A 115,343-nucleotide genomic window follows, 5' to 3' on the forward strand; every position below is an offset into this window, starting at 1 on the left:
TTGAGAGAGCCCATGGTGGCCAGGACGGCGGTGGGCTCGTAGCCGCAGTGCGCCATGCAGTTGGCACAGCGCGGGTCCTTGCCGCGTCCGTACTTGCTCCAGTCGGTGTCGTCGATCAGCTCCCGGTAGGTGGGCACATAACCGTCGCTCATCAGGTAGCAGGGCCGCTGCCAGCCGAAGAGGGAGTAGTTGGGAATGGCCCACGCCGTGCAGTCGAAGTCCGCCTTGCCCTCCAGGAAGTCGAGGAAGAGCGGGCTGTGGTTGAGCCGCCAGCGGGCCCGGTTGCCGCCTGCGAACGCCTTCTTGAACAGCTCCCTGGTCTGCTCGACGCCCAGGAAGTGCTCCTGGTCGGGCGCCTTTTCATAGGCGTAGGCGGGCGAGATCATCATCTCGTCCACCTTCAGCTCGTCGTTGAGGAAGTTGAGCACCTCGATGATGGTCTGGGGCGTATCGGTGTTGAAGAAGGTGGAGTTGGTGGTGACGCGGAATCCGCGCCGCTTGGCCTCCTTCATCGCCTCCACCGCCTCGTCGAAGACGCCTTCCTTGGCAACGGATTCGTCGTGCCGCTCACGCAGCCCGTCGATATGCACGGCGAACGCAAAATATGGAGAGGGCTTGAACTGGTCCATCTTCTTGCGCAGCAGCATGGCATTGGTGCAGAGGAAGACATATTTGCGCTTGGCCACGAGCTGCCGCACGATCTCCCCGATCTGGGGGTGCATCAGCGGCTCACCGCCGGCGATGGAGACCATGGGCGCACCGGATTCCAGCACGGCACCGACGGCCTGTGCCACCGGCATCCGCTGCTTGAGCACCCCGGCAGGGTGTTGGATCTTTCCGCAGCCCTCGCACTTCAGGTTGCAGGCGAAGAGGGGCTCCAGCTCGACGATCAGCGGGAACTTCTCACGCTTGCGGAGCTTCTGCTGAAAGAGATAGGTGCCGATACGTACGGTCTGTCGAAGCGGCATGGCCATTTCTGGCTCACCTCCAGGGGAGCAGCAGGGATCGGTGCCATTCAAGGAATGCGGGCAGGACACCGCGAAGGACGCGGAATGCCGATATTCCACCCCGCAGTGTCCCGACGCGGATCAGTTCATGTCCCGGAGCGTCCACCACCACCCGTACGGCCGCAACCGGGCGTCGTGCCGTGCCCGAGGCGGCGGCGCCCAAGGTGGCGGCGGATTCCATGTCGGCGGCGATGGCTCCGGTGCTGTGCAGCGCGGCTCTCTCGGCGCCGCGCACGACGTGGTCGCTGCCGGCCAGGGGCCCCGTATGGACGGTGCCGTACGGCGCGAGGGCCGCGGCCAGCAGCTCGGTGCCGGTGCAGGGCGTGTGCCCGGAGGCGTCGCGGGTCTCGTCGGCGACCACGAGGTCACCGGGGCGCATGCCGGAGGCGAGCCCGGCGCAGAATCCGGTGGCCAGCACAGCGGTGCCGCCCCGCACCGCCTCGCCCTCAAGTGCGCCGGTGACGGCGCGCCGGGCGGCCTGGGGGCCCATGCCGCTGCGCAGCAGCCGCACGTGTCCGGTGCCGCCGTGGCCGTCGCCGCCCGGCGCCGGACCCGGTCGGCCCAGGCCGCGGCGCAGCGCGAGGTGCTCGATACCGAGCGCGCAGGCGATCAGCAGCGGTCCTGGGGCTCCCGGGCCCTCCATCAGGCGTCACGCCCCGCGAGGCGCCCCAGTCCGTCCCCGTGCAGATAGCGACCGAGGGCCGTGACGGGGAAGACCATCCGGTACAGGTGGTAATTGATGGAGAAGTCCCAGGGGAAGCCGGTGCCGGTGAAGTACGGCTCGTCCCAGTAGCCGTCCTCGCGCTGGGTCTCGGCGAGCCATCCGATGCCCCGCTCGACGGCCTTGCTCTCCTTCTCCCCGGCCGCCAGCAGCGCCATCAGCGCCCAGCCGGTCTGCGATGCGGTGGAGGTGCCGTTGGCGGCCCATTCGCTGTCGATGTAGGAGCGCAGGTCCTCACCCCAGCCGCCGTCGTCGTTCTGGACGCTTTCCAGCCAGCCGACCGCGCGCCGGATGGCGGGGTGGGAGGCGGGGAGCCCGGCGGCGACGAGCGCGGGGACGGCGGAGCCGGTGCCGTAGAGGTAGTTGACACCCCAGCGGCCGAACCAGGATCCGTCGGCCTCCTGTTCGGCCAGCAGCCAGGCGAGGGCCTTACGGGCGCGGGGGTCGTGCTGCATGCCCTCGGCCGCGAGCATCTCCAGGACGTGCGCGGTGACGTCGGCCGAGGGCGGGTCGATGACCTCGCCGAAGTCGCAGAATGGCAGCCGGTTGGGGAACTTGCTGGTGTTGTCGACGTCGAAGGCCGCCCAGGAGCCGTCACTGGACTGCATGCCCAGGTTCCAGCGCACGGCGCGCGCGACGGCGCGGTCCACGCGCTCGGGGTCGGGGTGCTTGATGCGGCGCAGCGCCAGGGCGACCTCGGCGGTGTCGTCGAGGTCGGGATAGTTGTCGTTGTGGAACTCGAAGGCCCAGCCGCCGGGCGGCAGTTGGGGGCGGCGTACCGACCAGTCGCCGGGCCGGACGATCTGCTCGCCCAGCATCCAGTCGGCGGCCTTGAGCAGTGCCGGATGGTCGCTGGGCAGCCCTGCGTCGGCGAGCGCGATCGCTGCCAGGCAGGTGTCCCAGACCGGGGACTGGCACGCCTCGACCATCCGGGTCTCCTCGTCGGGCCAGATCGCGAAGCGGTCCAGCGAGGCGAGTCCGGCCTTCATGACGGGGTGTTCGAGGTCGTATCCCAGCAGCCGCAGCGCGATCAGGGAGTAGACGGCGGGCGGCTGGATGCCGCCCCAGCAGCCGTCGTTCTCCTGGCGCTCGATGATCCACCGGGAGGCGTCGCGCAGGGCCGCGCGGCGCAGCCTGCGCGAGCCGACCTTGCGGTAGGCGTGCAGGGCGCGGTCGATGCGCTGGAAGGCCCCGTCCCAGGTGGTGGCGGGTGCCATCGGCGAGCGCGGGAGGGGGCGGGCGGGGTCGCGGTGCAGCTCGTCGATCCTGAACGGCGCCGGGTGGACGGGCCGGTAGGCGGAGACGACGGTGAGCGGGACGATGGTCTGGCGGGCCCAGCACCCGAAGTCGTAGATGTTGAGCGGGAACCACTTCGGGAGGTAGATGATCTCCGGCGGCAGCTCCGGCAGGTCCTCCCAGCGCCACCAGCCGAACAGCGCGAGCCAGATACGGGTGAAGACCCTGCTGCCGGCCACTCCCCCGTGCTCGCGCACCCACTCGGCGGCGCGCGTCATGTGGGGGGCCTCGGTGTCGTCGCCCGCGAGCTTGAGCGCGACGTACGCCTCTACGGTGGTGGACAGGTTGCCCGGCCCTCCGTGGAAGGTGGCCCAGGTGCCATCCTCGCGCTGCTGGGAGCGGATGAACCGGGCGGCGGCACGCAGGGTCTTCTCATCACGGATGCCGAGGAACTCGCGCAGCAGCAAGTCCTCGGCATCCATGGTGACGTTGGTTTCCAGGTCGCCCTTCCACCAGCCCGCGTCGTCCTGGCGCGCCAGCAGGTGCTCGACGGCGCGGGCCGTGATCCGCTCCGCCTGGGCGGTCAGACTCTCCTGGTCGTGGGAGACCCGCACGGGCGAGGCGCGTTCCGTGTGCTTCGTTCCGGAGACGCCGGGGCCCGCTGGTCCGTCCGTCGTGGCTGTCATCCCTTCTCCTTCCGAAGTGCTCCGAGAGTTCGAACCGATCGGATATCAACAGCCCGACGGGCGTGTCACCGCTGTCGTACGACGACGAAGTCGGCGAGCGCGGCGAACTGCTCCCGCACCCTGCCCGGCATGTCGATGGAGTCGAGCGCGGCGATGGCCGTGGTGTGCTGGCGCTGCGCTTCCTGGGAGGTCCACTCCCGGCCGCCCGCCTGCTCGATGAGCGCGGCCCGCTCGGCGAACTCCGCCTCGTCGAAGTCCTCGAACTCCGCCTGGCTCTTCTTCGAGTCCGCCGCCATCAGCTTCGCCAGCCGGGCCGCGGCCTCGCCGTCGGAGCCCAGCGCGGCGGCGACCGGCAGGGACTTCTTGCGCTGCCGCAGGTCGCTCCAGGCCTGCTTGCCGGTGGCCTCCGGGTCGCCCCAGATGCCGAGCAGGTCGTCGACGGCCTGGAAGGCGAGGCCCAGGTGGTAGCCGTAGGACTCCAGCGCGTCGGCCGTGCGGTCGTCGGCGCCGCCGAGCACGGCCCCGATGGAGGCGGCGCAGGCCAGCAGCGCGCCGGTCTTGTTGCCCTCCATGTCCAGGCACTCCTCCACGGTGACCTGGTCACGGTGTTCGTAGGAGATGTCCTGGGCCTGGCCGTCGATGAGGCTGCGGGTGGCACGCGTCAGCCTGCGGGTGGCCCGGCCCGCTTCGGGCGTCCCCAGCTCCAGCAGTATTTCGCCGGCGAGGGCGAACAGCGCGTCGCCGACAAGGATGGCCTGGGCGGGGCCGTGCACCTTCCAGACCGTGTCGCGGTGGCGGCGCTGCTCGTCCCCGTCCATGAGGTCGTCGTGCAGCAGCGAGAAGTTGTGCACCAGCTCCACCGCGACGGCGCCGGGGATGCCGGTCTCGGGCACGGCGCCGGCGGCCTCGGCGGACAGGAGCGCGAGCGCGGGGCGCACGGCCTTGCCGCCGTCGGCGGCCGAGGGGCGCCCCTCGGTGTCGATCCAGCCGAAGTGGTAGGCGGCCACGGTGTCCATCGGGGGTGCCAGCCGGTCGACGGCCGCGCGCAGCACCGGCGTGGCGAGCGTGCGCCCGCGCTCCAGCAGGGCGCTCACGCTCTTGTTGTCGGCTGCCTTGCCCATGGTGCTCGCGCCGCCCTCATCCACGAGATGCTGCTTGGCCGGGGTCACAGGGTCTCCTCTGTGCGGTGCTGTCGTGCTGGCTGTACTGGCCGGGGTGGCTGCGTCAGTGGTGCTCATGGGCCCTTCCTTCAATACCGGGGACCGGGTCCTTCGCGTGTGGACGGCCCAGCGCGACGAGGGCCTCGCGCGCCGCTGTCACTCCGCTGCGTACAGCGCTCTCCATGGTCGCGGGCCACCCCGTGGCGGTCCACGCGCCGGCCAGGTAGACGCCGGGAGCCGAGGTGCGCGCCCCCGGGCGCAGCCGGCCCACGCCCGGGGAGGGCGCGAAAGTGGCTGTGCGCTCGCGCGTGACGAAGAAGTCGCGCACCCCCGCGCCCCTGGCTGCGGGCAACAGCCGCTCCAGCTCGGGGAGATAGCGCTCGCGCAAGGTGGCGACCGGCTGGTCGATCTCCTCGTGCGCCACCGACTGCGAGAGCGCCAGATACTGCCCGCGCCCGGTGAGACCGGAGGCGGTGGTGCGGTCGAAGACCCACTGGACGGGGGTGCCGAGCGCGGTGAAGAAGGGCTGCCGCAGCACCTTACGGTCGTAGATCACATGGATGTTGAGGATGGGTGCCGTGCCGATGTCCAGCAGCCGGCCCGGGTCGGTGAGCGCGCCGTCGGGCAGCAGCCCGTGCGCCTCGCGCTGCGGTACGGCCAGCACGACCGTTCCGGCTTCCAGCTCCTCGGCTCCGTCGGGCCCCTGATCGACCGCCACGCGCCATCCGCCGCCCTCCCCCGCCGGGGTCACGCTACGGGCCCGGGTGCGCAGCAGCGTGCGCACTCCCGCCTTGTCCAGGGCGGCGCGGGCGAGCACGTCGTGGATGTCGCCGAGCGGGACGTGGGCCCAGCCGATGTCGGCGGCGCCCGGCTCGGACAGCAGCCCGGTCTTGAAGACCATCGCGGCCAGCCCCATGGAGGCTTGCGGGGCGCGGGCGTTGAGGGTCGCGGTGCCCACCAGGTCCCACAGCGCCTCGATGGTGCGCTCCGACTGGCCGTGCCGGTGCAGCCAGGTGCCGAAGTCGATGCCGTCGAGCGCCGGGTCGGCGGGGTCGAGGCCCTTCAGCGCCAGCGCGGCCCGCCCGACCGAGGCCCGCTCGGCGAGCGAGAGGTGAGGATAGGTGGCGAGGCTCGCGGCCAGGTGCAGGGGCACGGGCAGCGCGGTGCGCCGCAGCCTGCCCAGCCGTGGCCGCGCGCCGCCGACGTCCAGGACAGGCACGTCCAGCCTCTCCTGGAGGGGTGCGAGCCCGGCGCCGCCGACCCGGTCCAGGAGCCAGCTGTAGGCGGTGCAGCAGCGCAGGTAGACGTGCTGGCCGTTGTCGACGGTCAGTTCACCGGCGGCCGAGTCGCGGCGGAAGGAGAAGGCGAGGCCGCCCAGCCGGGGGCGGGTCTCGACGAGTGTGGTCTCCACGCCCGCCTCGGCCAGCCGCAGCGCGGCGGTCGTCCCGGCGAGGCCGCCGCCGAGGACTACGGCGCGCCGGGCCCTTCCCCGCGGCTCACCGGACCGCACTTCGTCCGCCGTCATGTGCGCTCCTCCCCTGGGTCCAGCTGATCGGTGTGGTCCGTGTCCGCTGGGACGCCGGACCTGGTCCGCGGGTTGCCCGGCGGTAGGCCATCAGGCGCCCCGCCGCGGCGCCTGCCGTGACACCATCCGCGCGTCGAAGCCGGAGAGGCCGCGCACCGCCACATACGCCTTCTCGTGTCCCGGCAGCGAGACCCGCCCGCGCAGCACGGCGGCGGGATCGGCGGAGATACGGTCCAGCAGCCGGTGGTAGATCCCGGCCATCGCGGCGACGCAGGCTCCCGAGCGGCGGTCGAGCATCGGCAAAAGGCGGTATCCCTCGGCGAACAGCGCGCGTGCGCGTCGCACTTCGAAGTGCACGAGTCCCGTGAAGTCAGCACCGGGCGGCACCGTATCGCTGTGAAAGCCCGCAGCACAGCCAAATTTTTCGAGATCCTCCAAGGGAAGGTACGTGCGTCCGTTGTCCGCGTCTTCCCTCACATCCCGGAGAATATTGGTCAGTTGCAGGGCGAGCCCCAAAGTGTCGGCGTATTCGGGGGCGTGAGTGGCCTCCCGTGCGCCCGGCACGGTGCCGAAGACTCCCAGCGAGAGACGGCCGATGGCGCCCGCCACGCAACGGCAGTAGGCCCTCAGGTCGTCCCAGGTCTCATAGGTGGCACCTCGCACGTCCATCAGCACGCCGTCGATCAGTTCGTCGAGTCCCGCGAGCGGGATCGGAAAGCCTCCCGCCGCGTGGCTGAGGGCGACGGCGACCGGGTCGGTGTCGTCCCAGGAGACCTCGCGCTCCCGGACGCGGGCGAGGAGCTCGCGGGTCTCCTCCAGGCGGGTCTCCTTCGCCGGGGTGTCCAGCGCGCCGTCGCCGATGTCGTCCACGCGGCGGGAGAAGGCGTAGAGCGCCGACATGGCCTGGCGCTTGGGTGCGGGGAGCAGCCTGATGCCGTAGGCGAAGTTGCGGGCCTGCTGTCCTGTGACGGCCTCGCAGTACCGGTAGGCAGCCGCCACCTGCGGGGGCAGTTGCTGCGCGGATCTGGCTCCGGCTCCGTCCGTTCGGTCCATGCTCCCGGTCACCCCTCTCCTCGCAGGCTCGCCCAGGACTCGCGCGCCACGCTCAGCGCACCCGCCCGGGGAGCCCCTGCCAGTACGTCGTATCGCGCGGCCCGCAGGGCGCCGGCCGCGGCCCGGCCCCCGCCGGTGAAGCCCGCCAGCAGCAGCCTGAGCCTGCCGTGCACGCTGCGTACCAGCGGCGTGCCCTCGTCCAGCAGGCCCAGGGCGCGCTCGGTCTCGAAGGCGATAAGGGCTCGCACCGAGGCGTTCGCGGTGGGTGCCGCCAAGTCGCCCTCGCCGACCCGGAAGCGGTCCATGTCCTCGGCCGGCAGGTAGACGCGGTCCCTGGCCAGGTCCTCCGCGACGTCCTGGAGGTGTTCGACGATCTGGAGCCCGGTGCACACCGCGTCCGACAGCCGCACCCGCTCGGGGGTGGCGGTGCCGGTGATCGCGAGCACGAGGTGACCCACCGGGTTCGCCGACAGCTCGCAGTAGGCGAGGAGTTCGGCGTAGGTGGCGTAGCGGCGGACCTTCTGGTCCTGTCGGTTGGCCTCGATCAGCGCGAGGAACGGCTCGGGCGACAGGGCGCGCCCGCGCACGGTCGGGACGAGGGCGCGCAGCAGGGGGTGACCGGGCTCCGGTCCGGCGGGGGCGAAGACCCGGTGCAGATCGGATTCGAACGCGTCGAGCATCGCGAGGGGGTCGTCCGCCTGGTCGGCGGGCAGCCCCAGGTGGGCCGCGTGGGCGGGACCGGAGGTCAGGTCGCTGTCGCCGATGTCGTCGACGAGACGGGCGAAGCCGTAGACGGCCATCAGGTCGTTCCGCCACTCACGTGGGAGGAAGCGGGGTGCCACCGGGAAGTTCTCCGTCTTGGCCTGGGAGAGCACAGCGCGCGTGTGCGCGTCCTCCTCCGCGGTCACCACGTGCTGCCCATGGCCATTGCCGTCACATCTCCGTTTCTACACCGCTGCGCCAGAACATCCTATTTCGGACACGCCGCGCTCGCCGGCCTGCGGATCCAGCCGGCGGCACGGGTTCCCTGGGCTGCTCCGCCCGACTTGCCGCGAATCAGCACCGAAACAGCTTACGCCGTACATCAACCACTCGTGCGGGGGGTGACCCAGCCGAATCCGCCGGTACCGGAGAGCCCGGGAACGCGCGGGCGGGACGGGAACCGACAGCCCGTCAGGGCGCGGTCAGCCCCGCGAGGATGTCGCGCAGAACCCGCTCGATGAGGTAATGGACCTGCTCACCGGCGAGCATGTCGAGCGGGCCGTCGAGGAGCAGCATCGCGAGGCCGTGCACCGTGGCCCAGGCGCTCACCTCGGCGCCGGGTCTGCGCTCCCGGGACATCACCCCGGCGGCGACCAGTTCGTCCAGGGTCTCGATGAGCATCTCGAACGAACGGGCCTCCCACAGCTCCGGGGCACCCAGCCCGTCCTCGGCGGTGAAGGTGATCCGGGCCGGGGACTCTGGGCAAAAGGCGGTGCGGTAGAGCCCCGGCTCCTCCCGGGCGAAGCGGATGTAGCTGCGGCCCAGCGCCAACACCCGCTCCTGCGCCGCCTCGGGGCCGTCGCCGTCGACCTCCCGGCCCCCGGCTTCCATGCGCTCGACCAGCCGCTGCTGACCGTGCTCCTTGACGGCGTGGAGGAGTTCACCCTGACCGTCGAAGTGGCGGTAGGCGGCCGTGGCCGAGACGCCCACCTTCCGGGCCGCGGCGCGCAGCACCACAGCATCCGGGCCGCCTTCGACGGCCAGTTCGATGGCGGCATGGATCAGCGCGTTGCGCAGGTCGCCGTGGTGGTAGCCGCTCTTGCTCTTGCGGGCGGGGCGGCCCGCGTCTCCGTCGCCGCCCGCCTCTCCGTCGTCGCCCGCTTCGGAACCCGTCGCCCTGCTGTTCGCCTCCATGTCCCCCATCCTGCCCTATGTTGACGTCATTAACATCTGCTGCCAGTATCAAGTTTACGGCGTCAACATAGGCGCGTCCGCCGTGCGCGCCACCCACATCCGATTTCCCGGGGGATCACATAGTGCTCCGACGCATCGCCGACCTCACCCATCGCAGGGCCCGCGTGGTACTGCTGCTCTCCCTGCTCGCCGCGGTCGGGCTGGCCGCCATCGGCTTCGGCGCCTTCGGCCAGCTCAAGGGCGGCGGGTTCGACGACCCCGACTCGCCCAGCTCGCGGGCGGCCACCGTCATAGACGACACCTTCCACGGCGAGGACAACCTCGTCCTGCTCGTCCGCGCCAAGGGCGGCAAGCTCGACGCACCCGCTGCCAAGAAGGCCGGCACCGAGCTGACCAAGGGGCTCAAATCCCAGGAGGGCGTCACCCAGGTCGCCTCCTACTGGGCCCCGGGCGGCTCGGCCCTCACCTCCCGCGACGGCACCCAGGCGCTGGTCCTCGCCCACGTCGACGAGGAGGACACCGAGACGGTCAAAGACATCACCGACAAGTGGAGCGGTGAGCGGGGCGCGGTCTCCGTGCGCGCCGGCGGCGGTGCCGCGCTCAACGAGCAGGTCAACGCCCAGGTCTCCAAGGACCTCGCGGTGGCCGAGTCCATCGCCGTGCCCGTCACCCTCATTCTGCTGATCATCGCCTTCGGCAGCGTGGTGGCGGCTCTGCTGCCGCTGGCCATCGGGCTGGTCGCCATCCTGGGCACCTTCGCCGAGCTGTACGTGATCGGCAGCATCACCGACGTCTCGGTCTTCGCCGTCAACCTCACCACCGCGCTCGGCCTCGGGCTCGGCATCGACTACGGCCTGCTGCTGGTCAGCCGCTTCAGGGAGCGGCTGAGCGCGGGGGACGAGATCGCGGTGGCCCTTCGCACGACGGTGCGCACGGCGGGCCGCACCATCCTCTTCTCGGCCTCCACCGTGGTGGCGGCGCTCGCGGCGCTGCTGCTGTTCCCGCAGTACTTCCTGCGCTCGTTCGCCTACGCCGGCATCGGCGTCGTCTTCATCGCGGCGCTCTCCGCGCTCTTCATCGTCCCCGCGCTGCTCGCCGTGCTGGGACACCGCGTCAACAAGGGCCGGCTGCCGTGGGCGGACGCCGTGCGCAAGCCGGAGGCCCCGCTGTGGGGGCGGCTGGCGCGTACGGTCATGCGGCGGCCCGCGCTCACCGCGCTGCCGGTGCTGGCCGTGCTGCTGCTGGCCGCCAGCCCGCTGCTGGGCGCCAACTTCGGCTCGCCCGACGAGCGGGTACTGCCCGAGAGCGCCGAGAGCCGGCAGGTCTCCACCGCGCTCCAGCACGACTTCGCCGGCAACGAGTCCGCGGGCGTCCAGGTCGTGACCGAGGGACGGGCCGCCGACGGCGCCGTGGCGGACTACGCGCGGAAGATCTCCCGGCTGGACGGCGTCGTCCGCGTCCAGGCGGCGACCGGCACCTACGCCGAGGGGCGCTCGGTGCGGGCCCCCGGCGCCGCGCACGCCGGGTTCAGCGAGCACGGCGTGCACCGGATGTCGGTCACCACCAAGCTGACGCCCGCCTCCGAGAAAGCACAGGACCTGGTGCGCGAGATCCGCGACCTGCCGGGCCCCGGCACGGACACGCTGGTCGGCGGCAGGGACGCGGCGCTGATCGACTCCAAGGCGTCCATCGGTGACAAGCTGCCGGCGGCCGTCGCCTGGATCGTGGGCTCGACGTTCGTGCTGCTCTTCCTGTTCACCGGCAGCGTCGTCCAGCCGCTGCGCGCCCTGGTCCTCAACGGCATCAGCCTGACCGCCGCCATCGGCGCGATGGTGTGGGTCTTCCAGGACGGCCACCTCTCCTCGCTGCTGGGCTTCACCGCGATGCCGATGGACACCTCCATGACGGTGCTGATGTTCTGCATCGTCTTCGGGCTGTCCATGGACTACGAGGTGTTCGTGACCAGCCGCATCAAGGAGCTGCACGACGCGGGGGCGAGCGATCACGAGGCGGTCGTCGGCGGGCTCTCGCGCACCGGGCGGATCGTGACCATGGCGGCGGGGCTGCTGGCGGTGAGCTTCTTCGCCTTCGTCACCGGCAATGTCAGCTTCATCCAGATGTTCGGTCTGGGCAGCGGGCTGGCGATCCTGATCGACGCGGTCGCGGTGCGCGGGGTGCTGGTGCCCGCGGCGATGCGACTGCTGGGCCGCACCGCCTGGTACGCGCCAGGGCCCCTGCGCCGGCTGCACGCGAAGGCGGGCCTGAGCGAGAGCGGGGCCGAGGAGGCCGACGGGGAGACCGACGGGAAGGACCGGCACCATACGCCCACCGGGGTCTGATCCGCTCCGGCCCCCGCGCGGACGCCGCACGCGACGTGGCCCGCACTCCCGGCTCTCGCCGGAGTGCGGGCCACGCGCTGTGCTGCGGACCTGCTACTTGCCCGTGAACTTCTCGTACTCCTTGAGCACTTCCTCGGTCGGGCCGTCGAGCAGCAGCTCGCCCTTCTCCAGCCACAGCACCCGCTCGCACGTGTCGCGGATGGACTTGTTGTTGTGGCTGACCAGGAAGACCGAACCCGCCTCCTTGCGCAGCTCGCGGATGCGGGCCTCGGAGCGCTTCTGGAACTTCTTGTCGCCGGTGGCCAGCGCCTCGTCGATCATCAGTACTTCGTGGTCCTTGGCGGCGGCGATCGAGAAGCGCAGCCGGGCGGCCATGCCCGAGGAGTAGGTGCGCATCGGCAGGGTGATGAAGTCACCCTTCTCGTTGATGCCGGAGAAGTCGACGATGCCCTGGTAGCGCTCGGCGATCTCCTCCCGGGTCATGCCCATCGCCAGTCCGCCCAGGACCACGTTCCGCTCGCCGGTCAGGTCGTTCATCAGCGCCGCGTTCACGCCCAGGAGCGAGGGCTGGCCGTCGGTGTAGACCTTGCCCCTCTCGGCGGGCAGCAGGCCGGCGATGGCCTTGAGCAGCGTGGACTTGCCCGAGCCGTTGGAGCCGATCAGGCCGACGGCCTGGCCCTTGTAGGCGGTGAAGCTGACGCCCCTGACCGCGTGCACCTCGCGCATGCCGCTGCCCGGCTTACGGCGCACGATGCGGTTGAGGGCCGCCGTGGCGCTGCCCCTGCCCTTGGATCCACCGTAGACGCGGTAGACGATGTGCAGGTCCTCGGCGATGACCGTGGGCACCCAGGGGCCCGGGGTCTGCGCGGCCTCCGCCTCCGTCTTCTTGCCGGAGGCGGCGGCACCGCTCTGCTCGGTGTGCTCAGCCACGGCCATAACGCTCCTCCGCCTTCCAGAAGAAAACAAATCCGCCGACCCCGACCAGCACGGCCCAGCCCAGGGCGAGCGCCCACACGTGGGGCGGCAGCTCACTGGCGGGGTATTCGTCGATGAACGCGAAACGCATGAGGTCCATGTACACCGCGGCGGGGTTGGCCAGCATGATGTCGGTCACCCACCCCGGTGCGCCCGCCCTGCTCTCCAGCATGTGCCGCAGCGGGAACATCACGCCGGACGCGTACATCCAGGTCCGGGTGATGAAGGGCATGAGCTGGGCCAGGTCGGGGGTCTTGCTGCCCAGCCGGGCCATGATGAGCGCCAGACCGGTGTTGAACCCGAACTGGCAGGCCAGCGCGGGAATGATCAACAGCCATGACCAGGTGGGGAACTGCCCGAACCCGAGCAGGATGACGGCCAGCACGATCATCGAGTAGAGCAGCTGCTGAAGCTGCTGGAGCGAGATCGAGATGGGCAGCGAGGCGCGCGGGAAGTGCAGCGCGCGCACCAGCCCCAGGTTCGAAGAGACGGCCCGGACCCCGTTGAGCGCCGAGGCCTGGGTGAAGGTGAAGACGAACACCCCGGTGACCAGGAAGGGGATGTAGTTCTCGTCACCGCCCGGGACGCCCCGGCGGCTGTCGAGCAGGATTCCGAAGATGAAGAAGTACACCGCCGCGTTCAGCAGCGGAGTGGCCACCTGCCACAACTGGCCCAGCTTCGCCTGGCTGTACTGGGCCGTCAGCTTCGCCCGGGAGAAGGCGAGAATGAAATGCCGCCGCGCCCACAGCTGCCGCGTGTACTCAGGCAGCGAGGGGCGTGCTCCGCTCACCGACAGGCCGTACTTGGCCGCGAGTTCGGCCGGGGTCAGACTGTCGTCCGGCGACGGCGGAGGGGTCACGCCGACGGCACTGTCGTGGGTTGTCTCGCTCACGTTGGAAACTTTCGTCCTCACACTGCGCAAGTGGATCCGGAGCTGATGCTCTCAGATACGAGCCTGTCAGATCACGGGAGGGCGTCCGAGCCGCGTCAGACGCCATACCGTACGCCACCGCATGGGCCTGCGGGCCCCGGCCGGCGTGGTCCAGCCCTCCTTGAATCCGCCCAGCCACGCCTTGAGCGCGGGCAGCGAGGGGCGGCGGGCGAGAGTGAGCAACAGCCATACGCCCAGGTATACGGGCACAAGGGTTGCCGGGAGGTTACGCCGCGCGAGCCACACTCGGTTGCGGGCCACCATCCGGTGGTAGACCGCGTGGCGGCTCGGCGCCGTCGTGGGGTGGTGCAGCACCATATCGGCGCGGTATTCGATGCCCCAGCCCGCGTCGAGGGCGCGCCACGCGAGGTCGGTCTCCTCGTGGGCGTAGAAGAACTCCTCGGGCAGACCGCCGACTTCGGCCAGGACGCGGGTGCGCACGGCGTTGGCGCCGCCGAGGAAGGTGGTGACCTTCGAGGAGCGCAGCGGGTCGGAGGCGCGCAGCCGCGGGACGTGGCGGCGCTGGGTCTCGCCGGTCTCCGGGTCGGCGATACGGAAGCTGACGATGCCGAGCTTCCGGTCGGCTTCGAACGCCTCGCGCACCAGTTCGGCGGTGTCGGAGGAGGGAAGCAGCCCGTCGTCGTCCAGGAAGAGCAGCGCGTCCACCTCGGCGCCCGAGGGGCCGAACGCCTCGATCCCGACATTGCGCCCGCCGGGGATGCCGAGGTTTTCCGGAAGCTCGACCGTCCGTACACCTTCCGGCAGCTCCGGCAACGGCGCGCCGTTACCCACCACCACGACCTCGACCGGGTCGCCGTCCTGCTTGGCGACCGAGTCGAGCAGAGCGCGCAGTTCCTCGGGGCGGTTGCCCATGGTGAGGACGACGGCACCGAGTCGCATCTTCCCCTCGCCCCCCGTCACTTGAGCCTGCTGGAGGCGAGGATGGACACCAGGTGCAGCAGCGTCTGGAGGATCGCGATCCCCGCCAGGACCGCGACGCCGAGCCGGGTGAAGAACAGATCGCCACGGACCTCGTCCACGACCGCCAGCAGGACGATCAGCAAGGACGCCTCGATCCCGAGGACCAGCCGGTGGAACTTCAGCGCCGCCGCGGCCTTGCGCGCCAGCGCCATGCCGGAGGAGCGGGGCTCGGAGGCCGACTCCTGGACCGGCGGCAGCCCGCCCTGGTGGCGGGCGACACCGACGAGGTCGGACTCCGCCTTGATCAGGATGGCGCCGAGCGCCGCGAGGGTGCCGAGGAAGGCCCACAGCCAGTCCACCCGGCCCCCGCCCCACAGGTCGGCGGCGCGCAGACCGAAGCCGACCAGCACCGCCGCGTCGCACAGGTAGGCGCCGACCCGGTCCAGGTACACCCCGCCGAGGGAGAACTGCTTCTTCCAGCGGGCCACCTCGCCGTCGACGCAGTCGAGCAGCAGGTAGAGCTGGACCATCACCGCACCGAGGACCGCTCCGGGGATCCCCGGCACCAGCAGGGCCGGTGCGGAGAGGACTCCGGCGACGGTCATCACGTACGTCAGCTGGTTGGGCGTGACCCTGGTGTTCACCAGGTGCCGGTCTATCCGCAGCGAGATCTCGCGCATGTAGAGCCGGCCGGCCCAGTGCTCACCGCTTCGCCGGTCCTTCACCCCTGCGGGATGAACGACCGGCCGCAGTTCAGCTACCGATGGCTTGTGCATAGTCCGCGTACGCGTCCCTGATCTGGTCGGTGGACAGGTCGAGGTGTTCCAGGATCGTGTACCGCCCGGGGCGGGTCTGGGGGGCGTACTCGACGACCTTGACGAATTCGTCGGGGTCGAAGCCGATGTCCTGCGGCAGCACCGGCAGGTGATGGCGCCGCAGCACCTCCACCATCAGCTTCGCCGTGTCCTTGTCCCCGCGCAGATACGTGGCGAAGGCGGCACCGAGTCCGCACTGCTCGCCGTGCGGTGCCGCGCGCTTGGGGAAGAGCAGGTCGAAGGCGTGGTTGATCTCGTGGCAGGCACCGGAGGCAGGACGGCTGTCCCCGGCGACCGACATGGAGATCCCGGTGAGCACCAGGCCCTCGGCGAGCACCTGGAGGAAGCCGTCATCGCTGACGTCGCCCGGATGGTGCAAGATCGCCTCGCCGGCCTGGCGCGCCATGGCTGCCGCCAGTCCGTCGATGTCCTCGCCGCAGACCTCGTGCCCCAGCTCCCAGTCCTTGACGGCCGAGATGTTGGAGATGACGTCGCCGATGCCGGAGCGGATGTAGCGCTCGGGGGCCTCGCGGATGACGTCGAGGTCGATGACGACGGCGATCGGGTTGGGCACCCCGTAGGAGCCGCGCCCGGCGTCGTTGTCGAGGGTGGCGACCGGCGAGCACAGTCCGTCGTGCGACAGGTTTGTCGCGACGGCGACCAGCGGGAGGCCGATGCGGGCCGCCGCGTACTTCGCGCAGTCGATGATCTTGCCGCCGCCCAGCCCGACGACGGCGTCGTAGCGGCCGGACTTCATCGCGTCGCCCAGCTTGATCGCGTCGTCGATGGTGCCGCCGCCGACCTCGTACCACGAGGCGTTGGGCAGCTCGGGCGCGAACCGCTCACGCAGTGCGGCACCCGAGCCCCCGCTGATGGCGAAGGCGAGCTTCCCGTTGGTGGAGATCCGCTGATCGGCCAACAGGCCCGCCAGGTCGTCCAGCGCGCCGCGGCTGATGTCCACGACGACCGGAGACGGAATGAGGCGGGTCAGTACTGGCATGCGATCTCCCGGCCCTTGGCGAGGTCGTCGTGGTTGTCGATCTCGACCCACTTGACGTCGCCGATGGGGGCGACGTCGACCTTGAAGCCGCGGTTGACCAGCTCCTGGTAGCCGTCCTCGTAGTAGAGCTGCGGGTCCTTCTCGAAGGTGGCCTTGAGCGCGTCGGCCAGCTCGGCGCCCGCCTCGGCCTCGATGAGGGTGAGGCCGATGTACTCGCCGGTGGCCTCGGCGGGGTCCATCAGCTTGGTGATGCGCTGGACGCCCTTGTCGGGGTCGACGACGACCTTCATCTCCTCGTCGGCCAGGTCCTTGACCGTGTCGAGGGCGAGGATGATCTGCTGGCCGCTCCCGCGCGCGTCCAGCAGGGTCTTCTCGACGGAGACGGGGTGCACGGTGTCGCCGTTGGCGAGCAGCACGCCCTCCTTGAAGACCTCACGGGCGCAGTAGAGGGAGTAGGCGTTGTTCCACTCCTCGGCCTTGTCGTTGTCGATGAGGGTGAGCTTGACGCCGTGCTTGGCCTCCAGCTCCGCCTGCCGCTCGTAGACGGCCTCCTTACGGTAGCCCACGACGACCGCGACATCGGTCAGCCCGACCTCCGCGAAGTTGGACAGGGCGATGTCCAGGACGGTGGTCTCACCATCGACGGGCACCAGGGCCTTGGGCAGGGTGTCGGTGTAGGGACGCAGACGCCGTCCGGCGCCGGCGGCCAGCACGAGGCCGATCATGCGGGTTCTCCTGTTTCGTCGTGTACAGCGGGTGCTTGGGAGGACACCCAGAAACGGATGCTCTCGGTGAGCACCAGGGCCGCGATGACCACGGCGAGCGCGGTCAGCGCGAAAATGAAGCCTTGTGTGTGGCTGTTTCCACCCAGCCACAGGGCGGCGGCGATCGTGACCACCAGGGTCCTGCCCTCGTGTCCACCGACCGCCCGCACCAGCCATCGCGCGGGCGCACCCGTGCCACCGCGGATGCGGTACACCGCGTCGTAGTGATGGTAGGCGACCGCCGCGACCAGCCCGAAAGCCGCAGGAAGCGCGCCGTCGGCGGACGACCTGGCCGCGAGCACGAGGATGGCGCCGTATTCCGCTATACGGAAGAGGGGCGGGAGCAGCCAGTCCAGGGGGCCCTTGAGGGGGGACGTGAGGGCAAGGCCGGTGCACAGGATGTACAGCACCGCCGCGAGCACCGGCCACGGCCCGCCGAGCGGGGTGGCCCACGCGGTGGCGAGAATCACCGCGGTGGCGAGCAGGGCTACGGCGGGCGCACCGAAGCGCGGCAGGCGCACGGCGCGCAGTGCCCGGGCACACAGCTGCGCGGCCGGGCCGCTGTCGGTCAGCGCGCCGACGGCCTCGGCGGCGGCGTCGGTGCGCGGCGCCCTGCGGGTCAGCGAGCGCAGCAGCCGTCCCGCCGTGGTGTAGCAGGCCGCGAAGCCGCCGGCGATCAGCAGGACGACAAAGGTGATACGCGGCGTGGTCACGGCCGTCAGCACCGCGATGAGCGCCCAGCGCTCGCCGATCGGCAAAATGATCATGCGCCGGACCCACACGGTCCAGCCGGCGCTGTCCAGCCGACCCGAAAGCGCCGCCGTGGGACTGGTGTTGGTGCCCGTGGCCGGGCCTCCGGCGTTCGCCTCGTTGAAGGAGAAGTCGACGGTGTGCCGCGCCGTCATCAACAGCATCGCGCCGAGCGCCAGCGCCCACACGTCGTCGCCGCCCCGTGCAGCGCCGAGCGCGAGGCCCGCGTAATAGGAGTACTCCTTGGCGCGGTCGAAGGTGGCGTCCAGCCAGGCGCCCAGCTTCGAGTACTGCAGGTCGTAGCGGGCGAGCTGGCCGTCGGTGGCGTCCAGGACGAACGAGGCGATCAGCAGTACCCCGGCCGCGACGAAGCCGCCCCGCTCCCCCGTCGCCGCGCACGCCGCGGCGATGAGCGCGGTGATCAGCGAGGCCGTGGTGACCTGGTTGGGGCTCAGACCCCGGCGGGCGCACCAGCGGGCGAGGTAGCGGGAGTAAGGGCTGATACAGAAGGTGGTGAAGAAGCCGTCACGGGACTTCACGGCCGAGCGCAGCCGCACCCGCTCGTCGTCCACGGCCGTCACGGCGGACTCGGCCTCCGCGCGCGCCGCCTCACCGTCGGGGACGGTGGCGACCAGCACGCCCAGTTCGGGACGGTGGACCGCCACGCCCGCGGCTTCCAGTGCGTGCGCCGCCTCCTCGGGGCCGCCGGCCAGGCCCTCGGGCAGCGTCCGCCGTGTCCCGGGGGCGAGCCCGAGCACGCCCGGGAGGGCGGCGGCGTCGAAGCGGGGGTCCTTCAGCGCCAGACGCAGGGCGTGCTGGTGGCCGACGAAGCGGGGGTCGACAAGGGCGAGGCGTTCGTCGGCTGCCGCTGCTGTGAGCTGCGCCGCGGCCGAGGCCGCGTCGGCGGCCACGCGCACGTCGAAGCCGAGCGACCGCAGGTCGTCCTCCAGCGACGACCCGGCGACCGGCGGACCGGTGAGAATGGCGGTCGACAGAACGAACTCACTCCTTGGAAGCTGGCATACCCGCGCAAGGGGGGACAACTAGGGCAGCGGGCACAGCGCGCCATCGCCCGGCCGAGGGCTGGCGCGGCATGTCGGCAGAGAGTATCGGATCGCCGGAGCGGGCCTTCACCGAGCGTTCATCGCCCCGGTGTTGCCCGCGGAGCGCCCGCGCGCCCCAGCATGGTCGATCATGGGCTCGGGTCACAACCGGGGGGCGGATAGGGTTCGGGACATGACGTGGTTGATCACAGGCGGCGCCGGCTACATCGGCGCACATGTCGTCCGGGCGATGACGGCGGCCGGTGAGCGCGCCGTCGCGCTCGACGACCTCACCAGCGGCATCGCCGAGCGCCTCCCGTCCGAGGTGCCTCTGGTCCGCGGCTCCGTCCTGGACCGTCCGCTGCTGGAGCGCACGCTCACCGAGCACGGGATCAGCGGTGTGATCCATCTCGCGGCCAAGAAGCAGGTCGGCGAGTCGGTGGAGCAGCCGCTGCGCTACTACCGGGAGAACGTGCAGGGCCTGACCGAGCTGCTGAGCGCCGTGGCCGACGCGGGGATCCGCCGCTTCGTCTTCTCCTCCTCCGCCGCCGTCTACGGCATGCCGGACGTGGACCTGGTGACCGAGGACACCCCGGCCGTGCCGATGAACCCGTACGGCGAGACCAAGCTGGCCGGCGAGTGGCTGGTGCGCGCCACGGGCCGGGCACACGGGATGGAGACGGCCTGTCTGCGGTACTTCAACGTGGCGGGCGCCGCCGAGCCCGGACTGTCGGACACCGGCGTCTTCAACATCGTCCCGATGTACTTCGACGCCCTGACACGCGGAGTGGCCCCCGGAATCTTCGGCGACGACTACCCGACCCCGGACGGCACCTGCATCCGGGACTACATCCATGTGCGCGACCTGGCCGAGGCACACGTCGCGGCTGCCCGCGCGCTCGCCACCGGCGAGGAGACGGGGCGCGAGCTGACGCTGAACGTCGGCACGGGCGAGGGTGTCTCCGTGCGGGAGATGGCCGACCTGATCGCGGAGGTCACCGGCAAGCACGAGCCGGCGCCCCGGGTGCTGCCGCGGCGCCCCGGTGACCCGGCGCGGGTGGTCGCCTCGGCCGAGCGGATCCGTAAGGAGCTGGGCTGGCAGCCGCGCTTCGGCGTGCGGGACATGGTCACCTCCGCGTGGGAGGGCTGGCTGCTGCACCATCCGGAGGCTCGTACCCCGGCGCACTGAGCAGTCGGGGGGCGCCCTCGGGTGTGCGGAGTGCGCAGAAGTACTCACAATGCGGAGTCGGGGCATCAACTACGGCACACTGGATCACGCTGCCCACAGGCCCACATGAAGGATCAATATGGCGAACAGCTCAGCGGCCCCGATCATGCTCGAACTGGTCGATGAGAACGGGACGACGATCGGCACCGCGGAGAAGCTCTCCGCCCATCTGCCTCCCGGGCAGCTGCACCGGGCCTTCTCCGTCTTCCTCTTCGACGCCGAGGGCAGGCTGCTGCTCCAGCGGCGCGCGCTGGGGAAGTACCACTCGCCCGGAGTGTGGTCCAACACCTGCTGCGGCCACCCCTACCCCGAAGAGGCGCCCTTCGCCGCCGCCACCCGCCGGGTCGGGGAAGAGCTGGGCGTGGCCCCCTCGCTGCTGCGCGAGGCGGGCACGGTGCGCTACAACCACCCGGACCCGGATTCGGGCCTGGTCGAGCAGGAGTACAACCACCTGTTCGCGGGGCTCGTGCGCGAGGAGCTGCGGCCGGATGCCGAGGAGATCGCGGAGACGGCGTTCGTGACGCCGGAGGAGCTGGAGAAGCGGCACGCCACCGACCCGTTCTCCACCTGGTTCATGACAGTGCTGGACGCGGCACGGCCCACGATCCGCGAGGTGACGGGCGGTGCCGGCGGCTGGTGAGCGGCGGCCCGCTGGTGCGGGAGCTCACGAGAAGGTGCGGGAGGCCCTCACGCCGCGTGGGGCCCTGCCCTCGGCGTGGGGCGCAGGCCGGGGCGTCCAGTCTCAGCCGGGGGTTCAGGCGTCAGGTCGGGGCGCCAGGGGGAGCGCGGCCCAGATGATCTTGCCGCCCGCACTGGTCTTCTCCACGTCGCAGACGCCGCCCGCCTCGCCGGTGACGGCCTTGACCAGCAGCAGTCCGCGCCCGCCCGTGTTCCCCGAAAGCGGGTCGGCGTCCAGCGCCTTGGGGCGGTAGGGGTGGCTGTCCTCGACGGCGACCCGCAGCCAGCCTCCACCCAGAGAGATCTCCACACCGATCTCGGGCGAGAGCAGCGCGGCGTGCCGCACGGAGTTGGTGACCAGCTCGGAGAGGATCAGCAGCAGGCCCTCCACCGTGTCCTCGGGCACCGGGGCCGGCTGCCGCCGCAGCAGGTCCCGTACGGCGTGCCGCAGACGGGGCACCGACACATCCGCCGACGGTGCGGTGAAGCGCCAGGTGCCTTCCGGGGCGCGGCCCTCGGGACGGCCCTTGCCCTCCTGGCGGGCGGCGCTCTCGGGGCGCTCCGGGCGCGGCTCTACCCGCACGTCGTACTCCTGACGCTGGCGCTCGGCACGCTCCTGCACCGGCGTCGCGACCGGAGCGAGCCCTCCGGTGACCAGGGAAACGACTCTCCCCGCGCCTGGGGGAGCCTTGCTGACGACGCCGGACAGACGCCTACCGCGGCTCTCCATCTCCGCACCCCGCTCTCCTCGGTTGTTAAGCTTTCAAGCTCTCTGTGCATGAGCGTGCTTGCAGATGCACTTGCATCGAGTGTTGGTACTCCGAGGGGCTGGTCCGGTCCACTGACTGCAAGTCGGCACTTATCGATGGCAATTGACAGAAGACTTACGCACCGATCAGCTCTGTGACTGATCTTGCATCGCCCCGCTGCCCCTCCTGATCCCCTCGCGGGGCCTCCGCGGATACGATCACGCCCATGGAGCCGACTCTGCTCACCTCGCGGGACGACGCGGTCACCACGGACGGTGAGGACAGGGGCGCCGGTGTCGTGACCGTCACCATCCACCATCCGGAAAAGCGCAACGCCATGACTCCCGGGATGTGGCGGCAACTGCCCCCGCTCCTGAAGGACCTCGCGGCCGATCCCGGGGTGCGCGTGCTGGTCCTGACCGGGGCCGAGGGCACGTTCTGCGCGGGCGCCGACATCGGCTCCCTGCGCGGCACCGGAGCCACCGGGGATCCGGCCCTCTCCGCGGGCGGCGCCGCCGGGGAATCGCAGGCCATGGCGGTGGCGGCGGAAGAAGCGCTGGCCGGCTTCCCCAAGCCCACCCTCGCGGCCGTGCACGGCCACTGCGTCGGTGGCGGCTGCCAGCTCGCCGCCGCCTGTGACCTGCGGTTCGCCGCCGAGGACGCACTCTTCGGCATCACCCCGGCGAAGCTCGGCATCGTCTACCCCGCCTCCTCCACCGAGCGGCTGGTGCGCCTGGTGGGCCCGGCGACCGCGAAGTACCTGCTCTTCTCGGGCGAGCTGATCGACGCGGAGCGCGCGTTGCGGACCGGACTGGTCGACGAGGTGCACCCCGCGGACGAACTGGACCAAAGGGTCGCCTCTTTCGCCCGCACGCTGACGCGGCGCTCGGCGCTGACCCAGGCGGCGGCCAAGGACTTCACCGACGGGCACACCGACCCCGCCCGGCGCGCGCACTGGCAGCGGGAGGCCGCGGCCTGCGGCGAGGCGGCCGAGGGCGTGGCCGCCTTTCTCGAGCGCCGCCCTCCGCGCTTCAACTGGCCTTCCTGACACGGCTGTTCGCCACCCTTGGGCAGTCCGACGGGGACAGTCGCCGGGTGGACGGGGGCGGCGGGCAGACAGGCGGAGCCGCTCGTTCCCCTCCCCTTCAGGTCGCTCGTACCGCCCGGTAGCGTACGGGCATGACGTCACTCCCCGAACGCGCCGGGCGGCGCTGTCACAGTGCCCTGAACGCCCTGCACTCCACGCTGTACTTCTCACCCCTGCTGGGGAAGGAACTCGCGCCCTACGGCATCGACGACTCCCACGCGGTGAACCTCGCCGTGCGTGCCTCCCCCCTGGGCGCGGCGTCCGCCGGCACCGTGACGGCCACCTTCTACAACTACAACCACGCCCTGGTCGCCCGCTTCGTCCCCGAGGTGTGGGACTCCGCTTCCCCCGCGACCGTGCTGGCGGCGCGGCTGCGCGCCGTGGACGCCACGCTGCGGAACCTGCTGGGCGAGAAGGCCGTGGCCTCCGAGGAGATGGCCGAGGCCGCCGGCCTGGCGCTCACCGCGACGGAGGGCTGCACCCGCTCGGGCCGCCCGCTGTACGCGGCCAACGCCGACCTGCCCGTACCGCCCGTGGCGCAGGCCCCGCACCTGACCCTGTGGCACGCGGCGACCCTGCTGCGCGAACACCGCGGCGACGGACACATCACCGCCCTCCAGAACGCCGAACTGGACGCGCTGGAGGCCCTGGTGAGCCACACCGCCAGCGGCCGGGGGATGAACCCCACGTGGGTACTGCGCACGCGCGGCTACAACACGCAGGACTGGTCGGCCGCGCAGCAGCGGCTGACCGAGCGCGGGCTGCTGGGCGACGACGGCGAGCTGACCGAGCAGGGTGTCGAGCTACGTAAAACGCTGGAGGAGGAGACGGACCGGCTGGACCGTCGGCCCTACGAGCGGCTGGGCGCCGAGGGAGTCGCGCGGCTGACCGAGCTGGCAGGCGGCTTCGCACGCGCCGCTGCCGAGGCGGGCGCCTACCCGGCGGACCTCATCGGCAAGGGCTGACCAGCGGCTCGGCCAGGGCCGGCCGCCCGCCCGGCAGGGGCTGACCAGCGGCTCCGCCCGCTCCACGGCCGCCCCGCCTGCGCCGCGCTGTCGGACCCACCTGCCACAATGCATGCCTACCGGGGGACCACAGCACCGAGAAGGCGGAACGAACCATCGTGACGACGACCATCGAAGGCAGGATCGCCGAGGAACTCGGCGTACGCGAGCGGCAGGTCAGTGCCGCTGTCGAGCTGCTCGACGGCGGGTCGACCGTGCCGTTCATCGCGCGCTACCGCAAGGAAGCGACCGAGATGCTCGACGACGCGCAGCTTCGCTCCCTGGAGGAGCGGCTGCGCTATCTCCGGGAGCTGGAGGAGCGGCGCGAGACGATCCTGGAGTCCGTGCGCGGCCAGGGCAAGCTCACCGAGGAGCTGGAGGCGCAGCTGCGTGCCGCCGACTCCAAGGCGCGGCTGGAGGACATCTATCTGCCCTTCAAACCCAAGCGGCGCACCAAGGCGCAGATCGCCCGGGAGGCCGGTCTGGAGCCGCTCGCCGACGGGCTGCTCGGGGATCCGACGGTCGAGCCCTCGGCCGCGGCTACCGCCTTCGTGGACGCCGAGAAGGGTGTCGCGGACACCGCCGCCGCTCTGGAGGGCGCCCGCGCGATCCTGGCCGAGCGCTTCAGCGAGGATCCCGACCTGATCGGTGAGCTGCGCGAGCGCATGTGGGAGCGCGGACGGCTCGCCGCGAAGGTGCGCGAGGGCAAGGAGCAGCAGGGCGCGAAGTTCGCCGACTACTTCGAGTTCTCCGAGGACTTCACCGCGCTGCCCTCGCACCGCATTCTCGCGATGCTGCGCGGCGAGAAGGAAGAGGTCCTCGACCTCACCCTGGAGCCGGAGCCCGCCGGAGAGGACGCGGCGCAGGAGGGCCCCAGCTCCTACGAGCGCTCCATCGCGCACCGCTTCGACGTGCGCAACGAGGGCCGTCCGGCCGACCAATGGCTGGCCGAGACGGTGCGCTGGGCCTGGCGCACCCGCGTGCTGGTGCACCTGGGCATCGACCTGCGCACCCGGCTGCGCACGGCCGCCGAGGACGAGGCGGTGCGCGTCTTCGCCGCCAACCTGCGCGACCTGCTGCTGGCGGCCCCCGCCGGCACCCGCGCCACGCTGGGCCTGGACCCCGGGCTGCGTACGGGCGTGAAGGTCGCCGTGATCGACGCGACGGGCAAGGTCGCGGCCACGGACACGATCTACCCGCACGCGCCGCACAAGCAGTGGGACGAGTCCCTGGCCAAGCTGGCGGCCCTCGCGCAGACGTACGAGGTCGAGCTGGTCGCGATCGGCAACGGCACGGCGTCGCGGGAGACCGACAAGCTGGCGGGCGAGCTGATCGCGGCCAAGCCCGAGCTGAAGCTCACCAAGGTGATGGTCTCGGAGGCGGGCGCCTCCGTGTATTCGGCCTCGGCCTTCGCCTCACGGGAGCTGCCCGAGCTGGATGTGTCGCTGCGCGGGGCCGTCTCCATCGCGCGCCGGCTCCAGGACCCGCTGGCGGAGCTGGTGAAGATCGACCCGAAGTCGATCGGCGTGGGCCAGTACCAGCACGACCTGGCCGAGGTGAAGCTGTCCCGCTCGCTGGACGCGGTGGTCGAGGACTGTGTGAACGGCGTGGGGGTGGACGTCAACACCGCATCGGCACCGCTGCTTTCGCGGGTCTCGGGCATCGGCTCGGTGCTGGCCGAGAACATCGTCGCGCACCGCGACGGCAACGGCCCCTTCAAGAGCCGGGCCGAGCTGAAGGACGTCGCGCGGCTGGGCCCCAAGGCGTTCGAGCAGTGTGCGGGCTTCTTGCGCATCCGCGGCGGCACCGACCCGCTGGACGCCTCGGCCGTGCACCCGGAGGCCTACCCCGTCGTGCGCGGCATGGTGCGCGCCACGAGCACGGACGTGCCGAGCCTCATCGGGAACTCCTCCGCGCTGCGCGCGCTGGAGCCGAAGGACTTCGTGGACGACACGTTCGGCCTGCCGACGGTCACCGACATCCTGCGCGAGCTGGAGAAGCCGGGCCGCGACCCGCGTCCCGCCTTCCGTACGGCTGCCTTCAAGGAGGGCGTCGAGAAGCTGAGCGACCTGGAGCAGGGGATGGTGCTGGAGGGCGTGGTGACCAACGTCGCCGCGTTCGGCGCCTTCGTGGACGTCGGGGTGCACCAGGACGGCCTGGTCCATGTCTCGGCGATGTCCAAGACCTTCGTGAAGGACCCCCGCGACGTGGTCAAGCCGGGCGACATCGTCAAGGTGCGCGTCCTGGACATCGACGAGGCGCGCAAGCGGATCTCGCTGACCCTGCGGCTGGATGACGAGCCCGAGTCGGGCGGCGGCGCTCGGCGCGGCGGCGGACGCGACCGCCAGCGCGGCAGCGACAACCAGGGCGGCGGCGAGAGCCGGGGCGGCGGTGGCGCCCCCCGTCAGCGGCAGGGCTCGCCCAAGGACGGTGGCGGCAAGGGCGGCGGGCCCAAGGGCGGCCAGAAGAGCGGCGGCGCCAAGCGCCGTGGCGGGCAGGGCTCTTCCGCGCCCGCGCCGGGCAACAGCGAGATGGCGGAGGCGCTGCGCCGGGCCGGCCTGGCGTAGACCTCACCTCCCGGGGTGGGCCCGCGACCTCCCGGGGTGGGCCCGCGGTTGACCGCCGCAGGGCCCACTCCCCCGGTGACCGGGCCGCTGCTCGCCCCCGGTGACGGGCCGCTGCTCGGCCGAGGGAAGCCGAGCCAGGAAGCCGAGCCGAAGGACAACGGGCGGCCCCCGGGCGGGGGCCGCCCGCACGCGTTCACAGCCCGCCCGCGGTCACCTTCACAGCCCGCCCGTGTTCACAGCCGCGCCATCACCTCACCCAGCAGCCATGGGGTGCGGCAGCACAGCCGTGCGGTGCGGGATCCCCGCGCCTCCCGGCGCGCCGGAAAAGGCTTGCGGGCGCCGACCGCGCCGCGTATGGTCCCGAACTGGCCCTGTCGCCGTCGATTGGAGAGGCCGTTGCGTATCTGAGGTCTGAGACACCGTGTGCCCTGTCTGTGTGCCACGAGTGTGACCTCGGAAGCGAGCCGGCCCTATCTCTCCGCCTCTTCGTCTTCTGACCTCCTGCCTCTGCGGCGTATCGCGCCCCGGGGTCCGGTGTCTCCCGCGTTGTTCACCGCCCCGCACGCGATGCGACCTGGAGGTCCCATGAACTCTTTCGCCACCCCTGCCCTCACCTGCTCCCGGCTGTCCTTCTCCTGGGCGGACGGCAGCCCCGTCTTCACCGGCTTCGACCTCTCGGCCGGCCCCGGCCGCACGGGGCTGATCGGGCTCAACGGCACGGGCAAGTCCACCCTGCTGAAGATCGTCGCCGGTGAGCTGACTCCCGACGCGGGCTCCGTCAAGGTCTCGGGCGAAGTGGGTTATCTCCCGCAGAGCCTGACGCTGGACATCTCCCTGCGCGTGGACGAGGCGCTGGGTATCGCCCGCACCCGGGCCGCGCTGCACGCCATCGAGGCGGGCGACGCGGGCGAGGAACACTTCACCGCCGTGGGAGACGACTGGGACGTCGAGGAGCGGGCCCGCGCGACGCTCGATCAGCTCGGCCTCGCCCACGTGGGACTCGACCGCACCATCGGCGAGCTCTCGGGCGGCGAGTCGGTGCTGCTGCGGCTGGCGGCACTGCTGCTGGCCAGGCCGGACATCCTGCTGCTGGACGAGCCGACGAACAACCTGGACCGGCAGGCCCGGCGCAGGCTCCACGACGCGGTCACGGGCTTCAACGGCGTGCTCATCGTCGTCAGCCACGACCGCGAACTCCTCGCCCGGGTCGACCAGATCGCCGAGCTGCGCGACGGTGAGGTCTCCTGGTACGGCGGCAATCTGGAGGCGTACGAGGAGACCATCGCCACCGAGCAGGAGGCCTCCGAGCGGATGGTGCGCGCGGCCGAGACGGACCTGCGGCGGCAAAAGCGCGAGCTGGCCGAGGCCCAGACGAAGCTGGCCCGGCGGGCGCGCTACGGCAAGAAGATCGCCGCCAGCGGGAGTCAGCCGAAGATCCTGCTGGGCGCGCGCAAGCGCAAGGCGCAGGAGTCCGCGGGCAAGCACCGCAACCTGCACGAGCAGCGCCTGGAGGAGGCCAGGGAGCGGCTGGACGAGGCGGCGGAGCGGGTCCGGGAGGACGCGGAGATCCACGTCGAGCTGCCGTTCACCGCGGTGCCGCGCGGGCGGCAGGTCCTGACCATGGAGGAGGCGGAGCTGCGGCACGGTGCGCGGGTGACGCTGCGGGTGAACGGGCCCGACCGGATCGCGCTCGTCGGGCCGAACGGCGCGGGCAAGACCACGCTGCTGCGGACCGTCGCCGGGCAGCTCGCGCCCGTCTCCGGCGAGGTGCGCGCCCATGTGCCGCTGCGCTGGCTGCCCCAGCGGCTGGATGTGCTCGACGATGCCCTGTCCGTGGTCGAGAACGTGGCCCGGCTGGCGCCGGATGCGACCAACCAGCAGATCAGATCACGGCTGGCCCGGTTCCTGTTCCGGGGCGAGCGCGCCGATCGCGCGGTGGGCACGCTCTCGGGCGGGGAGCGCTTCCGCGCGACGCTCGCCGCGGTGATGCTCGCCGAGCCGGGGCCCCAGCTGCTGATGCTGGACGAGCCGACGAACAACCTGGACATGGCCAGCGTCCGCCAGCTGCGGGAGGCTCTGGCGGCGTACGAGGGCGCGCTGGTGGTCGCCAGCCACGACGTGCCGTTCCTGCGGGAGCTGGGGATCACACGGTGGCTGAGCCTGGCGGACGGGGAGCTGACGGAGGTGGATCCGGAGGAGGTGTAGCGGCTACGGGAACGCCTGTCCGGGCGACCGCTGGAGACGCGGGCCGCGCGTCCGGCAGGACGAATGAGCACCTCAGCTACCACATTCGAGGCAAGCGGCGCATGCTCTCACCCATGGGTGATGTGACACAGCGGGACGGGGCCGGCCGGGGTGCCGTCGTCATAGGTGGCGGGATCATCGGACTGACGACGGCCGTGACCTTGGCCGAGCGCGGCATGTACGTACGGCTGTGGGACCCGCAGGGGCCGGACGAGACGACCTCGGCCGTGGCGGGCGGCCTGTGCTGGCCGTACCGGATCGAGCCGGAGGCGCGGGCTCTGGAGTGGGCCGTCCGCTCCTTCCGCCACTTCTCGTGGCTCGCCGAGCAGCCGCCCCTGACCGGCGTCCGGCTGGTGCGGGGACGGACGCGGGACAGCGTGCCGCCTCCGGAGTGGAGGGCGCTCACCGGCTCCCCGCCCCGCGCCCCGGTTGTCGATATGAAGTCTTATCTCCGCTACCTGACGGGGCGGTTCGAGGCGGCGGGCGGACGCCATGAGCGCCGCGTGGCGCGTTCGCTCGCGGAGGCGGCTGCCGAGGCGCCCGTCGTCGTCAACTGCACCGGGCTCGGCGCGCGCGAACTGGTGCCGGACCCGGCCGTACGCGCCGTACGCGGGCAGATCCTCGTCGTGGAGAACCCCGGCATCGAGGAGTGGTACGTCGCCGCGAGCAGCGACGCGAGCGAGACGACGTATCTGGTGCCCCAGCCCTACGGACTGGTCCTCGGCGGCACGGCACACGACGGCGCCGAGGACCGCACGCCCGATCCGGCGACCGCGGAGGCCATCGTGCGGCGCTGCGCGCGGATCCATCCGGCGCTCACGGAGGCGAAGGTCCTCGAACACCGCGTGGGGCTGCGCCCGTTCCGCCCGAGCGTCCGGCTGGAGGCCGAGCATGTACCGGACGGGCGCGGCGGTGAGTCCCTGTGTGTGCACAACTACGGGCACGGCGGCGCGGGGGTCACGGTCTCGTGGGGCTGCGCGGTGGACGCGGCGCGGCTGGTGGGCCCGCCGGGACGTGCTCGCTGACCGGCACACCTGTGCCCGGCCGACCCGCACGCGCGGGGTCCCGGACGCGGGGCCGCCCGGGACACCGTGAACGCCCTGAGAGCTCAGCGGCAGGTCTCGGCCGGCGTTCCGTCGGTCAGCTTGAACTCGGCGCGCCTGTCCAGCAGCAGCGGCACCAGCGCGCGCTGCGACTGGCGCAGCGGGACGAGTACGCCGTCGCCCCGGCGTTCGGCCTTGACGCCGTGGAGGCCGAGGGGGGTCTTGACGTCCTGCCACTGGCCGGCGCTCAGCCGGTAGCCGCAGGGCGGGTCGGTGAGGACCTGGTCGTCTGAGGGCTTCTCGTTGTCGGCGCCGCCGAGATGGACGGGCCCGTGGTCGGCCCAGCCCTGGGCGCGGGCCTTGTCGGTGGCCGCCTCGATCCTGCCGCGGCGCTGGCCGGTGAAGTCGAAGGCGCCCTTCAGCCCGGCGAGCTGGGAGCCCACGCGGCGGCGGTTGTTGAGCGCCTCGTCCGCCTTCTCCTCCTCTGTGAGGGGATCGACGCGGGTCTCCACGAGCTGGCCGACCGCGTGCTTGACGCCGACCGTGTTGCGCAGGATGCGCTCCTGCCCGTCGCCCGCCACCTGCTTGACCGGCTCGCCGGTCTCGGGGTCGGTCCAGATGCCGTAGATGCCGGTGCTGTAGCCCGCGTCGCCCGCGGAGGGGCGTACGTACTTCTCGGAGAGCGCCGTGGACTCCCGGTGAATGCCGCGCGAGGCGTTGAGGTTGCGCGGCCACAGCGAGAGCAGGTCCTTGACGTAGTACGGCTCGGTGGCGCCGTACTCGTGCAGGTCGTAGACCGTGTCGGGCCGGTAGTCGCGGGTCAGGGCCGCCATGGCGCGGGCTTCCGCCGTCTTGAGGGCCAGATGGTCGCGGTTGATGTCGATGCCGTCGGAGTTGCCCCGGGTGTCGGCGGCGCGGCCGTCGGGGTTGGCCGTGGGGACGACGAGGACGGTCGTACGGGACAAGAAGCGCTGGGTGGCGCGGTCCTTGGTGAAGGCGAGGTCGCGGAGCTTCGTCAGACACGCCTCGCGCCCGGAGGGTTCGTCACCGTGCTGGGAACAGATGAGCAGTACGGAGTTGCCGCGCCGAATCTGCTCGGGTCCCGAGGGCGCGGGGGCACCGATGCGGACGAGCTGGACGGGCCTGCCCTGCTTGGTCGTTCCGATGGTGTCGAGCGCGACGCGGCGGCTCGCCTTGTCGACGGCGGCCAGGAAGTCCTGTTCCTCGGGCTGGGTGGTCCAGCGTGCCCCGTCGGTGCGTTCGAAGCCGGTGCGGGGCGGATCGGCCGCTGCGCGCGGGCCGGGGGCCGCCTCGGCGAGGGGGGCGGTGGCGAGCAGGGGGAGGAGCAGTGCGGCCGACGTCAGGGCCGCCGTCTTCCAGGGGGCGCGGCTGAACCGCGCGAGCGTGGGCATGCCACGGACGTTAACCGTGTGCACTCATGTGCAGAAGGGGCGCGTGTCCACGGGATGGCGATCGTATGACAGATGGTGGCGTGGACATGCGGTGCACAACAGGAGTACATAGCCTTCGGACGAAGTGACTCCTGTCGCGGAGAAGTTGCAGAAGAGTTGGAGGACTCGTGCGTCACAGACTGATCGTCCCGGGTGCGGTGGCAGCCTCGCTGCTGCTGGCGGTCCCCGCCTCGGCCGCCGAACCGGCCCCGGGAGCGCCGGGCGTGGGCGACCCCTACTACCCGGACTACGGGAACGGCGGATACGACGTCTCCCACTACGACCTGCGGCTCAAGTACCAGCCGAAGTCGGACGCGCTGGAGGGCACGGCGACCCTGCTGACCACCGCCACCCAGGATCTGTCGCGCTTCAACCTGGACTTCGCGCTGGACGTCACCGAAGTGCGGGTGGGCGGGAAGAAGGCGAAGTTCACCACCTCCGGCGCCCATGAACTGGAGATCACTCCGGCCAAGTCCCTGGCCAAGGGTGAGCGGGCGACCGTAGTCGTGCGCTACCAGGGCACCCCCTCCAAGGTCGAGGTGAACGGCTTCACCTCCTGGCTGCGCACCCCGGACGGCGGGGTCGCGGCCAACGAGCCGGAGGCCGCCTGGTGGTGGTTCCCCAGCAACGACCACCCCACCGACAAGGCCGGCTACGACGTCAGCGTCGCCGTCCCGGACGGCACCCAGGCGATCAGCAACGGCACGCTCCAGTCGCAGTCCTCGCGCGCCGGATGGACGCGCTACAACTGGCGCTCCCGCGCGCCCCAGGCCACGTACCTCGCCACCCTCGCCGTCGGCAAGTTCGACATCACCCAGGACAAGACGGACTCCGGACTGCCCGTCATCAACGCCTACAGCAAGGATCTCGGCGAGCACGCGGGCGCGGCGCGGGCGAGCGTCGAGCGGACCGGCGAGCTGACCGGATGGCTGGAGAAATACTTCGGCAAGTACCCCTTCGACGCGGTGGGCGGCTACGTCCCCAACACGGACACCACCTATGCGCTGGAGACCCAGACGCGGCCCTTCTACAGCCCCGACGACTTCTCCGACGGCTCCAACACCTCGGTCGTCGTCCACGAACTGGCCCACCAGTGGTACGGCGACAGCGTCTCGCTCAAGGGCTGGAAGGACATATGGATCAACGAGGGTTTCGCGCGGTACAGCCAATGGCTGTGGTCCGAGGACCAGGGTGAGGGCACCGCGCAGGAACTGGCCGACTACGCCTACGCCTCACACCCGGCCGACGACGCGTTCTGGAAGGTCGAGCCCGGCGACCCCGGCGCTGCCAACCAGTTCCACAGCGCTGTCTACGACCGCGGCGCCATGGCGGTGCAGGCGCTGCGCAACAAGGTCGGCGACAAGGACTTCTTCGCCATCTTGAAGGGCTGGCCGAAGCAGCACGCGGGCGGCAACGCGGACGTGGGCGACTTCGTCGCCTACGCGGAGGAGGTTTCCGGTACGTCGTTGAACTCGCTCTTCGACACGTGGCTGTACGAGCCGTCGAAGCCCGACGCCTCGGCGGCGGGCGCTTCCGCTGACGCGGCTCCGAACAAGCCCAGCTCGTGGAAGCAGATCCACTCTGTGGACCATCCGGTCACCGAATCGCGCTAGCGCGCTCGTCGTCCCTCAGGTGCCGGACGGGCTGCCCCTTGGCCCCTCCGGCGTTTGAGGAGCGGGGGTTCGGGGCGGAGCCCCTGAAATGGGTGGCGCCCCCGGCCGAAGGCCGGGGGGAGGAGGGGACGGGGCAGGGGCCACATCACCGGGCCGCACGAGCGCACCGGGCGTAAGGGAGGTAGCGGACACGCTCGGGGAGGCGGGGGACGACGAAGGCCAAGACGCGCCCCAGCCGCCGCAAGCGTCGCTCCTGCCGCACCGTCCACCGCAGCCGCAGCGCCCGCCGCGCTTCAGGCGGCATCATCCCGACGGTCATGAAGCGCCGGAACCGCGCGATCCCGGGCACCACAAGCGGCCACACCATCCGGAGAGCCACCCGCACAGGGCGGGATCCGTAGGGCGGCGGCGGAATGTCGCGGTTCACCGCCGCCAGCTCGACGGCGACCTTGGTGGGCTCGATCTCCTCGACGAGCATCCGGTTCCAGTAGGGCCAGAACTCCTCGAGGGTCTGCGGCATGTCCCGGTCGTTGATGCCCAGGACGCGGCCGACCTGGAGCCACTCCGCGTACAGCTGCCGCTCCTGGGCCGCCGTGTAGGGGCGGCGGCCCAGATATCGCTGGGCGTGCCGGTAGGTGGGGAATCCGGTGGCGTGCACCCAGGCGTAGTAGGCCGGAGCGAGGGCGTGGTACTTCCTGCCGTGCGCGTCGGTGCCCTGGATCGTCTTGTGCAGCTCGCGCAGCCTGCGCCCCTCCTCGGCGCCTTCCTCTCCCCCGTAGACCCACAGCAGCACGCTGCGCAAGGAGCGCTCGCCCCGGCCCCAGGGGTCGGTGCGGAAGACGGAGTGCTCATCCACGCCCGCGCCCACGGCGGGGTGGGCGACCTGCATCGTCAGCGCGGCGGGCAGCATGAGGAGCATCCGGATCTCGCCTGCCACGTCCCACAGGATGCCGCCCGGCGGCGGGGGCTCCGGGCCGGCGTGGTCCGGGCGCGGGGGCGGGCCCGATCCGGAGTGGGGATGCGAGTGCGTTTCACGTGCCGTCACGCTTTCATGATGCATCCGGTGACCTGCGGGACGCACGGCCCCAGCCGGCTCGCAGAGCCGGTCGGGGGTGCCGCCAAGGCTCCCGCCGGGGGTGGTGTGCGGGCGCCTTCTTGAACTGATGTACCCCACTGTCACAACGTGATCACTAACTGCCCTATATTAGTGCGACGTTGACCGGAGGGCTGCGGCTCAACTCTCGCTTCTGCCCGGTTCCCGTCCCCGAGGACCCTGATTGATGACCTTCCCCGAGATACCACCGCCACCGGCCGACGGCGCGGCGGGCCGCACGGAACGGCAGTCGGCCGCGGCACCAGGGACGGCCACGGGCACGGCCCTCGCGCTGCTGGCCGCCGTGGTGGTCGCCGCTGTCGCCTGTCTGAGCGCTGTCTACACCGCGCCCGAGTCCGTCCGTGTACCGGTCGCCTGGGGCAGCGGTGCCGCGGGCCTCGTACTGTGCGTCACCGTCGCCGTCGCCGCGCACTCCGTGCTCACCGCACGGGCGCTGCGCACCCGCCTCGCCGCCCAGGACGCCCAGGCGGCGGGCCGGGAGGCGGCCGACGGACACTTCGCCGCCGACGTCGTCCCCGCCGTCATCGCCCGGCTGCGCGCGGGCGGCTCGGCCGAGACCGCGCTCGCCGAGGCTCCCCCCGTGGCCACCGAGGCGCAGCGCAAGGTGCTGGTCACCCTGGCGACCGAGGTGCACAGGGGCGAGAGCATGCGGGCCGCCGCCATGTCCGCGTGCGCCAACGCGGCGGGCCGGGTCCAGGCGCTGGCCACGAGCATGGCCGCCGACCTGCGCGAGATGGAGCACCGGCACGCCGACGAGGACGTGCTCGGCGACCTGCTGCACCTGGACCACAGGACCGCGCAGACCGGGCGTATCGCCGACTCCATCGCCGTACTGACCGGGGCGCGTTCGGGCCGGCGCTGGGCCAAGCCGATCGTCATGGAGAGCATTCTGCGCGGCGCCATGGGCCGCATCAGCGGCTACCAGCGCGTGCGACTGCACTCCGCCAGTACCGTCGCCATCGCGGGGCACGCCGCCGAGGGCGTGATGCACACCCTGGCCGAACTGATGGACAACGCGGCCAACTTCTCCCCGCCCACCTCCGAAGTGCACGTCTACGTCGAGGAGGTGGCCGCGGGCGCCGTCATCACCATCGAGGACGGCGGCCTGGTCATGGGCGAGGTCGCGCTGCGCCGCGCCCAGCGGGCCGTCTCCGCCGAGCACGGCGACCTGACGACTCTGTCCGGCACCCGCCTCGGCCTCGCCGTCGTGGGGCGGCTGGCGCGCAAGCACGGCCTGTCGGTCTCCTTCCGGCCCTCGGCGCACGGCGGCACGGGGGTGCTGGTGCGGATCCCGCGCGAGCTGATCACCGAGCCGCGGACCGAAGAGCCCACCGCGCCCGCCCCCGCGCAGGCCGCCGCACGCCCCGCCGCGGATGCCCGGAACCCCGCGCGTGGCGCCCCGCGCGCCGTCGCCACGGCGGGTGCCGCCCCCCGGCCGACGGCCCTGCCGCCCTCCCAGGAACAGGAAGAAGAACCCGGGCCACGGCCCGGCAAGCCCGCCAGGACGGAGGTCTCCGGCATGGACGGCAACGGCGACGGCGACCCCGGAAGCGGGCGCGAGCACGCCGCCGCGCCTCCCCCGCCGGAGTTCGGCGAGAGCGGGCTTCCCAAGCGTCGGCGGGGCCAGACGCTCGCTGCCGTCGCCCGCTCCGAGTCCACCGCCGCACGGAGCGCGTCCTCCGAAGCGTCCTCCCCCTCCGGGGCGTCCTCCCCCGACGACCCCGACCCCGACTCCGCGACCTCCCCGGACTCCCCAGGCGCCCCGGGCGGCCCCACCCGGCCGCGGCGCCCGTCCGGGGCGAGATTCGGCGACTTCCGCCGCGCCGTTCAAGGCGGCAGTCCGTCCGAAGAGACCAGCCGGACCTCGTCGGCTCCGGCCTCCTCCCCCGCCCGTTCCTCTCCCCTCCCGGAGGACGACACCGAATGATCACTGACAGCAAGCTCGACTGGCTGCTGGAGAGTCTGCTGGAACGTACGCCGGGTGCCCGGCACGCCTTGGTGCTCTCCCGCGACGGACTCAAGCTCTGCCGCACTCCGGAGCTGTCCATCGACCAGGCCGACCAGCTCGCGGCCATCTCCGCCGGCATCCAGAGCCTCTCCCACGGCGCCTCCGTGGAGTTCGGCAACGGGAGCGGCGGGGTGCGCCAGGCCATGGCCGAGTTCTACGGCGGCATCCTGTTCGTCGTGGAGGCGGGGGACGGCGCGCATCTGGCCGTCGTCGCCGACGAGGACTCCGACGTCGGGCTGATCGGCCACAACATGAACGAACTGGTCGAACAGCTCAGCGAGTACCTCAGCTCACCGCCCCGCGAGCCCGCCACAGGCGACGGGCACGGAGACGGACCGGCATGAAGCGGCCGGGCCGGGACGACGACCCGGACCGGCTGTACACCGTCACCGGTGGGCGCAGCCGTTCCGCTGCGGGTGCGGACACCTTCGACCTGGTGACACTCGTGGTCAGCGAGGGCGAGCCCGTGCGCGGCATGCAGTCGGAGCACGCCGCGATCCTGCGCGTCTGCCGCTTCCCCACGGCGGTCGTCGAGCTGGCCTCGGATCTCGGCCTGCCCGTCAGCGTCGTCCGCATCCTGCTGGGCGACCTGCTTGCCGAGGGAAAGATCACCGCCCGCCATCCGCGCAAGGCGACCGCCGCCCACGCGCTGCCCGACCCCGACATCCTGAAGCAGGTGCTCGTTGGACTCCGCAACATATGAAGCGATCCCAGGGATGACACCCGACCCCGAGGCCAGGCCGCCACTGCACAGCACGGCGGCGCACGGGCTGAAGATCGTGATTGTCGGCGGCTTCGGGGTCGGCAAGACGACCATGGTCCGGGCCGTCAGCGACATCCGTCCCCTGAACACCGAGGAGACGATGACCCGTGCCGGGGAGAGCGTCGATGACGTCGCCGACGTCCGGGGCAAGACCACGACCACGATCGCGTTCGACTTCGGACGGATCAGCCTGAACGAGGAGACGGTGCTCTACCTGTTCGGCGCGCCCGGCCAGGAGAGGTTCTGGTTCCTGTGGGACCGGCTGTTCTCGGGCACGCTGGGCGCCGTGGTGCTGGTGGACACCCGCCGGCTGTCCGACTCCTGGTACGCCATCGACCGCCTGGAGGCGCACGGGACCCCGTTCATCGTCGCCCGCAACGACTTCGGCGGGCCCCAGCACACCGCCCAGCAGGTGCGCGAAGCCCTCGACCTGTCCGAGGACGTCCCCCTCGTCGAGTGCGACGCACGCTCCCGCGAGTCCAGCCGGGACGTGCTGCTCGCGCTCGTCCACCACCTGTACGCCCTGTCCACCGCGCGCGCCGCCCGGGAGACCGCTCCGTGACCACCCCGCAACACAGCACCACGCCCCCCGCTCCTCCGGGCTGCCCCGCGCACGCGGGCTCCGGCCCCCGCTCCGAAGCGGTCCCGCTTATGGGGCCGAGATTCCGCAACGACCAGCGCTCCCGCGTCTACCGGGAGCTGCGTGCCGAGCACGGCCCCCTCGCACCGGTGACCCTGCCGGGCGAGGTGCCCGCCTGGCTGGTGCTCGGATACCGCGAGCTCCACCAGGTCACCACCGACCCCGCGCTCTTCAGCCGGGACTCGGGCCTGTGGAACCAGTGGCCGAACATCCCCGCCGACTGGCCGCTGCTGCCGATGGTCGGCAAGCAGGATTCCATCCTCTACACCGTCGGAGAGCGGCACCAGCGCCGCAAGTCCCTGACCAGCGACGCGCTGGCAGCCGTCGACCCGTTCGAGCTGCGCACCCACTCCGAGCGCTTCGCGGACGAACTCATCGACACCATGTGCGGGCGGGGCACGGCGGACCTGATCGCGGAGTACGCCATGGAGATGCCGGCGCTCGTCCTGGCCAGACTCTGCGGCTTCTCCGACGAGGAGGGCCGGGCGCTGGTGCCCAGCATCAACGCGCTGGTCGACGGCGGCGAGGACGCGGTCGCGGGCAGGGAAAACGTCATGACCGCCATGCGCACCCTGATGTCCTCACGGCGGGCGGCGCCCGCGGCGGGGGTGGCCTCCCGGATGCTGCACCACGACTTCACCGAGGACTTCTCCTTCGAAGAACTCGTCGAAGACATGCTGGTCATCTTTGTCGCGGCCCACCAGCCCACCGCCGACTGGATCGGCAACTCGCTGCGCCTGATGCTCACCGACGACCGGTTCGCCGCCTCTCTCACCGGCGGCCGGCACAGCGTCCCCGAGGCGATGAACGAGGTGCTGTGGGAGGACACCCCCTCCCAGAACATCGCCGGCCGCTGGGCCACCCGCGACACCCGGCTCGGCGGGCAGCGCGTCGCGGCGGGCGACCTGCTGATCCTCAGCTTCGCCGCGGCCAACAGCGACCCGGAGGTACGCCCCGACCAGGAGGCGTTCACCGGCGGCAACAGCGCCTTCCTCTCCTTCGGACACGGGAATCACCGCTGCCCCTACCCCGGACAGGACATCGCCGAGGGCGTCGCCCGTACCAGCATCGAGGTGCTGCTCGACCGGCTGCCCGACGTGGAGCTTGCGGTGAGTCCCGAGGCGCTGGTCTGGCGTCCCTCGCCGTGGCTGCGCGGCCTGGCCTCGCTGCCGGTGCGCTTCACTCCGACCCCCACGAGCGGCCCGGGAGGAAACCGATGACGTCATGTCCCTTCACCGGTGCCGGCGGAGACGGTGCGCGTGAGGTGATCACGCTGGACCCGCTGGTACGCGATCTCGTGGGCGAGGGCGCCCGGCTGCGCGCCGCGGGGCCCGTCGCGGCCGTCGAGCTGCCGGGCGGGGTGCCGGTGTGGGCCGTGACCCACCACGCCGAGGCCCGCCGACTGGTGACGGACAGCAGGCTGGTCAAGGACCTCGCCCACTGGGCGGCCTGGCAGCGCGGCGAGATCCCCGAGACCTGGCCGCTGATCGGGCTCGCCGATCCGGGCCCCAGCATGCTCACCTTCGACGGCTCCGAGCACCGCAGGCTGCGCGCGCTCACCGCGCAGGCCCTCACCCCGCGCAGGGTGGAGGCGATGCGGCCCCGTCTCGAGGAGATCACCACCGGGCTGCTGGACGCGCTGGAGGCGCGGGCCGGCACCGAGGGCCCCGTCGACCTGAAGTCGGAGTTCGCCTACCCGCTGCCCATGGCCGTCATCGGCGACCTGCTGGGCATCGACACCCCCGAGATCCCGCGGCTGCGCACCCTCTACGACGGCTTCTTCAGCAGCCTCACCCCCGGCGAAGAGATGCAGAGCATCCTCGCCGAGCTGGACGCCCTGTTCGGTGCGGTGCTGGCCCAGAAGAAGGAGTCGCCCGGCGACGACCTGACCAGCGCGCTGCTGACCGCCGCCGAGGAGGGTGACTCGCTGAGCGACGAGGAAGTCCTCAGCACCGTCAAGGTGCTGATCGCCGCAGGTCACGAGACGACGATCAGCCTGATCGTCAGCGCGGTGGTGGCTTTGCTGACCCACCCCGGGCAGCTCGCCCTCCTGCGCTCGGGCGAGGTGCCCTGGGAAGCGGCCATCGAGGAGACGCTGCGCTGGGACGCGCCGACCTCCCATGTGCTCATCCGCTTCGCGACCGAGGACATCGACGTGGGCGATACCCGCATCGGCAAGGGCGACGGGGTGATCATCAGCTACGGGATCACCGGCAGGGACGAGCACCAGCACGGCGTCGAAGCCCACCGCTTCGACATCACCCGCACCCCCACCCGCCACCTGGCCTTCGGCCACGGACCGCACGTGTGCCCGGGTGCTCCGCTCTCCCGGCTGGAGGCCCTGGTGGCGCTCCCCGCGCTGTTCGAGCGCTTCCCGGACCTGCGGCTGGCCGTCGACCCCTCCGAGCTGCGCAACAAGCCGTCCGTCACCCAGAACGAGCTGTACGAGCTTCCGGTGCTGCTGCGCTGACGGCTCGCGGCGTCGGCGGATCCTCGTATCGGCGCACCCGCGCGTCCTGAACCGGCGCGTGCGCACACCGGCGCTCAACACCACGGGCGCCGGGCGGGCCGAGATCGGCCCGCCCGGCGCCCGCCTTTTCATGGCCGGGGTGCCGGAGCTAGTGCCCCTCCCGGCACTAGTCCTTCGCTCCCGCGCCGAATTCCGCGCTTCCCTCCAGCGCCGCCGATCGCACGCGCCGCCGGACCGCGAACCAGCCGACGACCAGCGCGGCAGCGATCACGGGCACGAGCAGCACCGTCTTGCGTCCCACGTCCGGGTCGTTCCACATGAGGGCGATGACGCCGAGCAGGAAGGCGATCGTCACGTACTCGGTGTACGGCGATCCCGGGAGCCGGAAGGACGGCCGCTCGACGAGCCCCTCCTTGGAACGGCGGACGAACACCAGGTGACAGAGCATGATCGTGCACCAGGTGCTGATGATGCCGAGCGAGGCGATGTTCAGCACGATCTCGAACGCCTTGCCGGGCATCGCGTAGTTGAGGCCCACACCGGCGACACACACCGCCGAGGTCAGCAGGATGCCGCCGTAGGGCACCTGGCTGCGGTTCATCCGGGCGGTGAACTTCGGCGCCGAGCCGGCCATCGCCATGGAGCGCAGGATGCGTCCCGTCGAGTACAGCCCGGAGTTGAGGCTGGACATGGCGGCGGTGAGGACGACGAGGTTCATCACGTCTCCGGCGCCGTCCACCCCCAGCTTGGACAGCACCGTCACGAACGGGCTCTGTCCGTCCTTGTACTCGCCCCACGGCAGCAGCAGCGTGAGCAGCACCACCGAGCCGACGTAGAAGAAGCCGACCCGCCACATGATGGCGTTGACGGCCTTGGGAACGACCTTGTGCGGCTCGGCGGTCTCCCCCGCGGTGACCCCGACCAGCTCTACGCACGAGTACGCGAAGACGACACCCTGCATGACGATGACCACCGGCATCACACCGTTGGGGAAGACGCCCCCGTGGTCGGTTATGGAGCCCATGCCTGGCGTCGAGCCGCCGACCGGATGCTGCGTGGCCAGCAGGACGATGCCGATCACCATGAAGATCACCAGCGCGGCGACCTTGATCACCGCGAACCAGAATTCCAGTTCACCGAAGATCTTCACGGAGATCATGTTGATCGCCAGGACCACGGCCAGCGCGATCAGCGCGAGCACCCACTGGGGGATGCTCGTGAAGAAGCTCCAGTAGTGGGTGTAGAGCGCGATGGCGGTGATGTCGGCGATGCCGGTGGTCGACCAGTTGAGGAAGTACATCCATCCGGCGACGTAGGCGCCCTTCTCGCCGAGGAACTCGCGCGAGTAGGAGACGAAAGAACCCGAGGACGGGCGGTGCAGCACCAGCTCGCCGAGCGCCTTGACGACGAAGAAGGCGAAGAGGCCGCAGACGGCGTAGGCGATGGCGAGGGCCGGGCCCGCCGAGGCGAGGCGCCCTCCCGCCCCGAGGAAGAGTCCGGTTCCGATCGCCCCGCCGATGGCGATCATGTTGATATGGCGTGCTTTGAGATCCTTGCTGTAGCCGGTGTCACCGGCATCCGGTGCGGGACCCGTGCCCTGTCCTCGGGCCCCGTCACCTCCGCCTGGCTGCGGTGGAATCGTGCCCTGGACGACGTCGTTGCTCACAGTTAGTTGGTCCAACTCACTCTGGTACGGGCTTGCCGGGACCGGCCGCCGTGAGTCCACGGCTGCGGACCAAGGCGTCACCTTTCCCTTCAAGGGCCAACTATGCGGTGGCAGATCTCACACAGGGGGGCTTGTCACACATGATCTTCATACAATCCGTCGATTTCCTGGCCGTACTTGTCCCCGATGACGCGGCGGCGCAGCTTGAGCGAGGGCGTCAGCTCACCGGTCTCCGGGCTCCACTCCCGGTCGAGCAGCACATACCGCTTGACCTGCTCCGTCCGGTTGAGGCGGGAGTTCGCCGCGGCCACCGCCCGCTCCACCTCCGCCCGGATGCCGGGGTGTGCCGCCGGAGCACCGGATGAGACGTCGATTCCGTGCGCCGCCGCCCAGGCGGGCGCCGCCTCCGGGTCGAGCACGAGGAGGGCCACGAGATAGGAGCGCCCGTCCCCGTGCACCAGTGCCTGCCCGATGAGGGGGTGCTCCTTGAGGGTGTTCTCGACCAGGGCCGGCGAGACGTTCTTGCCCGTCGAGGTCACGATCATCTCCGTCTTGCGGTCGGTCAGCCAGAGGTAGCCGTCCTCGTCGATCCGGCCGATGTCACCGGTCGGGAACCACCCCTGGGCGTCCGTGGCGGGCTCCACCGAGCCGTCGGCGCGCAGATAGCCCCCGAAGAGGGTGGTCCCGCGCACCTCGATCTCGCCGTCCGGCGCGGTACGGATCTCGGTACCCTCCAGCGGGCGGCCGACCGAGCCGAGGCGGAAGCCGCCGGGCCCGTTGAGGGTGAGCGCTCCCGTGGTCTCCGTCAGGCCCCAGGCGTCCATGACGACGACGCCGAACCCGGCCCAGAAGTCGAGCACCTCGGGCGGCATCGGGGCCGAGGCGCTCGCCGTCCACACCAGCCGCTCGAAGCCCGCCCGCGCCAGGAGCGGCTCGATGACCTCGCTCCTGGCCCTCGCGTAGGCGGCTTCCAGCTCCCCGGAGGGTCGCTCACCGCGCTCTCGGCAGCGCACATGGGCCCGCGCGATCTCCCCTGCGGCCTCGACGGCCGCCCGCTGTTCTCCGGGCATCCGGGCGAGCCCGGCGCGTACGGCGGCGGCGAGCTTCTCCCACACGCGGGGGACGCCGAAGAACTGCGCGGGGTGCAGCCGCCCGGCCAGCTCCGCCACCCGCGCCGGGTCGTCGCACAGGTGGACGTGGGAGGCGCGCAGGACCGGCAGGTAGATGCCCAGCATCCGTTCGGCGATGTGGGCGAAGGGGAGATAGCAGATGTGCTCGGCGTGGTCGGGAACGGCGGCCACCTTGTCGAGGGCGAGGCCGTTGAGGATCACATTGCGGTGGCTGATCACCACGCCCTTGGGGTCGCCCGTGGTGCCGGAGGTGTAGACGACGGTGACCGGGTCGCCCGCCCGCACTCCCCGCCAGGTCTTGTCGAAGTCCGCCCGCTCGTACGGCCGCGCCAGTGCGCTCCAGGGGGTGTGTGAACCCCCGCCGTCCCCGTCGGCCACCACGAGCCCATCCAGCCGCCCCGCGTCCCGCTCAGGGCCCAACAGCGGCTCCCAGCGGGACACTTCGGCGGGGCCGCCGACCACCGCGAGCCGGGCGCCGGAGTGGCGCGCGATGTGGGCGATCTGCTCGGGAGCCGCGGTCCCGTAGACGGAGACCGGGACGGCGCCGAGGTGGACGAGGGCGAGGTCGGAGAGCCAGTGCTCGGGCCGGTTGCCCATCATCATCAGGACGCGGTCGCCGCGGCCGACTCCCAGGGACGTGAATCCGGCGGCCACTTCGGCCACCCTGTGGCGCGCCTGGCTCCAGGTGAGGGTGGTGCGCGCGCCGTCCGGCGCGTACCAGGAGAGGGCCGGCAGCTCGCCGTGGTCCTCCACGTTGCGCAGCAGCAGCTCGGGAACGGTCAGTTCGGCCGGCTCTACGCCAGGCAGCCGCAGGATCGTCGTCATGAGCGCCTCCGGGGCACCGAGGGGTGCTGCTGTCCGAGCAGTGCTGTCGTCCGGGGAGTGCTGTCGTCCGGGGAGTTCGCGCGCGACCGAAGGTTTCACAGGAGTGGTGAGACAGCAATACTGTTGAACGCGATCGGTAGGTAACGTGATCGGTAGGTACGGCGCGTCGGGTCACCGGCGGTGAGAGGGGCACGGCACATGGAGCCAGAGGCCGGGACGACGGACCAGCTCACCGTGGACCAGCTCGCCGCCCGCGCGGGCGTGACCGTCCGCACGATCCGTTTCTACAGCACCCGGGGGCTGCTGCCGCCGCCCACCATCGGCCCCCGCCGCGTGGGCCGCTACGGCTCGGACCACCTCTCCCGGCTGGCGCTGATAGAGGAGTTGCAGAACCAGGGCATGACGCTGGCCGCCATCGAGCGCTACCTCCAGCGGCTTCCCGACGACATCAGCGCGCACGATCTGGCCATCCACCGTGCCGTGGTCGCCTCCTGGATGCCGGACGCGGTGGATGAGACGACGCGCGAGCAGTTGGAGGGACGCGTCGGGCAACGGCTGACGGACGAGGACCTCAAGCGCCTGGAGGCGATGAGCGTGCTCGCCTCCACCGAGGACCCGGACGTCTTCCGCGTGGATCCCGCCCTGGTGCAGCTGGGGGTGCGGCTCCTGGACGTGCCGATATCCCAGGAGGCGATCCTGGCGGCGCGCGAGGTGATGATGGAGCACACCCGCTCGGCGGCGCGGGAGCTGAGCCGTCTGTTCAAGCGGGAGGTGTGGGACCCCTACCGCGAGCTGGAGTCGGAGCCCGAGCGGGTGGAGCGGATGAAGTCGCTGTCCGCGCACATGCAGCCCATGGTGGTGCAGGCACTGGTGACGGCCTTCCAGCGCTCGATGAAGGAGGAGCTGCGGGACGCCTTCCCGAGGGAGAGCGCCCCGCAGACCGGTTCGGAGTGAAGCCTCCGGCGGCCACTGAGCCTTGGGACGGCCGAGTCCTGATCGCCCGTGTGCGGCCCGGACCCTCACCCGCCCTTCGCTGGTGCGGGCATTCGGTCAGCCGGTCACGGTGTCGGTGAAGACCTCGCCCCTCTCGGCCTTGTCCACGAGCAGTGCCGGGATCGCGAACCGCTCCCCGTAGCGCTCTCCCAGCTCCCGTGCGCGGGCCACGAATCCGGGCAGCCCGCCTTCGTAGCCGTTGATGTACTGGATCACGCCGCCCGTCCAGGCCGGGAAACCGATGCCCATGATGGAGCCGATGTTGGCGTCCGCCACCGAGGTGAGGACGCCTTCCTCGAAGAGCCGGACGGTGTCCAGCGCCTCGGAGAAGAGCATCCGTTCCTTCATGTCCTCGAAGGGGATGTCCGGATGCCTGTCCTTGGTGAAGTGCTCGCGCAGCCCCGGCCACAGCCCGGCGCGCTTGCCGTTCTCGTCGTAGTCGTAGAAGCCGGCGCCGCCGCTGCGCCCGGTGCGGCCGAATTCCTCCACCATCCGGTCGAGCACCGCGTCGGCCGGGTGCGGGGGCGGTTCCTCGCCCTCGGCGCGGAGGGCCTGCCGGGTCTCGTCGCGGATCTTGCGCGGCAGGGTCAGCGTCAGCTCGTCCATCAAGGACAGCACCTTGGCCGGGTATCCGGCCTGCGCCGCCGCCTGCTCGACGGTGGCGGGCTCGACGCCCTCGGCCAGCAGCGCCACGCCCTCGTTGATGAAGTGGCCGATGACGCGGGAGGTGAAGAAGCCGCGCGAGTCGTTGACCACGATCGGCGTCTTGCGGATCTGCCGTACGAGGTCGAAGGCGCGGGCCAGCGCCTCGTCGCCGGTCCCGCGGCCCTTGATGATCTCGACCAGCGGCATCTTGTCGACGGGCGAGAAGAAGTGCAGCCCGATGAAGTCCCGCTCGCGGGTGACGCCTTCGGCGAGCGCGGTGATCGGCAGGGTCGAGGTGTTGGAGCACAGCAGCGCGTCGGGAGCCACGAGGTCCTGGACCTCCTGGAAGACCTTGTGCTTGAGCGCGGGGTCCTCGAACACGGCCTCGATCACGGCGTCGCAGCCCGCGACGGCCTGCGGGTCCGCGGTCGGGGTGATGCGTGCGAGCAGCGCGTTCCGCTTGGCCTCCGTCGTCTTCCCCCGTGCAAGCGCCTTCTCCAGCAGCCCGGCCGCATAGGCCTTGCCCTTCTCGGCGGCCTCCTGCGAGACTTCCTTGAGAACGACGTCGATGCCCGCCTTCGCACAGGAATAGGCGATTCCGGCGCCCATCATCCCCGCCCCCAGCACGGCGGCCTTGCGAACCGCACGCTCCTCGACGCCCTGCGGGCGGCTGCGGCCGGCGTTGACCGCCTGGAGGTCGAAGAAGAACGCCTGGATCATGTTCGTGGAGATCTGGCCCGTGGCCAGCTCCACGAAATACCGGGCCTCGATCACCTGCGCCGTCTCGAAGTCGACCTGGGAGCCCTCGACAGCGGCGGCGAGGATGTTGCGCTGCGCGGGGTACGGGGCCCCGCCTGTCTGCTTCTTGAGGTTGGCGGGGAAGGCGGGGAGGTTGGCGGCGAACTTCGGGTGCGCCGGTGTGCCGCCGGGGATCCTGTAGCCCTTGACGTCCCAGGGCTGCTGGGATTCGGGGTTGGCCTCGATGAAGGCGCGCGCCGCCGCCAGCATCTCCTCCCGGGTCTGCACGACCTCGTGGATGAGGCCGACCTCCTTGGCCTTGGCGGGGAAGTACTGCTGGCCCTGGAGGAGCACCTTCAACAACGCGTCCGCGATACCGAGCAGCCGGACGGAACGGGTCACGCCGCCGCCCGCGGGGAGCAGCCCGAGGGTCGCCTCGGGGCAGCCGATCTTGGAGCCCTTGGCGTCGAGGGCGATCCGGTGGTGACAGGCGAGCGCGATCTCCAGCCCGCCGCCGAGTGCCGCACCGTTGATCGCGGCCACCAGGGGCTTGCCCAGGGTCTCGATCCTGCGCAGGTCGCGCTTGACGCGCATGCCGCTGTCGAAGACCTCCTGCGCGTTCTCGGGGCGGGCCTGGATGAGCAGGCGCAGATCGCCACCGGCGAAGAAGGTCTTCTTGGCGGAGGTGAGGATGACGCCGCGCACGCTGTCGCGCTCGGCCTCCAGCCGGTCCGCCACGGCGGTGAGGGAGGTCTGGAAGGCGGCGTTCATGGTGTTCGCCGACTGGTCCGGGTCATCGAAGGTGAGCGTGACGACGCCGTCGCTGTCGCGGTCCCAGCGGATGGTGGTGGACTCGGGCATTTCTGGTCGTCTCCAAGTGAGCGGTGCGGGCCGGGCGTCCCGTACAGGCTGTGCCGGAGCCTTGCGGGGGCCGGTGCGGGCGGGGATGGGCTGTTCGAGTGGGTGGTTCGAGAGGGCGGTTCCCCACTCTGGGAGGTGGTGCGGGCGGGCGCGGCAGGCTCCGCGCGGCCCGTCTAGAGGCGCTCGACCACGGTCGCGACCCCCATCCCTCCGCCCACGCACAGCGTGACCAGCCCGTACCGCTGGTCCCTGCGCTCCAGCTCGTCCACGAGGGTGCCGAGGATCATCGCGCCGGTCGCGCCGAGGGGGTGGCCCATGGCGATGGCTCCGCCGTTCACGTTGACCTTGTCCAGGGGCAGGTCCATGTCGCGGGCGAAGCGCAGGACCACCGCGGCGAACGCCTCGTTGATCTCCACGAGATCGATGTCGTCAACTGTCAGCCCGGCCTTGGCCAGCGCCTTGCGGGAGGCGGGCGCGGGGCCGGTCAGCATGATCGTCGGGTCGGCACCGGAGACGGCGGCCGAGAGGATACGGGCCCGCGGCTGAAGGCCGTAGCGCTTGCCCACCTCCGCGTTGCCGATCGCGACCAGCGCCGAACCGTCCACGATGCCCGAGGAGTTGCCCGCGTGGTGCACATGGTCGATCCGCTCGACCCAGTGGTACTTCTGCAGCGCCACCGCGTCGAAACCGCCCATGTCGCCGATGGTGGCGAAGGAGGGGTTGAGCTTGGCGAGGGAGTCGGCCGTGGTGCCGGGGCGGATGTGCTCGTCGTGCTCCAGCACGGTCAGCCCGCTGCGGTCGCGCACGGGGACGACGGAGCGCTCGAAGCGGCTGTCCTTCCACGCCGCGGCGGCCAGTTCCTGCGAGCGGGCGGCGTACTCGTCGACGTCGCGGCGGCTGAAGCCCTCGACGGTGGCGATGAGGTCGGCCCCGATGCCCTGCGGGACGAAGCCGGTCTCGAAGTTGGTCATGGGGTCGGCGAACCACGCGCCCCCGTCGCTGCCCATCGGCACCCGGGACATGGACTCGACGCCGCCCGCCAGGACCAGGTCCTCCCAACCCGAACGGACCTTGGCCGCCGCCAGGTTGACGGCTTCCAGCCCGGACGCGCAAAAGCGGTTCTCCTGGACGCCCGCGACGGTGTCCGGCAGGCCTGCGACGATCGCGGAGATCTTGGCGATGTCGGAGCCCTGGTCGCCGATGGGGCCCACCACGCCGAGCACCAGGTCGTCGATGGCGGCCGGGTCCAGGTCGGGCAGGCGGCGGCGCAGCTCGTGGATGAGCCCGACAACGAGGTCGACGGGCTTGGTGCCGTGCAGTGCGCCGTTGGCCTTGCCGCGCCCGCGCGGGGTGCGGATGGCCTCGTAGACGAACGCTTCGGTGGTCACGGGGGTGCCTTTCGTCGGTGCGGGAGGTGAGGCGGCGGGGTGAGACGACAGGGGGCGAGGCTGAGACGGCGGGTGAGGCTGAGACAGCGGGAGGGGAACGGCGGCGAGGCAGCGGGGCTGCGGGGCTGCGGGGGCAGTGGTCAGCCGAGCACGGAGCGGCCGATGATCTCCTTCATGATCTCCGTCGTCCCGCCGTAGATCGTCTGGATCCGGCCGTCCGTGAATGCCTTCGCGACGCGGTACTCGTTCATGTATCCGTATCCGCCGTGCAGTTGGAGACAGCGGTCGGCGACGCGTTTTTGGAGCTCCGTGGCCCACCACTTGGCCATGGACGCGTGCACCGCGTCCAGCTCGCCCTTGGCGTGGTCCTCGATGCAGCGGTCCAGGAAGCTGCGGGTCACCGCGCACTCGGTGGCCATTTCGGCTATCTCGAAGCGAATGTGCTGGAGCTTGGCGAGCGGACGCCCGAAGGCCGTGCGCTCCTTGACGTACTCCTTCGTGATCTCCAGCAGATGCTCCGCCGCCGCGATCCCCGAGACGGCGATACCCATGCGCTCTTGCGCCAGGTTGGTCATCAGGTGGATGAACGCGCCGTGCAGCTCGCCGAGGAGGTTCTCCTTGGGGACGCGCACGTCGTGGAAGAACAGCTCGGCCGTGTCCTGCGCCTTCTGGCCGATCTTGTCGAGGTTGCGGCCCCGCTCGAAGCCCGCCATGCCGCGCTCGACAACCAGCAGACTCAGGCCGTGTGCGCCACCCTCCGGTGTCGTCCTGGCGACGACGATGACGAGGTCGGCGAGGATCCCGTTGGAGATGAACGTCTTCGAGCCGTTGAGCAGCCAGTGGTCGCCCTGGTCCTCGGCCGTGGTCCGTATCGCCTGGAGGTCCGATCCGGCGCCGGGTTCCGTCATGGCGATGGCGGTGATCGTCTCGCCCGAGCAGAAGCCCGGCAGCCAGCGGCGCTTTTGCTCGTCGGTGGCAAGGGCGGTGAGATACGGGCCGACGATGTCGTTGTGCAGCCCTACGGCCAGGCCGGCGGCGCCCGCGCGGGTGAACTCCTCGGCGAGCACCGCGGCATGGCGGAAGTCGGCCTCTCCCCCGCCGCCGTACTCCTCGGGAACGGCCAGGCCCAGCAGGCCCTGTCTGCCCGCGGCCAGCCACGCCTCCCGGGAGACGATGCCGTCCTGCTCCCACTGCGCGTAGTACGGCTCGACTTCCTTGGCCAGGAAGGCGCGGACCGTCTGGCGGAACGCCTCGTGGTCCTCGGTGAAGATCTGACGCTTCATGGCGTGGGCTGCTCTCCTCGGGGCGTTCCGGCCGGCGGGACGGGGGCGCGGGGCGGCGCTGCGGAGGCGTCCGCGGATTCGGCGGCGGCGGGTGCCGCCAGGGCCGGGAGGTCCCAGTCACGGGCGACCTCGGCCGCGTGCGCGCCGGGCTGGGCCGGTCCGCGGGTGACTCCGGTGGGCGTTCCGGAGAAGCGGGGCGCGGGAGCGGGCTGGGTGATTCCGCTGTGCCGGATGAAGGTGCCGCGCGCGGCCAGGTGGGGGTGCTCCGGCGCTTCGGTCAGGGAGAGCACGGGGGCCACACAGGCGTCCGTCCCCTGGAAGACCTCCGTCCACTCCCGACGGGTACGGGAGGCGAACCTGGCGGCGATGGCCTCGCGGAGCGCCCCCCAGGAGGCAGGATCGCCCCGAAGCGGTGCCTCCCGCTCGATGCCGAGGAGATGCATGAACTCCTCGTAGAACTTGCGCTCCAGCGCGCCCACCGCCATGAAGCCGCCGTCGGAGGTGGCATAGGTGCCGTAGAACGGGCAGCCGCCGTCCAGCAGGTTGGCGGCCCGACTGTCCTGCCACGCGCCCGCCGCGACCATGCCCTGGATCATGGCCGTCAGATGGCTGGTGCCGTCCACGATCGCCGCGTCGACCACTTGCCCCGCACCCTCCGGGAGCCCCGCGTGGCGGAGCGCGGACAGGATGCCGATGACGAGATACAGCGAGCCTCCCGCGTAGTCGCCGAGGAGGTTGGCGGGTGCGACGGGCGGCCCTTCCGCGGCGCCGGTCATGCCCAGTGCTCCGGTGACGGCGATGTACGCGATGTCGTGGCCCGCGCGCTGCGCGAGCGGGCCCTCCTGGCCCCATCCGGTCATGCGGCCGTACACGAGCCGGGGGTTGCGGGCGAGGCAGACCTCGGGGCCCACGCCGAGGCGCTCGGCCACCCCGGGCCTGAATCCCTCGATGAGCACGTCGGCACGCCCGGCCATCGAGAGCACCGCCTCGACCCCCGAGGGCTGCTTGAGGTCGAGGACGACCGAGCGCTTGTTCCGGTTGGTGACGTCGTGCCGGGGCGAGGCTGCGAGGCTGCCGCCGCCGGGCCTGTCGACGCGGACGACGTCGGCGCCCATGTCGGCGAGTGTCATCGCGGCGAAGGGCCCGGGGCCGATGCCGGCCAACTCCACCACGCGCACACCCGCCAGCGGTCCGGCTGCCGTCATCGAGCCCCCAGTGATGTGACACAACTGATGTAACACCAGGAATGCTAGGAACGGCTCCCCCATTCCACAAGCCCCCGAAGCCCGGAGCGCGCGGACCCCGGCGGCACGGGCCGCGGCGGGCGTCCGGGAGGGCGCACGGCATGGCGCGCGTCCGGATGCGGGCCGCAACACCGGGTCACTCAGGAGGAGTTGGCGAGAAACCCCGGCCACCAAAAGCCATGGCCGTATCCCGCCAGCGGACACCCCACCGCGGGACGGAACCTGGGACACATGGAATCGATATACGACATACGGGCCATCGCCCCTCGGGTGCTGAACGAACTGCGCGTCAAGGACGACGCCGGAGCGCCGCCGCGCCGAGTCGCGGACACCGACGGCGGCAGCCCGCTGCGCTGCTGCATGGAGCGGAGCAAGCCGGGCGAGACCCTCGCCTTCGTCTCCTACGCCCCGCTGCGCAGATGGGCCCGCGAGACCGGGGCCGACCCCGGCGCCTACGACGAGGTGGGGCCGGTCTTCGTCCACCCGCTCGACTGCGGCGGCCGGCGCGGACCCACCGGCTCCTTTCCGGAGGCGATGCGGGGCGAGCGCCGCACGCTGCGCGCTTATTCGGCGCGGGGCTGCATCCTCGGCGGCCTGCTGCTCGACGGGAGTCAGGAGCGGACGCCCACGATCGAGGAAGGCCTGGCCGAGCTGTACGCGGATCCGCGCGTTGCCGCGGTGCACGTACGGGCGGTGGAGTTCGGCTGCTTCCTCGTCGAGACGCGGCGCGCCGTTCCCCCGGGAGGGGGATGGACAGCGGAATGACGTGGTGCGTAAAGTTGCGTGAAAGCGAGCAGTTTCACGCACTTTCACGCAGGGGGCTGAGGGCCCCCGGACCCGGAGGGGGTGCCCGCACATGGGCGAGACGTCATACATGGAGCAGGAGTTGCGCAGCCAGCCCGATACCTGGCGTGCGGCGGCCAGGATCGGCGCGGGAGAGAACCCGCTCCCGGTGGCGGGTGCGCGGGTGGCGGTGATCGGCTGCGGGACATCGTGGTTCATGGCGCAGGCGTACGCCGCTCTGCGCGAGAGCGCGGGCCTGGGGGTGACGGACCCGTTCGCGGCGTCCGAGGCGTTCCTCGGCAAGGCCCGGGGCTACGACGCGGTCGTCGCGATCACCCGCTCCGGCACCACGACGGAGGTGCTGCGCGTCCTGGAGGCGGTAAAGGGCCACGTCCCGACGGTCACGGTGCTGGGTGACCCGGACACCCCTGCCACCCCGCTCTCGGACGAGACGGTCTCGCTCCCGTTCGCCGACGAGAAGTCGGTGGTTCAGACCCGCTTCGCGACCTCGGCCCTCGCGCTGCTGCGCGCGCACCTGGGCGAGGATCTCGCCGAGGCGGTCCGGGACGCGGAGTCGGCGCTCAAGGCCCCGGTGGAGAAGGAGTGGGTGGACGCCGAGCAGTTCTCCTTCCTCGGCACCGGCTGGACCTACGGCCTCGCCAACGAGGCGGCCCTGAAGATGCGAGAGGCGTCCCAGAGCTGGACGGAGTCCTATCCCGCCATGGAATACCGCCATGGCCCGATAGCGATCGCCGCCCCGGGCAGGGTCACCTGGCTGTTCGGAGAGGCCCCGGAGGGACTGGAGGGGGATGTGACCGCCACCGGCGCCCGGTTCGTGTGCCACGCGCGTGATCCGCTGGCCGATCTGGTCCTGGTGCAGCGGGTCGCACTGGAGCGGGCGCGGGCCCGTGGGCTCGACCCGGACAACCCGCGCAGCCTCACCCGCTCGGTGATGCTGGACGGCTGAGCGGAAGCCTGATCCTCCGAGGGGTCGCCGGGGCCGACGCTGAGCCCGGCGCCCCTGGGCGGGCCGCTCCGGCGCCTCACCGACCCAGCCCGTCACCCCGCGCCGACTCGGACCGCGCGACAGGTCGCCATCCCTCCGCCGACTCACCACCGCCCCAGCCGCCGCTCAAGGGAGCCCAGGACCATGCCTCTCGTCTCCACCGCTTCGATCCTCGCTGACGCCCGTGCGGCAGGTTCCGGTGCCGCCGCCTTCAACGTCATTCATCTGGAGACCGCCGAGGCGCTGGTCGCCGCCGCCGACCGGACGAGCACTCCTCTCATCCTCCAGATCAGCGAGAACTGCGTGCGCTATCACGGCAGTCTGCTGCCCGTTACCCGTGCGACCCTGGCCCTCGCCGAGGCGGCGCGCACAGGCGTCTCCGTGCACCTGGACCACGTCACCGACGCGGAGTTGGTGTGGCAGGGGGTCGAGGCCGGTGTGGGCTCGGTGATGATCGACGCCTCCACGCTGCCGTACGAGCAGAACGTGAGCACGACAGCGCGGCTGACGTCCTGGTGCCACGACCGGGATGTGTTCGTGGAAGCCGAGTTGGGCGAGGTCGGGGGCAAGGACGGGGTGCACGCGCCGGGGGTGCGAACGGATCCCGACGAGGCACTGGAGTTCGTGGCCGCCACCGGGGTGGACGCCCTGGCCGTCGCCGTCGGCTCCTCCCACGCGATGCGGGAGCGCACCGCGAAGCTGGACCTGGAGCTGATCCGGCGGCTGCGTGAGAAACTGCCCGTTCCGCTGGTGCTGCACGGTTCGTCGGGCGTGCCGGACGAAGAGCTGTGGCAGGCGATCACTGCGGGCATGACCAAGATCAACATATCGACTCACCTCGTGTCGGTCTTCACCCAGGGCCTGCGTAAGGTGCTGGATGCCGACCGAGCGCTCATCGACTCGCGCAAGTACATCGCCCCGGCGCGGGACGCGGTCACGGACGAGGCCGCACGGCTCTTGGGGGTGCTCGGGGGCAAGGGAGCGGGGGAAGGAGAGGAAGCCGGGTGAAGCGCCACGAGCGGATGAACGCGCTGCTGGAACTGCTGGGGCAGCGCGGCAGCCTGGAGGTCGAGGAAGCGGCCACGGCGCTGGAGGTCTCGGCGGCGACCATGCGCCGCGACATGGACGCGCTGGCGGAGCAGCAGTTGCTCACCCGTACACGGGGCGGAGCCGTGCTGAGCGCCGTGACCTACGACCTGCCGATCCGCTACAAGCGGGGTCACCACACAGCGGCCAAGGAAGCGCTCGCCAGGACGGCCGCCGCGATGGTCGAGCGGGGCAGCGTGATCGGCCTGAGCGGCGGGACGACCACCACGGAGATCGCCCGCGCTCTGGCGACCCGCGCCGACCTGGCCGAGCCCGGTCCGCAGCCGCATCTGACCATCGTGACCAACGCACTGAACATCGCCAATGAGCTGGCCGTGCGGCCACAGATCAAGACCGTGCTGACAGGCGGCGTAGCGCACTCCAGAACGTTCGAACTCACCGGACCGTACAGCGAACTGATGCTGCGCCAGGTCTCCGTCGACCTGGCCTTCATCGGGGCCAACGGAATGGACCCTCAGACGGGAGCCACGGTCCACGACGAGGCCGAAGCACGCATCAACGGCCTGATGGCGGAGCGGGCCGAGCGGGCCGTGGTGGTCACCGACTCCTCCAAGGTCGGCGTTCGCTGCTTCGCGCGCATCGGTGGGGCGGAGGTCTTCAGCACCTTCCTCACGGACACGGGCATTCCGGGGCCGGTGCGGCGGGAGTTCGAAGAGCGCGGGCTGCGGGTGGTGCTGGCCGAGGAGGGGCCGACGGAGGCCGGAGACAAAGGGGACAGTAAGCAGGCAGGCAACGGCAGAGTCCTCGGCTAGGGCGTGGCCGACGGATCATGCGTGCCCGGCGCGGGTGCGAGTCCCGAAGGGGCGCGGGGAACCGCGCGACAAGCCCACAACCCACCCGCACCCTGCACAGCACAGGCAGGGGCACCCCCTGCTCAGCACCAAGAGAGAGGGCAACAGAAAGATCCGCCGGACAGGCCGTAGCGGCGGCTGACGACTGCCGAGACAGCCGAGGTTGCGGACAGTGAAAGGGGTCGTCGTCGGGGTTGCCGAGCACCGGGTGGGTGCGGGGTGTGAGGTGTGGTGACGTGGTGGGGGTGGCGGGGCGACACTGTCCTGACGTGATGTCAGGACAGTTGGGAGGGTCCCGCATGTACCCCGGAGTCCACGCGTCCGCACATCCCGACAAGCCGGCCGTCATCTCCGCGCGTACCGGCGAGGCGCTCACCTACGGGCAGTTGGAGGAGCGCTCCGTCCGGCTCGCGAACCGGCTGCGCTCGGCAGGCCTGCGTCCGGGTGACCATCTCGCGCTGCTCTCCGACAACGACGCCCGCTGCCTGGAGGTCTACTGGGCGGCGATGCGCTCGGGGCTGTATCTGACCTCGGTCAACAGCCACCTCACGGCCGAGGAGGCCGCGTACATCGTGGGTGACTGCGGGGCACGCGCGCTCATTGTCTCCGCGTCGCTCACCGACCTGGCGAACGCGCTGGTACCGGTCACCCCGGAGATCGAGCTGCGCCTGTCCTACGGGAGGGCGAGAGGGGGTTCCAAAGGGAGTTCGAGGGGAAGTTCCAGCGGGAGCCCGAGCGGGAGCCGGCGTCAGCCGGACCACGCACTCCGCGGGGACGGCGAGCACCCCAAAGGCTACGAGGACTACGAGGCAGCACTCGCCGCGGCCTCGCCCACCGCGCCCGAACACCAGCCCCGCGGCGCCGACATGCTCTACTCCTCCGGCACCACCGGGCGCCCCAAGGGCGTCCAGCCCGCCCTCTCCGGTGAGGACATCACCCGCACACCGTCCATTTACACAGCGCTCTTCGCCCCGCTCTACGGCTTCGACACGGAGACCGTCTACCTCTCCCCCGCTCCCCTCTACCACGCGGCCCCGCTGCGCTTCTGCGGCGTGGTGACGGCGACGGGCGGGACGGTAGTCCTGATGGACACCTTCGACGCGGAACGGTCGCTGGCCTTGATCGAAGGGTATGGCGTCACCCACAGCCAGTGGGTGCCGACGATGTTCGTCCGAATGCTGAAGCTGCCCGCGCAGGTCGCACAGCGCTACGCCCTCTCCTCGCTCCGGGTCGCGATCCACGCCGCCGCGCCCTGTCCGACGGAGGTGAAGCGCCGGATGCTGGAGTGGTGGGGGCCGGTGCTGTACGAGTACTACTCCTCGACCGAGGGCAACGGACTGACCGCCATCACCCCGCAGGAGTGGCTGCGCAAGCCCGGCTCGGTCGGCCGGTCGGTGCTCGGCGATCTGCGCGTCTGTGGCGAGGACGGCACCGAACTGCCGCCCGGAGCCACAGGGACCGTCTATTTCGCCCGCGAGGAGCGGCCGTTCGCCTACCACAACGACCCCGAGCGCACCGCCGAGGCCCAGCACCCGCACCACCCGGGCTGGACCACCACCGGCGACATCGGCCATGTCGACGAGGACGGCTATCTCTTCCTCACCGACCGCAAGGCTTTCACCATCATCTCCGGCGGGGTGAACATCTATCCGCAGGAGATCGAGAACTGTCTCACCCTCCATCCCAAGGTCGCCGATGTGGCCGTGGTGGGGGTACCGGATGCGGAGATGGGGGAAGCGGTGCGCGCGGTGGTCCAGCCGGAGCCGGAGGCCGTACCCGGGGCCGAGCTTGAGCGGGAGCTGCTGGCGTATGTACGGGGGCGCATCGCGCGGTACAAGGTGCCGCGCGCCGTGGAGTTCACCGACCAGCTGCCCCGTACGCCCACCGGCAAGCTCGCCAAGGGCACGCTGCGCGAGCGTCTGAGCGCGGGCGAGCGTCCGAGCGCGCGCGAGCGTCTGAGCGCGGGCGAGCCGCCGGCCGCCAGGCCGTCCGAACGGCGCGGACCTTAGTCCGCGGTCCAGGCGAGCGGTGCGCCCGTGGTCCTCTCCAGGGAGGCGAAGACGATCCCGGCGACGGAGGCGGCCCGGCTCAACGCACCGCTGCCGCCCAAGTGCTGCTCTCCACCTGTGCGGCGGCCGGGTTCAGCCCTCGCGTAGTCCATGCCCCGGTCGGCTGGACGGCCGTCGCTTCCCTGCTCGCCCACGGTCCGGTATCTGCCTGATCCCCCCGCCTGGCCCCGTGCCCGTCCGCGCCTCCCGTCGTCCGCTCCTCGGAGCCAGAGCCAGAGCCAGAGCCAGAACCAGAACCAGGGCCAGGGCCAGAGGCAGGAACGCGGACGGTCGGCCGAGCGGGACGGCCAGGGCGGGGTGACCCGTAACGCGTGACCCGTGCCCCCTGCCCCGTCGCCCGTGGCCGGCCCTTCGTCCCGCGCGTTACGGCCGTAGGGCCTCCAGTCGCGCGATCCTGCCCTGTTCCCCCGCCGCCCAGCAGCCCAGGTCCGAGGCGCAGTCGACGGTGTCGTAGGAGCCCTGGTCGAACGTGCTCCAGCTGCGCCCGCCGTCCAGAGTGAGGTCCGAGCCGGTGGGGCCGACTGCCAGTGCGCTGTGCCGGGTGTGGGGCAGCCAGCCGACTCCTGAGCGGTACTCAGGAACGGGGTGCGCGCTCGGCTTCCACGCCCTGCCGCCGTCCCCGGAGGTGGCGGAGGCGTTCGGGGAGGGCTCGCCCGGTTCGTAGTCTCCGCCGACGGCCAGGCCATGGCGGGCGTCCCGGAAGGCGAGCGCGAACACTCCACGCGCGGGCTCGGCCGCCGGGAGGGGGGTGGTGCTCACGCTCCAGTGGCGGCCCCGGTCGGTGGTGCGGAAGACCCGCGACGTGTCGCCCCCGCCGGTGGCGAACCAGGCGTTCCGGCCGCCGGAACTGGTGAGGCACTGCCCGCTCGCCGCGAAGTTCGTCTCGCCCTTTCGCGCTGCGGGCATGCCGTCCGACGGCACGAGGTGCCAGCTGCGCCCGCCGTCGCGCGTCGCGAGTATCCGGAACTTGCCGTCGACCGGGTCGCCGACGACGAGCCCGTTGCGGTGGTCGAAGAATGTGACGCAGTTGTAGAAGGCGGCCGGATCGTCGTTGCGGAAGGTCTCGCGCCAGTGGACACCGCCGTCCTCGGTACGGAAGACGCGCGAGGCGTCCCCTTCGCCGATCGCGAGGACGACGGCGCCGCGCGTGCCGAACGTCTCGATGTCGCGCAGCTCCAGACCGGCGGCCCCGGAGGGGGACACGTCGCTCCAGGTCCTGCCGCCGTCCGCGGTGCGCAGCACCGTGCCGCCGCTGCCCGCCACCCAGGCGGCCGAGCGGCTCACGGCCGACAGGCCCCGGAACCTGGAGCGGCTCCCGCTGTCCTTGAGCGACCATCCCGGCGACCGCGCAAGCTGTCCGGCCCGCGCCGCTGCCCCCTCCGGCGTCCGCACCGCCGTCCGCTTCGGCGGCTCGGCCGTGGCAGCCGTAGAGGCCGTGGCGGACATGGCGGGCGTGGCGGGCGAGCCCGCGTGCGGCACCGCGGACGTACCGGAGTACGGCGCGGCCCGCGTCCCGGCGTGCCCTTCCGCGGCGGCCTGCGCCGGAACGGGCGCACTGCCGAGCGCCGCGCACACGGCTGCCCCGCAGAGCGTGAGAGCCCACACCCGTCTCATCGTCCCCACCCCTTCCCTCGCCCCTGTCGGCCGCCGCAACCTAGCCCACTACCGCCCCGTCGTCACCAGCTCTCGCGCCCTCGGTGCCAAAATGCGCGACATGGATCAGTTTTCACCGGCTGGAGAGCCCGGGGCGGGGCAGAACGTCGCTGCGGGCGAGGGTGTGACGGAGGCCGAAGGAGCGGCCGTGAGCAGGGCTCAAGGGCCGCTGGCAGGCGAGGCGGGGTTCGATTTCGACATCGAGTTCGAGACCCGGCACGCACCTGCTGTGACCGGTGCGCAACAGCAGCCTGGCACCGCCCAGGCGTGGGCGGCGCTCGGCGGCGACCCCGCGCTCCTGGGGCGCGTCTCGCGCCACCGCCGCCCAGGACCGCTCCCCTCGGCGCTGCCCGTGCTGGAGCTGGCCGCGTCCACGGTGGCGGCCTGTTCGCTGGCGGCGGCCGAGTTCTCCTGTGTACGTGCGCGCAGCGCGCTGCTGCCTGCGGTACGTGTGGACGACGGTGCGGTGGCCGCGGCCTTCCGCAGCGACCGCCTGGTGCGTATCGACGGCAGGGATCCGGTGACGTTCGCACCGCTCTCCCGCTTCTGGCGCGCGGCGGACGGCTGGGTGCGCACCCACGCCAACTATCCCCACCACCGCTCCCGTCTGCTCTCCGCCCTCGGTCAGGCCGATTCCGGCCCGGACAGCGACGAGGCGGCGGGCGAACGGCTGACGGCCGTCCTGGCCGAGCGGCCCGCCAGGGACATCGAGGAGACCGTCTACGCCGCGGGCGGGCTGGCCGTCGCCGTCCGTACGCCCGAGGAGTGGGCGGCGCACCCACAGCGCGAGGCCGTGGCCACGACACCGCTCGTGGCCACCAGCCGACTGGACTCGGCGCGGCCCCTGCCGCTCAACGGGCAGCCGGGGCCCGGCGGCCTGCAAGGGCTGCGCGTCCTGGACCTGACCCGTGTGCTGGCCGGGCCGGTCGCCACGCGCACGCTCGCGCTCCTGGGCGCCGACGTCCTCCGCATCGACGCGCCGGAGCGGCCCGAGCTCCTGGACACCCACGCGGACACGGACCTCGGCAAGCGCTCCACGCTCCTGGACCTGTCCACCCGTGCGGGCCAGACGACGTTCGAGGAACTTCTGGCCTCGGCCCATGTGGTGGTGACCGGATACCGGCCCGGTGCGCTGGACCGCTTCGGGCTGGCGCCGGAGTCCCTGATGGATCGCCGCCCCGGCCTGGTGGTGGGCCAGTTGTGCGCATGGGGCACGGTCGGGCCGTGGCAGCGCAGGCGCGGCTTCGACAGCCTGGTGCAGGCGGCCTCCGGCATCGCCCTCATCGAGGCGGGGACGGCGAAGACGCGGACGGGCGGCGACGCACCGGATGAAGCACGGAACGGGAACGCGGGCCCGGACCGCGCACCGGGTGCGCTGCCCACGCAGGCCCTCGACCACGGCTCCGGCTATCTGCTCGCCGCGGGGCTGTTGCGCGCCCTGACGGAACAGCGCACGGGTACGGCGGGCTCCCGGCTGGTGCGGCTCGCCCTGGCGCGTACGGCGCTCTGGCTGCTGGAGGAACTCCCGGCGGAACCGGGCCGTACGGGTGACCGCAGCTCCGCGTCGTCCCTGGCCGCCTCAATGGGGAACAGCGCGGACGGCGCAACCGGCGCGTCCGCGGCGAGCGGTACGTCCGCGACGAGCGGTGCGTTCGATCCGGCGCCGTGGCTGACGGAGGCCGACAGTCCGCTGGGGCGCCTGCGGTACGCGCTGCCCGCGGTCGGTTTCGGTCCGCCCGATTCCGCCGCACCGGATGCTGCGACTTCTGCCGCCGAGGCATCGGACACCACGCGCAGCCCCGGGGACTGGGCACGGGTCACAGGTATCGCGGGCGGGGACCAGGCCGTCTGGCTCTGATCCCGCACCCGGGCCGGTCCCGTGCCACAGGGTCGGGACCCGCAGGGCCAGGACCCGCAGGGCCAGGGCACCCCGCTCCGGGCTCGGGGTGGGGCTGGAGAGAGGGCCGGGAGCCGTGGCAGGGCGCTGACGGCCCGCCATACATCGTGTGTGCGGGCCCTGGAGCCTGCGAGCGTGCGCGGCGAAGCGCCCTCACTCCAGGGACTTGCCCTTCCGGCCGCCCTCCCCCAGTTCGTCGTTTCTGGCCCGCTTGCGCTCGACCCCGACGCCGCCCCAGATGGCGAATCCGGTGATCACGACGCGGGGCGCGCCGGGCGTGCCCGGCGAGGACGCGTAGGAGTCGAAGCCGCCCATGATGCCCACGCCACGCACCTCGACCTCGATGTCGCCCGGCACCAGCACCTGCACTCCACCCCAGAAGGCGAAGCAGCGGATGACGACCTCGCGGTCCTCGAAGCGGGCCTCGCGCAGGTCGAGCTGCCCGCCGCCCATCACTCCGAGGGCGGTGAAGACGCGCGGCACCGTCCAGCTGCCCTTGCGGCTGAACCCGCCCAGGAAGCCGAGGCCCCAGCGCGAGGTCGGGGCGCCGCCGATGCGCTCGGCCCAGCGCCGCCGCACAGCCGGGACCGCGGCATCCTGCGCACCGGATGGTGCAAGGGAAGCACCTACGCCACCCTGGGCCTCCGGGGACGGCAGGTCCCTGACGAGCTTCACCAACTGCACGTTGGTGCGGGCACGGTAGGCCGCGTCCAGGCGTTCCTGGAACTCGCCCATGTCGAGCCGCCCTTCGGCCAGGGCGTCGCGCAGCACCTCGGCCGTCTGCTCACGCTCGGCGTCCGATGCCCTGATCTCGGGCAACTCGTCTGTCATGCCCGCAGCTTACGTGGACGTCATGACAGGTGCCGAGCCTTGTGCCGATCCGTGACCCCGGCCCTGGCAGGGGCTGGAAACGGCCGTGTCCAGGGTCGGGGGGCGGGTCAGGGTCGGAGGGGGGCGGGTCGGGGTCCGGGGGTCAGATTCCGCCGGGGAAGCCCAGCATCCACTCACCCAGCAGTACGAGCGCGAAGCCGAGCCCCAGCACCGCTGTCGCGACACGCGTGCGCCCCCTGCGGCTGAGCACGATGGCCGTGCCCGAGAGGGTGAGCGCGATGCCGTAGAAGCCCACGGTGAGCACCGAGGGCGCCGACCCCAAGCGTATGAACAGAGCGACGGCCACGACGAGCATGACGACGGCGGAGAGCACTATCCGCACCCGCCGCGCCTGGCGCGGGGTCAGGGACGGCCGGTCCTCCTGGCCGTCCTGATCGTCTCCGTTTCCGTGCGGCTCCTCGTCCTCGCGCGGCGACTCGCCCTCGCGCGGTCCGGCGCCAGTATCCGTTCCGGCATCCGCAGGAGTATCCGCTCCGACGTCCGCGGCGGTATCCAGCTCCGCATCCGCATCGGAATCCGGCCTGGCATCCGCGTCGGTATCCGGTCCTGCGCCTACCTCCGGCCCGGCATCCGGCCCGGCATCCGGGCGCGCTTTCGTGGAGGGATCCGGCTGCGTGCCCGGACGCGGATTGTCGCCCTCGGGGGGCTGCGGCTCTCCGTCCGCGTGCGGCGGGTCTTCCGTGCGGACGCGGGGGGCTGGGGAGGAGGGCGAGTTGGCTTCCGGCATGCACCGGAGCGTATCTGTCCCCGGTGTCGCACGGCAGCCTCGGCCGTCACTCCCCGCCCGTCACTCCTCGGCGGCCTGACCCTTCTTGCCACCCGCCCAGGTGCGCAGCGAGTCCCGGTTGTCGAAATCGCCGAGGTTGGTGTCGATCGGGCTGCTTGTGTACTGGTGGAAGCGCCACCGGTGCTTGATGCCCGGCTCGCCCGGCTTGCCGTTGTAGTGCGCGATCCACAGACCGTCACCCGCGAACGAGGTCTTGTCCTTGTTCAGCCAGAAGTCGACGTTGCAGTAGAGCAGAACCTTGTGGTCAGGAGCCTTGTCCTGGACGTACTTGATCCACTCGTCCTTGTCGTCGTTGCTGACCTTCGCGTCCTCCCAGTCCAGCACGAGCATGTCGCCCGCGACGAGGTTGATCTTCGAAAGGAAGTAGTCGGCCTGGGCCTTCATGCTGCCGGACCGCACGAAGTGGTAAAAGCCGGTGACCAGTCCCGCGTCCCGTGCGGTCTTGCGTTGCGCGACCCATTTCGGGTTGGTGTAGGACTTGCCTTCCGTGATCTTGATGAAGACGAACTCGATGCCCCTCGTGCTGTAGTCCTCCGGCTGGTACGAGGCAACATCGATTCCCTTGATCATAACTGTGCTCCACCCTCTCCCTGTTCACTCTCTGGTGCCATGCTGGTTACGCTTAGATACCCGCTAGGACATCCAACGTACCGTCGTGCGCCCTTTGGATGCACGGAAGTTGTTGCACGGGGTGACTGTTACGGGAGCTGGTCACCGCCCCTCATCGAGATCACCGAGGGCAGCGCGCTCCGCGTACACCTTTTCTCTCCCTTTCGGCAGTCTCGCCCGGCGGGCCCGGCGTTGGCAGAATCAGCCCCGAACGTGCACCGCTCCTCCGGGGCGGAACAACTCCCCGGAACGTCCCCGGGAGTGTCCCCGGAAGAGTTCCGCGCCCGGGATCCGCGCCCGGGATTCCGAGCGCAAATTCCGCTGGCACATTCCGCCGAAAGCACTGCCGGAAAGGAATAGGTGGCACATGAAGTTCAGTTACGCGATGCTCCCCGACTACCCGCTCCAGGAGTCGCTCGCCTCGATCAGGCTCGCCGACGAGTTGGGTTTCCACGCCTGCTACGCCGCGGATGAGACCTGGCACAAGGACATGTGGCTGCTCTTCGCCGCGGCGGCCGGCCAGACCCGGCGCATCCGCTTCGGCCCCAGCGTCACCCCGGTCACCTTGCGGGAGCCCTCCCTCATCGCGCAGGCCGTCGCCACGTTGGACGAGCTGTCGGACGGCCGGGCCGAAGCCGTGCTCTCCAGTGGCAACTTCGGGCTGCTCGCGCAGTACGGCATCGACTGGACCCGCACCAAGCCCCTCTCCCGCACGAAGGAAGCGCTCAGCGTCATACGCACGCTGCTGGATGAGGGCGCTCTCACGCGGGAGGGAGAGTTCTACTCGTACAAGGGGCTCTTCACCTTCGCGCGCCCCGTCCAGGAGCGGGTCCCCCTCAAGCTCGGCGCGATGCGCGGGCCCAGGTCGTTCGAGGCCGCCGGGGAGCTGTCGGACGGCTGCCACCACGCGCTCAGTTACACCCGCGCCGCCTACGACTACGCCGTCCAGCACATCAAGGCGGGCGCGGAGCGGGTGGGCAAGGACTGGAAAGCGCTGGACATCGGCGCCTGGGTGGTCTTCGCGACCGGCCCGGACTCGGCCGCCGCCAAGGACGCGGCCCGCAGCATGGTCGGCATCTACGCCTCGTCCATGCCGGAGGAGCAGCTCATCAGGAACGGCGTGGATCCGGCCGAGGTCAAACCGGTCATCGACGCGATCGGCGCGGGCGATCTCGCGCGCGGCATCGAGCTGACCACCCCCTCGCTCGCGGAACGGCTCTCGGTTTCCGGCACGCCGGAGGAGTGCGCCGAGAAGATCCGCAGCGAGATCGCCCCGGCAGGCGTCAACCACATGATCTGCGCCCTCACGGACCGCACCCTTGTCAGGGCCTTCACCGGGCGGGATCTGGAGGGCGTGGCGGATGTGAACACGCAGCTCAGGCTGATCCACGACCAGATCATGCCCGCCTTCGCCTGAGACGCCGGCGGGCGTCCGGCCCGGCCCCGCGACCGGTGGGGTACGACCAGGTTGCCTGCCCGGCCTCTGCGCCCTGGCCAGGCGGCAGAGGCCGGGCATGACCGTGTCCGGCGCGTCAGGATTCGCGGCGTGCGTGGCAAAGGCGCAAGATCGGGTACTGCGACACTTGCCCTGCGGGACTTCCCGGGGCTCCCGGGGCTTCTCCCCGGGCTCGGGGCACCCGCAGCGAACGCACGACCGTTTGACGTTACGGAGAGGGATCATCGTGGCCACCACACGCAACGCGCACACCGTCTGGAACGGCAATCTCACCGAGGGGTCCGGGGTCGTCACCTTCGACTCCTCCGGCATCGGCGACCAGCCGGTGTCCTGGCCCGCGCGCTCCGCGGAGCCGGGCGGCAAGACCAGCCCCGAGGAACTGATCGCCGCGGCGCATTCGAGCTGCTTCTCCATGGCGCTGTCCAACGGGCTGAACGGCGCGGGCACCCCGCCCACCCAGCTGACGACGCGGGCCGCCGTGACCCTCCAGCCGGGCACCGGCATCACCGGTATCCACCTGACCGTCGAGGGCGAGGTGCCGGGCATCGACCAGGCCGCGTTCGCCTCGGCGGCCGAGGACGCCGCCAAGAACTGCCCGGTCAGCCAGGCGCTCGCGGGCACCACGATCACCCACGAGGCCAAGCTCGTCTGACCTGCGGGCCGCCCGGCCCGTCCGTACGATTCCGCTCCGGAGAGGCACCATGCCGGAACTTCCCGAAGTCGAGGCCCTGAAGGGCTTTTTGAGCGAGCGGCTGACGGGCCGCGCCGTCCGCCGCGTCATGCCGGTGGCGGTGAACGTATTGAAGACGTACGACCCGCCGTTCAGCGCCCTGGAGGGGCGGACGTTCACCGGGGTGGCGCGGCACGGCAAGTTCCTGGATCTGGAGCTGGGGGACGGGAACGGGAACGGGAACCAAAAGGGGCAGGAGCAGGAGGGGGACGGTCTGCATCTGATCGTCCATCTCGCCAGGGCGGGCTGGCTGCGGTGGCAGGACACACTGCCCGCCACGCCGCCCCGTCCTGGCAAAGGCCCGCTGGCCCTCCGGCTCGAACTGGCCGGAGGGCAGGGCGGTTTCGACCTCACCGAGGCAGGGACCCAGAAGCGGCTCGCGGTCCATCTCGTACGCGATCCGTCCGAGGTGCCCGGGATCGCGCGGCTGGGTCCCGATCCCCTCTCGCCCGAGTTCGACCGCGAGGCCTTCGGGGCGCTGTTGGAAGGCAGGCGCCAGCAGATCAAGGGTCTGCTGCGGGACCAGTCGGTCGTCTCCGGGGTGGGCAACGCCTATTCGGACGAGATCCTGCACGCCGCCAAGATGTCGCCCTTCAAGCTCGCGGCGGATCTCACGGACGAGGAGACCGACCAGCTCTATTCCGCGCTCACCAGCACGCTCGGTGCCGCCGTCGAACGGGCGCGCGGGCTGTCGGCGGCCGAGCTGAAGGCGGGCAAGCGGCTCGGGCTGCGGGTGCACGGCCGCGCCGGCGAGCCGTGCCCCGTGTGCGGGGACACGATCCGCTCGGTCTCCTTCCGCGACTCGGCCCTGGAGTACTGCCCCGCCTGCCAGACGGGCGGCAAGCCTCTCGCGGACCGGCGGATGTCACGCCTGCTGAAATGAGGGCCGTACCCACGCGAAACTGTCCGGCGGCACGCTCAGCAGCACGCTGTAGGCCGTCTCCCGTGCCGCCCGGACGCGCCGGGCCGCCGAGGCCCGGCGCGTCGCACGGTGTGCACACCCTGGGCGGGTTCGGTACGAGGACGAGCTACGGCTTGCGCAGGACGGCGACCACGTTCTGGCCGCCGAAGCCGAAGGCGTTGACCAAGGCGGTGCGCACGTCCGTCTTGCGCGCGGTGTGCGGGACGTAGTCCAGGTCGCACTCGGGGGGGGGTGGTGGCGAACGCCTCCTGGTAGGTGAGGGTGTGCAGCAGCGGCCAGCCGGGGATCTCGGGGAGCCGGGGCTGCACTCCGGTCGCGAGCACGGCTCCGTCGAAGCGCCGCAGGTCTTCCGCGTCGCCCAGGCCGAGCCGTCTGCCGAGGTGGAGGCGGACGCCGAGGCGGGCGAGTTCGGCGGTGTAGTAGCGCACGGTCGCGCCGAAGTCCTCCTTTCCGGGGACCTGGCGGGCCAGCCGGAACTGGCCGCCCAGCTCGTCCGACGCCTCGAACAGTTCGACCCGGTGGCCGAGCGCGGCCAGCGCCCGTGCTGCCTCCAGCCCGGCGGGGCCGCCGCCGATCACGGCGTAGGAGCGCGGGGTGCCGGCGGGCCGCTCCGGGTAGTCCAGCTCGTGCCCGGCGCGCGGGTTGACCAGGCAGGAGACGCGCTCCTGGCCGAAGGACCTGTCGACGCACGCCTCGTTACAGGCGAGGCAGACGTTGACGAGGTCGCCGCGGCCCGCACGGGACTTGGCGAGCAGTCCGGAGTCGGCGAGGAGCGGGCGGGCCATGGACACGAAGTCGATGCCGCAGCGCAGCAGGCTCTCGGCCTGTTCGAGCCGGTTGACGCGGTTCGAGGCGATGACGGGTACCTCGGGGTGTCCCGCGGCGCACAGGGCCTTCTTGACGGCTTCGGCGTAGCGGGCCCAGGTGCCGGGCGGTACGGCGGACTGGACGGTGGGCACCCGTGACTCGTGCCAGCCCACGCCGATGCCGAGGGCCGCGGCGCCGCCCTCGGCGAGCGCGACGGCGAGCGCGTCGGTCTCCTCCTGGCCGGGGCTGCCGGGCACCAGGTCGGCGCCGGAGATCCGGAACAGGACGGGAAAGTCCTCGCCCGCCGCCGCCCGTACGGCGCGCAGCACCTCCAGCGGGAAGCGGCGGCGGCGTTCGGCGCCGCCGCCCCAGTCGTCCGTGCGCAGGTTGGTGACCGGGGAGAGGAACTGGCTGAGCAGATAGCCCTCGGAGGCCATCACCTCCACCGCGTCGTAGCCGAGTTCGCGTGCGGTCGCGGCGCCGTGCGCGAAGTCCTCGACGGTGCGCAGGATGTCCTCCTCGGTCATCTCGCGGGGCGTGGCACGGGAGAAGCGGCTGTGCACGGGCGAGGGCGCCAGCGGGGTGAGCCCGGTACCGGCGAGCAGCGCGTAGCGGCCGGCGTGGAAGAGCTGGAGGGCGATGGTGCCGCCCTCGTCGTGGACGGCGCGGGCGGCACGGCGCAGCGCCGGGTGGTGCGCGGGGTCGTTGACCAGGCTGTATCCGGGGCCGCCCGCGGCGACGGGGCTGACGGCCGAGCCGCCGGTGACGATGAGTCCGGGGCCGCCGCGGGCCCGTTCGGCGTAGAAGGCGGCGAGGGCGGCTCCGGCGTCCTCCAGGCTCTCCAGGTTGAGGTGCATCGCCCCCATCACGAGGCGGTTCGCGACCTTCAGCGAGCCGATCGCGCCGGGGCGCAGTACGTGGGCGAACACGCGGGACTCCTCACTGTGTGCGGGCCGGTGCCGGACCCGCCCGCCCGGCAGCGGAGGCGGGCGGGTCCGGCAGGCCGTCATGCGGGCCGCTGAGGGCGTGGCGGGAGCTGGAGTCCGGGTCCCGCGTCGGCGAAGAACGGGGGCGCGACGGCGCTGAGCCCGCCGTCGACGACCAGCGTCTGGCCGGTGACGTACTCCGACTCGGGGGCGAGCAGGAAGGCGAGCACGTCGGCGATCTCCCGTACCGTGCCGGGGCGGCCCTTGGGGATGCGGTCGAGCACCGTCCGCATGTCGGGCATGCCCTGGACGTTGTAGAAGAACTCCAGCGAGTCGGAGTCGATCAGGCCGCCGTTGACCGCGTTGACGTTGACGCCGTAGGGCGCGAACTCCAGTGCCATGTAGCGCACCCAAGCCTCGATGGCCGCCTTCATGGCGCCGAGCGTGGAGTAGGTGGGGTAGGCGCGCACGGAGCCGTAGGAGGAGAGCGTGACGATCCTGCCGCCCTGGTCCATGAGCTTGACCGCCTCTTGCGCGCCGAGCACGAAGGGGCGCAGGTTCATGGCGTAGGAGCGGTCGAGGTGGTGGGGTTTGAGATCGACGATGTTCTTGAAGGCGCTGGCCGCGGCGTTGGAGACGAACCAGTCCAGTCGCCCGCAGCGTCTGGCGACCTCGTCGAAGAGCGCGGTGACACCCTCGGGAGTCTCGATATCCGCCTGTACGGCGAACCCGCTGCCGCCCAGCGCCTCGATGTCGGCGACGGTCTTCTCGGCGAGGTCGGCGTTCTTCTTGTAGTTGACGGCGACGGTCGCCCGGTCGCGGCGGGCCAGGGTCAAGGCCAGCTCCCTGCCGATGCCGCGCGAGGCCCCGGTGATCAGCGCGACCTTTCCGGTCCTGTTGCCACTGGTCTTCCCGGTGTCGCTCGTCTTCCCGGTGCCACTCGTCTTCCCGGTGTCACTCATCGGGCTCCTCCCCGGGCGGTCCGGCGCAGCAGTTCACGGAAGACGACGGTCTTCTGGATCTCGTTGGTGCCCTCTTCGAAGCGCTGGGCGCGTGCGTCGCGGTAGACGCGCTCGATGGGGCTGGTCTTCCAGTAGCCGAGCCCGCCGTGCACCTGGAGCGCCTTGTCGGTGACGCGGGTGAGCATGGACACGGCGGTCATCTTGGCCATGGACCACAGCATGGAGGCGTCCTCGCCGCCCGCCTCGAAGGCGCGCGCCGCGTGCAGGACGAGCTGCTTGGCGGCCTCGATGTCGGCGGCGTTCTCGGCGAGCATGAACTGGACGGCCTGCCGCTCGCTGAGCTTCTTGCCGAAGGTGACGCGGCGTTCGGCGTAGTCGAGCGCGAGCTCCTGGGCGCGCTCGGCCAGCCCGACACAGCTCATTCCGACGGAGATGCGCGAGGGCGTCAGAAAGCCGCCGAGCGCCACGTCCAGGCCCTGGCCCTCCTTGCCGAGGCGGTTGGCCACGGGCACGGGGGCGCGCGAGAAGTGGAGGGAGGCGTGGTCGGTGCCGGTGACCCCCATGGTCCGGGAGGTGTCCTCGACCCGCACGCCCTCGGCGTCCCTGGGCACGAGCAGCGAGACGGTGCCCTCGTGCCCTGTGGTGCCCTCGACGCGGCGGCGAGCAGGTAGTAGTCGCAGCTGACACCGAAGGTGATCAGGTGCTTGTCGCCGGTGAGGTAGTAGGTGTCGCCTTCCCGGACGACGGAGGCGGTGATGTCGGCGCCGGTGCCGTTGCCCGGCTCGGTCAGGGTGAAGGCGATCTTGATGTCGCCCTCGATGGCGGGCAGGACGAACTTCTTGCGCTGCTCCTCGGTGGCGAAGGGGTCCATGGCGCGCCAGATGCCGTTGACGACGTGCACGACCATCCGGAGGGAGCCGTGGGACCGGGAGAAGATCTCCATGAGGCCCATCCACTGGGTGAACGAGAGCCCGTGGCCGCCGTATGCGCGCGGGGCCGCCATCCGCAGGAAGCCCCGCTCGCGCAGTTCGGCCCACAGTTGTCCGGGCACCTGCCCGGTGGCCTCGATCCGCCCGGCCCACTCCTCACCGGGCCCGGTCACCCAGGAGATGACCTGCTCCCGCAGCCGCTCGTACTGTGCGGGCCGACACCTTGCTGCTCACTCACTTGATGTTCTCCGTTTCGGTGCTGGAGCCGAGCCCGGCGGTGCTGGAGCCGAGCCCGGTGGTGCTGGAACCGAGCCCGGAGCCGAGCCCGGCGGTGCTGGGGTCCAGCGCCCGGTCTGTCTCCTGGCGCTGCGGGCGCAGGCCGCGTGCCCGCTCCCGCAGCCGGAACTTCTGGATCTTTCCGGCCTCGTTGCGGGGCAGCGCTCCCGCGAGGATCTCCAGGCGCTCGGGCCAGTACTGCTTGGCCACCTGATGGGCGTCGAGATACTTCTGCATTTCCTCGAACTCCAGCCCGGCGCCGTCGTCTTCGAGAACGACGAAGGCGCAGGCGCGTTCACCGAGCCGCTCGTCCGGCATGGCGACGACGGCCACGTCGGCGACAGCCGGGTGGTCGTGCAGCAGCTGTTCGACCTCGGCGACGGGGATCTTCTCGCCGCCCCTGTTGATGACGTCCTTGACCCGTCCGGTGATCCGCAGGAAGCCGGCGGCGTCGATGGCCGCCAGGCAAGTCTCGGTGGAGCCGAAGGCGCCCAGCACGGTGGTGCCCAGCACCCGGCCGGCGCGCTCGGCCGGCCCGCGCGGCACGGTGGCGCCGGTGGCCACGAAGATCCGCAGGTCCTGGGGCGCCCGCTCGCCGTCCTCGACGGCGCGTAGGAGGTCCGTCAGGAAGGGTGTGGCGGCCTGGACGAAGGTCGCCCGGTGCTCGCGCAGCGACTTCAGTGCCAGGCCCGCGTGCCACTCGGCCTGCACGATCTGCGGGACGCCGAGGACGAGCGCGAGCCACATGCCGTAGAGGAAGCCGGTCTGGTGGGCGAGCGGTGAGGGGATCCAGACGGTGTCGGCGCCGGTGAGCCCGAGGTGGCGGATCTCCATGGACGCGGCGCGGGTGAGCGCTTCGGAGCGCTGGAGGACGCCCTTGGGCTCGCCGGTGGTACCAGAGGTGAACAGGAGCTGGGTGAGGTCTTCAGAGCTGGGAACGCGGGACGTGAGCGCTTCCTCGTCCAGGGGCGTGGCGGCGAGTGCGGACTCCCAGTCGTGCCACTGGATGCGGTCCGCGGTCCCGGCGGTGGCGGGCACCTCGGCGGGCCCGCTCTCCCTGGGCAGGACCACGACGTGTTCGAGCCTGCCGGTGTCCCTCCCGGCGCTGTCCGCGAAGCCCTCGGCGGCCAGCGCGGCGATCTCGGCGGCGTGCCGTCTGCCGCGGAACTCCCCGGGCAGCGGCAGCACTCGGGCGCCGGAGCGGCGCAGTATGAACGCCGTCTCGCGCTCGCGGAAGATCGGCATGATGGGGCAGCACAGGGCCCGCACCCGCACGCAGGCCAGGGCGATGGCGGTGAACTCCGCGCGGTTGGGCAGTTGGAAGGCGACGGCCTCGCCGGGCTGGACCCCGAGCCGCAGCAACAGCGCGGCGATGTGCTCGCCGCGCTCGTGGAGCGCGGACCAGGTGAGCGAGGTGCTGCCGCAGGCCCGTACGTCGACGAGCGCGGTGCCGTCGGGGTCGGACCCGGCACGGCGGGCGACCAGTTCGGGCAGCGTGTGGGTGGCGGCCTCGTCGGGCCGGGATACGTCCGGGGCCTGCCGAGCACGTCCGGTAGCGCGCTTGCCCTCGGCGGCTGTACGTCTGCCGCCCTCGGCGACCATGGGCCCGCCGCCTTCGGCGACCGCACCTCTGCCGCCCTCGACGGTCATGGGGATGCCGAGGGTGTTCATCGATTCCAGGAAGGCCGGGTAGGAGATCCGGTACGCGTGGGGGTAGGTGAGCGTGGTGCGGCCGGAGGCGCGGGAGGCGGCCACGGCCAGGGACATCAGCACCCGGTGGTCGTTGAAGGAGGACAGCCGGGTGCCGACGAGCCGCTTGGCCCCGCCGGCGACCCGCAACGTCTCGCCCTCCAGCTCCAGTTCGCCACCCATGGAGTTGAGCTGGAGCATGGCGGCGGCGCGGTCGGACTCCTTGAGGCGGGTGTGGGCGACGTGCCGGAAGACGGTCTCGCCCTGCGCGAAGGTGCCGAGCGCGGCCAGCACCGGCAGCATGTCGGGCACCTCGCGGCAGTCGACCTCGACGCCCTTGAGGTCGATACCGTCGTGCCGGATGCGGACGCCGCGCCCGGCCGGGTCCAGCTCCAGGGGGATGCCCATGGCCTGGACGAGGTCGAGGAAGTGCGCCTCGGGATGGTCGGCGGGGCTGCCGTGCAGCCTGTTCATGCCGCGCAGCAGCAGGTCGGAGGGGTGGAGCGCGGCGGCGGCGATCCCGAAGGCGGCCGAGCCGATGTCGGGCGGCATCGTCAGCTCGGCCGGGGTTGCCCGCTGGCCGCCCTCGGTCTCGAAGCGCCGCCAGTCCTCGGAGACGTCCACGGCCAGCCCGAACTGCCGCATCATGGCGACGGTCAGCTCCAGGTAGGGCCGTTCGTTCAGCTCGCCCTCGACCTCGATGACGGTGGACCCTGTCGCGAACGGCGCGAGCAGGATCAGCCCGGAGATCCACTGTGAGAGAGTGCCGGCGATGCGGACGTGCCCGCCGGTGGGCCGCTCGGGCCGGACATGGACGGGGGGACAGCCGTCGGCCGACTCCAGTCCGACACCCATGCCGCGCAGCGCGTCCAGCAGGGGGCCGACGGGGCGGCGCTTGAAGTACTTCTGCCCCGTCACGGTCACCGGCCGCTCGGCGAGCGAGGCCAGCCCGATCATGAAGTACAAGGTGGTGCCCGAGCTGCCCGCGGAGACGGCGGAGCGGCGGGGCCGATAGGGGCCGCCGTGTACGACGAAGGAGTCGCCGTCAACCTCGACGCGCGTGCCGAGCCCGCGCAGGAACCGCACCGTGTACTGCACATGCCGGGCGTCGGACAGGCCACGTACCACGCTGGTGCCCTCGGCGAGAGAGGCGAGGATCAGGGCGCGGTGCGCGTGGTACTTGGAGTTGGGGACGCGGACCTCACCGGTCAGCGGCCGGCGGGCCCCTTTGACAAGAAGGTGCATATGTGGCGCTTCCCATACCCGGGTTACGGCACGGCGGGGCGTGCCATGGGCGGATGAAGGACGGTGTACTTCTGGATACTTTGGGCTGATATATGCCGTGCCGATCCTTACGACCGCCCCCGCGGTACGCGCGGAGCCGTGCCGTCCGATCCCCGGACCGCAACCTCACGGAGTAACGCGCGACGAGCCGCTCGCACCGGCCTGACACGGCCTGACGCGGCCTCGCACCGGCCTCGCACGGCGCCGTGCGAGCGACGGAGGGCCGGGAGACGGGACACATGCGGGCAGCACGCGGCGCCCCGCCGTATGTGAGAGGCAGCGGGGCGGCCGGATGGCGGGGGTGGAGTCAGGCGGGTGGAGCCGGGGGGAGCCTGGGGCGGTGGAGCCGGGGTGAAGTGAGGGGCTCAGTTCCCGTCGACGTAGACCCAGGCGCCCTCGTGGCGTACGAAGCGGCTGTGCTCGCTCTGGGTGCCGGACTCCCCGTCAGCCCCGGCGTAGTGGGCCCGGAAGGTGACGGTGCCCTCGCCGTGGAACGCGCTGCCGCCGGACGTGGCAAGGATCTCCAGCCCCGTCCATCGCAGCCCGTCGGCGAGGTCGAGCCGCGCGGGGCGGGTGTCCGGATGCCAGGTGCGCAGCAGATAGGCCGGGTCGCCCAGCGCGAAGGCGGCGTAGCGGGAGCGCATCAGCTCCTCAGCGGTGCCTGCCGCCGCGCCTCCCCCGTGGAACCGTCCGCAGCACTGCCCGTAGGCGGTGCGGCCACAGGGGCAGGGAGCCGCCGGATCGGGGGCGCCGCCGACCCTGCCGCCGCCTTGTCGCGGGGCGCGCCGGGCCCCGCTGTCGGCTCGGGCTGCGCGGGAGGGCTTGCGTCGGGACATGCCCCCATGGTGCCGGACGAGCGTGGAGCGGTGCGGCGGGGCTCCGGTGTACCCGGCCGCCGCGGGGGCACCGTCGGATTCTGCTGCTGGCCGTACAGGGATTCCAGTCCCCTGCCGTACCAGGACCCCAGCACGGCACCCGCGTGCTGTTCCATGGCCGAACGCAGGGGCGAGGGCGGCGCGTTGCAGAGCAGACACACGGCGCTCATCACGGTGACGACAGCCACCAGAGGGGCCCAGACGAGGAGTAACCCTCGGGTGCCGAGCACCGCCGGGACGGCCTGTCCCGCGTGCTCTTGATGCGCGTCAGCGCTGGTCGTTCGCCACATGGCCCGATTCCTGGGCGGTGCGCCGACCTCCGACACCACCCGTCTCGCAAGATCACTCATTGCGGCGAATCAGCGGAGGCCGGCGCATGGCAGGCGACCTGCGGGGCCAGTCACGCGGGGACGGCGGAGGCGGGGAGGCCGGGTGGCACACGCCCACAGGCATACGCGAGGGCGCGCCCCCACACGACACGAGGGGGTACGACGCATGCGGCCACGGTTGCGGGATCACGTGCTGTTCACGGAGCGGCCGGACGGCACCTACGTGCACGCCCCGCACGGCGGCACGCTCCTCCGGGGCCCCGGGCTGCACCCGTGGCTGACCCGCCTCGCGCCCTTTCTCACGGGCGAGCACACCCTCGCCGAGCTGGTCGGAGAGCTGCCGCCGGACCGCCGCGACATGGTCGAAAACCTGGTCGAGGAGCTCGCACGCGGCGGATACGTACGCGACCACACTCCCGGGCGCCCACCGCCCCGTCCCCGTCCTACGGCGGACGAACCGCACGCGCCCGCCGAGCAGCTCGCCTTCCTCGGCTACACCGCCGACCACCCCGAAGACCGCCTCCAGCGCCTGCGCGAGGCCCGCATCGTGGTCTCCGGGAGCGCCCCGGCCCTGCCGCTGCTGACGGAAGTGATGCGCCTGGGCCTGCACTCGGGTTGGCGCTCGGTGCGAACGGTCGTGCGGGAAGGGGCGGGACCGCCGGGCGCTGCCGTGGCCGTGCCCACTGATACCTCGGGAGCCGCCACCGCACGGCCTGTCAGCGCATGGGCCGCCAGCGCAGGGGCTGTCACCGCAGAAAGCGATCTGCTGATCTGGGTGACCGGCCGGGGCGAGGCTCCTCCGGAGGGGGGCCGGGGGGCGTGGTGTCCGGTCCGGCTCTCCGAGGCGGCGGCGTGGGTGGGGCCGGTGATGGCGGCGGAGGACCGTACGGCCGGTGACGTCGGGGAGGGCGACGGCGCGCTCGACGCCGGCGCCGTCTCCGTGGTGGCCGCTCAGGTGGTGCTGATGTGCACGCGGCAGCTGGCGGGCCTGGAGGGCGGCCCAGGCGACGAGGCATCCGGGCGCGGCCCGTCAGGGACCACAGCCGTCCCGTCAGGGACCACAGCCGTGCGGGTGGACCTGCCGGAACTGACAACCTCGGAGCATCCGGTCACACACAGCACGCCGCAGCATCCGGTCATACACCGCGCAGCGCCCCGGCATCCGGTCACATTCCGCGCGACGGCCCGGCATCCGGTCGCCCTCTGTCCCACAGCCGAGGCGGTCACGGCGTGGTGGGCCTCGCCCGCGCTCCCCATGTCCGAGCTGTGGAGCCGCGTCGCCCCCTTGGTGGACCCGTACACCGGCATCCTGCGCGAGGTCTCCGCCGGCTCCTGGCATCAGCACCCGTGGTGGACCTGCCGCGCCGTGCTCGAAGACGGCACGCTCATCGGCGCCCACGGCCCCACCCGCGAGTCGGCGCGCTCCCTGGCGGCTCTACGAGCCCTCGCCACGGCGAACTCCCCCGAAGGGCCCGTCTGGGGCTGGGATCTCACCGACGGCAGGCCCCGCCTGCTGACGGCCCACGAAGGCGCTGAAGCCCATACAGCCGCGGGGCTCAGCCCGGCAGAGGCGGCACTGGAAGGAGTGCGGGAACTGGCCGAGCGCGAGGTCGCCGCACGGCTGGCGCACCATCAATGCGCGCCGGTCGGCATCCCGGGTGGAGGGGAACGGGAGCTGCTACGGGCCACGGGGTGTGATGTGCGGGCCTTTGATCTGTCCGCTGTGCTGTGCGGGGTGCCCTCCTACGCCGTGACGCTCGACGGTGCGGCCGTCGTGCTGCGTTGCGGGCAGGAGCCCGGCGCGACGCTCGCCGAGGCCCTCGGTCTGGCGCTGCTGGCCTGGCAGGCGGCGCACGACGGGGGCGCCGCCTACGCACCACGCCCGCCACGCCCCCTCCCCCAACTCCCCGACGCCGCACCCCCCTCCGGCCCCGTACCCCACTCCGGCGCCGCCCTTTCCGGGAACGAAGCCACCGCACGTCCTGTCGGCCTCCTCGAAGGGCTGACCACGGCGGGACTTCGCCCGGTGGCCGTTCCCCTGCCCGCCGGCGGCCCCTACGTGGCGAAGGTGATCCTCCTGAACGAAGACGAAGGTGAAGGTGAAGGAGAAGGACCGGCTCCCGTCGGTGCGGGACGGAGGGAGGAGGCGTGACCGCGACCGGCGAGTCAGCCAGGGAGGGCGTTCTCCCGGCAACAGGCGGGGACTTCGAGGCGCCATCCAGCCTCCGCGTCCGCTCCGAGGTAGTACGGCTGTGCGGGGACGTGCCACTCGGCCGCTGGGCGCTGGGGCGGCTCGGGGAAGCGCCTTGCCCCGGCGCGCACGCCCGTCGCTGGCTGGCGTGTGTGCGCGAGGACCTGTCACGACCGGGTGAAATGGCCGACGCCTTCGCGGAGGCCGAGGCGGGCGCCACCGCTTCGGACGGCGTCTGGCTGTCCCTCGTGTGGGAGCCGGGTGCCCTGCTGGTGGGTCCCGTCGGGCAGCCGGGCCGGCCCGGCTGCCCCCGCTGCGCGCGGCTGCGGCGGCACCGCAACCTCCCCCGCCCCGAGGGGACGAGCGCGGGCCCGGGTCCCTACCCGCTCGCGCCTCCGGCCCCCGCCGTGGCGGCACTGACCGGCGCCCTCCTCGCCGAGGAGTTGGCGGCACTGGAGGGGTCGGCACTGGAGGAGCCCGCGCTGGAGGAGCCGGCGGCGCCGGCCACCCCGCGCGAGCGCCCCCGCACGCGGGGCGCCCTGCTGCGGATCGGCACCGAGCGGGGCGGTATCACCCGGCATCCGGTGTTGCCCGACCCCGAGTGCCCCCACTGCGGACCGCTGCTGCCGGAAGCGGAGAGGGCCCCGGTCCTGGCGCCGGTCCCCCTCGGCACGCCGGGCCGGCTGCGCGAGCTGTCGGGCGAGGAGGTGGCCCGGGTGGCGGCCGGGTACGTGGACCCGTGCACCGGCGTGGTGCACGAGGTGGTGGAGCGGTCCGGAGGCGGGCGGCCGGTGGCGGTTGCGGTGCGTGATCCGGCGAGGGCAATGCCCGTCACGTATCACGGGTACGGCCACGGGGACGACTTCCGTGTGGCCTCCTCCGCCGCCGTCCTGGAGGCCCTGGAGCGGCTCGGCGGTCTGCCGACCCCGCACGGGCGGGAGCACAGGGGGCCGACCGCCTCCTATCGGGAGGTGGCGGGCAGCGCGGTGTATCCGCCGTCCCTCGGGCTGCATCCGGACGCGTCCTACGACCGGCCGGGCTTCCCGTATGTGCGCTGGTCGGCCTCCCGCCGCATCGACTGGACGTGGGGCCGCTCGCTCACCCTGGACCGCCCCGTACTGGTGCCCGCTTCGCTGGTGCACTACGCGGACCCGTCACCGGCCGGACCCCGCTTCGTGCAGGAGGTCTCCAACGGGTGTGCGCTGGGGGCGAGTACGACGGAGGCGGCGTTGCACGCGCTGTTGGAGGTGGCCGAGCGGGACGCGTTCCTGGCCGCCTGGTACGCGCGCCTGCCGCTGGCCCGTATCGACCTCGGCTCGGCGGCCGACCGCCGGATTCCGCTGCTGGCCGCCTGGGCGCGCGAGCGGGCCGGGTGCGAGCTGATGGCGTTCGACGCGACGCTGGAGCAGGGGATTCCGGCGGTGTGGGTGATGTCGGTCGCGGGTCCCGGGGCCGTGGGGCAGCCCGCGGTGGTGTGCGGGGCCGCGGCACGGCCGTGCGTGGAGGACGCGCTGGTGGCGGCCCTCGACGAGCTGGTGTGCACGCTGCTGGCACCGCCCGCGTTCGCCGTGGACCGGGCCGCAGCGATGCTGGAGGATCCCTACGCGGTGCGATCGATGGGCGACCACGAACTGCTGTACTCCCACCCCGTGGCCCGGGAGCGGCTCTCGTTCCTGCGGGTGGACGGGGAACGTGCGGCGCTGCCCGCACTGGCGGCGGCGCATCCGTGGCCGGGACACACCGATCTGGCGGCGCAGGTGGCCGAGTTGGTGCGCAGGTACGAGGCGGATGGCATGGAGGTGATCGTGGTGGACCAGACCCGCCCCGAGCACCGGGCCGGCGGGCTGCGCTGTGTGAAGGTGCTGGTGCCGGGGACGCTGCCGATGACGTTCGGCCACGCGGCGCGGCGTGTTGAGGGGCTCTCGCGGGTCCGGACGCTGCCCCGCACGCTCGGGCTGCGCGCGGACGCGCTGGCGGAGGAGGAGATCAACCCCCATCCGCACCCCTTCCCCTGACGGGCGCCCCCCTGGCGGGGTCCTGCCCGGACGGGCCGGGCCCCGGGGCGGTGAACCGCCCCGGGGCCCGGTGGTGTGCGTGGCGCCGGTCAGGCGTCCGTGTCCGCCGCGTAGCAGCCGCAGCGCGGCACGGCCTCGCCCTCGTCGCCCTCGTCCTCGGCATGGATTTCGAGGTCGGCCAGCGCCGCGGCGAGCTGTGTGGAAGCACTCATGTCGAGTCCCTTCGAGCGGACGTATGGGGGTCGGCGCCGGTCCGCTTCCGGCACCGCTCCATGGCTTGCCTGACGGGTGCCCATCAAATCATGATATAAAGCTCCATCACCTTTACGGGTGAACGCGCCCTGTCAAACCATCAGTTGCAGTGTCACGAGGTAGAAGACCCCGTCGCTCTCCACGCTCCGCACCCCCCACCCGGTCCCGTCCACCAGCCCGGTGAACTCCTCGGCCGAGCAGTACAGGTAGTCGAACCACGGCGTCGACAACTCCCGGTAGCGGCTCCTGATGCGCAGGGTCCCCGGCAGCCGGCCCCGCGCGCGATTACGTTCCAGCCGGGGCCCGCGGAAGGCGGGGAACGCCTGATAGGGGTCCAGCCCCTCGTAGAGCAGTACGGCACCCGGGGCCGCGACCCCGGCGAGATTGCGCAGGGCTTCGGGTGCCAGCGCCGCGTTGCCGAGGACGCCCTGCCCCTCACCGGCGAGCACGACGGTGTCGAACGGGCCCACCCCGGCGGGCAGTTCGAGGATGCTGCCCAGGTACGCGGCGACGCCCCTCTCGCGCGCCAGTTTCACGGCGCCGGGCGAGAATTCGACGCCGGTAACGGCGTCGACGGTCTCCTGGCCGGCCAGCCAGACGGCCCTGCTGCCCGCCCGGCAGGCGGCGTCCAGGACACGGCCCGTGGCACGTAGGCACACCTGCCGCTCCAACTCGGGCACCTCGGCCGGGTCGGGGAAGTAGAACGTGGCCACGTCCCCGACGTGCACATCGCCGTCGTCGACCTCCATGACCTCGAATGTGCGGCCGGGCGCCGCGCCGGTGCGCCAGCAGTCGGCCACCGCCCGGCCGAAGGCGTCGCCGGTCGTGGGGTCGCCCGCGTGCGGGTCCTCGGCCGCCGCGGGCAGCAGCCAGCCGCGCGGGCGGGGTACGCCGAGGGCCGTCACGGGCGGTGCCCTTCGGACGGGGACGCGGGCGCCGTGGCGGTGCCCCGGACGAGGGGCGGGGGCTCGGGCAGCGCCGGGGGCGGTGCGGGGAAGGGGACGCGGAAGAGCCCGTGCGGATCGTAGTGCTCCCGTACGGCCGCGAGGCGCGGGTAGTTGGCGCCGTAGTAGGTACGCCGCCAGTCGGCACGGTCGGCCTCGGCGTAGTTCTGGTAGGCGTACCCGGAGGCCCAGGGGGCGACGAGGGTGTGCAGCCCGTCCAGTGCCGCGGTGGCGGCGCGCCGGTTGGGCCGCCCCTTGCCGGGCCTGAACTGCGAGAGCATGCCGAACAGATGGCTCCGGTGCACCATGGCGGTGGCGTGCTCGGGAACGCGGTTGTAGGCGCCGCCCAGGGCCTCGAAGTCGCAGTTGCGGCTCTCGCCGGGGCGCAGGTCGCGCTCCAGCACGGCGATCAGCTCGCGTGCGGTGCTGCCGGGCAGGGTGCGCGCGAAGAAGTCGTGGCGGCGCAGGATCAGCGGCAGCCTGCCCCGGGGCGAGCCGCCCCAGAAGCGCAGCGAGGCGCGCTGTCCGTGGCTCGCCGTCGTGTAGGTGTCCGGACCGCGCCCGACGGCGGCGACGAGCGCGGACAACTGGTGCTCCAGGTCGGCGCACTCCCCCAGCCAGGAGCCGCCGACGGCCGCGGGCGGGAGGCCGTCCCAGGTCTCGCCCGCGGTGATACCGGCCATGCTGGAGAGCCGGTCGGGCGCCCCGGGTGCCCACTCCTGCCAGGCGGTGAGCACTCTGGCGCGGCACTCCGCGGGCCAGCCGAGCAGGAAATCGGTGACGGGCTCCTCGGCTCGGGTGCGGAAGCTGAGCGAGGCGACAACACCGGGGAAGAGCGGGCCGCCGCCGCGCAGCGCCCAGAACAGCCCGGGGTGGCGCTCGGTGTCGCACGTGACGGTGTGCCCGTCGGCGAGGACGACGCGGGCCGAGGTGAGGCTGTCGAGGGCGTAACCGTAGCGGCGTCCGGTGGTGCCCATGCCGCCGCCGAGGGTGAGCCCGGTGACGCCGACGGTGGGGCACAGCCCGGTGGGTACGGCCCTGTCGTGGGCGTCGAGCGCCTCGGCGAACGCCCCGGTGCGCAGCCCCGCGCCGCAGTGCACGCGCGCGCCGGGGACGTCCACCTCGACGTCGTTCAGCGGGGAGACGTCGAGGACCAGTCCCGGGCCCGTGGAGAAGCCGGCGAAGCAGTGGCCGCCCGCGCGGGTGTGGACACGGGCGCCGTACCTGCGGGCGAAACGGAGCGACTCGGCGATGTCGTGCTCGGAGGCGCATCGCACCACGGCGGCGGGGCGTGCCGCGTCGTGACGGGCGTCGGCCGTGCGGCGCGCGGCGCCGTATCCGCTCTCCTCGGGGAGCAGCAACTCCCCCGCCAGGCCGTGCCGCAGAGCCGTCCAGGAGGCGGCCGGGGGCACAGCTGACAACGTTCCGTATCCGTTCACCTACTCAAAGTATCCACTTCTCTGCGAGCCAACACCGGGGCGACTAAGGTCGCTTAACGTGACCAGAAAGCGACTCACGGTAATTGAACCGGCACGGCTCGTACACCTGCTGTCCACCAGCTCCTGCGAGGTCGCGCTCCCGTCCGAGGCGCCCCGGCTCGCGGCGCAGGTCTCCTACGAGCCGCTGTGGCCCCGCTTCCTGTTCGCCGCGCCCAGCATGCGGCTCTACCGTCCGCTCGGCGAACTGTGGCCCTATTCCCAACTCCTGCTCGCCGAGCCGGGGTCCGGGCGGCTGCTGGGGTGGCTGGATACGGCACCCGTCTTCACGGACGGCGGCGCGGACGGGCTGCCGGGCATCGCAAGGGGGCTGCCGGGCGGCGGACGGGGGCTGCCGGGCGGCTGGGACGATCTGATGCGGCGTGCCGTCGAGGGGCTGCGTGCGGGGCACGCCCCGGACACGCTGGCCATGATGTCGCTGAGCCTGCTGCCCGCCGCGCGCGGCATCGGTCTGGGCGCCGCCGCCATCGCGCTCGCGCGCGCCCTCGCCTCCCTGCTGGAGCTGCGGGCCGTTCTCGCACCGGTGCGGCCCACGCTCAAGGCCGCCTGCCCGCAGGTGCCGATGGGCGAGTACATGCGCCGGGTGCGGACCGACGGACTCCCGGCCGACCCCTGGCTGCGCGCCCATGTGCGGGCCGGGGGCCGGGTGGCGGGCGTCGCGACGGCCTCCACGGTGATGGAGGCGCCGCTGGAGGACTGGGCCGCGTGGGGGGCCTCGCTTCCCCCGGCGGGCGACGGGACGATCGAGGGCGCGCTCTCCCCGCTGGAGTTGCTGCCCGACGGCAGAACGGCCCGCTACACCGAGCCCAACGTGTGGGTGATCCACTCCGCGGAACGCTTCCCCGCACACCCTTGAAGCCGGGCGGTCGCCTCAGCCGGGCGGCCATCTCAGGGGCAGAGCGGCCACCGCAGAGCGGGGTTGGGGGTTGAGGAACATCCGTGTCAGATCGTGCGCTAAGCCTTCGTCGGCCCTGGTGGACGGCTGACGGAGCGTCGGTGAACGGACCGGTCTGAAGTCGCCCCACAGATAACACCCTATTATCTGTGCCATCACTGATCGCGGCCTGCGGCGACGTCTGCGGGGCCGTGCACGAAGCGACCCTGTTATCTGTGGCAAGGGGGAAGCGGTGCCCACCGTCGTACGACTGCCCGCCGGGAAGGCGCTGACCGTACGGATCGCCGCAGACACGTTCCTCGACTCGCTCGACAACCCGAACACCCTCCGCAGCTACAGCACCGGGATCGGCAAGACCGCCGAACGCCTCGGCGAGAACCGGCCGCTCGCGACGATCGCGGATGACGAGATCGGCGAGGCCCTGGAACAGTTGTGGGGCAGCGCGGCGGTCAACACCTGGAACGCCCGTCGCGCGGCGGTGCTTTCCTGGCTGGGCTGGTGCGCCGAACGCGGCTACGACGGCCCTGTGGTCCCGGCCTGGACGAAGCGGCTGCCCCCACCGGACTCCGATACCCCGGCCAGGTCAAAGATGGCGATCGACCGGCTGATCGCCCGCCGTGACGTCCATCTTCGGGAGAAGACTCTGTGGCGGATGCTGTATGAGACGTGTGCGCGGGCGGAGGAGGTCCTCGGCGTCAACATTGAGGAGCTGGACCTGGCCGGCCGCCGAGCCCCGGTGAAGCCGAAGGGCGCCCGGCCTCGCACCCGGCGCCGGGGCGCCCCGCGCGAGGACTTCGTGCTGGAGACTGTGTTCTGGGACGCTGGCGCCGCCCGTCTTCTGCCCCGCCTGATCAAGGGCCGCACCCGCGCGCCGGTGTTCGTCACCCACCGCAAGCCGGGCCCCGGCAAGGTCGTCAGGCCGCGCGACGTCTGCCCGGACACCGGACTCGCGCGGCTGTCGTACGGGCAGGCTCGCGCCATGCTCGACGCTCATACGGCACTCGCCGGCGTGCAGGGCGCGGGCTGGGACCTGCACGAATGGCGCCACTCCGGGCTCACTCATCTCGGCGAGGCCGGAGCCAGCCTGCCGATGCTTATGGCCAAGTCACGGCACAAGAAGCCGGAGAACGTACGGCGCTATTTCCACCCCTCGGCGGAGGCAATCGCCGAGGTCACCAGCTTGCTTGCCCCTGGAGACAGTCGGCGCTGACCTCGTCAGCGGCAGTCAAGTTGAGCTTCAGTGAAGATCCGACTGGACCTCGGTCAGTCGAGGCCTTCGATGATGCGGAAGTCGCGCTCGAAGCCGTCGGGGAGTTCGGCGAGCGCCTCCTGGTAGGCCGCGCTCGCGCGTGCGGCGACGGCCTGTTCGAAGCTGTCGAACTCGATCAGGACGACGCGCTCGGCGATTCCGGCTTCGTGTGCGTCGACCCGGCTGCCGATGCTGGCGAGCACCCGCCCGCCCGCTGCCGCGACGGCTAGACCTGCCAGTTCGTTGTAGACATCAAGCCTCTCGGGGTCCTCGATGGTGGGGTAGACGCTGACCCAGTAGCCCTTGGGCATGGAACCTCCAGTGTTGGAATGAGTGCATGTGACTTACGGGTTGGTCTCGGGTGGGCGTCGGCGGGCGAGGGCGAGGCTTGTCAGCGTTGTGATCGCCATCGCGGCGACGCCGACCAGGGCCGCGGTGGTGTAGGCGCTGTCGTCGGGGAAGAGGTGGCCGGGGCCGGTGCCCGCGGCGAGGATCAGGCCGCCGATGGCGCTGCCCAGGGAGTACCCGACGCTGCGGACGACGTAGTTGAAGCTCATGGCGCTCGACGTCTCGCTCTTGGGGGTGACGGCCAGGATGACGCCAGGCATCGTGGCCGAGAAGCCGCCGACGCCGAAGCCGAGCACGCCCATCGCCACGAACAGTTCGGCCAGGTCCGACCGGGCCGCCGCGAACAGGGCGAACCCGCCGCCGACCACGACGGCGCTGCCGGCCAGGAGCAGGGGGTCGGCGATCCGCGTCCGGACCCGCGGCGTGAGCTTGCCGGCGACGAACCCCAGCACCGAGAACGGGATGAGGACCAGCCCGGCGACGAAGGTCGTCAGCCCGAAGCCGTAGCCGGCGCCGTGCGGCGTCTGCGCGTACCGGGTGATGAGCGTGAGCAGGAGGTACATGCCGATCCCGCCGACGAACATGGCGAGGTTCGCCCCGGCGACCGCCGGGTGCCGCACCGCCCGCACATCGACCAGGGGCGTCGTGCTGCGCAGCTCGATGACGGCCCAGACGCAGAGCAGCACCACCGCGACGCCGGCGAGGCCCGCCGCCACGGCGAGGTGCCGGCTCCACAGATTCCGTTCGCCGGCGAGGAACAGCACCAGGAGCAGCGCAGCGGCCAGGACGACCGCGCCTGACACGTCCACGTGGGCGCAGCGGCCTTCGGGGGCTTCGGGCATGGAGCGCCACGCGGTCAGGAGGGCGGCGGCGGTGATGACCAGGCCGAGGCCGTAGGCGGCCCGCACCCCGCCGAGTTCGGCGAGCAGTGCGGCCAGCGGGTAGCCGACGCCGGCCCCGATGATCGAGACCACCGAGATCAGGGCGATCACGGCCGCGCTGCGCTCCTCGGGGAGGTGGTCCCGGGCCACGCCCATCATCAGCGCCGTCAGCCCGAGCCCGACACCCTGGGCCGCCCTGCCGGCCAGCAGCCACGCGAACGGCAGCGGCAGCACGGTGAGCGCGCTGCCGGCGACGACGACCGCCAGCGTGGCGAGGATCGTGGCCCGACGGTGCGGGCCGGCTCCGAGCCGGCCCAGGACCGGCGTGGCGACGGCGCCACTGAGCAGCGCGACGGTCAGCGTCCACTGCGCGCTGCCCAGCGAAACGTGGAACGAGGTCGCCACGCTGGTGATGAGCGGCGCCCCGAGGCTGGCGACCGCCGCCACGACCAGAGCGATGAACATCAGGGCGGGGACCAGCAGCCGCGCCTCGGAACGTGCCACCGGGAACGCCTTCACCGCGACCCCGCCGACCGGCTGCCCGGTCACTGCTTCGGCCCTTCGCGGTCCTGGCTTTCGAGCTCTGCCAGATGCTTCAGCGCCGGAAGGGCCGCCACCAGCGCCTCGACCTCGTCGCCGGTGAGCTCACCGATCAACCGCTCGAACGCGTGGACGCCCGCCTGGCGCCGCGTCCGGACATAGGAGGCGCCGGCCTCGGTCAGGCATACCAGCGTGACCCGCTTGTCGGACGCGTCGCCCCGCCGCTCGACCAGGCCGGACTCCTCCATCACTCGGACCAGGGCGGTCATCGCGGGCTGGGTGACGCCCTCGACCGCGGCCAGATCGGTGATGCGCCGCGGGCCGGTCCGGTCCAGGGTGGCCAGGGTGGCGGCGGACGTCAGGCTCATGTCCCGGGGCAGGCGTCTCGCGGCCCCGGTGGCCAGGCCGTAGAGGGCTGCCCCGATGGCGGCGGACGCGCCAGGAGCGGTGTCTTGACGACTCATGCGCGAAGCATAGCAATTTTATATTCATAGTCTATGGAAATGGTCGACTGTCGCCGGCTGGCTCTACGGGCAGCGCTCGGGGGCCGAGGGCAGCATCGAGGAGTTCGTGGACGGCCACCGCGGACGCCGGTGCCGCTACCGCGGCCTCGCGAAGACGCACGTCCAGCACGCCTGACCCGGCCTCGGGGAACAATGGAGCAGCCATTAGCGCTAAGCACTTGATCTTGATCGCGCCACCCCGGACGTCTGGTCGGATACTGCGCCCCACGACGCGTCCCTTACAGCCGCTCACAGAGAGTGCGAACATGCGTGGGTGACGGCAAGACAAGCGAGACAGGCCAAGGCGCCAAACGAGTGCTGGTGCGGATACGTGGGCACGGGCGTCATCGTCAGGCACCAGAACCATGCGTGCGCATCCTGTTGGCACCTCCCCAACGCTCATCAGGGCTCCTGCACCAAGTGCGACTGCTCCAAATTCGTTGAGCAGGACAAGGGAAGGTCGGTCTCCGCTACCCCTACCGCAACCGAGTCAAAGAGGCGAAAGCACTGCCCCTCGGACCGTAGCGCGGAACCCGGCTGCGGCAACAAGCTCGTCAGGCATGCGGCTTCGCCGACGGTGTGGCTGCGCCGGGATCACTCGGCGTTTCCTCGTCACGGGCCTGTGCCAGCAGTTGGAGCCGTGTCCCCGTTGAGGGCTTGCCGGGTGAGGCGTTCCATCAGCTCGGGGTCGGTTCCGCTGCCGGGACCGGTGAGGTCCACCCGGTTCGGCCGGCGTGGGGCGATGATGTCCGGCCCGGCTGGTGCGTCGGTCTCCTCGGCTTCGGCGAGTGCGCGGTAGACGGAGGCGACGGAGGGGTGTTGTCCGGCGTTCTTCCCGGTCTTGATCGTCAGCTTTTTGGCGATCGACGGGACGGGCACACCCTTGTCCTTGAGCGCGCGGGCGAACAGCAGCATGTCGTCGTCGATGACCTTCGGCCGTCCGCCGTGGTTGCCCTTGTTCGCGGCGGCGTGCTGGCCCTCCAGGGTCTTCTCCCTGATGTAGTTGCGGTCGAGCTGGGCCGCGACGGCGAAGACGGCGAAGAACATGGCGCCCATGCCGTTGGGGTCGTAGATGCCGGTGAGGGGGCCGGTGAGGAGTTCGAGCTGGACGCCGGCGGTCTGGAGCTGATTTGACAGGGTCATCAGCTCGGCAGCGTTGCGGGCCAGGCGCTTGAGTTCGTGGACGCGGCGGCCGGCGCCGCCTCGACGGGCGGGCCCGGTTTCCACGGCCGCCCCGGCCCACGGTCCTCGGACACGAGGACGTCGAGCTCCTCGCGGAGCGCGGGCACGAGGATGAAGCGGGCCGTGTGGTACTTCTCGCGGTCTTCCCGCCGCGGGTGCGGCAGGGACTGCCGACCGGGGCTTCGCACTTCGGACAGTCGTTTCGTTCTGCCACGATTGCGGCTTGATCGGGCGTCAGATCCACCCCGGCAGCCTGTCAGAACTATCTCGCACAACACGCAGGTTTTGAGAGGACTTCTGCGAATGGCGACCTGCGAAAACGTGATCGACTCCGGGCCGTGCTCAGAACTCTCGCAACTGGTCATTTGTGAGAGGGCGAGACGGGGACGTTGGGCATTGCCCGAGTCCCCATCCCAACCGTGATCTTGGCCTTGAAGGCGCGCGGGTCACACCTTGACCGACGTGAGCTTCTCCGGGTTGCGGACGCAGTAGACGGCCGTCACGACACCGCGGCGGATCTCGAACGAGGTCACCTGATCCAGTTCGCCGTCGATGATCACCACGACGGAGTGCATCCCGTTGAAGGCGCCGATACGGACGTCGAGTTCGCCCATGCGGGCGCCCTTGTCCAGGAGCCCGAGAAGCAGCCTGGCCACCTTGTCCGGCCCGACCACAGGGCGCCGCACCGCGTTCACGACCCCGCCGCCGTCAGCCAGGAACACCACATCGGGTGCAAGCAGGTCCATGAGGCCCTGGACGTCACCGGTCGCGGCCGCCGCCAGGAACCGCTCGGCGACCGGCCATGCCTCAGCAGGGGTGGCGACCGCGGTGTGTCGCCTCGCGCGCACGCTGTCGCGGGCGCGCTGGTTCAACTGCCGCACCGCGGCCTCGGACTTGCCCACCGCGGCGGCGATCTCCGCATAGTCGAAGCCGAACACCTCGCGCAACACGAACACCGCGCGCTGGGTAGGGGTCAGGGCCTCCAGAACCAGCAGCATCGCGGTGGTCACGGCCTCGCCCGTGAGCACATGGTCAATGCCATCGGGCGCGTCGTCGGCAGCGTCGGTCACCAGCGGCTCGGGCAGCCACGGCCCCACGTACTCCTCCCGGCGGCGGACGGCCGACCGCAGTACGCCGAGCGCCTGCCGGGTGACGATCTGCGCCAGATAGGCCCGCGCGTTCTCCACCGAGGTGTGGTTCACCGACTGCCACCGCAGGTAGCTGTCCTGCAGGACGTCTTCGGCGTCGGCCACCGACCCGAGGATCTCGTAGGCGATCGAGAACAGCAGAGCTTTGTGCGTGGTGAACTCGTCCGCGGGATCCGGCTGCTCGGTCACTTCGAGCCCCGCAGCCAGGCGTAGGTGGCGGTGCGGGCGCCGAACTTCGCGTAGCGACAGACTCGCTCTTTGGTCACGGCCGCGGTGCGCCCGGCGAAGTAGAGCCGGCGCACGGTGTCGTTCCTGCGATTGACCTGCAGCAGTCCGTCGCGCCGGCCCAGGCTCAACGCCTGTCCGGTGTACCCCATGGAGTAGGGCCTGGGCTTACGGCCTTGGATCATCCGTGCCAGCGTATCCGCTGCGTGTGCGCCCTGGGGCATGGCCGTTGCGCAGGCCGCTCGAGAGCCGGGAACCGCCGCGCAGTCGCCGACGACGAAGATCCGTGGGTCGGTCACGCTGCGCAGATGCTCGTCGACCACCGCACGCCCGTCGGCATCCACCTCAAGTCCACTGCGGGCGGCCAGGTCGGGCACGCTGCCGATGATCGCCCACAGCGTGAGGCCGGAGGTGAAGTGCCGGCGCGAGTGGAGACGCACTATGTCACCTCCTCCTTCCCCGGCGCCGGGGTCGATCCGCGCCACGGAGTCCTCCACGACCTCCACGTTCAAGCGGTCCAGGCCGGTGCGCACACGCTTCTGCCCTCCTGCCGACAGGCTCGCGGCGATTGTCTGTCCCACGATCCGCACGCGGAGGTCGGGTCGGCTGAAGGCGATCTCGGATGCCGTCTCGATGCCCGTCAGCCCGCCACCGATGACGGTGACCGCCCTTCCGCCGGGCAGCCCGGCCAGCGCGGTCCGCGCCTCCTCCGCGCCCTCCCAGGTCCCTACCGGGACGGTGCCCGGCAGCGGTGCGGCCGTGCTGCCCACCCCGAGGAACAGGTAGTCGAAGCCGAGACCCGCCCCGTCGCCGAGAGTGACCTGGCCGTCGCCGATCTTGTCGACGGTGCCCATCCGCGTTGCTACCCCTTCGCTCAGCATCGACGTCAGCGGGGTCGCCGCGGCTCCGGTCCCGGCGATCTGCTCGTGCAGCCGCACCCGCTCGACGAAGTCCGGACGGGGGTTGATCACCGTGATCTCCGCTGCCTTCACCTTCTTGGCCAGCCGGTTCGCCGCGATCGTCCCCGCGTAGCCGGCTCCCACCACCAGGACCCTCATGTGTGCCTCCCGTTGTGCAAGCAGTTCACACACGGGATGCAGCCCGCCTCGCGGTTGTGACGGGCAATTCGAGTGACCTGCATCACTCACGAAGCTTCCGCCTCGCCGACGAACACACCAACCGTCCACCAAAGCCCTCACCAGGCTGGATACGCCCTCACAGCCGTCGGATCCGCCCAGGCGTGTACCGTGCCGGCCTCCGCCTGGATGCCTGGCCATTCCGCGGCTGGTGGTCCCGGCTCAGTCTTCTGTGCCGTCGACCTCTTCGATGTCGACGGCGGCCGGGTCGCGCAGCGGGCGCAGGCCCCCGCCGGCCGGGACGGTGGCGCGGAAGCTGTAGCGGCCCAGGCAGTTGAGGTTGGCGTGCTTGAGCGGGGAGAGCCGGGCGACGTCCTCGTCCAGGACGTAGTGCTCGCGCTGGTCGGCGGGCAGCGCCCGCAACTGCTCGACGGCGGCGTCCAGGTAGCGGATCGTCCACAGCACGGCGGCGTTCAGGACCGGACCGAGCGCGCCGAGCTGGTCCTCCTGGCCCTCGCGGTACGCCTGCATGATCTGACCGCGCTTGCCGTGGCAGATGTCCCGGGCGAGCTTGTGGCGGGACTCCTGCACGGTGAGCTGCCGGTTCATCTGACGCCGGTAGGTGTCGTCGACCGGGTCGACCACGCGCAGCAGGTGCAGCGTCTTGGCGATCCGCCCGTACTCCGCGAACGCCTGCCCCATCGGCGTGGGCCGTCCCTCTCGACCGAACATCCGCAGCAGGTCGTACGCGCGGACCTGCCCCGTCACCAGGGAGCCGGCCACCCGCAGCATGTCCGGCCAGTGCGTGACCACCTTGTTCAGGTTCACCCGGTTCCGGGCCAGGGCCTCCAGCGGCCCGTAGCCACCGGTGGCGACGCCGGGCATCTCCGCACGCCAGAACCGCTGGTCCGCCAGGTCACGGAAGCGGGGAGAGAAGTTGTAGCCGAGCATGGAGAACAGGCCGAACACCATGTCGGAGTACGAGGCGTTGTCCGTGGCGACCATCTCCGGCTTCACCCCGGCGTCCAGGTTCAGCAGGGTGTCCAGGATGTGCAGGGAGTCGCGCGGGGTACCGGGCACGACCATCTGCCCGATGCCCGCGACCTGGTCGTTCACGGCGTTCAGCCAGGTGATGCCGCGTTTGAAGTGGTAGTACTTCGGCGAGGGACCGGCGTTGATGGTCCGCTTCGGTACGACGAACCGCAGCCCGTCGACGGAAGCGAGCAGGCCCTCACTCCAGTGCTCCACGATCGGAACCCGGGCCTGGTCCTCGATCAGGCGGGCGTTCGCCTCGGCGATGGTGTCCGCCCGCAGGTAGTACTGGTCGACGTGCACCAGTCGGCCCCGGGTCAACGCCTCGTCGTTCGCGTCGATAACGGGGGTGAAACCGATGTTGCACGCCTCGGCGACCAGCAGCGCCACCAGGGAAGGTCTTCAGATTCTCCATGCGGGTGCGCCCGTCGCCCAAGTGCACGAAGGCGTCCAGGAACCCGGTCCAGGAATCGACCTCGAACAGCAGGTCCGGTAGGTCGATCTTCGGGAGCATCGCCGCGGTGGTCTGGCGCAGCCAGCGCAGCGACTTGGATTCGCCCACCGCGCCCAGGCGGTCCACGTTCAGCTTCAGCCGCCCGTTGGGCTGGATCTCGAAGCTGAGCTTCGCGTCTTGCCCGGCCTCCTCCAGCCGCTCGGCCATCAGCTGCCATGCCGCGTCCAAAGCGCGGCACCCGCCCGGCGAGGTGCTCCTCGACCGGCTCGTCCAGGCTCAGACCGTGCAGGACGTCCTCGGCTACGGCCTCCCACTGCCTGCCGTCCAGCAGCCGCGCCCTCGGGTCCGACCAGCGGTTCGACGGCGCTGCGAACACGTCCCGCCGGTTCAGCGCCCGGTACAACTGCTCCAGCACGCACACCACGTACGCGTCGCGGTCCACCGCCCCCTCGGGCAGCTCCGGGTTGGAGTACACCGCCCGCTTCCACGCGGCCGGCACCAGCTTCTGGTCGATCTCGCGCGGCAGCAACGGCTTGACCTTCCCCTTCCGCCGCGCGAGCGCCGGCAGCCGCTTCACCCCCTCCAGGACCCGCTTGCCGCCGGAGGCCGCCCCCAGCGCCGACGACTCCCCGAGCAGGGACAGGAACGGGCGGACAGTGTTGTAACGGGTGGCCAGCAGGCGCCGCATCTCCACCTCGGTCTCGTCGGCGCCCGGCGGCAGCAGCTCATCCAGCAGCGCCGCGGCGGTCTCGACCTCCTCGCGTGGACCGATCTCCGTCTCCAACGCCCGCCACATCGCCCCCGCATCGAAGTCGGTGCCGTGCTCGGCGATCAGGTCCAGCTGCTCGCTCCACAGCCGGAACACGCCGTTGACCATGCGGGATGCCTTCGCCACCCGGGGCCGGACCGCCACCCAGTCCTTGTCCGTCGCCCGGAACTGGTGCGGCTCGAAGTCGATGCCGGTGCGGCGGCGCAGCCGTTCCACCAGGTCATAGACCGCGGAGTAGGTGAGTGGACGGCCGTGCGGGCGGCCCCAGAGGTTGACGAACACGTAGTCCGAGTCGAGGGCACCGTACTCGCGGTTGAGGTAGTCGGCATACAGCCGCATCAGCTCCGCGCTGGCCGGGACCTCCCGTGAGCGGCCCGACTTCGCCCGCACCCGATTCGCGTTCGGCCGCGGGATGACGCTCACCTGCCGCTCGGCCAGCGCGATGTCCTCGTGCCGCAGGCCCAGGGCCTCGCCGATCCGCAGCCCGGTGTCCAGCAGCAGCGCGAACAGCAGCCGGTCCCGCAGATGCTCGCACCCGTCCAGCACCGCCTGGGCGTCCCCGGCAGAGAGCACGACCGGTCGCCGCGGCGGCTGCCGCAGCCGGATCGTGCGGGCCTTCTGCGGACGGCTCTTGGCGATGTGCTCCAGGAACGGCTTGTAGGAACTGCCACGGCCACGGCGGCCGGCGGGCCGCATCGTCACCATCAGGTCGCCGAGCGGCACCCCGTGGCGGGTGTGGAACTCGCAGAACGACGAGAGCGCGGCGAGCTTGCGGTTCACGCTGGACTCCGCGCAGTGGTGGTCTGCCGTGGGCAGCACCGTGACCTTTCCGTCCCGGGCCTGCGGCGGCAGCCGCAGCCAGCCCACGAACCCTGCGACGTCCTCCAGCGTCACCGACTGCCAGTCCAGCCCGCAGCCGGTCAGGTAGACGAACCAGTCCTTCAGATCGTGGGCGTACGCCTTGACCGTGTTCGGTGACTTCTCGCCCCAGGCCAGGTAGGCCAGGTAGCGCTCGATCGGCGCGACGGCCACGTGGTCGTCTCCGAGCACGGTCCACGACTCGGTCTCCGAGTCCGGCATCAGCACGCGCTGTACCCGCATGGAACCTCCCGTTCATCCGTGGTGGATGACGGAAGGTAATCCCATCCAGGACGGGGCAGAGGGGGCTTCACCCGTACGTGCTGGACGTGATGGACAGGGCCTCAGCGACTCCAGATAACGAACCCGAGCCGGTTGTGCGCACGCCGCTTGGCCTGCACCTTCTCCAGATCCGAGTCATCCAGGAAGAAATACCGCTCCAGCTCCGCACGAGACGGCACTCCGTTGAACGCCGCGTACTGGGCTGCCTGTTGATCCGGCAAGAACTCGACCGCCACCATGGCCTCCGAAGATCGACAACATCGACCCACGAAGGCTCCGCCGTACGATCAGCCCAGGTCAAAGCGCCGATCAGGGCCGCGAAGGCTTAGCGCACGATCTGACACGGATGTTCCTCAACCCCTGGGTTGCCACCTCACAGCGGGGTGGCCGCCTTCAGGACGAGGAAGAGCGCCAGGGCCGCGTTGAGGGAGGAGGCGGCCGAGACCGTGGTGCCCGCCGCCGCCAGATACGCGGCGAGCCCCGCCCTGCTGGCGGCCGGTGGCCAGCCCCGGGACGGCGGCACCGGCTCCAGCAGCGCGGCGACCCGGCGCGGCACCGGACCGGCGGCGAACGCGGGGACCCCCGGCAGGGGCGGACCCTCCGGGGTGAGCAGCGCGGCCCTGGCGACGGCGCGGGCCGTCAGCCTGCGGTCGCCGACGGCCCGCGCCGCCTCCTCGTCCGCCCACCGCTCGGCGTTGTAGGCGACGGCCTCGCGCAGCGGGAGCAGCAGCGGATTGGCACAGCCCGCGAGCCGGGTGGCCAGCAGACAGCGGTGGTGACGGCCCCTCAGATGCGCGCGTTCGTGCGCCAGCAGAGCCGCACCCTCGTCCTCGTCGAGCGCGCCCAGCATGCCCGTCGAGGCCACCACGCGGCCGGGTGCGCGCGAGGTACCGGGCAGCGCGTAGGCATACGGCTCGGCGTCCGGGAGGACCGTCAGGTCCCCGTCGTCGGGCCCGGCGGGGAGCCCGGCCAGCGCCTCGTGCACGCGGGCCCGTACCCGCCGGTGGCGGTGGACGGTCAGCCAGCAGACGGCCACGACCAGGGCCAGCGCCGCGATGGCGGTGGTGCCGGTGACGCCGGCGTACGGCACCACGGCGCGCACCTCCGGGTCGGCCCAGCCGTCCGGGAGCGGGTTGCCCGGCAGCTGCGCCGTGCCGACGACCATCAGCAGCACCAGGCACAGTGTGCTGCACAGCGCCAGGACGCAGCCGAGCGCGGTCAGCAGCCGGGTGGCGCTGCGGGGGTGGAGGTGCTGCGCGGCCACGCGCACGATCGGGAGCGCGGACAGCGGCAGGACGAGCGGCAGGAAGACGAAGACCCCCATTTGCTCAGCCCTCCCCGCCCTCCGGCGGCGCCTGCTCGTCCTCGGCGGCTCTCAGCAGCTCCCTCATCAGCCGCTCGTCATCAGGGCTGAGGGAGGAGACGAAGCTGGCGAGCACCGCGTCCCTGTCCGTCTCGCTGTCCAGGACCCGGCGCATGCGCAGCGCGGCCAGCCCGGCCTCGTCGGCGACCGGGCTCCAGACGTACGAACGGCCCTCACGGGTACGGGTGACGGCCTGCTTGGCGTGCAGTCTGGTCAAGATGGTGACGACCGTGGTGTAGGCCAGATCGCCGCCGAGCCGCTGCTGGACCCAGGTGGCCGTCACCGGGCCGGATGCCGTGCCCAGCACGGTCAGCACCTGGGCCTCCAGCTGGCCCTGGCCCCGCCGGCGCCCGCCGGCCCTGCGCTCGTGGTGGTCCGCACCGCTGCCCGCCACGGCCGTCGCCTCCCTCCATGGTTCACCTGCGCCGTTCACGCCGGTGCCGATCCTACTCACCGCCGGTGACAGAGCCGCACGTGAAGTGGGTCGTGCACACCCCCTTTGCACGCCGCGCCACGCCCCTTGCGGAACGATCAGTTCGGGCGTTCCGGTGTCCGGAACGCCTCCGCAGCGAAAGCGTCCGGCACCGCCCTGCCCGTGGCGTTCCCTATCCGTGGTCCCGGTGCGGACCGGCGCCGAGGGCGGCGAACACGATGTCCGCCATGGCGGCGGCCATGCGCTGGTGGAACCGCCACAGGAAGGGGTCGCGGGGGCTGGGTGCGCCGAAGTAGCCCTGGGGCGTGACCCGGCGGGCGTGCCTTCCACCCTTCCGCCATTCCTCCAGATCCTCGGCGCTCAGCCCCGTCGGCTTGAGTTGTGCCATGGCGTCGTAGTCGACGACCTCGGGGAACCAGCGCATCATCAGCGCGCTCTCGATCTCTTCGGCGTGGACACCGAGTTCGCCGGTCATCTCCAATCCCTCGAACAGCGGCTGCATGGCGAAGGAGGCCAGAGCGGAGGTGGGGATCTCGTCGCCCAGCCGGTCGGCGATGAAGTCGGGTTCCATGAGGACGACTCCGGTGTTGCCCTTCTCGTGCTGGCTCCGCACGACCTCCAGCAGCATCCGGTTGTGTGCGATGTCGCCCTGGTGGTTGATCACGAAGATACGGCGGAACCCGTCGGTGGCCAGGGAATCCAGGATGTCGGTGTGCAGCGCCACGGCGGTCTCGTATCTGGTGCGGAACGTTCCTCCGAAGGCCGCCGACACCTGGTTGATCCCCCAGTACACCGGCGGTGCGATCAGCGCCTCCACCTCGTGCTGCTCAAGCTCGCTCTTCACGAGTCTGCACAACTGATAGGCACCGTAGGCATCCGTGCCCAGCGGGAGGTGGGGGCCGTGCTGCTCGATGACGCCGGTGGGCAACAGGACACACGCCCCACGACCGGCTGCTGCCTCCACCTCTGGGTACGTAAGGTCAGCCATCGTCCCGGCGAAGACTGAATACCCGCCCTGCATAAGACTCTCCCCGTGATTGGTGTTCCGGTGGTGTTCCGGTCGGCCTGATGTGCCGGTCAGCATGTGATCTTCGCGTGCACAGGTGCGATCTTCGCGTGCACAGGAGACCGCGCACGACCACGGGCACCGACGGAGACCCAGGCGGCGCTTTGTAGGAAGGCCACAGGCCCAACCGTGTGTCAGGTGCGGGGGCCGACCGTGGCCATGGCGCGGTCGACGGCGTCGGCGAGGGAGCTCTTCGCGCCGGAGGGGAGCCAGGAGTGCTGCGCGGCCACGAGGCATCCAAACGCCGCTTCGGTCAGTGCGCGGGGCGTCGGGTCGTCGGCGGCGCGGGGTGTGCCGACTGCCTCGGCACGTTCGAGCAGCGGCGACGACGGCGTCCTGCCGCTGCTGGAGCTTCTGGAGGTAACCGGCGAGCGGCGCGGGGGTCAGGGCACCTACACCGCCGCCTTCCACCCGGGCAACGTCGCGACGAGCGTCGCCGCCCAGTCCGACAGCGTCCCCGCGGGATCAAGTCCACCATTCATCCGGTGCCCGCACCCCCGACCGGAGGTGCGGGCACCGGAGAGGCGGCGGGGCGGTCCTAGTGCCGTGACCGGCAGTGTTTGCCCGGAAGGAGCGTCGTCGTGGGGGCACCGCCCGCGCGAGCGGGGCCGAGCGTGGGGGAGCGTGCGATCGCACGGCGTCCGGAAGTCCTTGACCGGGGTCTCCCCTGCTCTGGGGGCACCTCCCGGCCGAAGGCCGGGGGAGAAGCTGAGAGCTTGGGGAAGGAGCCACCAGGGCTTTTGGCCAACGCCGCTGGGGGCACCCCCTGCTCGGAGAGCTCGGGGGAGTGCGTGCCGGACGACGCGACAGGGCAGAGCTTGCCGGGAGGGGCACTAGGTGGTGACCCGCACGTAATCAACGGTCAACTGCTGCGGGAAGCTTGTGGAGCCGTCCGGGTCTCCGGGCCAGTAGCCGCCTACGGCGAGGTTGAGGATCAGGAAGAAGGGCTTGTCGAAGACCCACGGGTTGCCTCCGACGTCGGCGGGCGTACGCGTCTGGTAGACGTTTCCGTCCACCGACCATTTGACGGAGCCCGGGGACCAGTCGATGGCGAAGGTGTGGAAGTCGTCGGCGAAGGCCGCGCCGCCCGGCAGGGTGTACCCGGCGCCGATGCCGCCCGAGCCGGAGTAGCCGGGGCCGTGCAGGGTGCCGTGCACCGTGCTGGGCTCGAAGCCGACGTTCTCCATCACATCGATCTCGCCGCAGGCGGGCCAGCCGGCGCTTCCGATGTCGTCACCGAGCATCCAGAAGGCCGGCCACATGCCCTGGCCGCGCGGCACTTTGATGCGCGCCTCGACATGCCCGTGGGTCTGGGTGAACTTGCCCGCCGTGTTCAGCCGTGCCGAGGTGTACTCGCATTTGCCGTACCAGCACTGGTAGTTGCCGGGGTTCTCCTTGCGGGCGGTGATGACGAGATTGCCGTTGCCGTCGAGCGCGGCGTTGTTGGCGCCCGGAGTGTAGTACTGCCGTTCGTGGTTGTTGACGTTGTCGCCGGTCTCGGTCTGCCACTTGGCGCCGTCGGCCGGAGTGCCGGCCGGACCGTTGAAGTCGTCGGAGAAGACGACCGCTCTGGTGCCGCTGCCGGAGCTCTTGGCGTCTTTTCCGACGTCGTCGGCCGATGCCGTGGCGGGCAGCAGCGCGGCGGCAACGCAGCACAACAGGGACACACCGCACATCGCGGTGCGGCTTCGCCTGGAAAGTCTCACGTCGGCCCGTCCTTTCGTGGGGGAAGTGGACGTAGGGCGCGCACATGACAAGATGTCGACGGAGAATGCACGCAACCAGCGCGGCAGACCCGGGACTTCCTTCACGACTTGTTGTAAGCGCGCCAGATCAAGTCGTCAAGACTTTGGTCCAGACCAGAATGAGTTCAAGGAGAAACGGCACACGTCGCCCCGCACTCGTCGTCTCCGGCGCCGGGGGCTGATCACGGAGGACTCGCCCCGCGATCAGTGGGCCATCGTGGGCATCCTCCCGGCAAGGGCGACAAGGGGCCGGGCAGACCTTCGAGAAGGCAGATCCGCCCGGCCGCAGGGACGTCGGCTCACTTGTAGGCGATGTCCGATGCCGCGTACTTGCAGTAAGTGCCGTCGGGGCCGGAGCCGTTCGTGGGCGGCTCGTCACCGTTGTCGTTGCCGATGTACTTCTGGCAGGGGACGATCTTCTTGCTGCTGTCACCGATGACGGTGATCTTGCGCAGCGTGGCCGAGTCGCCGTAGTTGGTGTTGATGCCGGCGATCTTGCCGCCCTTCCAGTTCACCTCGATGGTGTTGAGGTTGATCGTCCGCTTGTACTGCTTGGAGCAGTTGCCGCACGAGCGGATGAAGGTGCCGAAGTTCTGCACCGCGAAGTTGGAGATGTTCAGCGTCCCCGCGCCGTTGAACTGGAACACCTTGTCGCTGGCTTCCTTCGCGCCACCGCCGGAGACGGTGTACGTCGCCGACGACGACGTGCCCTTGAAGGTGGCGGCGTCCTCGCCGACGTCCTCCCACCAGACGTTCTGGAGCGTGCAGCTGCCCTTGCAGTGGATGCCGTCGGCGGCGGGCTTGCCGAGGATGACGTTCTTCAGCACCGCGCCGTCCGCGAGTTCCAGGATCGGTCCCTGGTCTTCGCCCTGGCCGTCGCCGCCCAGGTCCCCGGTGCCGTAGAGGCGCTTCATCCCGTAGTCCTTGCTGCCGGAGACCGGGATGGTCCTGGAGACCCCTTCGCTGCCGTTCGGGGTCGGCCAGGTGGCCGCGTCGGCCGTGGGCAGAGCATGAGCTGTCGTGATCATGCCAATCATAAGACCGAGGGCGCCGAGCCCGCCGATCAGCGTGTGCCGTGCGGGAATCCGGCGGCGCCGCGGCTGCGACTGCCGCTGTACCTGTCCTTGTGATGTCATGTTCGGTTTTTCCCTTCTCCTGCTGGTGGAGGTCAGAGCTTTCCGGCGCCCGCCTGGGCCGTCACCGAGGCGACGACCGAAGAGGCGGGTTCGGCGGAATAGCCGTAGGGCGGGTCGGTGAACGTGCCCGTGCGGGAGATCTCGGTGGCGGCTCCCCCGAGGTCGTTACCGCGCAGATTGGCGTAGCCGTCCACGTCGCTGCTCCGGCTGGTCGTCACCGCGATCTTCGTCGTACGGAAGACGTTGTTCTCGACGAGCAGCTGGGCGCCCATGCGGGAGTGCACGGCGGTATCGGCGCCCTCGACGTAGTTGTCGTAGAAGTGGCCGGTGCCGAACCGCAGGCTGGGGATGCGCGAGTAGACGTTGCTGAAGTGGTTGTGGTGGTACGTGACCCTCAAGTGCCCCGTGTCCTCGTCGGCGTTCTTGTCGCTGTGACCGACGAGCGAGCCCTTGAAGTGGTCCTTGAAGGTGTTCCAGGACACCGTCACGCCGTCGGAGCCGTGGTTGATGTCGAGCAGACCGTCGTAGTAGTCCTTGTCGTGGTCGCGGTCAGCCGAGAAGGAGTTGTGGTCGATCCACACCTTCGTCGACTCCTGGACGGTGATGCCGTCCGCGGGTTTGCGTGGCTTGCTGATGTTCAGGTTGCGGACGACGACGTTGGTCGCCTCCTTGACACGCAGCCCGCCACCGGTGAATCCGGAGGACGAACCGACGCCCAGGACCGTGGTGTTGGAGCCGATGTCGACCTGTCCGGTGAGCGGGATCAGACCGCTCACCCTGACGACCTTGGCGGCCTCACCGGTGACGGCCGCCTCGAACTCGGCGAGCGAGGAGACGGTGACGGGGCTCACGTCACCGCCGCCTGTGGTGCCGGCCCCGAAGCCGACGGGAGAGGTTTCGGCCGCGCCTGCGGGCTGCGGCAGTACGACGGCGGTGGTGATCGCGAGAACTGCTGCCACGCCCGTGGAGAGGACCAGCCTCCTGGGGAGAGCGCGGGGCGGGCGAGTGCGCATGCGGGGGTGTCCCTTCGAGAGCATCCGTTTATCAGATACGTGAACGACGTACATCATTTGGATCGCCCTGCGAGTGCAGTGCCGCATCGGGCACCTCCTGGCGGCTTCTTGAGCGTGTGTGCCTCCAGGCCAGCGCCTCCGGCGTCCGTCGCTCCTGTTCGAAATGACGGACACGAGTCACGCTGCTGAACCGGAACGTAGGGGGCGAGCGTTTCGCAGTCAACGCTTCGCGTAGGCCGCATCCAGCCAACTCCCGCACCGGCCCAGCTCCCGCGCCGCGCCGGCCCAGCGCCCGCATCGAGCCAGGACGGGCACGCCCCCGGGCCCGGCCCCGGACCCGGGGCACGCGGACGTCGGCCGCTCTGCGTGCTCGCCTCACGCTGCGCCGTCACCACGCCGACGCTCCGGCGGCGCTCCGGCGGTGAGGATTCTCTCTCCTGGCGACAACACCGCCCGCTTCCGTCCCGGAACGGCCGTGCGCCACGTAGGCTCGCGCGTCAGCCAGGGGTTTGGCGATCGCGTATCCGAGCGGGCCGGTCACGGTCCGTGGTCCGGGGAACCGCGCCCCAGTTGGCGAGGGTGGCGTGCGTCGGAGCTCGCCCCCCTGCCCCGGGACCGTCGCCGCTCCCCTACGTGGGCAGCGGCATCGCCGGCACCGGCACACAGCCTGCGGTCCGGCAACGCCCGGCTCATATGTCACCGAGCACGCCCAGTCGCGTCCGTAACCGAGCACCGAACGGGGAGACCCGCATGAGGAAGAGCAGGGGGCTGACGGAAGCCCGCCCGAACGGGACCTCCGACGGCGCGGGGCCCGGCATACCCCACGCCACGTCCCGGCTGAGCGTCCGCGCCCGGCCCCGCCACAAGCGGCGCGCCCTCGGCCTGGTGGCCGCCGTCCTGGTCTGCGGAACGGCCGCCGGGACACCGGCCACGGCGCACGGTGCCGCGGCCACCACCGCCCGCTCCCGGGCCGGCAACGCCCAGGTGACGTGCACATCGGACCACGGCGCTCTCGCACATCGGCTGGCCCGCAGGGTGGCCGGGGCGCTGTGGGAGCGCCACAGCACGGCAGCGGTCGCGCTCTACGACCGTTCGTCCGGCACCTCGTGCGCGTACCACGCGCGTACCGCGTACGACTCGGCGAGCGTGGTGAAGGCCACCTTGCTCGGTGCGCTGCTGCGGCAGGCGAAGGAAGACCACCGCAAGCTCACCTCGCGGGAGAAGAAGCTCGCCACCGCCATGATCACCACCTCGGACAACGACGCCACCAGCACTCTCTGGCGCGAGGTCGGCCGCAAGGATGTGCAGCACTTCCTCGACCTGGCCGGCATGCGGGACACCGAGCCGGGCCGACGGGGCTACTGGGGCCTCACCCAGGTCACGGCCTGGGACCAGCTGAAACTGCTCAAGCTCCTCACCTCCGGCAACCACGTGCTGGACGCCGGATCCCGCGCGTACGAGCTCGGCCTGATGAACAAGGTCACCGGCAGCCAGCGCTGGGGCGTGCCCGCCGGCGCCCCGAAGGACTCCACCGTGCACGTGAAGAACGGCTGGCTGTCGCGCGACGCGCACGGCTGGCGCGTCAACAGCGTCGGGGCGTTCACCGGAGGGGGCCACGACTACGGGATCGCGGTTCTCTCCCAGGACAACAAGACGATGGCCTACGGCGTCCATACGGTCGAGGCCGCGTCCCGCGCGGTCCACCGCGAACTGGCCCGCTGACAGCACCCGCTGAGAGAGCCGGCCCGCACAAGTCGTCCTGGTCGGCCCCCTCGCTCAGACGTCGCTGCGCTCAGCCAGGCTGCGCGGGCGCATATCCGTCCAGGCGTGCTCCACATAGTCGAGACAGGTGGCACGATCGGCCTCGGGGTGGGCCACGGTCCAGCCTGCCGGCACGTCGGCCCAGGCGGGCCAGAGGGAGTGCTGGTCCTCGTCGTTCACAACCACCAGGTAGCTGGCTTCTTCGTCCTCGAACGGGTTGGTCATGGGTGATCATTTCCTTTGTTCGGACTGCGGGGGCTCGCACGGGATGGGTGTCCCGTTACTCAAGAAGGTCCTTCAGAATTCGGCCGATCCCCGTCAGCGGGCCCGGGCGCGTCATGTGCTGGTGCTCGCACGCGACCGGGTGGACGGTCACGGTACCGGTCACGTAGGGGTGCCAGTCGGCAGCCGTAGGCGGGGGCGACGAGCGGTTTGCGGTCGCGGCGAAGAGGGTGATGTCTCCGTCGAAGGGGCGGCGTTCGAAACCGCTCACCAGGCGGCTGTTGTTGCGGTAGACGGAGATGATCGGGGCGAGCCGGTGCTCCACGAGGTCGGCCAGGGCGCTGTCGCCGCGGCGCAGGATCTCCACGGCCGCCGCCTTGGTCGGGACACCGGAGGTGCGCAGCGCGGCGGTGTCGTAGCCCGCGGACTCCAGCAGGGCGAGGAGGAAGCGGCCCTCCTCCAGTTCGCCCACCTCGGGTGCCTGGGCGTCGGGCGGTGCCGTGTCGAGGAGCGCCACCAGGCCGACCTCCTCGCCCTCTTCTCGCAGGCGGACCGCGACGGCGTGGGCCACCAGGCCGCCGAGTGACCAGCCGAGCAGGTGGTAGGGACCGGACGGCCGGACCTTGCGGATCTGCTCGAGGTAGTCGTCGGCCATATCGGCGAGGCTCGTCGCCATCGGCTCCTCACGGCCGATGCCGCGCGCCTGCAAGCCGTACACCGGCTGGTCGGGGCCGAGCAGGGAGAGCAGTCCGGTATAGCACCAGCTGATGCCGCCCGCAGGGTGGAAGCAGAACAGCGGCGGTCGGCCGCCACGGCTGCGCAGGGGCAGCAGGACGTCGTACGGGCTCTCCTCCTGGCCGCTGGTGAGGCGTTCGACCAGGAGCTCCACCGTCGGCGCGTCGAACAGGTCGCGCACGGTCGGCTCGGTACCCAGTGCTGATCTGATCCTGCTCACCGCCCGCACGGCGAGCAGGGAGTTGCCGCCGAGCGCGAAGAAGTCGTCGTCGATGCCGACCCGTTCGAGGCCGAGCACTTCGGCGAAGACGGCGCACAGGAGTTCCTGGCGTGGGGATACGGGTGGCCGGCCGCTGGTGAGGCCGGGGGCCGGGAGGGCGCTGCGATCCAGCTTTCCGTTCGGGGTGAGGGGCAGCCGTTCCATGAGGAGAACTGCCGCGGGGACCAGGTGGTCGGGCAGCCGCGCGGCGAGGTGGTCTCGCAGGGCCGACGGGTCGGGTGCGGTGCCGGGAGCAGGCACCGCGTAGGCGGTGAGCCGGCGGTCCCCCGGACGGTCCTCGCGCACGATCACCGACGCGTCGGCGACCTCGGGGTGGTCCGCGATCGCGGCGGCGACCTCGGAGGTCTCGATGCGGTAGCCGCGCACCTTCACCTGCTCGTCGGTGCGCCCGACGAAGTGCAGCTGCCCGTCGGGGCGGCGCACCACCAGGTCCCCGGTGCGGTACATCCGGCCCCCGGGCGGTCCGGACGGGTCGGCCACGAAGCGTTCCGCGGTCGCGCCGGGGCGGCCCAGGTAGCCGCGGGCGAGGGCGGGCCCGGAGACGTACAACTCCCCTGGCAAGCCCGGCGGCACAGGGCGCAGGTACGCGTCGAGCACCTGGGTGCGGAGGCCGTCGATGGGGCGCCCGATGGGTGCTTCGTCCGGGCCCAGCGGACCGCTCATCGTGGCGCAGACCGTGGTCTCGGTCGGCCCGTAGGCGTTGATCACGGTGCGGCGTGACCATCGGGCGGCCACGTTCGCGGGCGCCGCCTCGCCGGCGGTGAGCAGGGTCAGGCCCGGCGGCAGGGCGTCGTCGTCCAGGACGGGCAGCGCCGAGGGCGGCAGGGTGAGGTGGGTGACTCGGTGGCGGGCCAGGGTGGCGGTGAGCGGAGCACCGGGGAGCAGCGCGTCGCTGTCGGTCACGACGAGGGCCGCGCCGGAGAGCAACGTCACGCAGATCTCCGAGAACGCCGCGTCGAAGCTCGCCGAGGCGAACATCAGGACCCGGCTTCCGGGCCCCGTGCCGAGCCGCCCGGATTGCCCGGCGGCCAGCCCAGCGACACCGCGGTGGGTGACGACGACGCCCTTGGGGCGGCCGGTGGAGCCCGAGGTGTGGATCACGTAGGCGGGGTGGTCGGGGTGCGGGGGCCGCGGGTGTGCGGGGGCGTCGGCGTGCAGGTCGGTCGTTCCGGTGGCGGCTTCGGATGCTGCCGTGGACGCGGCGGCGGTGTCGATGCGTACGACCGGGCCGTCGTAGGGCAACGCCTTCGCACCGGGACCGTCCGTGATGACGCACACCGGCGCGGTGTCCTCAAGGACCAGGGCCAGGCGCGCGGCCGGGTAGTCCGGGTCCAGCGGCACGTACGCGGCGCCCGCCTCCAGCACCGCGAGCAGTGCCACGACAAGGTCGGCCGAGCGGGGCAGCGCCACGCCGACCAGGCACTCCGAGCCGACCCCGTGGCCGGTCACCAGGTGATGCGCCATGTCGCGCACGCGTGCGTGAAGTTGGGCGTACGTGATGTCCTCGTCGGCGGTGACCAGGGCCATGGCGTCGGGGGTGCGGACGACCTGGCGGCGCAGCAGCTCGGGGAACGGGACCGCCGGGTGCGGCGAACCGCCGTCCCCCTGCGTGGTCGCCGTCTCGCGCTCGCCGGGAAGCAGCAGGTCGAGGGCGGAGGTGGGCAGTTCGGGCCGCGCCGCGAACTGGCCGAGCAGCAGGCGCAGCCGGGCCGCGAGCTGCCGCGCCTGGTGTGGTCCGACGGCGTCCGCGCGGTGGTCCAGGCGCAGCCGCAGCCGCTCGCCGGGCTGGGCGAGCAGGCCGAGCGGGTAGTGCGTGGCGTCGTGGCTGTCGACACCGGTCAGCCGCAGGCCGGGTGCCAGGGACTGCAACGGGTCGCTGTCGAGCGGGTAGTTCTCGAAGACGACGAGGGTGTCGAAGAGCTGGCCGCGGCCGGCGGCCTCCTGGATGGCGGTGAGGCCGATGTGGTGATGGCCCATGAGCCGGGACTGCTGCTCCTGGAGGGCGGCGAGCAGCTCGCGCACGGGCAGCTCCGGGCGGATCTCGACCCTTACGGGCACGGTGTTGATGAACAGGCCCACCATCGACTCGACGCCGGGCAGCTCGGGCGGGCGCCCGGAGACGACGGTGCCGAACACCACGTCGGAGCGTCCGCTCAGCTGCCCGACGAGGAGCGCCCAGGCGCCCTGCACCAAGGTGTTGAGGGTGAGTCCGCAGCGGCGCGCGGTGCGCTGCAACGCCTGGGTGAGTTCAGCGGACAGTTCGACCTCGACCTGGTGTACTTCGGCACGTTCCGTGCCGTGCGCCGGCGGGGCGATCCGGGTCGGCTCGTCGAGCCCGGCCAGGGCCTCGCGCCAGGCCAGGGCCGCCGCGTCGGCGTCCTGCTGGGAGAGCCACGCGAGGAAGCCGCGGTACGGGGTCGCCGGCGGCAGGGCGGCGACGCCGTCGCCGCCGGGCGACAACTCCGTGTACAGCGCGAAGAGTTCCCGCACGAGGATGGGGGCCGACCAGCCGTCGAGCAGCAGGTGGTGGTGGGTCAGTGCCAGGGAGTGCCGGTCGGGCGCGTGGCGCAGCAGGGCCAGGCGCAGCAGAGGCGGGCGGGCCACATCGAAGCGGCGGTCGCGCTCGCCGGCGAGCAGCTGCTCCGTCTCGGCCGGTCCGGTGGCGTCGTACTCCCGCCACGGCGCCTCGACCGGGCCAACCGCCTGCACTGGCGCGGACAGGCCTCCGTGCAGGAACGCAGCACCGAGATGGGGGTGACGGGTGAGCAGCGCCTGTGCGGCGGCGCGCAGGCGGGGTGCGGACAGCGGGCCTTCGAGACTGAGAACCAGCTGGACGGTGTAGACGTCGGGGCCGTCGGCATCGTGCAGACTCTGGAAGAGCAGCCCTTCCTGGAGCGGGGCGAGTGGCAACGCCTCATCCACCTGCGGGAGTTGGGCTTCCACGTGGTCCACCTCGTCCTGGGTCAGAGCGAGGAGCGGCCAGTCGGACGGGGTGTGTCCGGTACCGGTGTGTGCGGCGAGCTCGTGCAGCCGCTGCTCCAGCAGGGCCGTGAGGCGGTGCAGTTCGGTGTCCTCGAACAGGCCTTCCGGGTAGCCGAGCGTGAAGTGCAGCTCGGGGCCGTCCGGGCCGTCGTACGTCACCGCCGTGAGGGTGAGCGGGTGGGTCAGAGGCATGCCGGGGTCGGCGCCGCCGCCGAGTGCGGTCGCGCCGGGCAGGTCGGCCGCCGGGCTCCAGTCGCCGCCGGTGGCGGTGGCGAGCGGGAAGCGGCCGAGGTAGTTGAAGCAGACCTGCGGCCGGGTCAGGGCGGCGAGTTCCGGGCCCGTGTCCGGGTTGAGGTGGCGCAGCAGTCCGTATCCGGCGCCGTGGTCGGGCAGGGCGCGCAGCTGTTCCTTGACCCGGCCGAGGGCGCGCCCGAGGCCCGTCGCTCCCGGGTCGACGGCGACGGGGTAGAGGCTGGTGAACCAGCCGACGGTACGGGAGACATCGGTGTCGGGCACCAACTCCTCGCGCCCGTGTCCCTCGACGTCCACCAGGACGGGTCCGGGTTGCCCGCGCCACTCGGCGAGGGCGTGGGACAAGGCGGTCAGCAGGACGTCCTGGGCGCCGGCCCCGTAGGCGGCGGGCAGCCGTGTCAGGAGCGGCCCGGTGACCTCCGGCGGCAGGGTCAGGGACAGGGATCGCCCAGCCTCGACGGTGTCCACGGCAGGGTCGAGCGCCCGCCGGCCGAGACGAGGGTCAGGGGCGGCGAGCATGGTGCGCCACAGGTCCACCTCGGCTGTGCGGGCCGGGTCCTGGGCGCGCTCTTGGAGCTGCAGCGCCCAGTGCCGGAAGGGAGTCGTGCGCGCCGGGAGCGCCTGCGGGCCGTCCTGCCACACGCGGACCAGGTCTTCGAGGAGGATCCGCCAGGAGACTCCGTCGACGGCCAGGTGGTGCACGGCGAGCAGCAGGCGCCCGGGGGTGCCGGGTCCCGCCTCGAACCAGACGGCGTGCAGGACGCCGGTGTCCGCGGCGAGACGGGCCGCCATGGCGCTCGCCTCTGCGGCCACCGCGCGGCGCAGGGCCGCGCGGTCGAGCCCGGTGACCTGCACACGCCTCAACTCGGCGGTGGCGTCCTCGACTACGGACAGAAACCCGTCGGGGGCGCGCCGTGCCCGCAGCATGGCGTGATGGCCCATCAAGCCATGCAGCGCGGTGGCGATCCGCTCCTGCGTGGCGTCGGCCGGGGCATGCAGGAGGGTCGCCTGGTGGTAGCCGCCGGTGGGGCCGCCGCGCTCCTCAAGGGTGCGCATGATCGGGGTCGCGGGGATCACGCCGTCGGCGTCCGCCACCTCAGCCGCCGCGGAAGCGGTCATCTCCTCGGCAGCTCGTGCGTCCGCGACCGTGGCGAGACCGGCCACGGTGCGGTGCAGGAAGACGTCGCGCGGGGTGAGGGAGATGCCGAGCGCCCGGGCCCGGCCGACGACCTGGATGGAGGAGATGCTGTCCCCTCCCAGGTCGAAGAAGCCGTCGTCAGCGCCCACGTGGGCCAGACCGAGGACGTCGGCGAAGACGCCCGCCAGCCGCTCCTCCACCGGCCCGGCGGGGGCACGGCCCGCGCGGGCCCGCTCCGGGGCGGGTGCGGGCAGGGCACCCCGGTCCAGCTTGCCGTTGACGGTCAGCGGCAGGCGGTCGACCAGGACGACGGCGGCGGGAACCAGGTGGGCGGGCAACCGCTCGGCGAGACGGTGGTGCAGGTCGGCGCCGCTGAGGGGAGCGATCCCGGCGCTGCCGGGAGAGCGGGGACCGTCCGAAGGTGTCGCCGGTACCGCGTACCCCGTCAGCCGCCGGTCCCCCGGCCGGTCCTCGCGGACGATCACCGCCGCGTCGGCCACCTCGTCGAGTGCGCGCAGCGCGGCTGCGGTCTCCTCCGGCTCGATGCGGTAGCCACGGATCTTCACCTGGTCGTCGGTGCGCCCCAGGTGCTCCAGATTCCCGTCGGGCCGCAGCCGCACCAGGTCGCCGGTGCGGTACATGCGACGGCCCGCGGGGCCGAAGGGGTCGGCGACGAACCGCTCGGCGGTCAGCCCGGGACGGTCCAGATAGCCACGGGCCACCCCCGCCCCGGCGACGTACAGCTCGCCCGGCACGCCCGGCGGCACCGGACACAGCCTGTGGTCGAGTATCCGCAGTCGCGTGTTCCAGGCGGGGCGGCCGATCGGCACGGTGGCTCCGGCGGGGTCCCCGTCGGCCCAGCAGGCGCGGGTGACACCGACCGTGGTCTCGGTCGGTCCATACAGGTTGATCAGCCGGACGCCCCAGCCGCGTACGACGTCACGCGCGAGGCCGACCGGCAGGGCCTCGCCGCCTGAGCAGATGAGCCGTAGTGGCGGCATGGGCTCGGGACCTACGGCGCCGAGCATCGAGGGCACGAAGTGGACTGCGGTCACGCCGTGTTCGGCGATGGCGCTGCGCAGTCGCTCAGGGTCCCGCGGCACCTCGGCGTCCACGACGTGGACGCGGGCTCCGAGCGTGAGCGGCAGCCACAGCTCGAAGGCGGCGGCATCGAAGGCGGCCGAGGTGAGGGCGAGAACGGTGTCCTCGGACGTGAGTCCGGACTCCGCACCCTGCCAGCGCAGATGACCCGCGAACCCGCCGCGGGTGACGACGACACCCTTGGGTGTGCCGGTGGAGCCCGAGGTGTGGATGACGTACGCCGGGTGGTCCTCGTCCGACCCGGGTGCGGGTCCCGTGGCCGCCTCGCCCTCAGCCGGGTACACGGCGGGCAGGTCCGGGGCGTGCGGCATGCCGGGCGCGGTGATCAGACAGACGGGGCCGGTCGCGGCGAGTGTCGACTCGATGCGGGCGGCGGGGTGTTCGGGGTCCAGAGGTACATACGCGGCACCCGACTTGAGCACGGCGAGCAGCGCCACGAGCAGCTCGGGCCCGCGTGGCAGCAGGACGGCGACATGTCGCTCGGGGGCGGCGCCGAGCGCGGTGAGCCGATGCGCGAGGTGGTTGGCCCGGACGACGAGAGCGGCGTAGGACAAGGTGAGGTCCGCTCCGGGCCGCGCGGGGTCCTGGCCGGTGACGGCGGTGCGATCCGGGTGTGCGGCGGCCACCGCGTCGATGGCGGTCACCACGTCGGGCGCCGACTCTTCTGCGGCGCCGGTGAGTTCGGCGGTGATTCGGGTCCGCTCCGCGTCGAGGGTCACATCGAGGTCGTCCACCGGACGGTCGGGGTCCGCGACGGCCGCGGTGAGCAGCCGTACGAGTCGCTCGGCCAGCGCCGCCACCGTCGCGTGGTCGAAGAGGTCCTGCCGGTACTCCACGACACCGACGAGCCCGTCGCCGCCCGGACGAATACCCACCGTCAGATCGAACTTGGTGGTCGGCAGCACGCCGGGCTCCGCCGTCACCGCGAGCCCGTCGAACGCGGGCACCGCCAGCTCGTCGTGCTCGAACGCCAGCATCACTTGGAACAGCGGGTGCCGGGCGAGTGAGCGCTCGGGGTTGACCAGTTCCACGACCCGCTCGAACGGCAGATCCTGGTGAGCGTAGGCGGCCAGGTCGGTGGCGCGCACCCGTTGCAGGAGCTCGCTGAAGGTGGGAGAGCCACTGGTGTCGGTGCGCAGGACCAGGGTGTTGACGAACAGGCCGACCAGGTCGTCCAGCGTGTCGTCGCCGCGACCGCTGACCGGGGTACCGATCGGGACGTCGGTGCCTGCGCCGAGCCGGGTGAGCAGCGCCGCGAGCGCGGCGTGCACCACCATGAACAGGCTGACGCCCGATCCGGCCGCCAGCGTACGCAGCTCGGCGAGCAGGGCCTGCGGGACGGTGAACCCGGCGGTTCCCGAGCGGTGGTCGCCGGTCGCGCCGCGGGTCCGGTCGAAGGGCAGGGACAGCTGGTCGGGCAGGCCGTGCAGCGTCCGCTCCCAGAACGCGGACTGCGTGCTGAACACGTCGCCGGGCGCGCCCGCTTCGCCGATCAGTGCGCGCTGCCACAGCGCGAAGTCGGCGTACTGAACGGGGAGCTCTGCGTAGTCCGGAGCCCTGCCCGCGCGCCGCGCACGGTAGGCGAGCGCGAGGTCGTCGCACAGCGGTCGCATAGACCAGCCGTCGGCGGCCACGTGGTGCAGGAGCAGCAGCAGGACGTGCTCCTGGGGAGCGGTACGCAACAGCCTGACGCGCAGCGGCGGTTCGCTCGTCAGATCGAGTGGGGCGGCGATGGCCTCGGCGAGTACGCGGGCCACCTCATCCTGCCGCGCACCCTGCGCCACGAGGTCGAAGGGGAGCTCTTCGAGAATGTTCTGACAGGTGCTCTCTTCGCCGGACCTGCTGCCGCTGCCGTCGGAGTCCGAGGCGAGGACCGTGCGCAGCACCTCGTGCCGCCGGGTCAGGTCACCCAGCGCCGCGCCGAGTGCCGTGACATCGAGTGGCCCGCTCAGCCGCAGGATCAGGGGGATGTGATACGTCGCCGACGGGCCCTCAAGGCCGGCGAGGAACCAGAGTCTGCGCTGCGCGTACGACAGCGGCAGCCGATCGGGCCGTGGCCGGGCACGCAGCGCGGGACGCTCGGCCCGCGTGCCGCCCTCGACCCTGGCCGCGAGTCCGGCCACGGTCGGCGCCTCGAAGACCTCGCGGACGGGGAGTTCGACACCCAGCGTGCGCCGGACGCGGTTGGCGAGCCGAGTCGCGGACAGCGAATGTCCGCCCAGGTCGAAGAAGCCGTCGTCGACGCCGACCGCGGGCACATCGAGGACCTCGGCGAACAGGTCGCACAGGATCTCCTCGGCGGGGGTGCGCGGCGCGCGGCGCCCCTCGCGGCCCGTCCCGTCGGCGGCGGGCCGGGGCAGCGCTGCCCGGTCCAGCTTGCCGTTGACGGTCAGCGGCAGCCGCTCGACCAGCACCAAGGCGGCCGGTACCTGATGCGCGGGCAGCAACGTGGCCGCGTGCCGACGCAGTTCGGCCGGGGTGGGGCGGGCGACCGACGCGGTCACCACGTACCCGACCAGGCGCCGGTCGCCCGGCCGGTCCTCGCGGACGATCACCGCGGCGTCGGCCACTCCGGGGTGGCGGCACAGTGCGGCTGTGATCTCGGCGGGTTCGATGCGGTAGCCGCGGATCTTGACCTGGTCGTCGGTGCGGCCCAGGTACTCCAGCGAACCGCCGCGCAGACGCCGGGCCCGGTCGCCGGTGCGGTACATGCGGCTGCCCGCAGGCCCGAAGGGGTCGGCGACGAAACGTTCGGCGGTCAGCCCCGGGCGGCCCAGATAGCCACGGGCCAGGCCCGCTCCGGCGACGTACATCTCTCCGGGGACTCCGGGGGGCACCGGCCGCAGCCGCTCGTCCAGGACGTAGACCCGCAGGTCGGGCAGGGGGACGCCGAGGGGACTGCGCCCGGCGGCGGACGAGGCCGTGTCCCGGTCAAGAGCGAGCCGGGTGACGTGCACGGTGGTCTCGGTGATGCCGTACATGTTCACCAGGAGCGGCCCGTCGGGGTGCCGCTCGTTCCAGAGGCCGAGGCGGCCCGGGTCGAGGGCCTCTCCGCCGAACACGACCAAACGGAGGGCCAGTTCACCGTCGCCGAGGGCCGCCGCGTCGGCGGTGTCGAGCTCGGCGAAGGCCGACGGGGTCTGGTTGAGGACGGTCACCCGCTCGCGTACGAGCAGTCGGCGGAAGTCGTCGGGGGTGCGCGCCGTGTGCGGCGGCACGACGACGAGTCGCCCGCCGTGCAGCAACGGGCCCCACAGCTCCCACACCGAGAAGTCGAAGGCCGGGGAGTGGAACAGCGTCCACACGTCGTCGGGCCCGAAGCCGAAAGCACGGGTGGCGTCGAAGAGACGTACCGAGTTGTGGTGCGTGACGAGCACGCCCTTCGGCCTTCCGGTGGAGCCCGAGGTGTAGATGACGTAGGCGGGGTGCGTGGGCCGCAGCGGCGCTACCCGCTCGGCGTCTGTCGGGTCGTGGTCCGGCAGGGCGGCAAGCGCGGTCTGCGTCCCCGGGCTGCGCAGGTCGAGGACGCCTGGCAGACCGCCACCGGGCTGACTGCCGTCGGCCTGGTCGCTGCCGGGCAGGCTGGTCGGGTCCAGCGTCAGGACCAACCGCGGGCGGGCGTCCGCGAGCGTCGAGGCGAGCCGTGCCGATGGGTGGGCGAGGTCCAACGGGAGGTAGGCGGCGCCCGCTTTGAGCACCGCGAGCAGCGCCACGATCTGGGCGGCCGAGCGCGGCAGGGCCAGGGCGACCAGTTCCTCGGGGCCCGCACCGAGCGCGATCAGATGGTGGGCGAGCCGGTTGGCGCGGGAGTTGAGCTCGGCGTAGGTCAGCTGCCCGCCGGCCTCGCCGTCGGTGACGGCGATACGTTCCGGAGCGCGGGCCGCCTGGCGGGCGAAGAGGTCGTCGAGGGTGGTGGTGACCGGCTCCCGCTCCAGGGGGGTGCCGAGGAGTTCGGCCTCTTCGCCCGGGGCGAGCAGGGCAAGGGCGCTCAGCGCGGTGTCGGGATCGGCGGCGGCGTCCGTGAGCAGCCGGATGAGCCGCTCGCCGAGCGCGCGGACGGTCTGCGCGTCGAACAGCGCGGTCCGGTACTCCAGGCGCAGTTCGAGCCCCTGCCGGGCACCGTCGGCACCACGGCGGTGCTCGGCCTCGACGGTCAGGTCGAACTTGGCGTGCCCGGTCTCGACGGGCACCTGTTCGACCGTGACCGGGCCGAGCCGAAGGGCCTGGCCGCCCGGCGTGTTCTGCAGCACCAGCATGATCTGGAACAGGGGGTTGCGGCTGACCGCGCGCGCCGGGCGCACCGCGTCGACGACCCGCTCGAAGGGCACGTCCTGGTGGGCGTAGGCGGCCAGGTCGAAGGCGCGCACCCGCTCCAGGAGCGTGCGGAAGGACGGGTCGCCACCCGTGTCCGCGCGCAGCACGAGCGTGTTGACGAAGAACCCGACCAAGGAGTCCAGTGCCTCGTCCTGGCGCCCCGCCACGGCCGTGCCGAGCGGAATGTCGGTGCCCGCGCCGAGCCGGGTGAGAAGCGCGGCCAGGCCGGCGTGCAGCACCATGAACAGACTGGTGCCGGACTGTCGGGCCAGTTCCTCGAGCGCGGCGAGCGGCTCGGGCTCCAGGTACAACTCGACCCGTTCGCCCCGGTGGTCGGCCGACTCGGACTCCGCCCGGTCGAGCGGGAGTTCAAGCTGTTCGGGGAGGTCTTTCAGCGCCTGGCGCCAGTGGTCGAGCCCTTGCCCGGGACCTGGCTCCGCGCTCTCCTGTTCCCGCTGCCACATCGCGTAGTCGGCGTACTGCACCGGAAGTCCGGGCCAGTCGGGAGCGGTCCCGCCCAGCCGGGCCGCGTACGCCGTGGCCAGGTCGTCGGAGAGCCGGGTCCACGACCAGGCGTCGGCGGCGACGTGGTGCAGGACCAGGGCGAGCAGGTGGGTGTCAGGGTCTTCGGGCGTCCGCAGCAGGCGGGCGCGCAGCGGGGGTTCGGTGGCGAGGTCGAAGGGCGTACGGGCGGCTTCGCGCAGCCACCGCTCGGGATCGGCTCCCTCCGATATCGAAAGGGGTACGGCGGCGGGGTCCAGGACCCGCTGATACGGCGTGCCGTCCGCGGCCTCGGGCAGCACGGTGCGCAGGCTCTCGTGCCGGGTCACCACGTCCGTGAGCGCGGCTCGCAGCGCTCCGGCGTCCAGGGGGCCACGAAGGCGGAAGGCGAGCGGCACGTGGTATGCGGACGCGGCCTCGGCGTCGAGCCGGTGGAGGAACCAGAGCCGGTGCTGTGCGGGAGAGAGCGGGACGCGCTCGGGCCGCGGCCGGGCGACGAGCGCGGGGGCGGTGTGGGTGGCCGGCTCCGACGTGGCGAGGAGGGCGGCGAGATCCGCCGGGGTGGGGTGGTCGAAGACGGCGCTCAGCGGCAGCTCGACGCCCGATGCCCGGCGCAGCCGGGCGATGAGGCGCGGCGCGAGCAGCGAGTGACCGCCGCAGGCGAAGAAGTCGGCGTCGGCGGGAACCTGGGGCACATTCAGCACGTCGGCGAAGGCCGCGCACACTGTCCGCTCACCGTCCGTGGCCGGTGCGCGCCCCTGGACATCGTCGCGCACGGGCACGGGCAGCGCCCGCCGGTCCACCTTGCCCGCCGGGGTCAGCGGCAGGGCGTCCAGGACGACGACGACGGACGGCACCATGTGCGGCGGCAGGATCTCTCCGAGGCGGGAGCGCAGCGCCGCGGGCAGGGCCCGGACGACGCGGGCGCGGGCGGGGTCGTTGGTGAGCGCGGCTGCGGCTCCATGGGCCGCACCCTTCGCCACGTTGTCGGCCAACGGCCCGGAGTCGGACTCGGAGCCCGGCCGTACGAGCAGCTCGAACAGGTCCTCCCCGTCCGACGACCAGGTGCACACCGCCCGTACCCCTGCTTGCGCCGCCCACGTCTCGACCTCGTACGGGTCGACGCCCCCCGGACGCGACCGCAGCAGCGCCTCGCGCAGCTCGGCCACGGGCCGGCCCTCGGCGAGCCGACGAGCGGCCGAAACCTCCCCGGTGAGACGCGCGTTGGGGATGCCGGTGACACGCACGGGAGCCCGGGACGCCAGCTCGTCGAGACGGTCCACATCAGCGCCCCAGGCCAGAACGGGCAATACCGCGGCGGCCCGCTCCGTCACCGGCGCCTTGTGCAGGACGACGTCATAGCGGTGCCGGGTCAGCTCGTTGTGGTACGCGCCCGGCTTCAGGCGCACCTCCGCGGCGGCTGCGCCCCCCACAGTGGTGAAGTACTCGGGTTCGACAAGCAGTTCGGTCTCCTTGGCCACTGCCTGTTCCACCGCGAGCCGCAGCCGCCGCGGATCGCCCGCACCACTCCCCCGGCCCAGTTCGACGGCGGTGCGCAGGGCCCCGAGCAGCCCGAGGTGCCGCACATCACCGACGAAGACCCTCCCGCCGGGAGCGAGCAGCCCGAATGCCGCCTCCAGGACCTCGGTGAGGTAGTCCGCGTCCGGGAAGTACTGGATCACGGAGTTGAGCACGACCGTGTCGAAGTGCCCGGCGGGGAGCCCTTCGGTCGCATGTGCCGGGCGGGCGAACAGCCGCACCTTCCTCGCCAGTTCCGGATCGGTCTCCGTGCGCCGCCGCAACACCTCGACGGCCGCGCCCGACACATCGGTGGCCCAGTACTCCTCGCACGCGGGCGCGACCTCGCTGAGGATGAGCCCCGTACCGGCGCCGATCTCCAGGACGCGGCTCGGCCGCAGTGCACGGACCCGGGCAACGGTGTGGCGCTGCCAGTCACGCATCTGCCGGCCGGGGATCGGACGACCGTCGTAGCTGCTGGTCCAGCCCGCGAGTTCGGATGACGCCGCCGTGTACACGGTGTCGGACAGCCGCTGCCACTCGGCGACCTGCGCCTCCCGGTCACGCCGCGCGGGCCGGGGCACGACATAGCCGACGAGACCGTCCCCGTGGACGGCGACGGCGGCCTGGGCCACGTCCTCGTGCGCGGTCATCGCCGCCTCGATCTCGCCCGGCTCCACCCGGTAGCCGCGGACCTTTACCTGGTCGTCGACCCGCCCGGCGAACTCCAGTTGGCCATCGCAGCGCACCCGGACCCGGTCGCCGGTGCGGTACATCCGGCTGCCCGCAGGTCCGAAGGGGTCGGCGACGAAACGTTCGGCGGTCAGCCCCGGCCGGCCCAGATAGCCACGGGCCAGGCCCGCTCCGGCGACGTACAACTCACCGGCTGCACCCGGCTCGACCGGCAGCAGGGCCGCATCGAGCACATACACGTCCGCGTCGAGGACGGCACTCCCGAGCGGCGGCGTCCCCGTGCCGCGCAGCGGGCCGTGGAGGGTTGCGCACACCGTGGTCTCGGTCGGACCGTACCCGTTGAACATCCGTACCCGGGCCGCCCACTGGGCCGCGAGGGCGGGCGCGCAGGGCTCGCCGGCGGTGACCAGGACGGTCTCGGGCCCCAGCGCGTCTTCGGGCAGGACGGCGAGCGCCGTCGGCGGCAGCGTCAGGTGGGTGATCCCGAACTCCGCGACCGTGGCGGCCAGCGGAGCGCCGGGCCGCAGGGAGTCCTCGTCCGCGACGACGAGCGTGCCGCCGGTGAGCAGTGCCTGGCACAGCTCGGAGAACGCGGCGTCGAAGCTGGGCGAGGCGAACTGCAGCACCCGGGAGCCGGGGCCCGTACCCAGGGCCCGCCGATAGGTCTCGGTCAGCGCTGCGATACCGGTGTGGGGCACCTCGACACCCTTGGGCCTGCCGGTGGAGCCCGAGGTGTAGATGACGTACGCGGTACTGCGCGGGTCCGCGCTGTCGGCGGCGCGGTCCTGGACGGTGTCGTACGGTGCCACGGCGGCCTCGTCCGCGGGGTCGTGAGGGGACAGCCGCGGCCTGTCGTACGCCACACCGGGCACGGCCCCACCGTCCTCGGTGATCACGCATACCGGTCGGGCGTCGTCGGCCATCAGGCGCAGCCGCTCGGGGGGATAGCTCAGGTCCAGGGCGAGATAGGCGGCGCCGGCCCGCTCGACCGCGACCAGCGCCACCACGAGGTCGGCCGAGCGCGGCAGTGCCACCGCGACCACCGCTCCCGGACCCGCGCCTGCCGCGGCAAGCCGACCGGCGAGACGGTCGGCGCGTACGGCCAGCTCGGCATAGGAGAGAGAACCTTCGCGCGAGCACACTGCCTCGGCGTCCGGCGTCTTGGTCACCTGACGGGTGAAGAGAGCGGAAAACGCGTCGGCGTCGACCGTGGGCACACAACCTCCAAGAGACCGTACGAGTGAGGGCAAGGCGAGAGGACGGAAAGGTGTTCCCCAAAGCTCCGGGGCCCCTTGGTCCGGGGCTCCTTGGGGTGTGGGGACGTACGGGCCCTCCGGCGTCACCAGGTGATGGGCAGCTTGTCCAGGCCGTAGATGTAGTGCTTGTCGCGGAAGGGCAGTTCGGCGGCCTCGCCGCGCAGCCGCAGCGTGGGAAGGCGCTCGGCGATCCTGCGCAGCCCGGTCTCCAGTTCGAGCCTGGCGAGAGGCTCGCCGAGACAGCGGTGCGCCCCGTACCCGAAGGCCAGATTGGCGCGAGGCTCACGGCCCGGGTCGAACGCGTCGGGGTCGTCGAAGACCTCGGGGTCCCGGTGGGCGGTGGCGACGGCGACGATGACGCCCTGCCCCGCGCGGATCGTCCGCCCGTGCACCTCGACGTCCTCGGCGGCGGTGCGGTACAGGCCCTGATGCGAGATCGTCCAGAACCGCAACAGCTCTTCC

82 protein-coding genes and 5 pseudogenes (2 of these 87 only partly in view) are annotated in these 115,343 nt (G+C 71.7%); 30 read left to right on the forward strand and 57 right to left on the reverse strand.

All coding sequences use genetic code 11. The features are described 5' to 3' along the window. The 8 genes from hpnH to OHB04_RS06190 all read right to left on the reverse strand — a co-directional run. Positions 1 to 974, reverse strand: partial view of an adenosyl-hopene transferase HpnH gene (gene hpnH / locus OHB04_RS06155; protein WP_326686667.1) — the 5' portion only. It extends 58 nt beyond the left edge of the window; 974 of the gene's 1,032 nt are visible here — the first part of the coding sequence; it begins with the start codon at positions 972 to 974; the stop codon falls past the left edge of the window. A 7-nt stretch (positions 975 to 981) separates the two neighbouring features. Beyond that, entirely contained in the window at positions 982 to 1,650 is a 669-nt protein-coding gene (locus tag OHB04_RS06160) for a phosphorylase family protein (protein ID WP_326686668.1), read from the reverse strand. After that, positions 1,650 to 3,650, reverse strand: coding sequence for a squalene--hopene cyclase (shc, locus tag OHB04_RS06165; protein WP_326806976.1), 2,001 nt, complete (start codon positions 3,648 to 3,650; stop codon positions 1,650 to 1,652). Before shc ends, OHB04_RS06160 begins: the two co-directional genes overlap by 1 nt. Positions 3,651 to 3,715: 65 nt before the next feature. Then, complete coding sequence (locus tag OHB04_RS06170; protein WP_405806504.1) at positions 3,716 to 4,888, reverse strand: polyprenyl synthetase family protein; 1,173 nt, start codon at positions 4,886 to 4,888, stop codon at positions 3,716 to 3,718. Beyond that, complete coding sequence (hpnE, locus tag OHB04_RS06175) at positions 4,875 to 6,335, reverse strand: hydroxysqualene dehydroxylase HpnE (protein ID WP_326686670.1); 1,461 nt, start codon at positions 6,333 to 6,335, stop codon at positions 4,875 to 4,877. The genes OHB04_RS06170 and hpnE overlap by 14 nt, the downstream gene beginning before the upstream one ends. A gap of 90 nt (positions 6,336 to 6,425) precedes the next feature. Continuing rightward, positions 6,426 to 7,388 carry a presqualene diphosphate synthase HpnD gene (hpnD, locus tag OHB04_RS06180; RefSeq protein ID WP_326806977.1) on the reverse strand — a complete coding sequence of 321 codons (963 nt, stop codon included), beginning with the start codon at positions 7,386 to 7,388 and terminating at the stop codon, positions 6,426 to 6,428. Positions 7,389 to 7,396: 8 nt separating this feature from the next. Beyond that, entirely contained in the window at positions 7,397 to 8,299 is a 903-nt protein-coding gene (gene hpnC, locus OHB04_RS06185) for a squalene synthase HpnC (RefSeq protein ID WP_326806978.1), read from the reverse strand. A 262-nt stretch (positions 8,300 to 8,561) separates the two neighbouring features. After that, entirely contained in the window at positions 8,562 to 9,284 is a 723-nt protein-coding gene (locus tag OHB04_RS06190) for a TetR/AcrR family transcriptional regulator (RefSeq protein ID WP_326686673.1), read from the reverse strand. Between the two features lie 122 nt (positions 9,285 to 9,406). On the opposite strand from OHB04_RS06190, the gene OHB04_RS06195 reads away from it, so the two are divergent. Then, a complete protein-coding gene (locus OHB04_RS06195; protein ID WP_326806979.1) occupies positions 9,407 to 11,623 on the forward strand; it encodes an MMPL family transporter in 2,217 nt (738 codons plus the stop codon). A gap of 93 nt (positions 11,624 to 11,716) precedes the next feature. Here the strand turns inward: OHB04_RS06195 and OHB04_RS06200 are convergent, their stop codons facing one another. The 7 genes from OHB04_RS06200 to OHB04_RS06230 all read right to left on the reverse strand — a co-directional run bounded on the left by OHB04_RS06200 (position 11,717) and on the right by OHB04_RS06230 (position 18,774). Continuing rightward, the gene (locus OHB04_RS06200) at positions 11,717 to 12,559 is read right to left on the reverse strand and encodes an ABC transporter ATP-binding protein (RefSeq protein ID WP_326686675.1); all 843 of its coding nucleotides are present in this window, start codon (positions 12,557 to 12,559) and stop codon (positions 11,717 to 11,719) included. Then, on the reverse strand, positions 12,546 to 13,490 hold the full coding sequence (locus tag OHB04_RS06205) for an ABC transporter permease (RefSeq protein ID WP_326686676.1): 945 nt from the start codon (positions 13,488 to 13,490) through the stop codon (positions 12,546 to 12,548). The genes OHB04_RS06200 and OHB04_RS06205 overlap by 14 nt, the downstream gene beginning before the upstream one ends. A gap of 66 nt (positions 13,491 to 13,556) precedes the next feature. Continuing rightward, positions 13,557 to 14,429 (reverse strand): glycosyltransferase family 2 protein, encoded by an 873-nt coding sequence (locus OHB04_RS06210; protein WP_326692609.1) that lies wholly within the window; start codon positions 14,427 to 14,429, stop codon positions 13,557 to 13,559. A gap of 17 nt (positions 14,430 to 14,446) precedes the next feature. Further along, positions 14,447 to 15,226, reverse strand: coding sequence for a CDP-alcohol phosphatidyltransferase family protein (locus tag OHB04_RS06215; RefSeq protein ID WP_326686677.1), 780 nt, complete (start codon positions 15,224 to 15,226; stop codon positions 14,447 to 14,449). After that, a complete protein-coding gene (locus OHB04_RS06220) occupies positions 15,204 to 16,265 on the reverse strand; it encodes an iron-containing alcohol dehydrogenase family protein (protein ID WP_326686678.1) in 1,062 nt (353 codons plus the stop codon). The genes OHB04_RS06215 and OHB04_RS06220 overlap by 23 nt, the downstream gene beginning before the upstream one ends. Next, positions 16,253 to 16,990, reverse strand: a complete 738-nt coding sequence (locus OHB04_RS06225) for a phosphocholine cytidylyltransferase family protein (protein WP_326686679.1) — start codon at positions 16,988 to 16,990, stop codon at positions 16,253 to 16,255. The genes OHB04_RS06220 and OHB04_RS06225 overlap by 13 nt, the downstream gene beginning before the upstream one ends. Then, a complete protein-coding gene (locus OHB04_RS06230) occupies positions 16,987 to 18,774 on the reverse strand; it encodes a DUF5941 domain-containing protein (RefSeq protein WP_326692610.1) in 1,788 nt (595 codons plus the stop codon). Before OHB04_RS06230 ends, OHB04_RS06225 begins: the two co-directional genes overlap by 4 nt. 241 nt (positions 18,775 to 19,015) lie before the next feature. Here OHB04_RS06230 and galE point away from each other — a divergent pair, with 241 nt between their 5' ends. After that, positions 19,016 to 20,011: a UDP-glucose 4-epimerase GalE gene (galE, locus tag OHB04_RS06235; protein ID WP_326686680.1), complete on the forward strand. Its 996-nt coding sequence runs from the start codon at positions 19,016 to 19,018 to the stop codon at positions 20,009 to 20,011. Between the two features lie 118 nt (positions 20,012 to 20,129). Further along, a complete protein-coding gene (gene idi, locus OHB04_RS06240) occupies positions 20,130 to 20,690 on the forward strand; it encodes an isopentenyl-diphosphate Delta-isomerase (protein ID WP_326806980.1) in 561 nt (186 codons plus the stop codon). 114 nt (positions 20,691 to 20,804) lie between these two features. On the opposite strand, the gene OHB04_RS06245 is transcribed toward idi, so the two are convergent. Then, positions 20,805 to 21,194 carry an ATP-binding protein gene (locus OHB04_RS06245; RefSeq protein ID WP_326692611.1) on the reverse strand — a complete coding sequence of 130 codons (390 nt, stop codon included), beginning with the start codon at positions 21,192 to 21,194 and terminating at the stop codon, positions 20,805 to 20,807. Between the two features lie 509 nt (positions 21,195 to 21,703). On the opposite strand from OHB04_RS06245, the gene OHB04_RS06250 reads away from it, so the two are divergent. From OHB04_RS06250 to OHB04_RS06270, 5 genes are all read left to right on the forward strand, one after another. Beyond that, positions 21,704 to 22,525 carry an enoyl-CoA hydratase/isomerase family protein gene (locus tag OHB04_RS06250; RefSeq protein WP_326806981.1) on the forward strand — a complete coding sequence of 274 codons (822 nt, stop codon included), beginning with the start codon at positions 21,704 to 21,706 and terminating at the stop codon, positions 22,523 to 22,525. A 131-nt stretch (positions 22,526 to 22,656) separates the two neighbouring features. Next, positions 22,657 to 23,529, forward strand: a complete 873-nt coding sequence (locus OHB04_RS06255; protein ID WP_326686683.1) for an SCO6745 family protein — start codon at positions 22,657 to 22,659, stop codon at positions 23,527 to 23,529. A gap of 158 nt (positions 23,530 to 23,687) precedes the next feature. Next, positions 23,688 to 26,135: a Tex family protein gene (locus OHB04_RS06260; RefSeq protein WP_326806982.1), complete on the forward strand. Its 2,448-nt coding sequence runs from the start codon at positions 23,688 to 23,690 to the stop codon at positions 26,133 to 26,135. A gap of 585 nt (positions 26,136 to 26,720) precedes the next feature. After that, positions 26,721 to 28,340, forward strand: coding sequence for an ABC-F family ATP-binding cassette domain-containing protein (locus OHB04_RS06265; RefSeq protein WP_326686685.1), 1,620 nt, complete (start codon positions 26,721 to 26,723; stop codon positions 28,338 to 28,340). 113 nt (positions 28,341 to 28,453) lie between these two features. Next, on the forward strand, positions 28,454 to 29,404 hold the full coding sequence (locus OHB04_RS06270) for an FAD-dependent oxidoreductase (protein ID WP_326686686.1): 951 nt from the start codon (positions 28,454 to 28,456) through the stop codon (positions 29,402 to 29,404). Positions 29,405 to 29,487: 83 nt separating this feature from the next. Here OHB04_RS06270 and OHB04_RS06275 read toward each other — a convergent pair whose 3' ends face one another. Then, the gene (locus tag OHB04_RS06275; RefSeq protein WP_326806983.1) at positions 29,488 to 30,834 is read right to left on the reverse strand and encodes a M14 family metallopeptidase; all 1,347 of its coding nucleotides are present in this window, start codon (positions 30,832 to 30,834) and stop codon (positions 29,488 to 29,490) included. Positions 30,835 to 31,001: 167 nt separating this feature from the next. Here OHB04_RS06275 and OHB04_RS06280 point away from each other — a divergent pair, with 167 nt between their 5' ends. Next, positions 31,002 to 32,486 carry a M1 family metallopeptidase gene (locus OHB04_RS06280; protein ID WP_326806984.1) on the forward strand — a complete coding sequence of 495 codons (1,485 nt, stop codon included), beginning with the start codon at positions 31,002 to 31,004 and terminating at the stop codon, positions 32,484 to 32,486. Positions 32,487 to 32,631: 145 nt separating this feature from the next. On the opposite strand, the gene OHB04_RS06285 is transcribed toward OHB04_RS06280, so the two are convergent. Further along, positions 32,632 to 33,546 carry an oxygenase MpaB family protein gene (locus OHB04_RS06285; protein ID WP_405806487.1) on the reverse strand — a complete coding sequence of 305 codons (915 nt, stop codon included), beginning with the start codon at positions 33,544 to 33,546 and terminating at the stop codon, positions 32,632 to 32,634. 220 nt (positions 33,547 to 33,766) lie between these two features. Here OHB04_RS06285 and OHB04_RS06290 point away from each other — a divergent pair, with 220 nt between their 5' ends. The 6 genes from OHB04_RS06290 to OHB04_RS06315 all read left to right on the forward strand — a co-directional run bounded on the left by OHB04_RS06290 (position 33,767) and on the right by OHB04_RS06315 (position 39,481). Further along, complete coding sequence (locus tag OHB04_RS06290; protein WP_326806985.1) at positions 33,767 to 35,527, forward strand: sensor histidine kinase; 1,761 nt, start codon at positions 33,767 to 33,769, stop codon at positions 35,525 to 35,527. Continuing rightward, complete coding sequence (locus OHB04_RS06295; protein WP_326686690.1) at positions 35,524 to 35,952, forward strand: roadblock/LC7 domain-containing protein; 429 nt, start codon at positions 35,524 to 35,526, stop codon at positions 35,950 to 35,952. Before OHB04_RS06290 ends, OHB04_RS06295 begins: the two co-directional genes overlap by 4 nt. After that, entirely contained in the window at positions 35,949 to 36,311 is a 363-nt protein-coding gene (locus OHB04_RS06300; protein WP_326686691.1) for a DUF742 domain-containing protein, read from the forward strand. Before OHB04_RS06295 ends, OHB04_RS06300 begins: the two co-directional genes overlap by 4 nt. 13 nt (positions 36,312 to 36,324) lie before the next feature. Next, positions 36,325 to 36,933 (forward strand): GTP-binding protein, encoded by a 609-nt coding sequence (locus OHB04_RS06305; protein WP_326686692.1) that lies wholly within the window; start codon positions 36,325 to 36,327, stop codon positions 36,931 to 36,933. An 89-nt stretch (positions 36,934 to 37,022) separates the two neighbouring features. Beyond that, positions 37,023 to 38,231, forward strand: a complete 1,209-nt coding sequence (locus OHB04_RS06310) for a cytochrome P450 (RefSeq protein ID WP_326686693.1) — start codon at positions 37,023 to 37,025, stop codon at positions 38,229 to 38,231. Then, positions 38,228 to 39,481, forward strand: coding sequence for a cytochrome P450 family protein (locus OHB04_RS06315; RefSeq protein ID WP_326686694.1), 1,254 nt, complete (start codon positions 38,228 to 38,230; stop codon positions 39,479 to 39,481). The genes OHB04_RS06310 and OHB04_RS06315 overlap by 4 nt, the downstream gene beginning before the upstream one ends. Positions 39,482 to 39,647: 166 nt before the next feature. On the opposite strand, the gene OHB04_RS06320 is transcribed toward OHB04_RS06315, so the two are convergent. Together OHB04_RS06320 and OHB04_RS06325 are read right to left on the reverse strand one after the other, a co-directional pair. Continuing rightward, positions 39,648 to 41,120, reverse strand: coding sequence for an amino acid permease (locus OHB04_RS06320; RefSeq protein WP_326692613.1), 1,473 nt, complete (start codon positions 41,118 to 41,120; stop codon positions 39,648 to 39,650). 161 nt (positions 41,121 to 41,281) lie between these two features. Continuing rightward, positions 41,282 to 43,102 (reverse strand): AMP-dependent synthetase/ligase, encoded by a 1,821-nt coding sequence (locus OHB04_RS06325; RefSeq protein WP_326686695.1) that lies wholly within the window; start codon positions 43,100 to 43,102, stop codon positions 41,282 to 41,284. A gap of 198 nt (positions 43,103 to 43,300) precedes the next feature. Between OHB04_RS06325 and OHB04_RS06330 the strand changes: the two genes are divergently transcribed. Continuing rightward, complete coding sequence (locus OHB04_RS06330) at positions 43,301 to 44,056, forward strand: MerR family transcriptional regulator (RefSeq protein ID WP_326806986.1); 756 nt, start codon at positions 43,301 to 43,303, stop codon at positions 44,054 to 44,056. Between the two features lie 96 nt (positions 44,057 to 44,152). Here the strand turns inward: OHB04_RS06330 and OHB04_RS06335 are convergent, their stop codons facing one another. The 4 genes from OHB04_RS06335 to OHB04_RS06350 all read right to left on the reverse strand — a co-directional run bounded on the left by OHB04_RS06335 (position 44,153) and on the right by OHB04_RS06350 (position 50,215). Further along, entirely contained in the window at positions 44,153 to 46,339 is a 2,187-nt protein-coding gene (locus OHB04_RS06335; RefSeq protein WP_326806987.1) for a 3-hydroxyacyl-CoA dehydrogenase NAD-binding domain-containing protein, read from the reverse strand. 173 nt (positions 46,340 to 46,512) lie between these two features. After that, a complete protein-coding gene (locus OHB04_RS06340; protein ID WP_326686699.1) occupies positions 46,513 to 47,727 on the reverse strand; it encodes an acetyl-CoA C-acetyltransferase in 1,215 nt (404 codons plus the stop codon). 140 nt (positions 47,728 to 47,867) lie between these two features. Beyond that, on the reverse strand, positions 47,868 to 49,010 hold the full coding sequence (locus OHB04_RS06345) for an acyl-CoA dehydrogenase family protein (RefSeq protein ID WP_326686700.1): 1,143 nt from the start codon (positions 49,008 to 49,010) through the stop codon (positions 47,868 to 47,870). Continuing rightward, positions 49,007 to 50,215 (reverse strand): CaiB/BaiF CoA transferase family protein, encoded by a 1,209-nt coding sequence (locus OHB04_RS06350; protein WP_326686701.1) that lies wholly within the window; start codon positions 50,213 to 50,215, stop codon positions 49,007 to 49,009. Before OHB04_RS06350 ends, OHB04_RS06345 begins: the two co-directional genes overlap by 4 nt. Before the next feature lie 270 nt (positions 50,216 to 50,485). Here OHB04_RS06350 and OHB04_RS06355 point away from each other — a divergent pair, with 270 nt between their 5' ends. The 5 genes from OHB04_RS06355 (at position 50,486) to OHB04_RS06375 (ending at position 55,950) form a co-directional block, all read left to right on the forward strand. Next, entirely contained in the window at positions 50,486 to 51,019 is a 534-nt protein-coding gene (locus OHB04_RS06355; RefSeq protein WP_326806988.1) for a DUF1203 domain-containing protein, read from the forward strand. Between the two features lie 91 nt (positions 51,020 to 51,110). Next, the gene (locus tag OHB04_RS06360; RefSeq protein WP_326686703.1) at positions 51,111 to 52,004 is read left to right on the forward strand and encodes an SIS domain-containing protein; all 894 of its coding nucleotides are present in this window, start codon (positions 51,111 to 51,113) and stop codon (positions 52,002 to 52,004) included. A 183-nt stretch (positions 52,005 to 52,187) separates the two neighbouring features. Then, positions 52,188 to 53,051 (forward strand): class II fructose-bisphosphate aldolase, encoded by an 864-nt coding sequence (locus OHB04_RS06365; protein ID WP_326806989.1) that lies wholly within the window; start codon positions 52,188 to 52,190, stop codon positions 53,049 to 53,051. Next, positions 53,048 to 53,902, forward strand: a complete 855-nt coding sequence (locus OHB04_RS06370) for a DeoR/GlpR family DNA-binding transcription regulator (RefSeq protein ID WP_326806990.1) — start codon at positions 53,048 to 53,050, stop codon at positions 53,900 to 53,902. Before OHB04_RS06365 ends, OHB04_RS06370 begins: the two co-directional genes overlap by 4 nt. Before the next feature lie 338 nt (positions 53,903 to 54,240). Next, entirely contained in the window at positions 54,241 to 55,950 is a 1,710-nt protein-coding gene (locus tag OHB04_RS06375) for an acyl-CoA synthetase (RefSeq protein WP_326806991.1), read from the forward strand. On the opposite strand, the gene OHB04_RS06380 is transcribed toward OHB04_RS06375, so the two are convergent. Both OHB04_RS06380 and OHB04_RS06385 read right to left on the reverse strand, forming a co-directional pair. Beyond that, complete coding sequence (locus OHB04_RS06380; RefSeq protein WP_326806992.1) at positions 55,947 to 56,144, reverse strand: hypothetical protein; 198 nt, start codon at positions 56,142 to 56,144, stop codon at positions 55,947 to 55,949. The two genes, OHB04_RS06375 and OHB04_RS06380, sit on opposite strands and share 4 nt — an antisense overlap. A 229-nt stretch (positions 56,145 to 56,373) precedes the next feature. Then, positions 56,374 to 57,456, reverse strand: coding sequence for a WD40/YVTN/BNR-like repeat-containing protein (locus OHB04_RS06385; protein ID WP_326809407.1), 1,083 nt, complete (start codon positions 57,454 to 57,456; stop codon positions 56,374 to 56,376). 259 nt (positions 57,457 to 57,715) lie between these two features. Between OHB04_RS06385 and OHB04_RS06390 the strand changes: the two genes are divergently transcribed. Continuing rightward, a complete protein-coding gene (locus OHB04_RS06390) occupies positions 57,716 to 59,521 on the forward strand; it encodes a CoA transferase (protein ID WP_326806993.1) in 1,806 nt (601 codons plus the stop codon). A 192-nt stretch (positions 59,522 to 59,713) separates the two neighbouring features. Here OHB04_RS06390 and OHB04_RS06395 read toward each other — a convergent pair whose 3' ends face one another. The 3 genes from OHB04_RS06395 to OHB04_RS06405 form a co-directional block, all read right to left on the reverse strand. Continuing rightward, the gene (locus OHB04_RS06395) at positions 59,714 to 60,391 is read right to left on the reverse strand and encodes a DUF1707 SHOCT-like domain-containing protein (protein ID WP_326686708.1); all 678 of its coding nucleotides are present in this window, start codon (positions 60,389 to 60,391) and stop codon (positions 59,714 to 59,716) included. A gap of 142 nt (positions 60,392 to 60,533) precedes the next feature. Then, on the reverse strand, positions 60,534 to 61,178 hold the full coding sequence (locus OHB04_RS06400; protein WP_326806994.1) for a hypothetical protein: 645 nt from the start codon (positions 61,176 to 61,178) through the stop codon (positions 60,534 to 60,536). Between the two features lie 60 nt (positions 61,179 to 61,238). Next, positions 61,239 to 61,808 (reverse strand): glycoside hydrolase family 25 protein, encoded by a 570-nt coding sequence (locus OHB04_RS06405; protein ID WP_326686710.1) that lies wholly within the window; start codon positions 61,806 to 61,808, stop codon positions 61,239 to 61,241. A 406-nt stretch (positions 61,809 to 62,214) separates the two neighbouring features. On the opposite strand from OHB04_RS06405, the gene OHB04_RS06410 reads away from it, so the two are divergent. From OHB04_RS06410 to OHB04_RS06420, 3 genes are all read left to right on the forward strand, one after another. Beyond that, positions 62,215 to 63,264 carry an LLM class flavin-dependent oxidoreductase gene (locus tag OHB04_RS06410; RefSeq protein WP_326806995.1) on the forward strand — a complete coding sequence of 350 codons (1,050 nt, stop codon included), beginning with the start codon at positions 62,215 to 62,217 and terminating at the stop codon, positions 63,262 to 63,264. Positions 63,265 to 63,529: 265 nt separating this feature from the next. Further along, complete coding sequence (locus OHB04_RS06415; protein ID WP_326686712.1) at positions 63,530 to 63,955, forward strand: OsmC family peroxiredoxin; 426 nt, start codon at positions 63,530 to 63,532, stop codon at positions 63,953 to 63,955. A gap of 49 nt (positions 63,956 to 64,004) precedes the next feature. Next, a complete protein-coding gene (locus OHB04_RS06420; protein WP_326806996.1) occupies positions 64,005 to 64,916 on the forward strand; it encodes an Fpg/Nei family DNA glycosylase in 912 nt (303 codons plus the stop codon). A gap of 145 nt (positions 64,917 to 65,061) precedes the next feature. On the opposite strand, the pseudogene OHB04_RS06425 reads toward OHB04_RS06420, so the two are convergent. The 7 genes and pseudogenes from OHB04_RS06425 to OHB04_RS06455 all read right to left on the reverse strand — a co-directional run. After that, positions 65,062 to 65,187 (reverse strand): annotated as a pseudogene (locus OHB04_RS06425) (3-oxoacyl-ACP synthase); the annotation flags it as partial. A gap of 94 nt (positions 65,188 to 65,281) precedes the next feature. Beyond that, positions 65,282 to 66,772: pseudogene (locus OHB04_RS06430) on the reverse strand (oxidoreductase); the annotation flags it as partial. Continuing rightward, positions 66,769 to 67,650: an SDR family oxidoreductase gene (locus tag OHB04_RS06435; protein ID WP_326686715.1), complete on the reverse strand. Its 882-nt coding sequence runs from the start codon at positions 67,648 to 67,650 to the stop codon at positions 66,769 to 66,771. The gene OHB04_RS06435 and the pseudogene OHB04_RS06430, both read right to left, overlap by 4 nt. Next, a complete protein-coding gene (locus OHB04_RS06440) occupies positions 67,647 to 68,156 on the reverse strand; it encodes an acyl-CoA dehydrogenase family protein (protein WP_326806997.1) in 510 nt (169 codons plus the stop codon). The genes OHB04_RS06435 and OHB04_RS06440 overlap by 4 nt, the downstream gene beginning before the upstream one ends. Then, entirely contained in the window at positions 68,096 to 68,752 is a 657-nt protein-coding gene (locus tag OHB04_RS06445) for an acyl-CoA dehydrogenase family protein (protein ID WP_326806998.1), read from the reverse strand. Before OHB04_RS06445 ends, OHB04_RS06440 begins: the two co-directional genes overlap by 61 nt. Positions 68,753 to 68,813: 61 nt before the next feature. After that, positions 68,814 to 71,789, reverse strand: a complete 2,976-nt coding sequence (aroA, locus tag OHB04_RS06450; protein WP_326806999.1) for a 3-phosphoshikimate 1-carboxyvinyltransferase — start codon at positions 71,787 to 71,789, stop codon at positions 68,814 to 68,816. A 404-nt stretch (positions 71,790 to 72,193) separates the two neighbouring features. Next, positions 72,194 to 72,664 carry a YchJ family protein gene (locus tag OHB04_RS06455; RefSeq protein WP_326686719.1) on the reverse strand — a complete coding sequence of 157 codons (471 nt, stop codon included), beginning with the start codon at positions 72,662 to 72,664 and terminating at the stop codon, positions 72,194 to 72,196. A gap of 534 nt (positions 72,665 to 73,198) precedes the next feature. On the opposite strand from OHB04_RS06455, the gene OHB04_RS06460 reads away from it, so the two are divergent. Both OHB04_RS06460 and OHB04_RS06465 read left to right on the forward strand, forming a co-directional pair. Further along, positions 73,199 to 75,184 carry a hypothetical protein gene (locus OHB04_RS06460; RefSeq protein ID WP_326807000.1) on the forward strand — a complete coding sequence of 662 codons (1,986 nt, stop codon included), beginning with the start codon at positions 73,199 to 73,201 and terminating at the stop codon, positions 75,182 to 75,184. Beyond that, positions 75,181 to 77,238 carry a TOMM precursor leader peptide-binding protein gene (locus OHB04_RS06465; protein WP_326807001.1) on the forward strand — a complete coding sequence of 686 codons (2,058 nt, stop codon included), beginning with the start codon at positions 75,181 to 75,183 and terminating at the stop codon, positions 77,236 to 77,238. Before OHB04_RS06460 ends, OHB04_RS06465 begins: the two co-directional genes overlap by 4 nt. An 89-nt stretch (positions 77,239 to 77,327) precedes the next feature. On the opposite strand, the gene OHB04_RS06470 is transcribed toward OHB04_RS06465, so the two are convergent. The 3 genes from OHB04_RS06470 to OHB04_RS06480 all read right to left on the reverse strand — a co-directional run bounded on the left by OHB04_RS06470 (position 77,328) and on the right by OHB04_RS06480 (position 79,873). Continuing rightward, positions 77,328 to 77,450, reverse strand: a complete 123-nt coding sequence (locus OHB04_RS06470; protein ID WP_326686722.1) for a hypothetical protein — start codon at positions 77,448 to 77,450, stop codon at positions 77,328 to 77,330. A 132-nt stretch (positions 77,451 to 77,582) separates the two neighbouring features. Further along, positions 77,583 to 78,395: a class I SAM-dependent methyltransferase gene (locus OHB04_RS06475; protein WP_326686723.1), complete on the reverse strand. Its 813-nt coding sequence runs from the start codon at positions 78,393 to 78,395 to the stop codon at positions 77,583 to 77,585. Then, complete coding sequence (locus tag OHB04_RS06480) at positions 78,392 to 79,873, reverse strand: FAD-binding oxidoreductase (protein ID WP_326686724.1); 1,482 nt, start codon at positions 79,871 to 79,873, stop codon at positions 78,392 to 78,394. Before OHB04_RS06480 ends, OHB04_RS06475 begins: the two co-directional genes overlap by 4 nt. A 58-nt stretch (positions 79,874 to 79,931) precedes the next feature. Between OHB04_RS06480 and OHB04_RS06485 the strand changes: the two genes are divergently transcribed. After that, the gene (locus tag OHB04_RS06485) at positions 79,932 to 80,786 is read left to right on the forward strand and encodes an N-acetyltransferase (RefSeq protein ID WP_326686725.1); all 855 of its coding nucleotides are present in this window, start codon (positions 79,932 to 79,934) and stop codon (positions 80,784 to 80,786) included. A gap of 271 nt (positions 80,787 to 81,057) precedes the next feature. Further along, positions 81,058 to 82,035 (forward strand): tyrosine-type recombinase/integrase, encoded by a 978-nt coding sequence (locus tag OHB04_RS06490; protein WP_326807002.1) that lies wholly within the window; start codon positions 81,058 to 81,060, stop codon positions 82,033 to 82,035. Positions 82,036 to 82,088: 53 nt separating this feature from the next. Here the strand turns inward: OHB04_RS06490 and OHB04_RS06495 are convergent, their stop codons facing one another. From OHB04_RS06495 to OHB04_RS06565, 15 genes and pseudogenes are all read right to left on the reverse strand, one after another. Continuing rightward, positions 82,089 to 82,385, reverse strand: coding sequence for a DUF1330 domain-containing protein (locus OHB04_RS06495; RefSeq protein ID WP_326686727.1), 297 nt, complete (start codon positions 82,383 to 82,385; stop codon positions 82,089 to 82,091). Between the two features lie 33 nt (positions 82,386 to 82,418). Beyond that, a complete protein-coding gene (locus OHB04_RS06500) occupies positions 82,419 to 83,852 on the reverse strand; it encodes an MFS transporter (protein WP_326686728.1) in 1,434 nt (477 codons plus the stop codon). Continuing rightward, entirely contained in the window at positions 83,849 to 84,211 is a 363-nt protein-coding gene (locus tag OHB04_RS06505; RefSeq protein ID WP_014173936.1) for a MarR family winged helix-turn-helix transcriptional regulator, read from the reverse strand. Before OHB04_RS06505 ends, OHB04_RS06500 begins: the two co-directional genes overlap by 4 nt. A gap of 747 nt (positions 84,212 to 84,958) precedes the next feature. Continuing rightward, complete coding sequence (locus OHB04_RS06510) at positions 84,959 to 85,573, reverse strand: recombinase family protein (RefSeq protein WP_326686729.1); 615 nt, start codon at positions 85,571 to 85,573, stop codon at positions 84,959 to 84,961. A 401-nt stretch (positions 85,574 to 85,974) separates the two neighbouring features. Further along, a complete protein-coding gene (locus tag OHB04_RS06515) occupies positions 85,975 to 86,865 on the reverse strand; it encodes an RNA polymerase sigma-70 factor (RefSeq protein WP_326686730.1) in 891 nt (296 codons plus the stop codon). After that, positions 86,862 to 87,959 carry an NAD(P)/FAD-dependent oxidoreductase gene (locus OHB04_RS06520; protein ID WP_326686731.1) on the reverse strand — a complete coding sequence of 366 codons (1,098 nt, stop codon included), beginning with the start codon at positions 87,957 to 87,959 and terminating at the stop codon, positions 86,862 to 86,864. Before OHB04_RS06520 ends, OHB04_RS06515 begins: the two co-directional genes overlap by 4 nt. Positions 87,960 to 88,199: 240 nt before the next feature. Continuing rightward, positions 88,200 to 90,397 (reverse strand): annotated as a pseudogene (locus tag OHB04_RS41745) (Tn3 family transposase); the annotation flags it as partial. A 54-nt stretch (positions 90,398 to 90,451) separates the two neighbouring features. Continuing rightward, positions 90,452 to 91,333, reverse strand: a pseudogene (locus OHB04_RS41750) (tyrosine-type recombinase/integrase); the annotation flags it as partial. A gap of 113 nt (positions 91,334 to 91,446) precedes the next feature. After that, positions 91,447 to 91,608: pseudogene (locus OHB04_RS06535) on the reverse strand (DUF4158 domain-containing protein); the annotation flags it as partial. A gap of 137 nt (positions 91,609 to 91,745) precedes the next feature. After that, positions 91,746 to 92,696 (reverse strand): M56 family metallopeptidase, encoded by a 951-nt coding sequence (locus OHB04_RS06540; RefSeq protein WP_326807005.1) that lies wholly within the window; start codon positions 92,694 to 92,696, stop codon positions 91,746 to 91,748. Positions 92,697 to 92,700: 4 nt separating this feature from the next. Next, positions 92,701 to 93,129 (reverse strand): BlaI/MecI/CopY family transcriptional regulator, encoded by a 429-nt coding sequence (locus OHB04_RS06545; protein WP_326692617.1) that lies wholly within the window; start codon positions 93,127 to 93,129, stop codon positions 92,701 to 92,703. Between the two features lie 211 nt (positions 93,130 to 93,340). Continuing rightward, positions 93,341 to 94,252 carry a creatininase family protein gene (locus OHB04_RS06550; protein WP_326807006.1) on the reverse strand — a complete coding sequence of 304 codons (912 nt, stop codon included), beginning with the start codon at positions 94,250 to 94,252 and terminating at the stop codon, positions 93,341 to 93,343. 815 nt (positions 94,253 to 95,067) lie between these two features. Continuing rightward, on the reverse strand, positions 95,068 to 95,910 hold the full coding sequence (locus OHB04_RS06555; RefSeq protein ID WP_326692618.1) for a glycoside hydrolase family 16 protein: 843 nt from the start codon (positions 95,908 to 95,910) through the stop codon (positions 95,068 to 95,070). A 368-nt stretch (positions 95,911 to 96,278) separates the two neighbouring features. Further along, positions 96,279 to 97,007, reverse strand: coding sequence for a pectate lyase (locus OHB04_RS06560; protein WP_326686736.1), 729 nt, complete (start codon positions 97,005 to 97,007; stop codon positions 96,279 to 96,281). 140 nt (positions 97,008 to 97,147) lie between these two features. Beyond that, entirely contained in the window at positions 97,148 to 98,128 is a 981-nt protein-coding gene (locus OHB04_RS06565) for a pectate lyase family protein (RefSeq protein ID WP_326686737.1), read from the reverse strand. A gap of 750 nt (positions 98,129 to 98,878) precedes the next feature. Here OHB04_RS06565 and OHB04_RS06570 point away from each other — a divergent pair. Then, positions 98,879 to 99,850 carry a serine hydrolase gene (locus OHB04_RS06570; protein WP_326807007.1) on the forward strand — a complete coding sequence of 324 codons (972 nt, stop codon included), beginning with the start codon at positions 98,879 to 98,881 and terminating at the stop codon, positions 99,848 to 99,850. Between the two features lie 54 nt (positions 99,851 to 99,904). On the opposite strand, the gene OHB04_RS06575 is transcribed toward OHB04_RS06570, so the two are convergent. The 3 genes from OHB04_RS06575 to OHB04_RS06585 form a co-directional block, all read right to left on the reverse strand. After that, positions 99,905 to 100,114, reverse strand: coding sequence for an MbtH family protein (locus OHB04_RS06575; RefSeq protein ID WP_326807008.1), 210 nt, complete (start codon positions 100,112 to 100,114; stop codon positions 99,905 to 99,907). Positions 100,115 to 100,169: 55 nt separating this feature from the next. After that, positions 100,170 to 114,842, reverse strand: coding sequence for a non-ribosomal peptide synthetase (locus tag OHB04_RS06580; protein WP_326807009.1), 14,673 nt, complete (start codon positions 114,840 to 114,842; stop codon positions 100,170 to 100,172). Positions 114,843 to 114,964: 122 nt separating this feature from the next. Then, positions 114,965 to 115,343, reverse strand: the end of a protein-coding gene (locus tag OHB04_RS06585; protein WP_326686741.1) for a cytochrome P450. Its footprint extends 887 nt past the window's final position; only the last 379 of its 1,266 coding nucleotides appear in the window; its start codon lies beyond the right edge, outside the window — the gene reads right to left on this strand; the stop codon is at positions 114,965 to 114,967.

The sequence above is a fragment of the Streptomyces sp. NBC_01775 genome (assembly GCF_035917675.1).
Classification (GTDB): Bacteria; Actinomycetota; Actinomycetes; order Streptomycetales; family Streptomycetaceae; genus Streptomyces.

Excerpts from the sequence above, each read along its gene's own strand:
- OHB04_RS06520 (WP_326686731.1), bottom strand. The coding sequence starts at position 87,959 with ATGAGGGTCCTGGTGGTGGGAGCCGGCTACGCGGGGACGATCGCGGCG.
- OHB04_RS06360 (WP_326686703.1), top strand. The coding sequence starts at position 51,111 with ATGGGCGAGACGTCATACATGGAGCAGGAGTTGCGCAGCCAGCCCGAT.
- OHB04_RS06270 (WP_326686686.1), top strand. The coding sequence starts at position 28,454 with ATGGGTGATGTGACACAGCGGGACGGGGCCGGCCGGGGTGCCGTCGTC.
- OHB04_RS06305 (WP_326686692.1), top strand. The coding sequence starts at position 36,325 with ATGACACCCGACCCCGAGGCCAGGCCGCCACTGCACAGCACGGCGGCG.
- OHB04_RS06285 (WP_405806487.1), bottom strand. The coding sequence starts at position 33,546 with ATGCATCATGAAAGCGTGACGGCACGTGAAACGCACTCGCATCCCCAC.
- OHB04_RS06570 (WP_326807007.1), top strand. The coding sequence starts at position 98,879 with ATGAGGAAGAGCAGGGGGCTGACGGAAGCCCGCCCGAACGGGACCTCC.
- OHB04_RS06160 (WP_326686668.1), bottom strand. The coding sequence starts at position 1,650 with ATGGAGGGCCCGGGAGCCCCAGGACCGCTGCTGATCGCCTGCGCGCTC.
- OHB04_RS06550 (WP_326807006.1), bottom strand. The coding sequence starts at position 94,252 with ATGCTGACCGGCACATCAGGCCGACCGGAACACCACCGGAACACCAAT.
- OHB04_RS06200 (WP_326686675.1), bottom strand. The coding sequence starts at position 12,559 with ATGGCCGTGGCTGAGCACACCGAGCAGAGCGGTGCCGCCGCCTCCGGC.
- shc (WP_326806976.1), bottom strand. The coding sequence starts at position 3,650 with ATGACAGCCACGACGGACGGACCAGCGGGCCCCGGCGTCTCCGGAACG.
- OHB04_RS06225 (WP_326686679.1), bottom strand. The coding sequence starts at position 16,990 with ATGATCGGCCTCGTGCTGGCCGCCGGCGCCGGACGGCGTCTGCGTCCC.
- OHB04_RS06170 (WP_405806504.1), bottom strand. The coding sequence starts at position 4,888 with ATGAGCACCACTGACGCAGCCACCCCGGCCAGTACAGCCAGCACGACA.
- OHB04_RS06505 (WP_014173936.1), bottom strand. The coding sequence starts at position 84,211 with ATGAGCCTGACGTCCGCCGCCACCCTGGCCACCCTGGACCGGACCGGC.
- OHB04_RS06435 (WP_326686715.1), bottom strand. The coding sequence starts at position 67,650 with ATGAGTGACACCGGGAAGACGAGTGGCACCGGGAAGACGAGCGACACC.
- OHB04_RS06375 (WP_326806991.1), top strand. The coding sequence starts at position 54,241 with ATGTACCCCGGAGTCCACGCGTCCGCACATCCCGACAAGCCGGCCGTC.
- OHB04_RS06220 (WP_326686678.1), bottom strand. The coding sequence starts at position 16,265 with ATGCCAGTACTGACCCGCCTCATTCCGTCTCCGGTCGTCGTGGACATC.
- OHB04_RS06310 (WP_326686693.1), top strand. The coding sequence starts at position 37,023 with ATGGGGCCGAGATTCCGCAACGACCAGCGCTCCCGCGTCTACCGGGAG.
- OHB04_RS06460 (WP_326807000.1), top strand. The coding sequence starts at position 73,199 with ATGCGGCCACGGTTGCGGGATCACGTGCTGTTCACGGAGCGGCCGGAC.
- idi (WP_326806980.1), top strand. The coding sequence starts at position 20,130 with ATGGCGAACAGCTCAGCGGCCCCGATCATGCTCGAACTGGTCGATGAG.
- OHB04_RS06355 (WP_326806988.1), top strand. The coding sequence starts at position 50,486 with ATGGAATCGATATACGACATACGGGCCATCGCCCCTCGGGTGCTGAAC.
- OHB04_RS06295 (WP_326686690.1), top strand. The coding sequence starts at position 35,524 with ATGATCACTGACAGCAAGCTCGACTGGCTGCTGGAGAGTCTGCTGGAA.
- OHB04_RS06265 (WP_326686685.1), top strand. The coding sequence starts at position 26,721 with ATGAACTCTTTCGCCACCCCTGCCCTCACCTGCTCCCGGCTGTCCTTC.
- OHB04_RS06565 (WP_326686737.1), bottom strand. The coding sequence starts at position 98,128 with ATGCGCACTCGCCCGCCCCGCGCTCTCCCCAGGAGGCTGGTCCTCTCC.
- OHB04_RS06300 (WP_326686691.1), top strand. The coding sequence starts at position 35,949 with ATGAAGCGGCCGGGCCGGGACGACGACCCGGACCGGCTGTACACCGTC.
- OHB04_RS06315 (WP_326686694.1), top strand. The coding sequence starts at position 38,228 with ATGACGTCATGTCCCTTCACCGGTGCCGGCGGAGACGGTGCGCGTGAG.
- OHB04_RS06345 (WP_326686700.1), bottom strand. The coding sequence starts at position 49,010 with ATGAAGCGTCAGATCTTCACCGAGGACCACGAGGCGTTCCGCCAGACG.
- OHB04_RS06390 (WP_326806993.1), top strand. The coding sequence starts at position 57,716 with ATGCGCGACATGGATCAGTTTTCACCGGCTGGAGAGCCCGGGGCGGGG.
- OHB04_RS06470 (WP_326686722.1), bottom strand. The coding sequence starts at position 77,450 with ATGAGTGCTTCCACACAGCTCGCCGCGGCGCTGGCCGACCTCGAAATC.
- OHB04_RS06560 (WP_326686736.1), bottom strand. The coding sequence starts at position 97,007 with ATGATCACGACAGCTCATGCTCTGCCCACGGCCGACGCGGCCACCTGG.
- OHB04_RS06405 (WP_326686710.1), bottom strand. The coding sequence starts at position 61,808 with ATGATCAAGGGAATCGATGTTGCCTCGTACCAGCCGGAGGACTACAGC.
- OHB04_RS06555 (WP_326692618.1), bottom strand. The coding sequence starts at position 95,910 with ATGTGCGGTGTGTCCCTGTTGTGCTGCGTTGCCGCCGCGCTGCTGCCC.
- OHB04_RS06455 (WP_326686719.1), bottom strand. The coding sequence starts at position 72,664 with ATGTCCCGACGCAAGCCCTCCCGCGCAGCCCGAGCCGACAGCGGGGCC.
- OHB04_RS06190 (WP_326686673.1), bottom strand. The coding sequence starts at position 9,284 with ATGGAGGCGAACAGCAGGGCGACGGGTTCCGAAGCGGGCGACGACGGA.
- galE (WP_326686680.1), top strand. The coding sequence starts at position 19,016 with ATGACGTGGTTGATCACAGGCGGCGCCGGCTACATCGGCGCACATGTC.
- OHB04_RS06395 (WP_326686708.1), bottom strand. The coding sequence starts at position 60,391 with ATGACAGACGAGTTGCCCGAGATCAGGGCATCGGACGCCGAGCGTGAG.
- OHB04_RS06330 (WP_326806986.1), top strand. The coding sequence starts at position 43,301 with ATGGAGCCAGAGGCCGGGACGACGGACCAGCTCACCGTGGACCAGCTC.
- OHB04_RS06275 (WP_326806983.1), bottom strand. The coding sequence starts at position 30,834 with ATGCCCACGCTCGCGCGGTTCAGCCGCGCCCCCTGGAAGACGGCGGCC.
- OHB04_RS06420 (WP_326806996.1), top strand. The coding sequence starts at position 64,005 with ATGCCGGAACTTCCCGAAGTCGAGGCCCTGAAGGGCTTTTTGAGCGAG.
- OHB04_RS06210 (WP_326692609.1), bottom strand. The coding sequence starts at position 14,429 with ATGCGACTCGGTGCCGTCGTCCTCACCATGGGCAACCGCCCCGAGGAA.
- OHB04_RS06350 (WP_326686701.1), bottom strand. The coding sequence starts at position 50,215 with ATGACGGCAGCCGGACCGCTGGCGGGTGTGCGCGTGGTGGAGTTGGCC.
- hpnE (WP_326686670.1), bottom strand. The coding sequence starts at position 6,335 with ATGACGGCGGACGAAGTGCGGTCCGGTGAGCCGCGGGGAAGGGCCCGG.
- OHB04_RS06325 (WP_326686695.1), bottom strand. The coding sequence starts at position 43,102 with ATGACGACGATCCTGCGGCTGCCTGGCGTAGAGCCGGCCGAACTGACC.
- OHB04_RS06215 (WP_326686677.1), bottom strand. The coding sequence starts at position 15,226 with ATGCACAAGCCATCGGTAGCTGAACTGCGGCCGGTCGTTCATCCCGCA.
- OHB04_RS06255 (WP_326686683.1), top strand. The coding sequence starts at position 22,657 with ATGACGTCACTCCCCGAACGCGCCGGGCGGCGCTGTCACAGTGCCCTG.
- OHB04_RS06575 (WP_326807008.1), bottom strand. The coding sequence starts at position 100,114 with ATGACCAACCCGTTCGAGGACGAAGAAGCCAGCTACCTGGTGGTTGTG.
- OHB04_RS06540 (WP_326807005.1), bottom strand. The coding sequence starts at position 92,696 with ATGGGGGTCTTCGTCTTCCTGCCGCTCGTCCTGCCGCTGTCCGCGCTC.
- OHB04_RS06495 (WP_326686727.1), bottom strand. The coding sequence starts at position 82,385 with ATGCCCAAGGGCTACTGGGTCAGCGTCTACCCCACCATCGAGGACCCC.
- aroA (WP_326806999.1), bottom strand. The coding sequence starts at position 71,789 with ATGCACCTTCTTGTCAAAGGGGCCCGCCGGCCGCTGACCGGTGAGGTC.
- OHB04_RS06410 (WP_326806995.1), top strand. The coding sequence starts at position 62,215 with ATGAAGTTCAGTTACGCGATGCTCCCCGACTACCCGCTCCAGGAGTCG.
- OHB04_RS06290 (WP_326806985.1), top strand. The coding sequence starts at position 33,767 with ATGACCTTCCCCGAGATACCACCGCCACCGGCCGACGGCGCGGCGGGC.
- OHB04_RS06250 (WP_326806981.1), top strand. The coding sequence starts at position 21,704 with ATGGAGCCGACTCTGCTCACCTCGCGGGACGACGCGGTCACCACGGAC.
- OHB04_RS06385 (WP_326809407.1), bottom strand. The coding sequence starts at position 57,456 with ATGTCCGCCACGGCCTCTACGGCTGCCACGGCCGAGCCGCCGAAGCGG.
- OHB04_RS06335 (WP_326806987.1), bottom strand. The coding sequence starts at position 46,339 with ATGCCCGAGTCCACCACCATCCGCTGGGACCGCGACAGCGACGGCGTC.
- hpnD (WP_326806977.1), bottom strand. The coding sequence starts at position 7,388 with ATGGACCGAACGGACGGAGCCGGAGCCAGATCCGCGCAGCAACTGCCC.
- OHB04_RS06365 (WP_326806989.1), top strand. The coding sequence starts at position 52,188 with ATGCCTCTCGTCTCCACCGCTTCGATCCTCGCTGACGCCCGTGCGGCA.
- OHB04_RS06400 (WP_326806994.1), bottom strand. The coding sequence starts at position 61,178 with ATGCCGGAAGCCAACTCGCCCTCCTCCCCAGCCCCCCGCGTCCGCACG.